A 115,343-nucleotide genomic window follows, 5' to 3' on the forward strand; every position below is an offset into this window, starting at 1 on the left:
CCCGCTCGAGTCCGGTCCGTCGTCGCCGGGCGAGATCCACCGGCACCAGCGCCAGGCGTCCCGTCCGTCCCCGAGGACCTGTACGGCGGCCCCGGCGGCGGCCAGATCGACCACCACCGCCCGGCTGACGCTGCGCACGGGCGCTGCCGGACCGCGCAGGCTGAGGGCGACGTCGGGCAGCAGCGTCTGCAGGGTCGGCGCGGACGGGGCCGTGCCGGCGGCCGACCGGGCGGCGGGGGGGGCCCTGGGCCGGGTGGGGGGCGGGCCTTGTCCGCTGGGGGTCGGGGGGGTGGGGGGGGGGGCCGGGCGGGGGGCCGGCCCGCCCACCCCAGATGTGGAACGGCAGGTCCCGCGTCAGCCCTTCACCGCGCCGGCCATGATCCCGGCGACGAGCTGGCGCCCGACGAAGAAGAACATCACCAGCAGCGGCAGGGTCACGAGGAACACGCCACCCATCACCAGCGAGTAGTCGACGAAGTAGTTGTCCCGCAGCGACTGGACCACGAGCGGCAGCGTCGGGTTCTGCGAGGTGAGGATGATCGACGGCCAGAAGTAGTTGGTCCACTGCTGGACGAACTGGAAGAGCCCGAGCATCGCCGCCGCGGGCAGGGCCGCCGGCATCGCCACCGACCAGAAGGTCCGGAACATCGACGCGCCGTCCACGCGGGCGGCCTCGATGAGCTCGTACGGCAGCGCCTCCGAGAGGTACTGGGTCATCCAGAAGACGCCGAACGCCGTGACCAGACCCGGGACGATGACCGCCTGCACCTTGCCGTACCAGCCGATCTCGCTCATGAGGATGTACAGCGGGATGATGCCGAGCTGGACCGGCACCGCCATGGTGGCGATGACGAAGACGAGCAGCGGACCGCGACCGCGGAAGTTGAGCTTCGCGAACGAGTAGCCGGCGAGGGTCGAGAAGAACACCACCGACAGCGACGAGAAGACGCCGATCAGCGTGGAGTTCCACAGCGCCTTCCAGAAGTTGATGCTGTCGGAGGCGATGACCGTCTGGAACTGCGCGAAGAGGCTGGAGTCCGGCAGCCACTGCGGGATCGGGTTCTGCGCGATCGAGACCGAGTCGGACGAGCCCAGCAGGAGCGTGTAGTACAGCGGGAAGATCGAGATCAGCAGGACCGCGCCCAGCAGGAAGTAGGTCAGGCGACCTGCGCGCCGGGTGGACCCTCCGAGCGGCACCCGGCGGCGGCGCTTGGCGGCGGCGCGCGCGGCGCCCGGACCGGCGGTCTGTGCGGTGACGGCGACGGAGCTCATCGGAGGTCCTCCCCGGAGTTCGTGGTGGGCGAGCCGGTGGACGGTCGCGCGGGTGGGGTCGGCGGTGGCGAGGGGATACCGGACCCGGCCGGTGCCCCCGGCGGGGTGGGCGGCATCCGGACGCCGCCCGGTGCACCGGCGGCCCGTGCCTCGGCGAGCAGGCGCTTGGTGTGCTTGCGGCTCACCTTCGACTGCTTCGGCCCGGCGGTGGAGATCCGCTGCGTCACCAGGAAGTTGACCATGCCGATCATGACGATGAGGAGGAACAGCAGCCAGGCGACCGCGGCGGCGCGGCCGAAGTTCTTCTGGTTGCCCCACGCGACGTCGTAGAGGTACACGACCGTGGTCATCCAGTCACGGTTGGGGCCGCCGAGACCACCGGCGTCGTACATGCGGACCTCGTCGAAGATCTGCATGCCGCCGACGGTCGAGGTGATGACCACGAAGATGATGGTGGCGCGGATCTGCGGGACCGTGACCGAGAAGAACTGGCGGACGCGGCCGGCGCCGTCGATGACGGCCGCCTCGTACAGGTCGCGGGGCACGGCCTGCATCGCGGCCAGGAAGATGAGGGTGTTGTAGCCGGTCCAGCGGTAGTTGACCATCGTCGCGATCGCGACGTGGCTGGCCAGCCGGTCACCGTGCCAGGCGATCGGCTCGAGTCCGACGAGCCCGATCAGCTCGTTGATGAAGCCGTACTGGTCGGCGAAGAGGCGGCCGAAGATCATCGAGATCGCGACGGGGGCGACGATGAACGGCACGAGCACGCCCATGCGCCAGAAGGTCGCCGCGCGCAGGTTCTGGTCGAGCAGGGCGGCGATGGTGATCGCCATGATGACCTGCGGGACCGAGGAGAGCAGGAAGATCGAGAAGGTGTTCCCGACGGACTTCCAGAAGGTCGGCTGCTGCAGCACGTCGACGTAGTTCTGCATGCCGACGAAGTCGCCCTGGCCGCCGAGGAGGTTCCACTCGTAGACCGACACCACGGCGGTGTAGCCCAGCGGGAACAGCCCGACGACGGCGAAGAGCAGGAAGAACGGCGAGATGTACAGGTAGGGGGAGACCTTGACGTCCAGTCGGCCGAGCCGCTGGGAGAACCCGATGCGCCGCGACGGGCGGTCGGGGTTGCCGCGCGAGTGCGCTGGCCTGGTGGGGGACATGAGGGCCATGAGGTGATTCCTGTACGTCTCTCCGGTGGGTGCGGACACGTGTCGGGCCGGTCGCCGGGGTCGGCGACCGGCCCGACAGGGTGGTGAGGGAGGGTGACGGGCGGGCCCGTCACCCTCCGGCGGGTCGGATCAGAGACCCAGCTCGTTCACGGAGGCGACCGTGGTCTCCCACGACTTCTCCGGGTCCTCACCGTTCAGGTCGACACGGCTGAGACCGTTCTGGACCTCCTGGTGGATGGAGAAGTAGTTCGGCCCCTTGTACACGGCACCGTCGATGGCCTGCGCCCGCGAGGTGAAGATCTCGCCGGCCGGGGCCTCGCTCATGAAGTCGTTGACGAAGGTCTGGACCTCCTCGGACTCCTGCGCCTCGACCTGCGAGGGGAAGGTGCCGGCCTCGGTGAAGGCCTGCGTCTGGACCTCGGGCGAGGTCAGCCACGCGGCGAGCTCCTGAGCGGCCTCGACGTTCTCGCCGGAGGCGGGCACGGTCAGGAACGAGCCGCCCCAGTTGCCGCCGCCGCCCGGGAAGACGTCAGCGATGTCCCAGCCCTCGACGTTGCCGGCGTTCTGCTCGATCGGACCGGTCATCCAGGACGGGCAGAGCATGGTGGCGAAGGCGTCGTTCTGGAAGCCGGCCGACCAGTCGTCGCCCCACTGCTCCAGACCGGCGGACAGCTTGTCGTCGACCGAGGCCGCGAGGACCTGGTCGTACAGGTCCTTCACCTCGGTGTTGGAGGCGATGTCCTTGGGCTCCCCGGTCTCCGGGTCCTCGTAGGCGGCCTCGACCTGGTTGATCATGCCCTGGTAGGTGGCGACGGCACCGTCGAACCACGCGTTGCCCGTGGCCTCCTGGTACTCCTTGCCGGCGTCGAAGTAGCTCTCCCAGGTCGCGCTGTCGCCGCCGAGCCACTCGGCGAACTCCTCGCGGTCCGAGGGGAGGCCGGCGGCCTCCATCAGGTCGGAGCGGTAGCAGATGGCCTCCGGGCCGATGTCGGTGCCGTAGCCGATGAGCTTGCCGTCGGGCGTGGTGGCCTGCTCGACCTTCCAGTCCACCCAGCGACCGTCGATGGCCGGCATCTCGGCGAAGAGGTCCGGGTACTGCATGAACTCCGAGAGCCAGTCGACCTCGACGGCCTCGATGTCGGCCAGACCCTCGCCACCGGCGGCGAGCTTGGTCGACAGGTTGGTGCGCGCGTCCGCGGCCTCCGCCGCCGTCGTGTGCTGGACGGTGACGTTCGGGTGCTCCTCCGTGTACTGCGCGAGCAGCTCGTCGGTGTACCCGAAGTTGTTGAAGGTGGCGACGGTGAGGGTGATCTCCTCGTCGGTCTCGCCGCTGCCCTCCTCGGAGGTGCTCTCCTCGGTGTCGCCCGAGCAGGCGCCGAGGAGGAGGCCGAGGGACGCGATGCCGGCGGTGGCCGCAGCGAGGCGGCGAGTCCGGCGGGGGCGGGTGCTGCTGAGCACGGTGACTCCCTTGTCTGGTTCGATCGGTGTCGGACGCTTTGGGAGCGCGACCACCTTGCTGAGGATGGTAGCGCTTCCACGACCAAGAGTGATGCTTCCGTCACAAGCGCCTCCGCGTCAAGCCGCCAGGGCGGACGTTGTCGGACGGTGACGTGTCGTCCACGCGTCTCTGCAGGTCAGAGGTGGTGTGGGAGCGCTCCCGTTATGAAAGTGTGACGCGTCATCCCACGCCGTGGGCGGTGCAGTGGTGGCGGTCGGGCGACCCCGGGGGCGGTCAGCCCCGGGCCAGCCAGTCCCGAGCGGCCTGGGCCTCGGCCTCCAGGGCCCGCCGCACGGCACTCGCGGCAGCCTCCTCGACGGCCGCGGCGAACAGCGGGACCGAGGCGTGCAACTCGCCCTCGACGACGTGCCGGGTCCCGCCGTCCTCGGTCGGGGCGAGCAGCAGCGTGCCGGTCAGCCGGACCGGTGCGCCCGTGATCTCGACCACCACCGTCCCGACGTACCGGCCGTCCACGGGGGCCTCCCACGCCTCGGCCTGCCGGATCTCCAGCTGGTCGCCGACGACGTGACGGAGCTGGGAGGGGATCACGTCGGTGGGCACCGTGCGACGCAGGGAGAGGGTGAACCCGGCATGGTGCGAACCGGACAGGTCGACCACCGTCGCGGCCGCGGCGCCACGGTCCTGGGACCGCCAGCGCAGGAACTCCGGGTCGCTCAGCGCGGCGGCCACGGCAGTCGTGTCCGCCGCGTAGGTCAGCTCCACCGTCAGGTGCACGACCACACCCTACCGGCGCCGCCCGGGCCGGTGCGTGCCCGTAGGGTGGTGGGCGTGTCCGCCATGAGTGACCTGATCGCCGAGCACGCCGACCTCCACGAGGGTGACGGCGAGTGGCTCCACCTGCTCGTGGGGGACTGGCAGATCGTCTCCGACCTGGCCTTCGCGGACCTGGTCCTGTGGCTGCCCACCCGCGACGGGCGTTTCGTCGCCGTGGCGCAGTGCCGCCCGAGCACCGGCGCCACCGTCCACTACGACGACGTCGTGGGTTCCTTCGCCCCGGACGGCCAGACGGCGCAGCTCGTCGCCGCGATGACGGAGGCTCGGGCGCAACGGTCGCGCGAGCCGCGCTGGTTCGGTGCCTACGCCGTGCGGGAGGAGGCGGTCCCCGTCGTCCACGACGGCCGGGCCGTCGCGGTCGTCGCCCGCCAGACCAACCTCGGCTCGGGGCGCACCCCGAGCCGGCTGGAGCTCAACTACGTCGAGTCGGCCGACGACCTGCTGGCCATGATCGGGCGTGGCGAGTACCCCTCGCGCAACGCCGCCACCGGCCCGCGCCGCGGTGCGCCGCGCGTCGGGGACGGCCTGATCCGGCTCAACTCCGAGGGCGAGGTGCTGTACGCCAGTCCGAACGCGCTCTCGTGCTTCCACCGCCTCGGCGTCATCGGGCCCCTCGTGGGCCAGTCGCTCATCGAGGTCACCGCCGGGATCGTCGAGCAGCAGAACACCGTCGACGAGTCCCTGCCCCTGGTGGTGATGGGCCGTGCCCCCTGGCGGACCGACATCGAGGCGGGACGCGTCGCCCTGTCGCTGCGTGCGCTGCCGCTGACCGACCACGGCCAGCGCATCGGGGCGGTCCTGCTCTGCCGCGACGTGTCCGAGCTGCGGCGCCGTGAGCGCGAGCTCATGACCAAGGACGCCACGATCCGCGAGATCCACCACCGGGTGAAGAACAACCTCGCCACCGTGGCGGCCCTGCTGCGGCTGCAGGCCCGCCGGATGGACGTCCCCGAGGCGCGGGCGGCCCTGGAGGAGGCGATGCGACGTGTCGCCACGATCTCCCTGGTGCACGAGTCGTTGTCGCAGAACCTCGACGAGCAGGTCGGTCTGGACGACATGCTCAAGCGCGCGCTGCGCATGGCGGCGGACGTCGCCTCGACCCACACCTCCGTGCACACCGCCCAGCAGGGGTCCTTCGGCATGATCCCGGCCCAGGACGCCACGCCGCTGGCGCTGGTGCTCACCGAGCTCGTGACGAACGCGGTCGAGCACGCCTTCCCCGACCGCGAGTCCGGCACGGTGTGGATCGACGTCCGGCGCGACGGTGCCACGCTGAGCGTGGTCGTCGCCGACGACGGGGTGGGGATGCAGGGCGGGATCGACCAGCTCGGCCGCTCCTCGCGCAGCGGGCTGGGTTCCCAGATCGTCAGGACCCTGGTCACCAACGAGCTGCGGGGCACGATCGACTGGCGGCCGCGGGACGACGGCGGGACCGAGGTCGTGCTCGACATCGTGCTGCGGGAGGAGTCCCACCGCTGACCCGTCGGGTCCACCGTCGGCGGGACGCCGCCGCGGTGGCGGACATGCACGAAGGCCCCCTCACCCGTGGTGAGGGGGCCTTCCTGGCGGTGCGACGTGCTCAGCCGGCGCGGCGGGCGCGCGCCGTGCGGCGCTTCAGGGCCCGGCGCTCGTCCTCGCTCATGCCGCCCCAGACACCGGCGTCCTGACCGGACTCCATGGCCCACTTCAGGCAGGTGTCCACGACGTCGCAACGACGGCAGACCGCCTTGGCCTCCTCGATCTGCATGAGCGCGGGGCCGGTGTTGCCGATCGGGAAGAAGAGTTCGGGGTCCTCGTCGAGGCAGGCCGCCTGGTGGCGCCAGTCCATGTCATCTCCTCAGTGCTCGTCCCCTGTCGCGGGCGCCCGTCCCGGCGCATGCCGACGGCTGCCCGTCCGGGTCCGGTGTCGTCCAGGGGGGTTCGGAATCTGCCAACAAGACTCACACCTCGTGAACCGCCGCACAAGGGGTTACGCAAAGATTTCTCCGGCGTGAACCCTGAGGGTTTCATCACACTGCACAACGGGCCTGGTCAGCCTTATCATCGCCACGATGCCCGCCTCCGACGCCCCCTCCGACCCGGCTGACGCCGGTCCCTCCTCACGTCCTCCGCGGGCCCTGGTCGCCGTCGTCGGCGTGGTCGGCCTCGAGGTCCTGGCCATGGTGGTCTTCGCCGGCGCGATGGTCGTCGACCTCGTGCGAGGTCGGTCCGTCAGCCTCGGGATCAGCCTCTTCGCGGTGGCGTTCTTCCTCGCGCTGGCCTGGTTCCTGGCCTGGGCCTCGCGTGCGCTCTGGCGGGGACGCCGTGCCGGCCGCTCGCCCGTCGCCGGCTGGCAGATCTTCCAGGGCCTGCTCGGCATCGCGCTGCTCACCAGCGGGTCCGTCGCCGCGACGCTCGGCGGGGCGATGATGCTCCTGCTGGCCGCGGTCGTCCTGGTCTGTCTCATGACGCGGGGGGTCGTCGAGCACACGCTCGGCTGAGCCGTCGGGCTGCGCGTCGATCCTCACCACCTGGACGCAGACCGCGTGCCCGGCCTGCACCAGGGCACCCCGTCCGGGGCGCGGCGGACCGGGGTCGGCGACCTCCGACACCACGGTGCCCAGCACCTCGTCCGCACCGCGTTCGCCCGGTGCCAGGACCACCCCGGTCCGCCGGCCACGCAGCTCGGCCAGCACGCCGCGGTGGGCCATCACCGCGCCCTGTGTCGTCGCCGAGGCGACGACCGTCAGTCCGTCGTCGACGAGCGCGGCCAGGCGGTCGACCTCGACCGGGCAGGACTGGGTCACGACGTCGAGGTCGTCGACGACGAGGGTTCCCCCTGCCGCGGTGAGGGACCCCACCAGCTCTCGCACACCCGCCGAGGTGCGGCCCGCCGTGGGCGCCTCGCCCGCCGCCGCGCGCACCGCCGGGTCCCGGGAGACGACGCCGGCGAGCCGCCCCGAGGCGGCGAGCGCGCGGGCGACCGTGCACAGCACCGTGCTGCGGCCGGCGCCGCGCGGTCCGACCACCAGCGCGCCCGCGCCCACGTCCAGGGCGACGGGTTCCGCGGCGTCGCCGCCCAGCCCGACCAGGACGGCCGTACCGGTCGCTCGGCGGTCCCGCCGTGCCAGGTCGAGCTCCGCCGCGGCGACCTCCGTGGGCAGCGGCAGCACCCGGGGCGTCCGCTCCCCTCCCGACGGTGCGGGGAGTGCCGCCGCCGGGGAGTGGCCCGGGAGCAGCACCTGGCACAGCTGTGGTTCGTGGTTCCCCAGCAGGACGGCGCGGCCGGGCGGCCCGCCCGCACCGGCGAACGGCTGCGGCACCCCGAGCATCACCGCCGTGTGCGGGTCGTTCCCCAGCATCACCACCCGCGGGCCGACACGCGCCGCGAGGCCGCCCACCGTCGCGGAGTCCGCCGTCACCGCGAAGGCCGCCCGTCCCGCGGCCAGCGCCGTCACCAGCGGGTCCCAGGGGTCGGAGGTCGCCAGCGCGGCGCGCAGCCCGGGGGCGTCGTCGACGAGGACCAGCGTGCGCGACCCGTCGGCCCGGTCGGGAGCGGCCGCGAGCAGCCGCAGGAGCCGGCGCGCCCGGCGCGGGTCGTCGGCGCCGGCCAGGGTGCCGAAGCCCGGATGGTCGGCGAACGGCGTGAAGGCCCGGTGGGCCGCGTCCGGCGCGAGGACGTGCACGGACCACCCGCCTGCCAGTGCCGCGCGCGCCAGGGTGGCCAGGACGGTGGTCCGTCCCGAGCGTGCCGCACCCAGCACGGCGAGGTGGCCGTCGTGCGGCCGCCAGCACGCGAGCCGACGACGTTGCCCGTCCGGGTCGTCGGCGAGCGCCAGCGGCAGCCGGTCCGGGCCGGGCGGCGGGTCCTCGTCACCGGGCCGGACGTCGTCGGCACCCACCTGGTCCGGCAGCGGCGGCAGCCACGGGGCGGGGCCCGGCCGGTGCCCGAGCCCGTGGGCAGCGCGGCGCAGGGCCGCCACGAGGTCCGCCACGGGGTCACCGTCGTCGGCGGGCCGGTCCGCCCGGACGGACGGGCTGTCGTGGCTCCCCGCCGTCCACCCGGACGGAACCCGTCGCACGGACCCGGCGGTGCCGTCGCCCCGCGCCCCGGCGTGGGCGCACTGCACCGCGAGCGGCGTCGCGGAGCCGATGCGCAGGACGGCCCGGCCGGGGTCGCCGACCCGGATGGCCGCAGCCGCCGGGTGCTCGACGACGTCGCGGGAGTCCGCGACGTCCACGACGCGCAGGGCGATCCGGGTGGTGACGTTGGCCCGCAGGTCGGCGCTGACGGCACCGGCCGGGCGCTGGGTGGCCAGCACGAGGTGGACACCGAGCGAACGCCCCTGCGCGGCGATCCGCAGCAGCCCGGGCAGGAACTCCGGCAGGTCGTCGGCCAGGGCGCGGAACTCGTCGATGACGACGACCAGCCGGGGCAAGGTCCCGGCGGGCAGGTCATCCGACGTCGCGACGCCGTGGTCGGCGAGCAGGCGTTCACGGCGACGCAGCTCGGCGCGCAGTCCCGTCAGGGCCCGACCGGCCAGCCCCGGTTCGAGGTCGGTCACCTGCCCGACCACGTGCGGCAGGTCGGCGCAGCGACCGAAGGAGGCGCCGCCCTTGAAGTCGACGAGCGCGAGGGACAGGTCGGCGGGGGAGCGGGTCGCGGCCAGGGCGAGCACCAGCGACTGCAGCAGCTCCGACTTGCCGGCGCCGGTGGTGCCGGCCACGAGCAGGTGCGGACCGTCCGCCACGAGGTCCAGGACGACCGGGGTCCCGTCGGCGCCGCGTCCGAGCGGGATCGTCCACCCTCGCGCGCGGGCCCAGCGCGCGGCGGGGTCGGATCCGTCCAGCAGGTCGCGCAGCGCGACGGTCGCCGGGATGCGTGGGTCGGTGGGATCGGAGCGGCCGTCGCTCCGGTCGGGGGTGGTGTCCTCACCGAGCCGTGCCGGCTCGCGACCCAGCGCACGCAGCCCGGCCAAGCGGCGGGCCGTCCGCTCGGCCCACGCGACGGTGACTCCCGTGGCGGCCACGACGGTGTCCGTACCGTCCGGAGCGGTGCGCAGCACGCGGCCGTCGGGGGTGACGTCCCATCTGGTGCGGCACCAGGCGGGCTCCCGCGGTGCCGGATCCCTCCCGTCGTCGGGCAGGCAGAGGACGACGACGTCACCGCGGCGCGCCGCGCGGTCCGCCGCGGCGAGGTCCTCCGGCCGGGGGGAGTCGACGACCAGGACACGGGACGGCCCGCTCGAGTCCGGTCCGTCGTCGCCGGGCGAGATCCACCGGCACCAGCGCCAGGCGTCCCGTCCGTCCCCGAGGACCTGCACGGCGGCCCCGGCGGCGGCCAGATCGACCACCACCGCCCGGCTGACGCTGCGCACGGGCGCTGCCGGACCGCGCAGGCTGAGGGCGCCGTCGGGCAGCAGCGTCTGCAGGGTCGGCGCGGACGGGGCCGTGCCGGCGGCCGACCGGGCGGCGGCGTGCGCACGCCGGACGCGCAGCCATGCACCGTCGGACGCCTGGTGGGCCGCGGCCGTCCGTGCGCCGGTGCGGCCCGGGTCCGCGCCCACCGGGGGCGGCGCGAGCGGGACCGGGTCCGCAGCGCCCCGCCGCCGTCGGCGCACGGCCGCGACGACCTGGGGTACCAGGGCGATCACCGCCACCAGGGAGAACAGGGCGTACAGCGGCTGGCGCAGGGTGACGGCGAGAACCACGGAGCCCAGCACGGGCACCAGCCCGGTGATCAGCATCGCCGGCCCGGCACCGGCCGGACGGTCGGTCGCGGCCGCGGCGGGACCCAGCCAGACGTCGACGTCACCCGAGGCGTGCAGCGCGTAGCGTGATCCGTCCAGGTGGAGCTCCGTGCCCGGTCGCCAGCGGCGCGGCCAGGGCCCGAGCCGCCGGGTGCGCCCGGCGGGCGGGGCCAGGGCGACGGGCTGCCGCCACCAGGGCCCCCGGGTCACCGGGCGGGGGACACGGTGCGGGGCGGCCCGTCGCGGCAGCCGGCGCACCCGCACCCGGTCCCGGGTGTCCACGGTCACGCGGACCCGCGCATCGCGCTGACCGAGCGTCAGCGGTGCCCCGACGGCGAGCACCCGCGGCTCCCCGGCGCTCAGACCCGACGCCGCGGTCAGGAACCACCGGCTGCGCAGCGCGGCGACGTCGGCCGCCGGCAGCCTCCCGCCGCACGGGCCGGCCACGGAGAGCACCGCCCCCGGCAGCAGCGGACGGCGGCCCACGCGGGCGTCGTCACCGACGGGCCGGTCGTCGGCGATCAGCTCGGCGCGCAGCAGCTCGGGTCTCCGGACGAGGTCGGCGAGCGGGGCGCGCAGGTCACCGAGCCGCGCGCCCTCGGGCAGCTCGACGTCCTCGTCGGGGTGCAGCGTGAGGCGGACGGGCATGTGCACGACGGTGTCATCCCCGCCACCACCCACGCCGCGGTCGTCCACACCCTGTGGACGACCGCGGCTCCGGCGGACGTCACTCCGTGCCGAGCGCCTCCACCGGTGAGGCCTTCAGCGCCGTGCGGGCGGGCGCCACCGAGGCGACCAGGCCGGCCACGAGCGCGACGACCAGCACCAGGGCGATCTCGAGCCACGGGACGCTCAGGGTCACGTCACCCATGATCCCGAGCGCGGCCCCGGCACCCGCCCAGCCGTACACCAGGCCCAGCACGACGCCGAGCACCGCGCCGACACCCGCGATGAGCAGGCCCTCGATCGCGAGCATGCCGCGCAGCTGGGCCTTCGACAGCCCGATCGCCCGCAGCGTCGCCGACTCGCGGCGCCGTTCGATGACCGACAGCGACAGCGTGTTCGCCACCCCGATCAGGGCGATGACCACGGCGACCGCGAGCAATCCGACGACGATGCCCAGCATCGTGTCGATCACTCGGTCGAACAGGGCGCGTTGGGACGCGACGCCGGTGACCTGGGCCGACTCGCCCGAGTCCGCCACGACGTCCTGGATCGCGCCGACGGCGGACGCGGCGTCCACGTCGTCGTCCAGCGCCAGGTACATCCCCGTCACGGGCGCGTCCGTGGACAGTGCCGCCAGGTCGTCGGTCGTCAGGTAGCTCGTGTAGCCGGAGGCACCGACCGCCACGGTGACGGTCACCGCGCCGTCGGTGTCCGTCAGCTCGACGGAGTCCCCGGTGCCCAGCGCCAGGTCCTGCGCCTGGACCTCACCGAGGAGCACCGTGCCCGGCTCGAGGTCCGCCAGGACGTCCGGGGCGTTCAACACCTCCGCGCCGCCCGCCGGGTCGATGGCGGTGAGTGGCAGCCAGGTCGCCGCCGACCCGGCGCCGGACGTCGCCCGTACGAGGATCTCCGAGACGTCGGTGGTCGCACGCACGCCGTCCACGGCGGCCACGTCAGCCCGCAGCTCGCCCGACAGGGCTTCCTGCTCGCCGTCGGCGTCGGAGGCGGTCGAGGTCACCATCACGTCCACCGGGAACTGCTCGTCCAGCGCCGCCGTCAGCGACGTCCGGGCGCTCGCGGCCCCGGTGGTCATCATCGCCACCAGGGTGACGCCGATGAGCAGCGCGGTGCTGGTGGTCGCCGTGCGCCGCGGGTTGCGCAGCGTGTTCGCGGCCGCGAGCCGCGCCGTCGGGCCCGAGGCGGCGACGAGCCGTCCCGCCGCCGCGGCGACCCTCGGCAGCCAGAAGACGGCCCCGACGGCCACCCCGACGAACGACAGCGCACCGCCGGCGATCCCGGCCAGCAGGCCGAGCGTCGGCTCCTGCCAGACCGTGCCCAGCGCGGCGCCCGCCGCGAGCAGCCCGAAGCCGACCGCCGCGGTCAGCAGCGACAGCACCAGGCGGACCTTCCCGGCGCGACGCGAGGTCGTGGGGGAGGCGGCCGGACGCAGCGCGGCCAGCGGTGCCACCCGGGTCGCCACCCGGGCGGGGACCAGAGCGGCGCCGACCGTGACGACGGTGCCGACCAGTACCGGGACCACGATGACCTGCCAGGTGAGCGCGACGGCGCCCGGCAGCGGCACGGGGACGTCCATGGCGTGGGCGACCCACAGAGCCGCCTGCCCGAGCGCCGTGCCGAGCAGCACGCCGGCCACCGAGGCGACCAGGCCGAGGATCGCCGCCTCGGTGAGCACGCTGCGACCCACCTGGGCCTTGTCCGCCCCGACGCAGCGCAGCAGCGCCAGCGTGCGGGCCCGCTGGGCCACGAGCACCTGGAAGGTGTTGGTGATGACCAGCCCGGCCACCACCAGCGCGATCGCGGCGAAGGTGAGCACGAACACGAGGAACATCAGGTCCTGACCGCCGGTGAGCTCGGCGGCGGACTCGGCCGCGCGCTCGTCGGTGGTGACCACCCACGGTGCGCTGTCCGTGCTCGTGGCTCCACCGACCGTCCCGGCGAGCGCGGACTGCGCCGCGGTGACGTCCGTGCCGTCCGCCACGACGACGGCGGCCTCGGTGACGGCGACCGGCTCGCCCCGGGCCTCGGTCTGCCACGTCGTGTAGGTCGCGGCGTCGACGACGGCGGCACCACCGGTCTGCGCGTACGCCCCGAACGGGTCGTCCAGCAGCCCGACGACGGCCGGCGTCTCGGTGACCTGTTGCCACGAGCCGTCGTCGCCGACGACGTCGCGCCCGACGTCGACGGTGTCCCCGAGCGTGACGCCGAGCCGGTCGGCGACGTCGGCCGGCAGCGCGATCTCGCCGGCGGCGGACGGCATCGCGCCCGCGGTCACCTCGAGGGGCATGAGCCGGTCGTCCGCCGTGGGGACGACGCTCTGGTAGACCGAGCGGGCCCCGTCGGTCAGCTCGGCGTAGATGGCCGTCACCGGAGCGACGGCCGCGACGCCGTCGGTCGCGGCCAGCGCGTCGACGTCGAGCGGGGCGTCCTGCGTGGCGCCGACCACGAGGTCGGCGTCGCCGTACTGCGCGGCGACGGAGTCGTACGTCATGCGGGTGATGACGCCGGAGGCCAGCAGCGTGGCCGCGACGAAGGCCGTCCCGATGACGATCGCGACGCCCGCGGCGGCGAGCCGGCCGGCGCTGCGGCGCATCTGGGCCAGGGTGATCCGCAGCATCAGGCACCTGCCGGCGTGACGTCGTCGGACACGGGGGTCTCGAGGGAGCGCAACGCGTCCAACCCGGCCAGCACGGCCTCCGGCGTGGGGTCGGAGATCTCCCCGGCGATCCGGCCGTCGGCGATGAGGACCACCCTGTCCGCGTACGCCGCGGCCGTCGGGTCGTGGGTGACCATGATGATCGTGCGGCCCAGCTCGCGGACGCTGCGGCGCAGGAAGCTCAGGACCTCCACGCCGCTGCGGGAGTCCAGGTTGCCGGTGGGCTCGTCGGCGAACACGACCTCCGGCTGGGCGATGAGCGCCCGGGCGATGGCGACGCGCTGCTGCTGGCCTCCGGAGAGCTCGCTCGGGCGGTGGGTGAGCCGCTCGGACAGCCCGAGCGTGGTCACCAGCGTGTCGAACCAGGCGCGGTCGACGGTGCCGCCGGCGAGCTCGACCGGGAGGGTGATGTTCTGCTCGGCGGTGAACATCGGCAGCAGGTTGAACTGCTGGAAGACGAACCCGACGCGGTCCCGTCGCAGCCTCGTCAGGGCCTTGTCTGCCAGGGCGGTCACGTCCGTCGTCCCGAGGAACGCCTGGCCGCTCGTGGCGCTGTCGAGGCCGGCCAGCAGGTGCATGAGCGTGGACTTGCCCGAGCCCGACGGGCCCATGATCGCGGTGAACCGGCCGGCCGCGAAGTCCACGTCCACACCATCCAGGGCGCGGACCTGCGCCTGGCCGGTGCCGTAGGTCTTGGTCAGGGCCCGGGCCCGCACGGCCGGGACGTGGTCGGTGGGGTCCGCGGCCTGACGGGCGCCGTCGTCGATCGGGACGTACACGGTGGTGTCCACGGGATGCTCTCCGCATGTCTGGTGCTGGCGGCTCCCGTCGGGGAGCGCGATGACGGCACCGACGCTACGGAGCGCTGGACGCGCCGTCGTCGGTCTGCAGGCTGGTCCCGACGGGCGTCCAGGTCATCCTCAGGGAGGACGTCCACCCCGGGTGACCTCCGGGTTCCCCCGGACGCCGGGGAAGGGGAACCCGGAGAGCGTCGGCTCAGCGCGGCGGCCAGACGTGGGACGAGGTCACGGTCATCCAGGCGCTCACCCGGGGGTTGTCGCGGACCACGTACGGCTTGTCGGTGTAGTGGCGGGCGAGGCGGTCGATGTCGGCCAGGTCCGGGTCGTCGACGAGCTCGACCTCGCCGCGCAGGCTCACGTGGTGGTACCAGTTCGTGTCCAGCACGGTGAGCGAGACGCGCGGGTCGTGCTGGAGGTGCCGCAGGCGGGCGCGGCCGGCGTCGAGGTTGAGCAGGACGCGCTGGGATTCGTCGTCCCAGAGGTACCAGGTGGCCACCGACACGGGAGCCCCGGAGGGCGTCACCGTGGCCATCACGGCCGGGTTCGGACGGCGGAGCAGCTCGAGGGTGGCGGACGTCAGGGGAGTGGTCGTCATCCGCCCATTCTGGTGGGCGTCACCCGTCGTCGCGGAGGCGGGCCCGCACGAGGACGAAGACCGCCGCCGACAGCAGCAGACCGGCGGTGAGGACGATCCAGACGTAGACCGGCCCGCCGACGAGGCTCTCCAGCAGGACGCGGCTCTGCGAGGTGGGGTCGGCGAGCACCACGGCCACGAAGGCCGCCACGACGACCACGACCACCCCGGTCAGGGCCCGCTCCCACCTCTTGTCCATCCGGGAGTGGTCCATCACGCGTTTGCCGGCCCGCACGATGTGCCGGGCCCGCAGCAGCCGGAGCGCGCCGACGGCACGGATCAGCCGCAGGAGCTGGGCCGGTCCGATCGCCAACGCGGCGGAGACGACGATGGCCAGCGTGACCCCGACCAGCCAGCGGTGCTCCCGCACCCACTGCCGTTTGTCGCCGGAGACCGCGAACAGCACCACGGTCTCCGACAGCAGCACGGCACCGGTGAGCAGGCTGCCCACGGTGCCGATCGTCGAGTAGGGCTCGGAGAGCAGCGTCAGCCAGACGGCCGGGACGGAGGCCAGCGCCGCGACGATCACCGGCCACGCGAACCGCCGCTCCCAGCGGTCCTCGGTCGGCTCGGGCGCCGGGTCCTCCACGGCGGAGGACCTGGGCTCGAGGGAGGACTCGCGGGACACGACACCCAGGGTAGGGGCAGCCGCCGGGGGCGCGGCGGCCGGTTCAGGCCCCGGGCCGGACGAGCCCGGTCTCGTAGGCGGTCACCACGGCCTGGACCCGGTCGCGGGCTCCCAGCTTGGCGAGCACGCGGCCGACGTGCGTCTTCACGGTCGTCTCGGCGACGAACAGGTCGGCCGCTATCTCGGTGTTGGACCGCCCGCGCGCCATGAGGACCAGCACCTCGCGCTCGCGGTCGGTCAGCGCGGCCAGCGCCGCGTGCTGGGCCGGGGCGGACGACGCCGGCAGCGCCGTGACGAGATGCTCCAGCAGGCGGCGGGTGGAGGACGGCGCGATGACCGCGTCGCCGTGGTGCACCGTCCGGACCGCGGCGAGCAGCTCCTCCGGCGGGGTGTCCTTGAGCAGGAAGCCGGACGCCCCGGCGCGGATCGCCTCGAGGACGTACTCGTCGAGGTCGAAGGTCGTCAGCACGACGACCGTCGGCGCGTCGGAGGAGGCCGTGAGCCGGGCCGTGGCCGTCAGACCGTCCATGGTCGGCATGCGCACGTCCATGAGCACCACGTCGACCCGGTGGCCGGCCAGCAGCCGCAGCGCCTGCGCGCCGTCGGAGGCCTCGACGACCACGGTCAGATCCTCCTGGGAGTCGATGACCATCCGCAGCCCGGCGCGCACGAGCTGCTGGTCGTCGACGAGCGCGACCCGGATCGGCGCGGTCATACGGGCTCCTCGATGTCCTCGGACGGTCCTGTGGCGGCGGGTGCCGAGGCGGGGACCGGCAGGACGAACCGTACCCGCCAGCCTCCGCCGGGACGGGGGCCGGCGGTGACGTTCCCGCCGAAGACGGCTGCTCGCTCCCGCATGCCCAGCAGCCCGAAGCCGGGGCGGCCGTGCGACACCGCGGCGGCACCTCGCCCGTCGTCGGTCACGTCCACGGTCACCGCGTCGGCGGTCCACCGGAGCACCACGGTCACCTGCGGTCGCGGACCGGCGTGCTTGCGCACGTTGCTCAAGGCCTCCTGGGTCACGCGGTGCAGGGTGAGCCCGGCCCCCGGGGGGAGCCGGCGTGCGGTCCCGACCCGGACGAGCGAGACGCGCATCCCGGCACCGCGTGACTGCTGCACGAGCCCGTCGAGCTCGGCGTCGTCCGGTTGCGGGCGCAGGGGCGCGGGGGCCGGCGGTGAAGCCTCGGTCGGCCCGGTCGGACCGTCGGGGCCGACCGGCAGGGACTCGTCGGCCGTCCGCCCGGCGCCGGCCGGGACCGGTGCGCGCGACGTCGCCGCGTCGTCGTCGCGCAGGACGCCGAGCAGTCGGCGCATGTCGGCCAGTGCCGCGCGCCCCGTCTCGGACACGACGCCGAGGGCACGGACGGCCGCCTGCGGGTCGGCCGAGGCCGCGTAGCGGCCGCCGTCGGCCTGGGCGACCACGATCGAGAGCGAGTGGGCGACGATGTCGTGCATCTCGCGGGCGATGCGCGCACGCTCCGCGGCGGTGGCGATCCGGGCCTGCTGGTCGCGCTCGACCTCGAGCCGCTCGGCGCGGTCCCGCAGCGCCTCGACGGTGACGCGCCGGTAGCGGCGCACCAGGGCCAGCGCCCACACGGCCAGCGCGACGGTCGAGCAGAACAGGCTGATCCCGAGCGTGTCCGCGAGCCCTCCGAACCAGGCGTCCTGCAGAACCAGCACCGGACCGAGGAGGAAGCATCCCGCGACGGCGGAGACGATCGCGGTGACGTGGGCCCAGCGTGGTCCGTAGACGGTGACGGCCCACAGGGCGGCGAGCACCGCGACGTCCCCGGGCAGCAGCAGGGGCAGGCCGGAGAGCAGGTGGGCGAGGCCCACGGCGTACACGGCGACGACGGAGGCGACCGGGTGGGTACGTCGCCAGGCGAGGGGGACGACGAGGGCGAGGGACCAGGCCAGCACGGCGGGGCCCCGGCCGGCGCCCGACAGATCGGTGGCGCTGACCAGCACCGCCAGGGCGAGCGTCCCGGCCCCGACGGCGTCGACCCCGAACCGGTGCCCCTCGAACCACCGGTTGACCCGTCCTGACCAGCCCATGGCCGCTAGCCTAGGCAGACGGAAGGCCGGGGACGTCCCCCCAGGGTCTGATCCGTGACGGTTCGTGACATGCCGCACGTCGGGTGATCTCACCGTCGTGTCCGACGTGCCGTGCCCAGGGGTAATGCCGCTAGCATGAGGGAATGACCCACGTACTGCTGGCCGAGGACGACCCGGCGATTGCCGAGCCTTTGGCGCGGGCCCTTTCTCGTGAGGGTTACGACGTCGTCGTGCAAGGAACAGGTCAAGGAGCGATCGACCACGCCGGAGACGCGGACATCGTCGTCCTCGACCTCGGCCTGCCGGACGTCGACGGGCTCGACGTCGCCCGCGAGATCCGTGGTCGGGGCCTGTCGACGCCGATCCTCGTGCTCACCGCACGCGCCGACGAGGTCGACCTCGTGGTCGGGCTCGACGCCGGCGCCGACGACTACGTGACCAAGCCGTTCCGGCTGGCCGAGCTGCTCGCGCGGGTGCGGGCGCTGCTGCGGCGGACCCACGGCGAGGCCGCCGAGGACGAGGAGATGCGTGCGCAGGACGTGCGCGTCGACGTGTCCGCGCACCGCGCGTTCCAGGGCGACCGGGAGCTGCACCTGACCACCAAGGAGTTCGACCTGCTCAAGGTGCTGGTGGCCAACGCCGGCTCCGTGGTCGTGCGGGACACGCTCATGCGGGACGTGTGGGGGTCCGACCCCGTCGGATCGACCAAGACCCTCGACATGCACGTGTCCTGGCTGCGGCGCAAGCTCGGCGACGACGCGAACGCGCCGCGGTACATCTCGACCGTCCGGGGGCTGGGGTTCCGGTTCGAGCTCGGTCAGCAGGTCTGAGGCGCCGTGCGTCGTCGCGTCCTCCAGGCGACGATCTCGGCGCTCGCCGTCGCCGTCCTCCTGCTGGGTGTCCCGCTGGGCATCTTCGGGGCGCGGTACGTCGTCGCCGGTGCCGAGCAGCGGATCTCCGACCGCGTCGACGCGTTCACGCTGACCGTCTCGCGCGCCGTCGAACGGGACGAGCGGCCCACGGACGACCAGCTGCAGCGTGCTGCCGAGGGGCGTGAGGGTGACCTGCCCGCCCGGGTGACCGTCAGCCTGCCCGGGGGCGAACAGCTCACCTACGGCGACGAGGCCTCCGACCCGGTGATCGTCAAGGCTCGCCAGACCGAGAGCGGACGCGCCTGGGTCTCGTTCGAGGTGTCCGCCAGCGGGGCCTACATCCAGGCCGCCCAGATGGTCGCGCTCGTCGTCGTCGCCGGAGTGGTGGCGATCGCGGCCGGGGTGGCGATGGCCGTCTGGCAGGCCAACCGGTTGTCGGCCCCGCTGGTCTACCTGGCGGCCTCGGCCGAGCAGCTCGGGTCCGGCCAGGTCCGGCCGAGCCTGGAACCGTCCGGGGTCGAGGAGATCGACCTCGTCGCGGCCGAGCTGGCCCGGTCCGGGGACCGGCTGGCCGGGCGCCTGGCGGCCGAGCGGCAGTTCACGCAGGACGCCTCCCACCAGCTGCGCACCCCGCTGACCGCGCTGTCGATGCGGCTGGAGGAGATCATGCTGACCTCTCGTGACGAGGAGGTCGTCGACGAGGCCCGGGTCTCGCTCGAACAGGTCGAACGGCTCGTCACGGTCGTCGACGACCTGCTCGCCACGTCACGCCGCTCCCAGGGCGGGACCACGGAGGCCGTCGTGCTCCTCGACGTCGTGCGCCAGCAGCACGAGGAGTGGGCGGACACGTTCGCCGGGGCGGGCCGTGAGCTGGTGATCGACGTCGCCGAGGACCACCGCGTGCTCGCCACGCCCGGGGCTCTCGCCCAGGTGATCGCCACCCTGCTGGAGAACTCCCTGAAGTACGGCGACGGCACCACGACGATCCGTTCCAAGCCCTCCGGACCGAAGAACGCCGTGGCCCTCGAGGTCTCGGACCAGGGGCCCGGGGTCGACGACGAGATCGCCCCGCGGATCTTCGAGCGCGGGGCCTCCACCGGGGGCAGCACCGGTCTCGGCCTCGCGCTGGCGCGCGACCTCGTGGCCGCCGACGGCGGGCGCCTGGAGCTCGCGCAGCGCCGCCCGCCCGTCTTCCGGATCTTCCTCGCGGGCGTCCCGCGCACCCTCGACCCGCGGGTCGTCCTGCCACCGGGCACGACGATCTCGTCGCGCGGGCGCCGGCGCGGGTGGCTGCACCACGAGGAGGGCTGACGTCAGCCCTCGCCGCGGAACACCACCGTGCGGTACATGACGTAGCGGAAGATCATGCTGAGCACGAGGCCGACGCCGTTGGCGGCGACGTTGTCCGCCAGCGCCGAGTCCAGCCCCAGCACGTAGCGCGAGAAGGCCAGGCAGCCGGCCGAGATGGCGACCCCACCGACGTTGACCGCGGCGTACTCGACCAGCTCGCGGACCCGGCGCCGGGTGCGTCGGGCGGCGAACGTCCAGTACCGGTTGCCGATCCACGACACCAGGGTCGCGACCGCCGCGGCGATGACGCGGACCGTGACGGGCTTGTCGGCCAGGACGTCGACCGGACCGTGCAGCATGAGGTTGAACAGCGCGAGGTCGACCACGAACGCCAGGCCGCCCACGGTCCCGAAGCGCAGCAGCTCCACGCGACGCCGCCACATCAGCGTCACGAACCGGACCGGCCAGATCGACGGCCCGGGGGGCGCGGGTGCGGGGGCCGACGGGGACATGGCCGCCAGCCTATCGCCCGGGCGGGGACGGTATTCTCGTCGTCCGTGACTGCCGCCACCCCGCATCCCGCATCCCCGGTCGTCGCCGTCGTCGGCGGTGGCCAGCTGGCCCGCATGATGGCGCCCGCCGCCGCCGAGCTCGGCGTGCGGCTGCGCGTGCTCGTCGAGGACCCCTCGACCTCCGCCGCCCAGGTGGTCGTCGACGCCCCGGTGGGCGCGGCGTCCGACGACGCGGCGATCCGGGACCTGATCGCACCGGCCGACGGGCGCCCCGCCGCGGACGTGCTGACCTTCGAGCACGAGCACGTCCCGAACGCGCTCCTCGCCGACCTCATCGACCACGGGACCCCGGTGCGGCCGGGTCCGGAGGCCCTCGTGCACGCGCAGGACAAGATCGTCATGCGCCGTCGGCTCACCGCGCTCGGCGTGCCCTGCCCGCGGTGGACGGCCCTGCCGAGCGACCCGTCCGCGGCGCGCGAGGCGCTGGCGGGCTTCCTCGCCGGGACGGCCGACGGCGAGGCCGTGGTCAAGACCGCCCGGGGCGGCTACGACGGGAAGGGCGTGCGCGTGGTCCGCGGCGCCGAGGAGGCCGACGACTGGATCGCGGCGCACCTGGACGGCGGCCCCGAGCTGCTCGTCGAGGACAAGGTCCCCTTCACCCGCGAGCTCGCCGTGCTCGTCGGCCGGCGCCCCTCGGGCGAGATCCGGACCTGGCCCGTCGTGGAGTCGATCCAACGCGACGGCGTCTGCGCCGAGGTGATCGCCCCGGCACCCGACCTGTCGGCCGGGGAGGCCGAGGAGGCCCGTGAGGTCGCGGTGCGGATCGCGGAGGGCCTGGACGTCACCGGCGTCTTCGCGGTGGAGATGTTCGAGACGACCGGGCCGGACGGTGCCCGGCACGTCCTGGTCAACGAGCTGGCGATGCGGCCCCACAACTCCGGGCACTGGACCATCGACGGATCCGTCACCAGCCAGTTCGCCCAGCACCTGCGCGCCGTCCTGGACCTGCCCCTGGGGTCGACCGAACCGGTCGCGCGCTGGACCGTCATGGCGAACGTGCTGGGATCCTCCCTCGAGCGGCTCACCGACGCCCTGCCCGCCGTGGGCGAGCGGGTCCCCGACGCCCACGTCAACCTGTACGGCAAGGGCGTCCGCCCGGGCCGCAAGCTCGGCCACGTCAACGTCTGCGGCGAGGACCTCGCCGAGGTCCGCCGTCGTGCCACCACCGCCGCCGCCCTGCTGCGCGGCGAGTCACCCGAGACCTCGCAGGAGGACTGATGAGCACCGCTCCCGCCGTCGGCATCGTCATGGGGTCGGACTCCGACTGGCCCGTCATGGAGGCAGCCGCCGACGCCCTGGCCGAGCTCGGCGTGGACTGCGAGGTCGACGTCGTCTCCGCCCACCGCATGCCGACCGAGATGATCGACTACGGCCGCACGGCCGCGGACCGGGGTCTGCGCGTGATCGTCGCCGGGGCCGGCGGTGCGGCCCACCTGCCGGGCATGCTCGCCGCGGTGACGCCGCTGCCCGTCATCGGCGTGCCGGTGCCGCTCAAGCACCTCGACGGCATGGACTCGCTGCTGTCGATCGTGCAGATGCCCGCGGGCGTGCCGGTGGCCACGGTCTCGATCGGCGGCGCCCGCAACGCGGGTCTGCTCGCCGCGCAGATCCTCGGGGCCGGGACCGACGCGGAGTCGTTGGCCCTGCGGCAGCGGATGGTGGCCTTCCAGGACGAGCTGCGCGAGGCGGCGCGGGCCAAGGGCGACCGGCTGCGGGCCGCCCGCGGCTAGAGCCCGCCGACCGTGCTGCCGGGTTCGAGGTCGCCGTCGCGGACGTCGAGCCAGAACTGGTCGGCGTCGTCGGACAGCAGCACGGTGGAGCCGACGCCTCCGGGCTGGTAGTTCGGGCTCTCGATCGGCGGGGTGCCGGTGACGCCCTCCGGTCCCGTCGCCGCCCGGAAGGCCAGGGCCAGCCGCCCGAGGTCCACGATCCCCGTGTCCTCGTCGACGACCAGCGCGCCGGTGCCCGCGTCGACGAGCTGGACCTGGTCGAGCGGGTTGAGCAGCACGCCGGGCTGGACGGCGGTGTCGGCGACGGCACCGATGACCTGGCGCTGCCGTTCGGCCCGGCCGATGTCGCCCTTCGGGTCCGAGTAGCGCATCCGGGAGAACGCCAGCGCGGTGGCGCCGTCGGCCACGTGGCAGCCGGCCTCCCAGTCGAGCTCGCTGCGCTTGTCCTGGACGGTCTCGTCGTAGCACAGCTCGACGCCGCCGACGGCGTCGACGATCTCCTCGAGGCTGCCGAACCCGACCTCGGCGTAGTGGTCGACGATGAGGCCGGTCAGGCCCTCGACCGTCTCCACCAGCAGCGGCGGGCCGCCCCACGCGTAGGCGGCGTTGATCTTGTTGGCGCCCTCGCCCGGGATCTCCGCGTAGGTGTCCCGGGGGATCGAGATGAGGGAGGCGGGCCCGCTGCGGGGGGAGTGCAGCACCATGATCGTGTCGGTGCGGGCGCCGGACGTCCCGTCGTCGACGCCCCCGGACCCGCGGGCGTCGGACCCGGCGAGCAGATACGTGGTCCCCGGGGTCCCGGACGCGTCGGAGAGCGCCTCGGTGTGCTGGATCTTGCCGTTGGCCCACACGAGCAGGCCGACCGGCCAGGCCAGGAGCAGCACGAGCACCCCGGCCAGGACGAGGATCGCGACGCGCCCCTTGCGCACGCGGAAGCCGTCGTCGCCGGAACCCGTGCGCGGCCCGGCGGGCGGGCCGGCGGGCGGCGGCGTGCGGCGCTGCGGGGCGGCGCCCGCGCGTGCCGCGGAGGGCTGGCTCGAGCGCGCGGCCGGCGCGTGGGACGCCGGTCGCGCCGTGCGGCCGCCGCCCGGAGGGTAGGAGCGCGGTGCGCGGTCCGGCGTGGCGGAGCGTCGGTCGGGCGCCACGGGGATCTCGCGCGACGACTGGCGGCGGACGCGGGGTTCCCGGGGCTCCATCGGGACGGCGTCGTCGCGCCGACCGACCCGCCCGGTGGGGCGGGACGGTCGCTCGGAACCGCCGACCGAGATCGCGTCGTTGGTCGACGCCGGTCGCGAGCTGCGTCCCCCGGCGGGGGTGAAGCTCGGCGGGATACGTCGTTCGTCGGTCATGTCAACCCTCGCAGACCGCGGTCACGTCGGCCCCGGTGAAGGCTTCCTCGCGGGGGTCGCGGGTCTGGCCGGGGGATGGTTCGTCGCTCGGCGTCGCCGTCGATCCGCCGGACCCGTCGGCGCCGGAGTCCGTGGCCGACGTCGTCGTGACGTCGGACTCGGCGGCCGCGTCGCCCTCGGGCGTCCCGGACCCGCCGTCCGACGACCCGCCCTCCGACGACCCGCCGTCCCCGTCCCCCGCGGTGGAGCCCGACTCGTCGGCACCGGCGACGACCTCGCTCAGCGGACGGTCGTGCCGCAGGTCGTCCCACACGGAGGCAGCCTCCGCGTCGAGCACCACGTTGGCCGGGTTGTCCGGGTCGTAGTGCCACGGGACGGTCATGAAGGCGATGTTCCCAGGCCGCACCCCCCGCGCGCTGTACGCCAGCCCGGCGAGTCCTTGGACCGAGGCGAAGTTGCTGCTCATCGTCAGGGAACCCGTGGTCGCGCCGAGGAACTGCAGGAGTCGCGCCGAGTCGGTCAGCATGTTCTGCTCCAGCACCGTGCGCGCCAGCGCGGCCATCATCTCCTGCTGGCGGGCGATGCGTCCGATGTCGGAGCCGTCGCCCAGGCCCTGGCCCGTGCGTGCCCGGGCGTACTGCAGCGCCGTCTTGCCGTCCAGGTTCTGCACGCCCGCCGACAGGACCAGGTTGTCCGCCTTGGGGGCGTCGATGTCGTTCGGGATGCACATCTCGACACCACCCAGCGCGTCGATCATGTTCCGGAAGCCGGAGAAGTCGACCACCACGAATCCGTCCATGCGGACGTCGGAGATCGTCTCGACGGTCTTCATCGTGCACAGCGCGCCGGACTCGACGTCATGGCCGTAGTCGTACCCCTGGGAGAACGCCGCGTTGAACTTCACCCCGTACAGCGGGGGTGTCTCGCCACCCGACGACGTCGGGCAGGAGGGGATGTCGGTCGTGGTGTCCCGCGGGATCGACATCAGCTCCACCCGGGACCGGTCCGCCGCCAGGTGCATGATCATCGTCGTGTCGGCCCGAGCACCCTCGGTGCCGTCGTCGTTGCCGTTGTTCCCCTCGCGCGAGTCGGAGCCGAGCAGGAGGATGTTGAGCGGCGCGCCGGCGTTGGGGTCGTCGGGGACGACCTTCTCCGGACGGTCCTCGCCCAGCGCGGCGTCGGCGTCGATGGCGGCGATGTTCCCGCTGAGCGTGACGGCGGCCGTCGCGGCGCCGACACCCACGAAGGCGAGCACGGCCGTCATGACCAGCGCGCCGAGGCGCAGGATGGACGTGCCCTGCTGCGTGCGGGCGTGCGCCGGCCCGGTCGCGGAGCCGTCTCGCGGTGCGATGTGGCGGGCAGGCGGGTAGGTCACGAAAGGCGAGCATAGATGCCACGGGCCACATCTCTGCGTCAGCGGACCGCCGTTCCCGTAGAAATCCTGTGAGGGTTAGAGCGGTGGGCCCTCCGGCAGCTGCCGTTTCGTGACCTTGAGGATCACGTGGACCGGTGGCCTCACGCCGTCGTTGAGCTCTCGTGCACGCGCCGCCGTGACCGGGTGCAGCACGCCGTCACGCACGAGGTAGACCTGAGAGCTGCCGTTCTGCCGGACGGCGACCACCGAGCGCCACCGACTGTCCCGGGGGACGGTGTTCTTGAGGACTCGGCCCCAGTCCTGCCACGTGGCCGACCCCAGCAGGGAACCGGTGCCGTCGGTGCGGACCAGGCCCTGGGTGGTCAGCAGGAACTCGCGCCGGTCAGCGCGTCCCACGACGCCGGTCGTCGTGTCGACCGACGGCATGCGCCGCACGCTCGCACGGTCCAGGTACCCGGTGTCGAGGTCGCCGAGCGGTGTGTTGCGGCGAAGGTAGGTGCCGACGAACCCGTGGTGCTTGCGCCCGTCGATGACGAGGCGGTGACGCCCGGTGCTGCGGTTGACGACGATCACCGCCGGCCGGACGATCGGTCTGCCGTGGGGCAGTGCCCGCAGCGCCCTGGCCGGCAGGCTCATGACCGGCGACGACTTGTTCGCCCGCTCGAGGGACTCGGCGTCGAACGCCTCGCGCTTGCTGCCTCGCCCGATCCAGAACAGCCGGCCGTCGGTCGTCCGCACGGTGCGCTGCAGCCGAGCCGCGGTCGTCAGGCCCGCCCACTGCTCCCACGTCACGGGCAGCGCGCCGTCGCACCGTGTGCCGTAGGCGCGGGCGACACTGCAGTACGCCTTGTGCTTGCGGCCCTGCTCGACGAGCGCGAGCGTGCCGTTCGGGCTGGCGACGAACGTGCCGTCGGGGACGTCGAGGGCGGCGGCCGCCTGCTGGGCGGCCGCGCGGCGCCGGATCTCGCCCAGCTTCTCGTACAGGGTCCTGCCCGGACAGGCCGTGTAGCCGACGTCCCGATGGCCGAAGACGTGGGCGAGGGGCGTGCCGTCGACCGTGGTCGAACCGTCGGCAGGCACGCCGTGCAGCGCGAGCTTCCAGGCCAGGAGGTCCACGACGGCGCCGACGGCGGCGTTCGACACGGTCGCCGTCTCGTAGTTGCCGAGGACGCTGACACCGGTGGAGACGCTGTTGTACCCCTGGGCGTGGGCGCCGATCGTCTGCGCGGTGATCCCGCCGGCCCGTCCTTCCCACAGCCGGCCGAACTTGTCGACGACGAAGTTGTAGCCGATGTCTCCCCAGCCACGGGTCTGGGCGTGGTAGGCGTAGATCCCGCGGATGATCCCGGGGACCTGACCCTCGGAGTACGAGTTCGTACCGGCGGTGTGGTGGACGGCGGCCGCGCGGACGTCGCCCTGCCGCGGTGTCCAGCTCATGATCGACTCGTCGGCACCCCAGGCGGCGCGTGACACGATCGTGGGGCGGTCCGGGACCGGTACCGCGGCGACGGCGGCACCGTGCGGCGAGGTCGCCGTCGGCGGTACGGGCACGTCGTCGTCGGCCGGCGACGTCCCCGGATCGACGACGGAGAGCGCCAGGTCGCGCACGGACCCGGCCGCCGGGCCGGTCACGCGGGCCTGCACCTGCGCGACGTCACCGACGACGACCGGTTCCGTCCCGTCCAGCGTGCCCTGCGGCGACGGCTCGACGGCGACGTGCTCCCAGGGTCCCCAGCCGGTGTCGCCGTCGGACGTGGCACCGGCCGTCCGGGAGGTGCGGACCTCGACGTCGAGCGCCCGGGCGGCGACACCGCCGGTCCAGGTCACGCCCACGACCCCGAACCCGGTGACGTCCGCGGTGGCCAGGAGCGCGTCGCCGGCGGCTCCGGTGTCTCCCGAGGTGTCGTGCGCCCGGCCGCCCCGGCGCTGTCCGCCGCGGGGATCCGGCACGAACGCCGTCCGGTCGGTCGTCGCCCGGACCGGTTCCGGCCGGCTGTCGGGTGCCGCCCCGAGCGGTCCTGCCGCCCCGGACGCCGTCGGCGTCCCGCTGTCGGGGGCGGAGGGCACCGCCTGAGCGCCGGGGACGGCGACCAGTGAGAACGTCAGCAGGCCGACGAGGGCGGTCGTCAACGACCTCCACCCGGCGCGTGCGGCGTGGGTCACCCGAGGAACGCTACGAGCGCCCCTGGGCACCCGCACGCCCGACGCGGCCGTCCGGCGCCTCGACCAGCAAGTTTCACCCGCACCCGCCGGCCGCCGAGTGTTCACACAGCGGCCATCGCTGACGCCTGGGGGTGCGCGGGTCCGCGACCTAGACTCGCAGGCATGCGGGTCTCCGTGGTGGGTCTGGGGTATCTGGGTGCCGTGCACGCGGCGTCCATGGCGTCGCTGGGCCACGAGGTCGTGGGGGTCGACGTCGACGCCGCGCGGGTGGAGTCGTTGGCGCTGGGCAAGTCGCCGTTCTTCGAGCCGGGCTTCGACGAGCTGTTGGCGCGGGCGGTGGGTGCCGGGCGGCTGTCGGTGTCGGCGGACGTGGCGGCGGTGGCCGGTGCGCGGGTGCACTTCGTCTGTGTGGGCACGCCGCAGGCGGCGGGCTCGGGGGCGGCGGACCTGTCGTTCGTCGAGGCGGCGGTGTCCTCGTTGGTGCCGCACCTGGCCGTGGGTGACGTGGTGGTGGGCAAGTCGACGGTGCCGGTGGGTACCGCGACCGGGCTGGCCGCCCGGGTCGAGGCGGTGGGCGCCACGTTGGTGTGGAACCCGGAGTTCCTGCGCGAGGGGTTCGCGGTGGCCGACACGTTGCACCCGGACCGGATCGTGTACGGCGTCCCGGAGGGGGAGGTCGGCCGGCGGGCCGCGGCGCTGGTGGACGAGGTGTACGCGACCCCGCTGGCCGAGGGGACTCCGCAGGTGGTCACCGACTACGCGACCGCCGAGCTGGTCAAGGTCGCGGCGAACTCGTTCCTGGCCACGAAGATCTCGTTCATCAACGCGATGGCCGAGCTGTGCGAGGTCGCCGGCGGCGACGTGACCCGGCTGGCGGACGCGATCGGGCACGACCAGCGCATCGGGCGCAGGTTCCTCAATGCCGGGCTCGGGTTCGGCGGGGGGTGCCTGCCCAAGGACATCCGGGCGTTCATGGCCCGCGCGGACGAGCTCGGGGCCGGGGAGGCGGTGGCGTTCCTGGGCGAGGTCGACGCGATCAACACCCGGCGGCGGGCACGGATGGTCGAGCTGGCCGTCGAGGTCCTCGGCGGGGACGTGGCCGGGGCGCGGGTGGCGGTGCTGGGGGCGGCGTTCAAGCCCGACAGCGACGACGTGCGCGACTCGCCGGCCCTGGACGTGGCCGCACGCCTGGACGGGCTCGGCGCGCACGTGGTGGTCCACGACCCCCAGGCGATCGACAACGCCCGCCGCAAGGAACCCTCCCTGGCCTACGAGCGCGACCTCGAGGCCGCGCTCACGGGCGCGGACGTGGTGCTGGTGCTGACCGAGTGGCGCCACTACCGCGACCTGGACCCCGCCCGCGCCGCCGGCCTCGTGGCCCGTCCCCAGGTCCTGGACGGACGCGGCGCCCTGGACCGCGACGCCTGGCAGGCCGCCGGCTGGACCTACCGCGCCCTCGGCCGTCCCTGAGTCAGGCCCGCGTGATCTGCTCGGTGGCCACGAGCCGCTCGAGCCGTTCGGGGTCGCCGTCCAGGGCCTGCGCCGTCGCGGCCGAGGTCAGGACGACCGAACCCCCTGCTGCCCACACGGTGAGGACCTGGGCGAGGACCTCGGCAACCGCCCCGGTCCCGCGCACCAGGACGCGCCCGGCATCGTCGTCGGTGGTCGGTACGGGCTCGCCGCCGGCCAGCGCGGTCAGCGGGGTGCCCGCACCGGCCGCCGGGTCGACGACGATGGCGTCGCCGTAGGTCATGACCGCTCCCGCGGCGTCGACGGCGCCCGGCGGGAGCTCACCCTCGAAGCGACGGGCGAGGGCCGGCAGCGCGACGGCGACGAGCTGGTCGGTCCCGGTCCACGCGTCGGGGCGGGAGGTGACGACCACGTCCGCGTCCGCGCGGTCCGGAGAGTCCGCGGCCGGGTCGAGCAGCGCCACGTCGGCCCCGCACCGGGCGGCGGCCAGCGCCCAGACGACCTGCCGCCAGCCGACGGGCAGGTCGACGACGACGTCGCTGCCCGGCTCGGTGTCGAACTCCTCGACGAGCAGGTTGACGGTCTTGGCGACCCAGTTGTCCACCACGGCGCCGGACAGCTCGATCCGTTCGCCGTCGTCGCCGTACCAGGTCAGGGCGGGCCGTCCGCCGAGGGCGGTGAGTCGGGCGAGGAGGCCGGTCGCGGTGGTGTCTGGGGTGGTCACCGGACCACCCTACGAGGTGTCCAGGAACCTCAGAGGTACCTCAACGGGACCTCAGTGCCGTGTGAACACGTCATGGAAATGCGCCACCTAGCACATTTCGGCTTGACGACCCGAGATGACACGCGTGTAATTCCAGGTATGCAGTTTCTTCGAGGACGGCATGGAGGGGCACGCCATGTGGAATTTGCTCGACGGGGACCAGGGGGCCTTCCCGTCTGACATCGGTCAGGAGACGGATCGGGTCGCCCCGGTCCTCCCGCTCTTCGGCAGCGACGACGTCGTCGAGGAGGAAACCCTGCTCGGGTGGCAGGAACGAGCCCTGTGCGCCCAGACGGACCCGGAGGCCTTCTTCCCGGAGAAGGGCGGGTCCACCCGCGAGGCGAAGAAGGTCTGCGCCTCGTGCGAGGTCCGGTCGGAATGCCTGGACTACGCGCTCGAGAACGACGAGCGCTTCGGCATCTGGGGCGGGCTCTCGGAGCGCGAACGGCGAAAGCTCAAGCGGCGCGCCGTCTGACCGATATCCCACACGCCGGGGTCGGGGCGCCGCATCATGGCGCTCAGGATGACTGCACCGCACCTGACCCGGACACCTGACGGGGCCGCGCGCGACGACGTGGCCCCCGGGTCGGTGACGGGCGTGCCGGCCCGGCAGTCCGTGACGGTGGCGGCCGTCGTCGTCACCCGTGGACGCACCCCCTTCCTCCCGGCCACCCTCGACGCGGTGGCCGCGCAGGTCCGGGAACCCCAGGACGTCGTCGTCGTCGACGTCGACGCCGCCCCCTCCACCGGACAGCATCCCGACCTGCGCCTCGGGGACCGGCAGTACGTCGGGGCGTCCGGCTCGCGCACCCTCGGCGAGGCCGTCGACCGGGCCCTGACCGCGCTGGGTCTGGAGAGCACGACCTGGTTGTGGATCCTCCACGACGACTCGGCGCCGGCCCCCGACGCCCTGGCGGCCCTGCTGCGCGCCGTCGAGCACTCGTCGGCGGTCGCGGTCGCGGGCTGCAAGCAACGGCGGTGGCCCCTGGACGACGACGGCCAGCCGCTGCCCCCGGACCCCGACCGGCCCGGTGTCCTGGTCGAGGTCGGCTACACCGTCTCGCCGCTCGGCCGTCGGATGACCGGGATCGACGACTCGGAGATCGACCAGGGCCAGCACGACGCCCGCGAGGACGTCCTCGCCGTCGGCCTGGCCGGGGCGCTCGTGCGGCGGACGGTGTGGACCGACCTCGGTGGCACCGACCCGGAGCTCGGCCGGTTCGGCGACAGCCTCGATCTGTGCCGCCGCGCGCGACTCGCCGGGCACCGTGTCGTCGTGGTCCCGGACGCCGTCGTCCATCACGCACAGGCGTCGCTGCGCGGCCTGCGGGGGTCCCGCGGTCACCGGCACCGCGGGCGCCGGTCCGCCTCCGCCTACGCGCGGCGGCGCAGCCAGCTGTACACCCGGCTCGTCGGTGTCCCCCTGCCGGTGCTCCCGCTGGCCATGGTCGCCATGATCGTGTGGGCGCCCGTCGCCGCGGCCTACCGGCTGGCCCTCACCCGTCCGGCGCAGGCGCGCGACGAGCTCGTCGCCCCGGTGGCGACGGTGCTGCGGCTGGTCCCGCTGATCAGGGGCAGGCGGCGTGCCGCCCGCACGCGCCGGATGCCGCGGCGGGTCCTGCGCCCGCTGCAGGCGGGCTGGCGCGACGTCGTCGCCCGCCGTCGGGACGCCCGTCTCACCCGGGCCGAGGCGCACCGGACCCGGCGGGCGGTCACCGACCTCGAACGTGCCGAGCTGACGGCCCTGGCCCGACGCCGCCGGACGGGCCTGTCGGTCGTGCTGGTGAGCACGGCACTGCTGGCCCTGGCCGCGTTCGGGTCCTGGCAGGGCGTGCTCGCCGACGGCGGGCGCGTCGTCGGGGGTGCGCTGCTCCCCGCCCCCGCCGCCCTGGGCGAGGTGGCCGACGCGGCGACCTCCGGATGGGTGCAGGACGGTCTCGGCACCGGGGCCCCGGCGGACCCGTGGCTGGCGGTGCTGGTGATCCTCACCGCCCTGGTCGGCGGTGCCGCACAGACGGCGGTCAACGCGCTCGTCCTGGCGGCGCTGCCGTTGGCCGCGCTCGGCGCCTGGTTCGGGTCCGGAGCGGTCAGCCGGTCTGTGTGGGCGCGGGTCGCGGCGGCGCTCGTGTGGACGGCATGGCCCGGTTTCCTCGAGTCCCTCACCACGGGTCGTCTCGGCGCGGTGCTCGCCCACCTGGCCCTGCCGTGGCTGCTCCTGGCGGTGCTGCGTGCGCTCGGCCGCCAGGCCCGCGACGACGTCGGCCCCCCGGCGGCGCCCCGGGGGTCGCTCGGTGCGGCCGCGGCGGCCGGCCTGCTGCTGGGCGTCGTCGTCGCCGGTGCCCCGGCGCTCGCCGCGGTCGCCCTGCTCACCGGCGTGGTGGGACTGGTCGTCGCCCGGACGCACTGGCGTCGCGTCCTGGTCGTGCTGCTCCCCGCGGTCGTCCTCGCGCTGCCCTTCTGGTGGCACGCCGTCGCCACCTGGACCACCGGCGGATGGCGTCCGCTGCTGGCCTCCGTCGGGACGCCGACGCCTGCCGGGGCCGTCGACGGTCTCACCCTGCTGCTGGGCCACCCGACCCCGCCGCAGCCGTGGGCGGCCGGGCTCGACCTGCCGTGGCAGCCCCTCCAGGAGGCCGGGCCGTGGGTGCTCGGGACCGGGCTCCTGGCGCTCGCGGCCGCCGGACTCCTCCGGGGTCGCCACCGCCGCGCGGCGCAGCTCGCCGTCGGTGTCGCCGTCCTCGGACTCCTGCTGGCCCTCGTCGCGAGCGGGACGGTCGTGGCCGCCAACGACGCGGGCGGCGCGGTGCACGGCTGGGCGGCGCCCGGACTCTCCGTGGTGCTGCTCGGGCTCGGGGTCGCCGCGCTGACCGCCGTCCCGGAGCCCGGGACCCGTCGTCCGGTGCGCCTGCTCACGGGCACGCTGGCGGTCGTCGCCCTGCTCGTCCCGGTCCTCGGGCTCGGCGCCTGGTGGTACGACGACGCCCGGGGCGCCGCCGTCGGCGAGCTGCGGGCCGCCGCCGGGGTGGTCCCGGCGGTCGGGCAGGAGCTCCAGGCCGCCCCCCGGTCGGCACGCGTCCTGCAGGTCGACCGGGTCGACGGGGTGGTGGAGTACACGCTGCTCCGTCGCGACGGCTCGAGCATGCTCGACTCCTCGGTCGTCGTGCGGGCCCGTGAGGCCGGTCTCGTGCCGGGTCGGGAGCGGCCGGACGTCGCCGCGCTCGACACGCTCACCGCCCAGGTGGCCGCGGGCCGGAGCCCCGAGCTGGCGGACCGGTTGTCCGCTCTCGGTGTGGGCGCCGTCCAGGTGCCTCCCGACGGCGACCCCGAGCTCGTCACGACCCTCGACCTCGTGCCCGGTCTGAGCCGCGTGACGGAGAGCTCCGTGCTCCTGTGGCGCGTCGACCCCGCGGGGCCGCGCCCCGCCTGGGCCACCGTGCTGCGCACGGCCCCGGAGGACGGACGGGCCTCTGCCCCCGTGCGCACCCTCGACAGCGACGGCCGCACCGTGGACGACGTCGTGGGGACCGGCGACCCGGACCGCGTCCTCGTCCTCGCGGAGTCCGCCGGTGCCGGATGGCGCGCGGACGTCGACGGGCGGCGGCTGCCGGCGACCGAGGTCGACGGTCGGCAGGCCTTCGTGCTCGGGGCGGACGCCGGTGAGGTCCACGTCGGGTACGCCGCGCCGTCACGGCCGCCCTGGTTCGCGCTGTGCGGCCTGGTGCTGGTGGTCTACGTGCTGCTGGCCCTGCCGCTGTCCCGGCGGAGGAACCGATGAGGGCCGCCCCGACCCTGCGCCGCGCTGGCCTGGTCGTCTCCGGCACGCTCGTCGCCGCAGCGCTGGTCGCGACCGCGGCGGTCGGCGAGCAGTGGACGCAGCGGTGGACGGCCGCGGACGAGGTCGCGGTCGCCGCGGCCACGCGGCAGGTCGAGGTGCGGCCGCCGACGTCCGTGGCCGTGTGTCCGCGCCCGGTGCGCCTGCCCGCCGGCTCCGACGTGGGGGACGACCAGTTCGGGGCCGCCCCGGTCGAGAGCCGCTCGGCCGTGGCGGCCGCCGTCGAGGGTGCGGCCGGGACGCCGCTCCTCGCGCGTCTCGACGGCACGCGGGCACGGGGGATCACGGCGGGTCCGGCGGTGGACGTGCTGTCCGAGCAGGTCCGGGGCGTCCGGGTGCTCCGGGCCGAGCCGCGGGCCGGTGCCCCGCTGCGCGTCGCGGCAGCCCTCGCGGGGAGCACCGCCGCGGGCGACCTGCGGGGGCTTGCGGCCGCGTCGTGCCGCGCTCCGGCGACGGACCACTGGCTGGTCGGCGGCGGCAGCGAGGTCGGCCGGACCGCACTGCTCACGGTGCAGAACCCGAGTGTGGAGCCGGCCGCCGTGAGCCTGGAGGTGTACGGGCCGAACGGCCCGGTGTCGATCGGCGGTCAGGGTGCGTTCACGGTGGCGCCGGGGGAGCAGGAGGTGCTCCGGCTCGACTCGCTCGCCCCCGAGCAGCGCCGCCTCGCGGTCCACGTCCGTGCCACCGGCGCCCGGGTGACGGCCTCGTGGCAGACCCAGGGCATCGACGGGCTCGTGCCGACCGGTGTCGACCTGCTGGAGCCGGGCGACCCGCCGGCCCGGGTGATGGTGGCCAGCGGGGTGGTCGGCCGGGGCGAGGCTCCTGACGCGCCGCAGGCGGCTGCGCTGTGGCTCCTGGCCCCCGACGGCCGGCCCGGTGTCGCCCGGGTCAGCGTGTACGGGCCGGAGGGCCGGGTGACGCTGCGCGGCGCCGAGGTCGTCGACCTGGCCGTGGGCGCGGTGACGTCGGTGCCGTTGGGAGGCCTCGAGCCCGGGACGTACACGGTCGTCGTCGACGCCGACGTCCCGGTGGTCGGGGCGGCCCGCTTCGCGCTGCCCGGGGAGCAGCCGGAGGACTCGGTCGTGGACGGCACCCCTTACGACGTGGCGTGGAACGCGGGGCGGTCGTTGCCGGCGGGACCCGTCGACGCGGGGCAGGTCGGCCTCCCGGCCGTGGCACAGGGTGCGACGGTGGTGCTGTCCGCCGTCCCGGCGGACCGTTCCCCGGACGTGGATCCCTCGGGAGTCGTGCCCGTGCGCCTGCGGGGTGTGGCGGCCGACGGGAGCCTGACCGGCGAGGAACAGGTCGAGGTCCCGGTCGGGGGGACCGTCGAGGTCGCCGCGGACGACGTGGCCGCCGAGGTCGCGGTCGTCGTCGACCCCGCGTCGTCCGACGACGGCGCGGCCCCCGCCGCGCGGGTGGTCTGGTCCGTGCGCCTCACGGCGTCCGACGGGACCGGCACGGACGGCTCGCTGGTGGCCACCCTCGACCCGACGCCGTCCGCCGAGACGGACGGCCTGGAGGAGGTCCGCCGCGTCGACGTGCCGTGACGACCGGTGCGGGTCAGCGCTCGCCGAACCGCGGGTCGATCTCCTCCGGCGTCCGCGCCAGCAGGTGCGCCACCTGCTCCACGACGACGTCGTGCACCAGCTCGGCGAGGTCCTCGGGGTCCGTCGAGCGGGTCTCCACCGGCCGGCGGTAGATCACGATCCGTGCCGGCCGGCCCGACGTCGCGGGGAAGACCCGCCCGAGCGGCACGCCGGACGACTCCCAGGGAGCGGGGTCGGAGGGCGGCACGTCCTCGACGCCGAGCTCCGCACCGGCCACGGCCGGCCACCGGCGCTCGATGGACTCGAGCGACGCGAGGACGGCGTCGTCGAACCGCTCGGCGCGGGAGCGGTGGGCGGGCAGGTCGGCGGGTATCAGAGGACCCCGTGGTCCCCGCCCTCGCCGGTCCCGGCGACGCGGTCCTGACCCCGGTGCGGTGAGGTTCACGCTCCGAGACTATCGACCGACGGCGCGCCTGGAGCGCAGGTCCGTGCGCGGCACGTATTCTCCGTGGGTGAGATCGGTGAGGCAGTGCTCGCGGACAGCATGCACGCAGGCGGCGGTGGCGACCCTCACCTACGTGTACGCGGACTCGACCGCGGTGCTGGGGCCGCTCGCGCAGCGTGCCGAACCGCACAGCTACGACCTGTGCGCCCAGCACGCGGAGCGCCTCACCGCGCCGCGCGGGTGGGAGGTCGTACGGCTGCAGCCCGAGTTCCACACGCCGGCCCCCTCCAAGGACGACCTCTCGGCGCTGGCCGAGGCCGTGCGGGAGGCCGGACGGGGCGGCCGGGCCACCCGGACGCCGGTGTCCGCGGAGCCGGCGACCGTGACCGAGACGGCGCGCCGTGGCCACCTCCGGGTGCTCCGGGCGGAGTCCGACGGCGGGCCGGCCGCGGGCGTCTGAGCCGGTCAGGGCACCCAGGCGCAGACGACGTGCCCCGCCCCGGCCACCGAGAGGGTCCCGGCGTCGTGGGGGACGAAGACCGACGCCCCGTGGGACAGCCGGAGCGGCTCCGCTCCGGAACCGCCGGCGGTGAGCTCCACCGAACCGTCCAGGCAGAGCACGATCCGCGGGCCCGAGGCCGGGAGGTCGACCGCCTCGGAGGGGTCGACGTCCGCCGTCGTCAGGGCGAACTCCGGCACCGGTGCGCGATAGGTCACCACCTGTCCCCGGCCGCCCGACGTGGTGATCTCCGGGGTCGCGGGGCGGCGCGGCGCGAACGACGCGCACTCCAGCAACGCCTCGACGTCCACGTGCTTGCTGGTCAGCCCGGCGCGGAGCACGTTGTCGCTGGACGCCATCACCTCCACCGCCACGCCGGACAGGTAGGCGTGCACCTCGCCCGGAGGCAGGTAGAGCGCCTCACCGGGGTCGAGCGTCACCCGGTTGAGCAGCAGGGAGGCGATCACCCCGGGATCGCCCGGGTGCTCCGCGGAGAGCGCCACCACGGTCGCGTCGGCACGCTCCGACGGTGACCCGGCCTCCAGGCGGGCGCGGACCGCCGCGACGGTCTCGTCCACGGCCTGACGGCAGGACGCCGCGCCGCGGCTCGAGAGCAGGGCCGAGAAGGCCGCCCGCACACCGGTCGCCGACCGGTCGGCACGGAGCGCCGACCGGACCTCCGCCACGAGCGGGCCCGGGAGACCCTCCAGGAGCGCCAGGGTGCTGCGTGGGGTACGGAACCCTGCGAGGCCGTCGAACTCCGTGAGCGCCACGACCATCTCCGGCTTGTGCTGGTCGTCGTGGAAGGAGCGTTCGGGGGCGTCGACCGGGATCCCGAGACGGTTCTCCCGGTGGAACCCGGCCCGGGCCAGGTGCGGCCGCGGGTGGACCTGCAGGGAGAGCGACCTGTCGGCGGCGAGCACCTTGAGCAGGTAGGGCAGGCGCGGGCCGAAGCGGTCGGCGACCCGGTCGCCCAGGACGGCCGCGGGGTCGGCGCGCACGATCTCGTGCAGCGGGACCCCTGCCGACGTGCTGGGTGCGCTGCGGTGGGCGCCCAGCCAGAGCTCGGCGACGGGGAGGCCGTCGACCGGGAGGTCGAGCAACGTGGGGATGCGCGTCGGGGATCCCCAGTCGTAGCGCTGCACGGGGTTCGCGAGCGGGTGCAGCACGGTCACGGACCCACCCAACCACACTCGTCGTCGTGCCGGACGCCCGTCCTCCGCGCCGTAGGCTGGGCGGGTGACGACGGACCTGACGAAGATCGTGAAGGCCTACGACGTGCGGGGGCTGGTGCCCGCGGAGCTGTCGCCGCGGGTGGCGTGGGCCCTGGGGGTGGCCTTCGCCGAGGTCGCGGCGGTGCCCGACGGGGCGGCGCGGGTGGTGGTCGGCCGGGACATGCGGGACACCGGCCCCGCGCTGGCCCGGGAGTTCGCCGCGGGCGTGACGTCTCGCGGCGTGGACGTGGTCGACGTGGGTCTGTGCTCGACCGACGGGCTGTACTTCGCCTCGGGCAGTCTGCAGGCGCCGGGGGTGATGTTCACCGCCTCGCACAACCCCGCCGAGTACAACGGGATCAAGATGTGCCGGGCCGGGGCGCGGCCCGTGGGGCAGGACACCGGCCTCGCGCAGATCCGCGACCGGGCCCAGCAGATCCTCGACGGCGCCGAGCCGGAGGCCGCCGGCACGCCGGGCGAGGTCGTCGAGCAGGACGTCCTGGGCGACTACGCCGCCTTCCTGCGCTCGCTGGTCGACCTGTCCGGGATCCGGCCGCTGAAGGTCGTGGTCGACGCCGGCAACGGCATGGCCGGGCTGACGGTGCCCGCCGTCCTGGGCGACGCCGCCGGGCTCCCCGGCCTGCCGCTGGAGGTGGTGCCGCTGTACTTCGAGCTGGACGGCACGTTCCCGCACCACGAGGCCAACCCCCTGGAGCCGGCGAACCTGGCCGACCTGCAGCGCGCCGTGGTGGCTCACGGCGCCGACCTGGGCCTGGCCTTCGACGGGGACGCCGACCGCTGCTTCGTCGTCGACGAGACCGGCGCGGCCGTCTCGCCGAGCGCGATCACCGCCCTGGTCGGGATGCGCGAGATCGCCCGCGAGCAGGCCGCCGGACGGCCCGCGACGGTCATCGCCAACCTCATCACCTCCCGGGCGGTGACCGACCTGCTCGGCGAGAGCGCCACCGTGGTGCGCACCCGGGTGGGGCACTCCTTCATCAAGGAGACGATGGCCGAGCACTCGGCGATCTTCGGCGGCGAGCACTCCGCCCACTACTACTTCCGCGACTTCTGGTTCGCCGACACCGGCATGCTGGCCGCGCTGCACGTGCTGGCCGCGCTCGGCTCGCAGCCCCACCCCGCCAGCGCGCTGGCCGACATGTACACCCCCTACAGCGCGTCGGGGGAGATCAACTCGCGCGTCACCGACCCCGCCGCGACCACCGAGCGGGTGCGCGACGCCTACGAGCGCGCCTACCCCGAGGCCGTCGTGGACACCCTCGACGGCCTGACCGTCACCCACTGGGACGACCAGCACCCCAAGTGGTGGTTCAACCTGCGCGCGTCCAACACCGAACCCCTGCTGCGCCTCAACGTCGAGGCCGCCGACCACGACATCATGACCAAGCTCCGGGACGACGTCCTGTCCCTCGTGCACGAGGAGGCCCTGTGAACGACCAGACCCCCTGGATGGACCCCTGGGTGCGCAGCGTGCTGCGCTGTCCCGTGACCGGGGCCGAGCTCGTCGACGCCGTCGGTCCGGACGGCGCCCCGGAGCTGCGCTCGACCGACCCGGACCGCCCGCTGGCCTACCCCGTCCGCGACGGCATCCCGGTCCTGCTGGAGAGCGAGGCGCGCGCCCTGTAGCGGGGACCCGGGAGCGCTCCGGTCCTCAGGACGGGTCGATCGACGTGATCCACGCGGCCGGCATGCTGCCGCGCGTCGTGGCTCGTCCGAACCAGGCGCGCATCTGGTCGGCCTTGCCGCTGATCGACGCCGTGCGCCCGTTCGGCTGGGTCGCCGTGACGGTGCGCATCTGACCGCTGGACCACCGTCGCGTGACCTCGATGGTCTCGACGTTCACGAGGCCGAACAGGTCTCGCGCCGCTTGCTGGGTCATCGACCGCGTCCAGGACGCGTAGGCGTTGCCCGGAGCCAGCAGGCTGTACGGGTCCGCGACGCTCCGTTCGTAGGAGACGTAGGACGACCAGACGTCCTCGGAGTTGGCCGTGCGGCCGCCGCTGGAGGAGAAGTAGTGCGCCGCGACGGACCGACCGTCGACCTGGAGCACTCGTGCCTCGCGCTTCCCGCGGGTGTTCTTGTCGACGGCCTGCCGCCACACGCTCCCGTACCGGCCGTCGGTTCCCTCGTTCTCCTTCAGCCATCCGCTGTAGTACTGGTCGCGGACGTCGTCCACGACCTCGCAGCGGCAGCCGGGCTTCCCGTCGTGCTTGGCGATCGCGTAGGACCGCGCCACCATCGCCTGGGCGCGCAGCGCGTTCTGCCCGCCCTGGAGCCCCCACGACGAGGGCATCTCCGCGATGCCGTAGAGGTACTCGGTGTTCAGCAGCACGTCGTTGGTGATGTTGGGGGTCATCTGCCGGTTGACGACGGTGAGTCGTCCGTGCCGGTAGGCACCGTGCGCCCCGTCGACGGTCGCCACGGCGGGCGCGCCCTTGCTGCGCCAGTACGTCGTGCCCGACCACTGGATGCGCATCATGTCGCCCTTGTAGACCCTGCCGCCGACCTTGACCCGGACCACGCCCCGGTCGCCGATGCGCACCTTGAGCGTGACCGGTCCGGTGCCCTGGGCCTTCGTGCCGACGCCCGGCTTGCGCAGTCGCCAGTCGCCCCCGGTGACCGTCACGTAGGTCGTGCGGCCGGTGTCGCCGTAGCCCGCCCCGTATCCGTAGGGGTCGGGACCGTGGACCTGCACCCGCAGGCGACCCGGCGTCGTGGTGTAGGGGGCCCGTGCCCCCGTGTAGTAGTGCTTGAGGATCTTGATCCCCCCGAGGCCGCGGCGTGACAGCTCGTAGGCCCCGAACTGGCTCATGCCCACGCCGTGCCCGTACCCGGAGCCGGACCACGTGAAACGGTCCGGCACGTCGACGGCTGCCGCCGCGGTGCTGCTCGCGATGCCGCCCACGAGCGCGAGGAAGGTGACCAGGGCGCCGGCGACGACGCGGCGGAGCGCGGTGAGCTGAGTCATGTCAGGTCCTCCCTCTCCACTGTGCAACAGTCCGGTGGCCGCAGCATCCCGAGGGGAAGCACTAGGCTCACCGACGTGATGCTCGCCGCCCGACTGGTCCTGTCGCCGTCCCCCGGCCGACGTCTGCTCTGCGTGACGGAGGGTCCCGGAGAGCTGGGCGACGGGGTGCTGCGCGTTCCTCCGGGGGCGACGCAGAGCCTCGGGACGTACCTCAACGGATTCCCCGCGGCGTACTGGGCCCGGTGGACGGGAGCAGCACGGGTGCGGCTGACGGTCGAGGGGCACGGACGCGGGCAGGTGCGCCTCCTCCGCTCGGACGCTGCGGGCGTGGCCGCCGAGGTGGGTCGCGCGCCGCTGGGCGAGCCGCTCGAGGCCGAGGTGCCCGGGACGGCCGGCGGGTGGCTGTGGGTCGACGTCGTCGCCGACGACGCGGGCGACGGTGCCGTGCTGACCGGCGGCGCCTGGTGGGTCGACGCGGCTCCGCGGCGCCGGGGTGACGTGGTCGTGTCGATCACGACGATGGACAAGCCCGACTACTGCCTCGCCACGCTGCGCACGCTCGCGGCGTGCCGAGAGATGGTCGAGGCGGACGTCCGGGTGCAGGTCGTCGACCAGGGCACGGACAAGGTCGCCGACCGCGAGGGGTTCGCCGAGGTGGCCGCTCGGCTCGGGGACCGGCTCCGGATCGTCGACCAGCCGAACCTCGGGGGGTCGGGCGGTTTCTCGCGCGGGATGCTGGAGACGCTCGACGCCGGCGCGGACGCCGTGCTCATCTGCGACGACGACGTCGAGGTCGAGCCGGAGTGCCTGCTGCGCGCCGTACGGTTCCACCGGGCGAGCCGCGAGCCGGTGGTCGTCGGCGGGCACATGCTCGACCTGGCCCGACCGACCGTGCTCAACTCGTTCAGCGAGGTGATCCACCGGCGCACCTTCAACTGGGGGCCGCCCCGGATGGACGAGCAGTGGCAGGACCTCGCCGGCGGGCTCAGGACGACGCGCCTGCTGCAGGAGCGGGCGGAGTCGGACTTCAACGGGTGGTGGATGTGCCTCGTCCCGACGGAGACGCTGCGCGCCGTCGGGCTCAGCATGCCGTTCTTCCTCAAGTGGGACGACGCCGAGTTCTGCCTGCGTGCCGGGGAGGCCGGCTACCCGACCGTCTCGCTGCCGGGCGCCTGCCTGTGGCACATGGCCTGGACCGAGAAGGACGACACCGTCGAGTGGCAGGCCTACCTGCACGTGCGCAACCGGGTCGTCACAGCGCTCCTGCACGCCTCGGGACCGCGGCTGCTCCCGCTCGCTCTCGCGGCGACCGACCTCAAGCTGCTCCTCGCGATGCGCTACTACCCGGTCGACCTGCACCTGCGCGCGCTGCGCGAGGTCCGTGAGGGGCCCGGACGTCTGCACGCCGAGCTCGCCGACGTCGTCGGCCAGGTCCGGGCCGTCGGTGGGGAGCACCCCGAGACCGTGCGGCACCGGACCGGGGACCGCGCCTACGACGCCGTCGCCGACGCCTCACGGCCGTCCGGCCCGACGGCGCACCGTCCGGACGGCCCGGTGCGGCTGGCACTGTTCGCGCTGCGAGGCCTGCTGCGCGCTCAGCGGCCGGTCCCGGCCGAGGCCCGGCAGGAGCCGACGACCGTGCTCACCCGGGAGCAGGCCGTGTGGTGGGAGGTGCCCGCGCACGACTCGGTGCTCGTGCTGGACGGGGACCGTGGCTCCGGCGTGTGGCTCCGGCGGGAACCGGCGACCTTCCGGCGTCTGGCCGGAGCCGTCGTCGTCGAGCACCTTCGCCTGGCCTGGCGCTGGCGTCACCTGGCGCGGCGTTGGCGGGCCGCCGCCCCGGAGCTCACGGCGCCGGACCGCTGGAGAGCGACCACCGCACCCCGGCCGGGCCTTTAGGATGTCGGGGATGTCCACCCCTGTAGTCGTCGCCGTCGTCGTGTCCTACAACCGAGCAGAGCTGCTCCGTTGCGCGCTCGACGCCCTGGGCGACCAGAGCCGACCCGTCGACCGCGTCGTCGTCGTCGACAACGCCTCGACCGACGACGCGCTCTCGGTGGCGCGTGAGCACCCGACCGAGCCGCGCGTCGTGGCGCTCGCGCGGAACACCGGCGGTGCCGGAGGGTTCGCCGTCGGCATCGCCACGGCCGTCACGGACGACGCCGCGGACCTCGTGTGGGTGATGGACGACGACACCATCCCCACCCCCACGGCGCTGGCCGAGCTGCTCGCCGCGCGCGAGGCCTACGCGGACGACGTCGTGGCCCTGTGCAGCAAGGTCGTGTGGTCCGACGGGTCCGACCACCCGATGAACACCCCCCGGTCACGTCCCGGTGCGTCACCCGTCGACCTCGACCGTGCCCGACGGGCCGGTGCGATGCCGGTCCGCTCGATGTCCTTCGTGTCGATGATGATCGACGCCGAGGCCGTGCACCGGGCCGGTCTGCCGGTCACCGACTACTTCATCTGGAACGACGACTTCGAGTACTCGACCCGTCTGCTCCGTGACCACGTCGGGCTCTACGTGCCCGGGAGCGTGGTGGAGCACCGGACGAAGAAGCTCGGCGCCACGGACGCCGACCCCGGCCCGCGGTTCTACTACGAGGTCCGCAACAAGATCTGGATGTTCACGCGCTCCGACGCGCTGGGCGTCGGCGAGCGCGTCCTGTACGGCGGATCGACGCTGCGGCGCTGGGTGCGCACGGTCCGACGTTCCCAGGACCGCGCCACGCTGGCCAGGGCGGGCCTGCGAGGGCTCTGGCACGGGGTCGTCCGAGGCCCGCGCCCCGACACCGAGGTGCTCTCCGGCGTCGGGCCCGCCGCCCTGACGGTGGCGCGCGTGGAGGCGGGGGCCTCGGTGCCGGCGCCGGTCCACGTGGACCGGATCGCCGCTGCGCCGGGCTCGTTCGTCGCGGGGGAGCCGCTGGCGGACCGCAGGTTCTCCGTGCTGCTGCCGGTGTACCGCGGTGACGACGCCGCGCACCTGGAGCGCGCTTTCCGCTCGGTGACGACGGAGCAGACGCTGCGTCCCGACGAGGTCGTCGTCGTGCGCGACGGCCCCGTCGGCGAGGAGCTGGCGAAGGTGCTGGACCGGATGCCGGGGCTCACCGACGTCCCCGTGACGGTTCTTCCGCTCCCGCAGAACCTCGGCCTCGCGCGGGCCCTCGAGGAGGGTCTGGCCGCGTGTCGCCACGAGATCGTGGCACGGGCGGACGCCGACGACATCTCGCTGCCGGAACGCTTCGCCGAGCAGGTGCCGCTGGTGGCCTCCGGCTACGACATCGTCGGCTCGGCCATCTGGGAGTTCGACGAGGACGAGCACGACCGTGGTCTGGTGCGGGTGCCGCCCACGGGTGCCGGCATCGCCGAGGCGGCCCGGTTCCGCGACCCCTTCAACCACCCCTCCGTCGTGTACCGGAGGTCCGCGGTCGCCGCGGTCGGGGGCTACCAGCACCTCGACCTCATGGAGGACTACCTGCTGTTCGCCCGGATGCTCGCGGCCGGTGTGCACGCCGAGAACATCACGGAGCCCCTCGTGCTGTACCGCGTGGGAGCGGGCGCCTACGCCCGGCGGGGCGGGCGACGCCTGCTGGCGTCGGAGCTGGCGCTGCAACGGACGCTGCACGACGAGGGCTTCGTCTCCACACCGCAGATGGTGCGCAACGTCGTGGTCCGCGCCGGCTACCGCCTGGTGCCGGAACGGATCCGGGCCGTCGGCTACCGGGCCTACACCCGCCGGCGCGGCGGATACCTCCCCGACCTCGAGGAGCAGAACGGATGAACGCCGACCTCGTCGTCGTCGGGACCGGGTTCTTCGGCCTCACGGTGGCCGAACGGATGGCGTCCGCCGGCCGCCGCGTGCTGATGATCGATCGCCGCGAGCACCTCGGTGGCAACGCCTACTCCGAGGACGAGCCGACCACGGGCATCGAGGTGCACCGGTACGGGGCGCACCTGTTCCACACCGCGAACGAGCGGGTGTGGGAGTACGCCAACCGGTTCACGGACTTCACCTCGTACACCCACCGCGTGTACACCACGCACCGGGGCGAGGTGTTCCCGATGCCGATCAACCTGGGGACCATCAACCAGTTCTTCCGGTCCGCGTACGGGCCGGAAGCCGCCCGCGCCCTCATCCGTGAGCAGGCGGCGGAGCTGGGGGACAAGAACCCGGAGAACCTGGACGAGCAGGGGGTCCGCCTCATCGGCCGCCCCCTGTACGAGGCGTTCATCCGCGAGTACACCGCCAAGCAGTGGCAGACGGACCCGCGGGACCTGCCGGCGTCGGTCATCTCGCGCCTGCCCGTGCGCTACACGTACGACAACCGGTACTTCAACGACCCGCACCAGGGTCTGCCCGTGGACGGGTACACCGCCTGGCTGGAACGCATGGCGGACCACCCGAACATCGAGGTGCGCCTGGGCACGGACTTCTTCGACACGTCCCAGCCGGTCCACCAGCGGGCCGTCGTGGGGCAGGTGCCCGTGGTGTACACCGGGCCCGTCGACCGGTACTTCGACTACGCCGAGGGCGAGCTGTCGTGGCGCACGCTGGACTTCGACACCGAGGTGCTGGACGTCGGCGACTTCCAGGGCACCTCGGTGATGAACTACGCCGATGCCGAGGTCCCGTACACCCGCATCCACGAGTTCCGGCACTTCCACCCGGAGCGGGACTACCCGAGCGACCGCACCGTCATCATGCGGGAGTACTCCCGGTTCGCCGAGCGCCAGGACGAGCCGTACTACCCGGTGAACACCCCCGAGGACCGGGAGCGGCTCCGGCGCTACCGCGAGCTGATGGACGGCGAGCAGGACGTGCACTTCGGCGGCCGCCTCGGCACCTACCAGTACCTCGACATGCACATGGCCATCGGGTCGGCGCTGTCGATGGTGGACAACAAGCTCTCCTAGCGGGCGCCGTCACGGCACCCAGGCGCACGCCAGCCGTCCGTCGCCGTCGGCGGTGACCGCCCCGGCGGCGTCGGGGACGAGGCAGGACTGACCCCGACGCAGCGGGGTGGTCCCGGCCTGCGTCAGCAGCCGGACGTCACCGTCCAGCACGAGCACGACGCGCGGCCCGTCCGCCGGCAGCACCACCGGCTCGGCCGGGTGCAGGTCCGCGGTGAGCAGCGCGAACTCGCTGACGGGCGTCCGGTAGCTGGTCACCAGCGAGGACGTCCCCGCCACGACGGTGTCCGGCCGTACCGGGGGCCGCGGTGCGAACGCGGCACACCCCAGCAGCGCGTCGGCGTCGACGTGCTTCCCCGTCAGCCCGGCGCGCAGCACGTTGTCGGACGCCGCCATGACCTCGATCCCCAGGCCGGACAGGTAGGCGTGCACCTCTCCGGCCGGGATGAAGATCGCCTCCCCGGGTTCCAGGGAGACCCGGTTCAGCAGCAGCGACGCCACCGCACCGGGATCCCCGGGGTGCTCCTGGGCCAGCTGCAGGACGGTGGCGTCGGCCCGGGGGTCGGGCGAACCGGTGGCCAGCCGTTCGGCGACGGACGCGACCGTAGCGGCGACGTCGTCCGTGCACGCGGGTTCGTCGCGGGCGCCGACGAGGGCCGCGAGCGCGGCACGCATCCCGGGTCCCGACCGAGTCCCGCGCACGGCGGTGCGCACCTGCTCGACCAGGCGTCCCTCGAGGCCCTCCAGCAGCCCGAGCACCGTGCGCGGGCTGCGGAACCCCGCCAGACCCTCGAACCGGCTGAGCGCCACGATCATCTCCGGCTTGTGCTGCTCGTCGTGGAAGGAGCGGTCCGGGGCGTCGGCGGGCAGGGCACGCTCGCGGCGGTACCCGGCGCGGGCGTCGTGCGGCCGCGGGTGCACCTGCAGGGACAGGGCGCGGCGCGCGGCGAGCACCTTGAGCAGGTAGGGGAGGCGCGGGCCGAAGCGGTCGCTGGCGCGTCGGCCGAGGATCTCGTCGGGTGCCCGGGCGACGAGGTCACCGAGGCTCGTGCCGTCGGCGAGCCGCGAGGGCGCGGCCGGATGGGCGCCGAGCCACAGCTCGGCGGCGGGTCGGCCGTCGACGGGCAGGCCGAGCAGGTCCTGGATGTGCTCGAAGGACCCCCAGTCGTACGACCGCACGGAATTGTCCAGAAGATGAATGGAATGCGCATCGACATCTGCCGTTCGCGCAGTGTTCATCAGCATGTCATCGTCCTTTCCGGCGGCGAGGTATATTCCTCGGCGATCGGGTATGGTCTCGATTCTCCATCGACCTTGCGGAGCTGTCGTGCACGCTTTTCACACTCTGGCCTATCTCGACGTCGAGAAGTCGGGATCCACCTATGTCTCGCAGTTCCTGCGCGACTTCCTCGATGACGACGAGGTGTGGTGCCGCAAGCACCACGAGCTGGAGGACCGTCCGCCCGCGGGACGCCTGCACGTCCTGTCGGTCCGGGACCCCGTGGACACGTACCTGTCGCTGTTCTCCTACGGGTGCCAGGGCAGGGGCGGGCTCTTCGGCCGGCTGCGCGACGCCGGCCACGGCGCGCTGTACGACGGCACGGCGGCCGGGTTCGACCGGTGGCTCGACGTGGTGCTGGACCCCGCCTCCGCAGCGGTGCTGGATCCGCCGAGCTACCACCGCCGCGGGGTGGCCGAGCACACCGGCCTGCTCTCCTACCGGGTGGCGCGCCTCGCCGCACCGCGCCCCGACCGGTGGATGCGCGACGTCGGGTCGCCGGAGGAGTTCGTGGGGGCGTACCGCCGGCACCACGTCGTGGACGTGGTCCTGCGTAACGAGAGCCTCCCGCAGGACCTCGAGGCGCTGGTGCTGCGCGACGACCTCTCGTGGCGGCCGTCCCGGCAGGCGGCGCTGACCGCCGTCCGGGCCCAGCAGCGGCTGAACGCCAGCGCACGCCTGGACTCCGTCTCCGGGTTCGCCGTCCCCGCGGACCTCCGTGGCCGGGTGGCCGCGCGGGAACGTCTGCTGGGGGAGGTCTTCGGCTACGACCACCGTCATCGCACACCGACCAGCGAGTCGATCCAGGCCAGGTCGCGGGCGTAGCGGTCCTGGAGCTCGGCGGCGGTGCCCGGGTCGAGGAACGACGCCGGGACGTCGTCGGCGGCCGGACGGCGTCCGAGGGCGTCCGTCACGAACCGGTGCAGGGCCGCTCGCTCGTCGGCGCCGTCCAGCAGCGGCAGCACCGCGACGGACAGGTCCGCCATCCGCTGCGTGTACCGCGTGTTGGTGCGGCGGGAGACCTCGTCCCCGACGGTCGCTCCCGCCGCGTCCAGGAGCTGCAGGGCGTCGGTGAGGATCTGTCCCACCAGCGGCCGCTCGGGTGTCGGGCGGGCCCGGTCGTAGTCGTAGACGGTCACGTTCCCGGCGCCGAAGGTCTCGACCAGCCGTTCGACCGGTGCGCGCCACGAGAGCCCGTCCAGGACGCGGTCGGCCAGCTCGTCGAACCGGACCGGGCGGCCGTGCTTGAGCTGCTGCTGGTACGCGGACTCGAGGAAGTCGCCGTAGCTGCGCACGGTGAACTGCACGTGGCGGTGGACCCCGGCGGTGGCGCGGTCGATGCCGGCGACCGCCTCGGACAGCCGCGGGTACAGCACCGGCGAGTCCCGGACGAACGCCGGTCCGACGTTGGACTCGCACGAGTAGAACAGTCCGTCGGCGCGGCTCGTGCTCCAGGCGGACTCGAGGAAGCTCCTCAGCCGGGCGTCGGCCCCGGGCCGGGAGGTGTCGTACCAGCCGCCGAGCGCGGCCCTGATCTCCGGCTGGGTCGTGCGGATCGCGACGCCCTCGCGCGCCAAGGTCTCGGCGTGGTCGCGGCACCAGGCCTGCACGGCGGTGGTGCCGGTCTTCTGGGACCCCAGGTGGAGCACGACGCGGCGGTCGGCGGGGGCTCGGCGCCGGCGACGCAGGGCCGTCGTCGTGCGGTCGATCAGGTTCATCGGACCTCCACCAGGGTGCGGATGCGGGTGCGGTCGGCGAGGTCGCGGGCGGCCAGGAGCTCCTCCTGGCGGGCCGTGAGCGGCCAGGCCGGTGCGCCGCCGACGTCGATGCCGTCGACGAAGGTGCGCAGCATGCGCCGTTCGTCCCAGGAGCGCAGGTGCGGCAGCGCGGCCAGGGCGACCTCGGTCTGCCGGCGCGACCAGGACGGGTGTACCGGATCCGCGGTCGCGTCGTCGCCGAGCTCGGTCGGCCCGCCGAGCAGCTCGCCCAGGGCGGTGGTGAGCACCGAGGCGGCCGCGTCGCGGCGGTCGGGGTCGGTCGCCACGTCGTGGACCGTCACCCGGTCGGCGCCGACCGTCGCGACCACGTGCTCCACGAGCGGGACCCACGAGGCATCCTCTGTCGTGGTCAGGAAGTCGTCGAAGGTGACCAGGTGGCCGTGGCGGACCGCCGTGATCCAGGCGTCCACGAGCATCTCCGCCTGGCGGCCGATGGACAGGTGGAGGGTCCAGGGCACGTCCTCCAGCGCGGCGGCCACTCCGTCCACGCCCGCGGCGGCGGTGGGGTGCAGCGGCCCACCGGTGTGGCGGAAGGCCGGTCCCAGCGGTGCGTGCGAGGAGAACAGGGCCGGCCCCTCGGCGGTGAGGTACTCCCGGAGCCTGCGTCGGCTGCGGTCGCTCCGCCAGTCGAGGGCCGGCACGGCCTGGCGGAGGCCGGACCAGGTGGTCCGCGCCGTCAGACCGCGGCGCCGGAGCGTCCGCCGGTGGGTCCCGCACCAGTCCCGCACGGCGCGGGCCGTCGGCGGGTGGGCACCGAGATGGACGGCCACCGCCGGTGCGGTGGCGGGGGGCCGCGACGTCGCGTCCAGCATCGTCGTTGCTCCTGTTCTCGAGAGGTCGGTGAGAGGAATGGTGGCACCGGGAGGGCCCTGACATGACATTCTCGTGGCCGGGCACAGGGTCCGTGGTGCCATTCTGAAGAATGTTCACCGATCGGCCACCGACTGTTCCGTCCGCGTTACCGGGAATGGGCCGAAGGCGTCGTCCGGGCGACCTAGAGTCGCCGACATGCACCATTCCGTCCTCGTCGTGATCCCCGCCCGTGGCGGGTCGGTCGGCGTCCCGCTGAAGAATCTGCAGCACGTCGGCGGGAGCTCGCTGGTCGCCCGCTCCGTGCGGGCGGCGACCGCGGCGCCCGCGGTGACCGACGTCGTCGTGTCCACCGACCACGACGGGATCGCCGCAGAGGCCCGGCGGCACGGCGCCCTGGTCGTCGAGCGCCCGGCGAACCTGTCCGGCGCGACCGCCAGCTCGGAGTCCGCCGTGCTGCACGCGCTGGACACGCTCGCGGCGCAGGGACGGCCCGACCCCGCCATCTCCGTCCTGCTGCAGGCGACCAGCCCGTTCGTCGACCCCGCCGACCTCGACCTGGCGATCGGCCGGGTGCTCGACGAGGAGCACGACGTCGTCGTCGCCGTCACCCCCACCCACGACTTCCAGTGGCGCCTGGACGCCGGCGGCCCCGTCCCCGTCGGGCACACGACGGACCACCGTCCGCGGCGCCAGGACCGTGCACCGCACTTCCGCGAGACCGGAGCCTTCTACGTCATGCGCACGGCCGGGCTCCGGGCGGCCGGGAGCCGCTTCTTCGGGTCGGTCGGCCTGCAGCCCGTGGCGCCGGAGCACGCGCTCGAGATCGACGAGCCGCGCGACCTCTGGCTCGCCCGTGCCCTGCTCGACCGCCCCGCGGACGGCGTCGCCGGGCCCGCCCCCGTGCCGCAGGACGCCGCGGCGCTCGACGTCGACGCCCTCGTCACCGACTTCGACGGCGTGCACACCGACGACCGCGTCCTCGTCGACTCCGGAGGTGTCGAGACGGTGCGCGTCCACCGCGGCGACGGTCTCGGCATCGGCCGGCTGCGCGACGCAGGGCTCCCGATCCTCATCCTGTCCAAGGAGACCGACCCCGTCGTCACCGCCCGGGCCCGCAAGCTCGGCGTCGAGGTCCTCCAGGGCGTCGACGACAAGGCCGCGGCCCTGCGCGCCTGGTGCGCGGCACGCGACCTCGACCCCCGACGGGTCGCCTACGTCGGCAACGACCTCAACGACCTCCCCGCCCTGGGTGTCGTCGGCTGGCCGGTGGCCGTCGCCGACGCCCGTCCCGACGTGCTCGCCGCCGCGCGGGTCGTCACCGCAGCTCGCGGCGGCCACGGCGCCGTGCGCGAGATCTGCGACCGCATCGTCATCACCCATCGGAAGGACCCCGTCATGACCACCACCACGACCACCGCGGCGCTGCAGCCCGTCCAGATCGGCGAGCACCAGGTCGGTGCCGGCCACCCCGTGTACGTGATCGGCGAGATCGGGATCAACCACAACGGCGACGTCGAGATCGCCAAGCAGCTCGTCGACGTCGCGGTCGCCGCCGGCTGCCAGGCCGTGAAGTTCCAGAAGCGGACCCCGGAGATCTCGACGCCCCCGGACCAGCGCGACAAGATCCGGCAGACGCCCTGGGGCGAGATGACCTACCTCGACTACAAGTACAAGGTCGAGTTCGAGCACGACGAGTACACCGAGATCGACCAGTACGCCAAGGCGCAGGGCATCCAGTGGTTCGCGTCGCCGTGGGACGTCCCCTCGGTGGCGTTCCTCGAGGAGTTCGGGGTGCCGACCCACAAGATCGCCTCGGCGTCGGTCACGGACCACGACCTGCTGCGGGCGCTCGCCGACACGGGCAAGCCGCTCATCCTGTCGACCGGGATGTCGACGCTGGAGCAGATCGACGCCGCCGTGGAGATCCTCGGGACCGACGGTCTGGTGATGCTGCACGCCACGTCGACCTACCCCCTCCCGCCGGAGGAGGCGAACCTGCGCACCATCGCCACGCTGCGCGAGCGCTACGGCGTGCCCGTGGGGTACTCCGGCCACGAGACCGGCCTGCAGATCTCCCTCGGTGCCGTCGCCCTCGGTGCCGTCGCGGTCGAGCGACACATCACCCTGGACCGGGCCATGTGGGGTTCCGACCATGCCGCGTCCGTCGAGCCGAAGGGCCTGAACAACCTGGTCCGGGACATCCGCATCCTCCAGGACGCGCTCGGCGACGGCGAGAAGCGCGTGATGCCCGGCGAGCACGCCCCCATGTCGCGGCTGCGCCGCGTCGCCGGCTGACCGCGTGACGGACGGGGAGGTCGCGGACCCGATGATCCACGCTCGACCCCAGGTGTCCGTCGTCGTCCCCGCGCGGGACGCCGGCGGGCACCTGCCCGACGCCCTGGGCTCCCTGCGGCGCCAGGGCCTCGACCTGGACCAGGTGGAGGTCGTGGTCGTCGACGACGGGTCCACGGACGACACCGGCGACGTGCTCGACGCCGCCGCCGCGACGTTCCCCGCGCTGCGCCGGCTCCACCATCCGACGCCTCGCGGGGTCTCGGCGGCCCGCAACCGGGGGATCGCCGCGTCCACCGGGCGGTGGATCACGTTCCTCGACCCGGACGACTGGTACTTCCCCGGTCACCTGGCCGCGATGGTGCGGGCGGCCGAGCAGCACGACGTCGACTTCCTCGTCTGCGACCAGGTGCAGGCGCACGGCACGGGTCGCCGGCTGGTCCGGGCGCCGGAACCGCGTCGGCACGTCGCCCTCGACCCGCGGACCGGCATCATGCCGACGAACCGGTCGACGATGGTGAACTACGTGCAGGTCTCCTCCCGGTTGCTCGCGCGCCGGGTCGTCGACGCGGGGCTCGCCGTCTTCGACGAGAGCCTCCCGACGGCGGAGGACCGCGAGTGGGCGTGGCGCCTGCTGCTCGGCACCCGGTCCTACGCCGTCGTCGACGCCCCCGGCTACGTCTACCGGCGGGCCGTGGACGGCTCCTTGACCGACATCGGTGACGCGCGCCAGCTCGGGTTCCTCGAGGCCTACGACGCGGTGCTCGACCAGCTGCGCGACCAGGACCTGACGCGGTACGAGCCGAAGGTCGCCCGCGACCTCCTGGCGGTGCTGCACCACCACGTGAAGCGACGGACGTCCTACCCGGACGCCGTCTGGACGCAGATGACGGGACGGGCCGCGCAGGTCCTGGCCCGTCTCGACGACGCGGTCCTCGCCCGGCAGGTCGCGGGCATCGGCCCCGAACGTGCCCGGGCGATCCGCAGGCAAGGAGTACGGCTGTGACCATCGGGACGCAGGTCGTGACCGCCTCGACGCTGTTCGGCACGGCCACGGTCGTCGCGGCGTGGGACGCCGGTGTGCTGCCACGCCGCGACCGGACGGTGCTGGTGGTCCAGCACAACGTCCCGGCACCGGAGGCGTCGGAGGACTTCACCCGCGGCCCCGGCTTCGCCGCGCTGGCCGACCGGTTCGACCACGTCGTCGCCTGGAACGACGTCGTCGCGCCGCACCACCCCAAGTCGTGGACACCGCGTCCGGCCGACGCACCGGTCTGGGAGCGGCTGCTGCGCGAGCGGTGGCGGCTCGGCGACGGCCCGCTCGAGCTCGTCGGGGAGTCCGTGGCGACCCCGCCGACCGGGGCGCTGGTGGCCATCTTCGCGAGCGCGGCCCTGACCGTGTACGCCGACGGGCTGATGGTCTACGGGCCGACCCGGTTCGACGTCGGCCACGAGGTCGGCGGACGGGTCGAGCGCGTGCTGCACCCCGACCTGCTGCCCGGCGTCCGCCCGACGCTGCTGGCCGAGTGGGACGTGCCCGGCACCCTCGTCCCCGCCGAGTCGTTCCGCAAGGTCGTCGCCGCGGTGACGGACGCCGTCGAGCGGGGTGGCGCGGCGCTCGCGGGCGTGCTGCCGCCGGCCGGGTCGTACGCGCTGGTCCTCGGGCAGTACCTGGCCGCGATCGGCCTCCTGACCCCGCAGGAGGAGCAGGCGCTGCACCGGCGGATGGTGGACGCGGCGGCGGACCGGGGGTTCACGCGCGTGCTCCTCAAGCCGCACCCGTCGGCGCCGAGCCAGGGGACGCGTGACCTCGCCGCCCACGCGGCCTCGCGCGGTGTCGAGCTGGACGTGGCGCCCTCGGCCGTGCTCGCCGAGTCGGTGTTCGACGTGTCGGCACCCGGACTGGTCGTGACCTGCTTCTCGACGGGCCTGGCCACCGCCCGCGCCCTCTACCGGATCCCCACGGTCGGCGTCGGCACCGAGACGCTGCTCGACCGGCTGGAGCCGTACCCGAACTCGAACCGGGTGCCGGCGGTCGTCGTCGACGCGCTCGACCGGACCGACGAGGCCTGGGGCGAGGACCCCGCGCGGATGCAGCAGCTCGTGCGTGCCGTCTCCTACTGCCAGCAGCCCGAGCGCCTGGCCGCGTTCCGTGACGAGACCGCCGCGCTGCTGCGCGGCCTGGACGACGCGGAGCTGCGCCGGTGGTTCCGACGCCGTCGGCTCACGGCGCTGGGCCTGCCCGGCGGGTTCCCCGTGCCGTGGTGGCGGTCCACGCGGCTGGTCGCCGCGCTCGACGGTGCGGACCGGCGGCTGCTCGGCGGACGCCTGCGACGGCTCGTCGCCTCCCGGGTCTCCGGCGGCGGTGACGACCTGCGGGCCGCCGTCGGCGTCGCACGGGCGAAGGTGGCCTCCCGTGGGTGACGCTGACCTCGCCGAGGTGCTCCGGCAGACGGAGGCCCTGCCCGACCGCTGCGGGGTCACGGTCGTGGCCTGCGTGCGCGACGAGGAGGCCTACCTCGAGGCCGCGATGCGCTCCGTGCTCGCGCAGGACCACGACGGGGAGCTGAGGCTCGTCGTCGCCGTCGGCCCGTCCCGCGACGCGACCGAGCGGATCGCGGCCGCGCTCGCGGCCGCGGACGACCGGGTCGTGCTCGTCGACAACCCGACGGGATCCCGCTCGATCGGGCTCAACCTCGCGATCGAGCACGCCGACGGCCCGGACGGCCACCCCGTCGTCCTGCGGGTGGACGGGCACACCGAGCTGCCGCCCGGCTACGTGCGCCGGTGCGTCGACCTGCTGCGCCGGACCGGTGCGGTCGGGGTCGGCGGGGTGATGAGCCCGGTCGGCACCGGGACCGTCCAGGAGGCGACGGCGCGGGCGATGAGCCACCCGGCGGGTATCGGCGCGGCCTCGTTCCACGTCGGGGGCGACCCCGGGCCGGCGCAGACCGTGTACCTGGGTGCGTTCCGGCGGGAGGCCGTGCGCCGCGTCGGCGGGTACGACCCGACGCTCTTCCGGGCCGAGGACTGGGACCTGTGCCTCCGGCTCCGCCGGGCCGGCGGTCTGCTGTGGTTCGACCCGGCCCTCGTGGTCGAGTACCGCCCGCGACGGACCGTACGGGCCGTCGCCAAGCAGTTTTGGCGCACCGGGATGTGGCGGCGCGAGGTGGTCCGCCGGGACCCGTCCACGGCGGGTCTGCGCTACCTGGCACCGCCCGTGCTGGTGACGGTCCTCGGGATGTCGGTGCTGTTCGGGGCGGCAGGGCTGCTGACGGCGGCACCGGTGCTGACCGCGGTCGGGGCCGTGGCGCCGGCGGGATACCTCCTCGGCGTCCTGGCGGCCACCGTCCACGCGGCGACCCGTCGGCCCCGGCTCGCAGCGCGTTCCGCCCTGGTCCTGCCCGTGGTGCTCATGACGATGCACCTGTGCTGGGGCGCGGGGTTCGTCCGGGGTCTGACCGCCCGGGCGGCGGTCGACCACCGGGCCTGATCCGGGTCACGGCCGGCGACGAAGGCGTGCCGAGACGGCGGTCGGCAGGGCGCTGCGCCCGACCGCCCACGCGTGGCGTCGCCACGACCAGGGTGCGGTCGTGGCGGGTCGCGGCAGCACCCCGCGGCGTGCGCGGTCACCGAGCTCGGCGACCGCGGCAGGCAGGTCGTCACGCGTGTGGAGGTAGCCGTCCGCGCACCAGGCCGCATCCGGGACGGGACCTCCGCCGCGCAGCGTGTCCGCGATCTCGTCGAGGTCCCGGAGGCACCCCGACCCGGCGAAGGCCTCGTTGAGCTGGTCGGGACCCACCCCGAAGTCCCGGACCAGCACGGTGGGCAGGCCGCGGGCGAGGGACTCCAGCGCCGCCGTCGAGCTCACGGTCGCCAGGGCGGTTCCCGGTCCGAGATGGTCGGAGAGGGGGCCGACGGCGAAGGCCAGGTCGCCGGGCGATCGTCCGAGCCGGCCGTGCTCGGCGTCCCACAGGACGTCCAGCGGGAACGGCTCGTTGTGCGTCTGCCGCTCCCCGCCCCGTGCCCGGAGCTTGACGACCACCTCGAGTCCCGCGTCCGTCAGCCCTGCCAGTCCGTCCAGCAGCCGGACCCGGTCCGCACGGGTCGCGGGGACCTTCGCCTGCGCGGCGAAGACCACGCGCCGCGAGGAGGCGGGCGGGCCCTGCGGGCCGGTCCCGGCCCGCGGCATGAAGGGCAGGCGGGACAGCACGAGGCGCGGCGCGACGCCGTGGGCCCTGAACGCCGCGGCGTAGGGTGCGACCTCTTGCGGGCCGTGCACGACGAAGGCGTCGGCCCACCGTCGCCACCCCGTGCCCTGCGGGGTGGCGGGCAGGGCCATCCCGGGGAGTCCTGTCACGAGGGCGGGCCGGCAGCCGCGCCGGGTGACGCGCAGGATCTGGCGCGCCACGAGCTCGGCGACCGGTCCGGTGGCGGCGAGCAGCACGACGTCCGGCGTCGTCCTGGCGACCAGGTCACCGATCGCCCGCGGTCCCAGGGTCGGTGGTGCCGCCAGGCCCGTCCCCGCGACCGCCGCCCGTGCCTGTGCCGGCCCGGGAGCCAGCGGGGAGCGGACGACCACGACCCCGGGGACGCCGGCCCCTGGCCGCGAGGTGCCGGGGAGCCCCGCCACGGTCCAGGCGGCCCACTTGAGGTAGGAGTCCGCGTCGGCCACGGCGAGGACGCGCGGTGGGCTCGTCACGTCGTGGCCGGCTGCGGGCGGCGCGTCCGACGGGCAGCCGAACGTGCCAGGGCCGTCGCCGCACCGAGGTGGTTCCGCAGCGCCGGGTCGGCCCGCGCGGTCCACCAGTCGTCGGGGACGTCGTGGGGGACGACCGCGACGCCCCGGGGCGACAGCAGCCGCGTGAGCGTGATGGCCGCCGTGGAGGGGAGCGTGATCACCCGCCGGGGGCCCCGCAGGTTCCGCAGCCGGACCTCGACCGGCGCGCCCGGCATCGTCACCCCGACGCCCGGGATCTGGGCCAGCAGCGCGGTGACGAGAGGGTGGTGGCGCCGGTGGGGGAGGTAGCGCACGGGGCCGTCCGCGGCGATGCCGCGGACCCACGCGACGTAGTGCTCGACGTCGACGAGGTGGTCGGCGGCCAGGGCGGAGCCGACCACGACGGTCGGTTCTTCGAGGACGTCCGCCGGCCCGGACCCACGGTCCCGCGACGCGAGCCAGTCGAAGGAGTGCTCGCGGACGTCGACGCCGAGCGCACGCAGGCCGTCCGTCAGTCCGCGGTCGAGCGGCAGCATCGTCCACACCGTCAACCGACCGTCGCGGGCGAGCCGGCGCAGGCGGCGGGTCGTCACGGCACCGAGACCCCGGCGGAGCGGGCCGTGGTGCGCGGTCGGCCGGACGAGCGGGTCCCCGGCGAGCAGCCGCCGGGCGAGGTCGAGCGTGGCCAGGCCGTCGTCGACGAGCACGAGACGGCCGCCCGCGGCACCGCGGGCCAGGGCCGCCTGGAACGTGCCCGAGAACGGGTCGCCGACCAGGTGGACGTCGTCCTCGGGGGCCGGTCGGGGCCTGGTCACGACCACGTCGAGACCGTCGGGCAGGCCCAGGTCCCGGAACGCGTCCACCGCGGCCGTGAGCGTCGGGACGCCCTGGCGCGCCAGGACCCGGGTCCGTCGGCCGGCGATGCCGGCCGCGTGCGCCTCCACGGCGCAGAGGAGCTGCAGGGGGGATTCGACGAGCGCGCTCACGTCGTCAGCCAAGCACCGTGGTGCGACGACCGGGTGACCGCGGGATGGAGCACGGATGAACAGCTCGGCGCACCGTGCTGCGGTCTGCGCTGTCGCCACTACGATGGCCCGGTGCCCACCCACACCGGACACCGTGCGACCGTGGCCCTTCCCCCGGGGAGCCACGCCGCTGCCACGTGGACCATCCCGTCCGACTACGGAGGGATGACGTCCGCGCTCCTGCGGCGCTCCCGGACGTTCGTCGAGGAGGCGGGCGTCCACGTCAAGATCCTGACCTTCGACCCGACCCTGGACCTGGACTCGACCCGGGCCGACCTGGAGGCGCGCGGCGAGCTCGTCCCGGGTGTCACCCTGCACAACGTGTGGGCGGACCTGCGCGAGCTCTCGGACGCCCAGGTCCGGCCCCGCGAGGGCGCGGTCCCCACGGAACGTGTCCGCGGCGACGAGGGAGAGGCCGTCCGGTCGGAGACCGACGAGGACGGCGAGGTGCACCGCCACCTGCACTTCCGTGCCGACGGCACCCTCGCGGCGGAGGACCGGCGGACCGGAGCGGGCCGTCGGATCACCCTGTACACGCGCGACGGGCGCGAGGGACGGTCCTGGAAGACGGTGTGGGCCGTGTACAGGAGCTGGATCGGCCGCGTGCTGCCCGACGGTCCGTCGTACGTGATCGTCGACTCCAAGACGATGACGAAGTTCTTCGCCGCGCTGCACCGACCCTCCGTGTACACCGCTCACCTGGTGCACGGCGCGCACCTCTCCGCGGGCGCGACGGACGCCCACGGTCCGCTCACGCGGAGCAGGACGCCGCTGATCGAGCACCTCGACGACTTCGACGCCGTGGTGTTCCTCACCGAGGGGCAGCGGAAGGACGTCCTGGAACGCGTGGGCCCGCGCGAGAACACCTACGTCGTGCCGAACAGCACCGACCTCCCTGAGGGGCCGGCCCCGGACCACCCCGACCGCCTCGCCGGCGTCATGCTGGCCAGCCTCAACGGCCGCAAACGAGTCGCCCACGGCATGCGGGCCGTGCAGAAGGCGACACGGTCGACGGGGCTGGACGTCACGCTCGACGTCTACGGTGACGGACCCAACCGTGCGCGCCTGGAGTCGATGGCCGCCGACATCCCGGGTGTCACGCTGCACGGGTTCGTCCGCGGGGCCGCGACCCGGCTCCAGGACGCCTCGTTCCTGCTCCTCACGAGCCGGGCGGAAGGCCTGCCGCTGGTCTTCGCGGAGGCGATGGCGCGCGGGTGCGTCCCGATCGCCTACGACATCCGCTACGGGCCGGCGGACATCATCACCGACGGCGTCGACGGGTTCCTCGTCCCCGACGGTGACGTCGAGGCGCTCGCTGCCGCCGTCGAGCGGTTCGTCACCTTGGACGGCGAGTCGGTCCGAGCCATGCGCGCCGCTGCCGTGGCCACGGCCCAGGGGTATGCGAGCGCCGCCGTGGTCGCCCGGTGGGCGGACGTGTTCGCCGACGTCACGCGGCGCCGTCCGCAGCCGGAGCCCGAGCCGGTCGAGGAGCCCACCCTGGTGCGCCGACTGGCCGGTATGCTGCGTCGCGCCCCCCGCTGACACCACTTCCAGGAGCGTCATGCCCGTCACCCCCCGCGGCGCCACGCTGCGGCGCCGGATCCGATCCACCGGAGGGCGGCTCATCCGCCGCCTCGGTCTGCTGCCGGCGGGTACCCCCGACGGGGTCGGGGAGGACGCCGCGCTGCTCGGCACCTCGTGGCGCTACGAGGTGATCGTGTACTTCGCGGACACCCCGGAGGCGCTCTACCAGCTCGAGCAGTGGTACGACACGCTGCGCGCCCTCGACGAGTCCCACCCCGTGGTCGTGGTCACCCGCGACTCGAGGACCGCTCGGGCGATCCGCGCGGACTCCGGGCTCGACGTCCGGACCGTGGCGCACTACACGACCCTCGACGACGTGCTCGGACGGTCCGCGACCAAGCTCGCCCTGTACGTGAACCACAACCCCGAGAACTTCACGTGCCTGCGGTTCGGCAACCTCGTGCACGCCTCCCTCATGCACGGCGACAGCGACAAGCTGGTGTCGGTCTCGAACCAGACCAAGGCGTACGACTTCTCGTTCGTCGCCGGTCAGGCGGCGGTCGACCGGATGGCGCGTTTCAGCACCCTGTACGACGCCCCGTCACGCTGCGTACCGGTCGGTCGACCGCAGCTGGACGGCCAGCTCCGTCGCCGTGCCGAGACGGCGCGCGGCCCGGTACCCACCGTCCTCTACGCGCCGACGTGGGAGGGCGGGCAGCCGTCGGCCGAGTACGGGTCGCTCGCCACCCACGGGCGGGCGATCGTGCGTTCGCTCGTGGAGTCGGGTCGTTACCGGGTGATCTACCGGCCGCACCCGCTGACCGGTGTCCGGGACGCCCGCTACGGCGACGCGGACTCGGCGGTCCGTGAGTACCTCGCCCACGCCCCGGCCCCCGCCGAGGGGCCCGGGCACGCCACGGACACCGGTCCCGACCTCGGCCCGGCCTTCGCCGCGGCCGACCTGCTCGTCTGCGACGTCTCCGGGGTCGCGATGGACTGGCTGGCCACGGGGGAGCCGATCATCATCACCCGCCCGGGCAGCGGCGCGGTCGTCGCGTCCAGCCCGCTGCTGGACCTGGCCCCACGACTCACCGCCGAGCAGGCCGGCAACGTGGCCGCGCTCGTCGAGCGCGAGCTCGGCGAGGACCCGACACGGCAGCGGCGCCTCGCACTGCGCGAGCACTACCTCGGCGACACCCGGCCGGGGGCCGCGACGGCGCGGTTCATCGCCGCGTGCGAGCAGCTGATGGCGATCCGCGACCGCGAGGTCGCCCGGGTCGAGGCCGAGATCAGTCGCTGACGACCAGGGCGTCCCGGCGCGCCGCGCAGTCCTCGACCAGGGCGAGGAAGCGTCGGCTGCTCTCGCCCCGCGCGAACCCGAAGTAGTGGTCGCGCATGCCGGCCCGCGCCGCGCGGTGCGGGTCGTCGTTCAGGTTCGAGGCGAGGGTCGCGGCGACCTCGGCGACGGTGCTCGCGTCGACCACGTCGGCGGCGGCGGCGATCGGTGCCTCGGTGCGCAGGCCCTCGGGGTCGGTGCGTCGGTCCGTCAGGACGATGGGGGCCTCGGGGCGCAGGTAGAGGAAGTCCAGCCCGACCGACGAGATGTCGGTGACCAGGAGGTCGACCCCGTCGAAGAGGCCGAGGATGTCGGCGTCGAACGGCTGGACGTGACCGCCCCCGGGGTCCGCCTGCAGCAGTCGTCGGATCTCCCGGTGGGCCTGGGCCACGGCCTTGTCGTCGGTGGTCAGGACGCGAGGGTGGGGCTTGTAGACGATCCGCACGTCGTCGCGCTGCAGCAACGCGCGCACGATCTCGACACCGTAGAGGTCGAGCGACGTGTAGTTGTTGGCGTCGTCCTCGCCCGACCAGGTGGGCGCGTACATCACCGTGCGGGGCCGGGCCGCCGGCGGCAGGCCGGGCGCCACGTCCAGGTCGAGCTGGGGACGGCCGCACACCACGAGGCGGTCGGTGTCGAAGGCGATCAGTGCCCGGCGGTGACGCTCGATCGCCGCCTGGCCCGCGACGACCACGTGGTCGTACGCCTTGGCCTGGTTGGACACCATCGAGATCTTGTCCGACTCGCCGTGGTTGACGTGGACGTGCAGTGCACGCTGGTAGATGAGCGACTGGAAGTTCCGCATCCCGTTGTTGACGTAGATGATGGTCTTCACGTCGACCTGGTCGTAGATGGTGCGCAGACCGTCGAGCTTGCGCGTGTACATCACGGGGAGGGTCGTCGCCTCCCGCAGGGCGACCGTCGTCGTCCAGTTGCGGGTCACCACGGCCACCGGGAGATGCTCGGCCACGCTCTCCAGGACCGGGAGCCACTGCCGGATCTGGTACGTCAGGTCAGGCCCCTCGGCGAAGTAGGCCAGCACCGGATAGCGGGGCAACGTCTCGACCGGCGGGTCGAAGAGCTCGGGTTCCCCGACGATGCTGTGGCGGACGGCCTGCGTGGCGAGGCCCCCCGCCTTGAGGAGGATCCGCCCGGCGAATCGGCGGACTCGGTCGAAGAACGTCGCTCGGGGCGCGCTGACGGGGGACATCCGGTCCTTCCTGAAGGATCGAGATCGACGGCACACGCAGTATTCCACGCCCTCGAGCCGACGTGCGCCCTCGTCAGCGCTGTAGTATCGACGGGGCCGGACGGCTCTTCGCCGACTCTGACAGACAGGTATGCAAAGTTTCGTGACCACCGATACGACCAGGGGCTCCACGGCCGACGGGGTCGACTCGCCGGACGGCGACACGGCGCGACCCTCGCCGCTCGAGCCGCCCGCACCGATCACGCCGCCGACGACCTCGACGGAACGTCAGGCGCTCGCCGAGCAGTACGGCCTGACCAAGATGGGTGTCCGACCGCCGTTGTGGTCGTACATCAAGGACGTGGCGCGCCGCGGGCCGTTCATCCGGGTCCTCGGCGCCTCGACGGCCTACGCCCGCAACCAGAACACCTATCTGGGCCAGCTCTGGGCGGTGCTCAACCCGATCCTCAACGCCACCGTCTACGTGCTGATCTTCGGGATCATCCTGCAGACCAGCCGTGGCGTGGAGAACACGATCGCGTTCATCGTGATCGGAGTCTTCCTCTTCCGGTTCGTCGAGCAGTCGGTCAACGGGGGCGCCCAGTCGATCGCGAAACGCACCAACCTGCTGAGATCGCTGCACTTCCCCCGGGCGGTGCTGCCGCTGTCGAACGTCATGTCGCACCTGACGACGCTCGTCCCCGCGCTCGTCGTCATGTGTCTCATCGTGCTGGGATCAGGGTTCCTGCCGGGCTACGACCCGGTGCCGATCACCTGGGAATGGCTCCTGCTGATCCCGGCCGTGGGCCTGCTGTGGGTCTTCAACATGGGGCTGGCGTTCATCATGGCCCGCGCCGTGGCCATCACCCCCGACCTGGACAACGTCATCTCGTTCGTGCTGCGCTTCGCGATGTACGGCTCCGGCGTGATCTTCCCGGTCGTGCACTACGTCCAGCGGCTGCCGGAGGGCGTGCGCTCCTGGCTCGAACCGATCATGGAGTTCCAGCCCATCTCCGTCTACCTCTACCTCGGCCGGTCGTCGCTCATGAACGAGGACGGCTTCGTGCAGCAGCCCCTCATGTGGGTCCTGGGCATCGTGTGGGCGATCGTGTTCTTCGTGGCGGGGTTCATCATCTTCTGGCGCGGTGAGGAGCGGTACGGACGTGACTGACGACGTGGCGGAGGCCGACGCCCACCTCGACTTCGACATGGAGGACGAGGCGGACGACGCCGGGGAGCACGCCGAGGCGATCCCGCTCGGCGACCCGTGCCTGGTCGTGGACGACCTGCACATCGTCTTCCGGGTCTTCGGCGGCAAGAAGCGCGACCGCGCCAAGAAGCAGGGCATGCACGTCCAGGACGCCGGCCCGGTCCGCCGGAGCCGGCTCAAGCGGCTGCTCGGAGCCGGGCGCCAGCACGTCGGTGCCGTCAGCGAGGTGCACGCCGTCCGTGGTGTGTCCTTCACGGCGCGGCACGGCGAGTCGATCGGGATCGTCGGCATCAACGGTTCCGGGAAGTCGACGCTGCTGCGCGCCATCACCGGGCTGATCCCGCCACGGAGCGGGGCGGTCTTCGTGGACGGCGAACCGGCTCTCCTGGGTGTCAACGCGGCGCTGATGCCGCAGATGACCGGGGCCAAGAACATCGAGATCGGCGGGCTCGCGCTCGGGATGACGCCGCGGCAGATCGACGACAAGTTCGACGAGGTCGTGGAGTTCGCCGACATCGGCGACTTCGTCGACCTGCCCATGAAGACCTACTCCTCGGGCATGGCGGCACGGTTGCGGTTCGCCATCAGCTCGGCCGCGGTGCCCGACATCCTCATGGTCGACGAGGCGCTGGCCACGGGTGACGCCGCCTTCAAGTCCCGGTCGAAGGCACGGATCGCCGAGGTGCGCCAGCAGGCCGGGACCGTCTTCCTCGTGAGCCACTCGATCTCGACGATCGAGGCGATGTGCACCCGTGTGCTCTGGATGCACCAGGGCCAGCTGGTCATGGACGGGCCCGTCGACGAGGTCGCCGGTGCCTACCGTGACTTCGTGCGGGCGCACCGGCAGGCACGGTCGAGCGGCCGCGCGGGAGGTCGACGCCGCAACGGCAACGGACGGGGCGGCGGCCAGGGCCCGCGGCGCAAGGGGCGCCGACAGGCGCAGGAGGAGTCCTCGAGCGGCTGACGACGCCCCCGCTCAGAGCAGGTCCTTGACGCGCGCGACGGCATCCTCCACCGAGGTGACCGACGTGTCGACGACGAGGTCGGCGTCGGTCGGCTCCTCGTACGGTGACGAGATCCCGGTGAACTCGGGGATCTCCCCGGCACGGGCCTTGGCGTAGAGGCCCTTGCGGTCCCGCGCCTCGCAGACCTCCAGCGGTGTGGAGACGTGCACGAGGACGAACCGGCCGGCGGCCTGGGCCATCTCCCGCACCCGGGCCCGCCCGGACGCGAACGGGGCGATCGGTGCCGCGATCGCGACACCCCCGTGGTACGCGACCAGCGAGGCCACGTAGCCGATGCGCTCGACGTTCAGCTCGCGCGACGCCTTGTCGAACCCGAGGCCCTTGGACAGGTGCTGTCGCACGGCGTCGCCGTCGAGGAGCGTCGTGTGGCGCCCCTCGTCGTCGAGCTCGGCCGCCAGCGCCTGGGCGACGGTGGACTTGCCGGAACCGGACAGGCCGGTGAAGAACACGACCGTGCCCTCGGGCCGGGCACCGCGCGCGGCGTGCTCCACCTCCCGGGCGACGGCGTCGGGGTACAGGGTCCCGACCTCTCTCGACCACAGCGTGCTCAGACGTGCCACGCGCTCCGCCGTCGGGGGCGTGCGGTGGTCGGCCAGGCGCTCCACGCGGTCCGCGCCGTGGTGGGCGGCGACGTCGTCCCAGCGCAGTCCGGCGCCGTCGCCCCAGGGCACGACGACGGTCCGGACCGGCCCGTCGAACGCGGCGGCGACGGCGTCGCCCACCACGTTGCCGACGCGCGCGAGGCCGGGCGCGCCGAGGTGACCGGGCTCCGGGTGCCGCCGGGACGCGGGCACCAGCACCAGCACGGCGGCGGCTCCGGCGACGAGACCGTCGAGGGCGTCCAGCTCGTCCCGTGTCGGGGCGGCGTCGACCAGGAGGGCCAGCACGTCACCGACGGGCCCGACCTCGCGGCGGATCTCGTGGGCGACGTCGTGGGCGCCGCGGCGCACCGCCGGGTCCCAGTGCGGCCCCGCGGCGCGGGCGATCGGCTTGAGCGCGGTCGCGTGGCCGTCCTCCCCGAGGACGGCCAGCGGCGTGTTCTCCGCGTCGGTGAGCGTCACGGGTCCCTGCACCGGGCGGTCGAGCAGGGTCAGCGTGTTCGTCCCGCCACCGAGGTGGAGCTCGAGCAGGTCGAGCTCGACCGGGCTCAGGACGTAGGTCGTCTCCGGTGTGTTCATGGGCGTTCGGTGTCGTCCTTCGTCGTCGAGACCGACGCCCGGTCCGGCGTCGGCGGGGTGCGTGGTGGGTGGTGGGCCAACCGGTTCCTGATCACGACCCAGGCGATGTTTCCCCCGACCAGCGCGACCGCGGCGGCACCCAGCACGACCGCGAGCGGTGCGCCCAGCAGCTTCAGCCCGGAGGCGAGCAGGAGGACGGCGAGCGCGCGTCGGATGAGGCCGCCCGGGGCCCGGCTGGAGACGTGGGCGCCGGCCCACGCGCCGGGGACGGCGCCGATCAGCAGCGAGGTGGTCAGGTCCAGCGAGAAGTCCCCGTACATCAGGTGGCCGAGCGCGGCCGCGGCGACCAGCGGCACGGCCTGCACGAGATCGGTGCCGACCAGGTTGGAGGCCTTGAGCGCGGGGTAGAGCATCAGCAGCGCCACGATGACGATCGACCCCGACCCGACCGACGTCATGCCCACGAGCAGACCCGCGACTGCCCCCAGGGCGACCGTGGGGACCGGGCGGACCACCACCCCGGCGTTGGTCGGACGGACGGGCCCCTCCCCGAGGGCGCGCTGGTGCTGCACCATGCCGATCGTCGCGCGCACGACGAGCATCGTCGCCGCGAGCAGGAGGGCGACGCCGAGCACGAGGCGCAGGGCCTCGTCCAGGGAGTCGCCGAAGGGCAGCGCCCGGATCAGGAAGACGCCGCCGAAGGCCGCCGGGACCGACCCGACGCAGAGCCAGCCGACGAGCTGCAGGTTCGCCGTCCGGCGCCGGAGGTGGACGACGGCCCCCGCCGGCTTCATGAAAAGGCTCGCGACGATGTCGCTCGAGACGGCGACCAGTGGGTCGACCCGGAACACGAAGATCAGCAGGGGGGTCATGAGCGCCCCGCCACCCATGCCCGTCAGACCGACCACGAAGCCGACGACGAGGCCGCCGAGCGCGAGGGCGGGATCGACGTCGATCACCGGTGCGACCCCTCCGTGCCCCGGGCGGGTGGCGGGTCCGTCGACGCCGTCCCGCGCGCCGCCCCGGCGGACCGGGCCAGGACGGGTCCCGCACGGCGGATCGAGGCGTGGCCAGACATGGCCGCAATGGTAGCCTCGGCCGAGTCCTTGGCCCGTCGCGTGCCAAGCCCCGAGACACGAGGAGCTCGATGACCACGCCATCACCGGCGCTTCCTGACCCGACGACGGGCGACGGCGATCTGGCCGCCGCTCTGGCCGAGAAGGCGGGACGGGTGCTGCTCTCGCTGCGCGCCGACGTCGACGCCGCCGGGGGCGAGTTCGACCCCCGGGAGCTGAAGAACGCCGGCGACGCGGCCGCCCAGAGCTGGCTGGCCGCCGCCCTGACGCACGCCCGCCCGGAGGATGCGGTCCTGTCCGAGGAGGCGAAGGACGGCGCGGCTCGGCTCGACGCCGACCGGGTCTGGATCATCGACCCGCTGGACGGCACCCGGGAGTTCGCCGAGCGCACCGAGGACGGCTCGTGGCGCGACGACTTCGCCGTGCACGTCGCCCTCTGGGTGCGCGGCCAGGAGGACGCCACCGCCGGTCCCGGAGGTCTCGCGGCAGCCGCCGTCGCGCTGCCGGCCCGTCAGGTCGTGCACACGACGGTGACGCCTTCGTCGGCCAAGGACCTGGACGAGGCCGCCGAGGCGGTCCTGGCGGGCGATCGCCCGCTCCGCATCGCCGCCAGCCGCTCCCGGCCCCCGCAGTTCGTCGCCGACCTCGCCCGGCGCGACGACGTCGAGCTGGTGCCGATGGGCTCGGCCGGCGTCAAGGTGGTCTCTGCCGTCGACGGCACGGTCGATGCCTACGTCCACGGTGGTGGACAATACGAGTGGGACTCGGCGGCGCCCGTCGGTGTCGCGCTGGCCGCCGGCCACACGGCGACCCGGCTCGACGGCTCCCCGCTCGAGTACAACCGCCAGGATCCCTGGCTCCCCGATCTGTTCGTGTGCCACCCGGCCCTGACCGCGCACCTGCGCGCGGCGCTGCAGGAGGTCGGCGTGGCGATCAAGGAAGGTGCCCAGTCGTGACGTCCCACGTCCTGAGCCAGCTCCGCAGCCTCGAAGCGGAGAGCATCCATGTCTTCCGGGAGGTGGCGGCGGAGATGCAGCGTCCCGTCCTGCTGTTCTCCGGCGGCAAGGACTCCATCGTGATGCTGCACATGGCGGCGAAGGCCTTCGCCCCGGCGCGCATCCCGTTCCCGATCATGCACGTCGACACCGGTCTGAACTTCCAGACCGTGCTCGACTGCCGTGACCGCTGGGTGGAGAACCTCGGGATCCAGCTCGTCGTCGCCTCCGTGCAGGACGCGATCGACCGCGGCCTGGTCCAGGAGGAGCCGAACGGCTCGCGCAACCGCATCCAGACGCCGGTGCTGCTGGAGGCCGTCGAGAAGCACGGTTTCGACGCCGCGTTCGGCGGTGGCCGTCGCGACGAGGAGAAGGCGCGGGCCAAGGAGCGCGTCTTCTCGTTCCGCGACGACTTCGGTCAGTGGGACCCGAAGAACCAGCGCCCCGAGATCTGGAGCCTGTACAACGGCCGGGTCCACCAGGGCGAGTCGATCCGGGTCTTCCCGCTGTCCAACTGGACCGAGCTGGACATCTGGTCCTACATCGCGGCCGAGCAGATCGACATCCCGGACCTCTACCTCGCCCAGGAGCGCGAGGTCGTGGAGCGCGACGGCATGCTGTTCGTCGTCAACGAGTTCACGCCCCTCAAGGAGGGGGAGACCTCCGAGGTCCGGTCCGTGCGCTACCGCACGGTCGGTGACGCCAACCTGACGGCCGCCGTCGAGTCGAAGGCGACCACCCTCGAGGCCATCGTCGAGGAGGTCGCGGCCGTCCGGATCACCGAGCGCGGCGCCACGCGTGGCGACGACAAGGTGAGCGAGGCCGCGATGGAGGACCGCAAGCGAGAGGGCTACTTCTAAGCCATGACCACGACCGACAACACCACCGCCGAGGCTCTGACCGACGGCTCCATCGACCTGCTCCGGTTCGCGACGGCCGGGTCCGTCGACGACGGCAAGTCGACCCTCATCGGCCGGCTGCTGTTCGACTCGAAGACGATCTTCGAGGACCAGCTGGACTCGGTGGAGCAGGTCTCGAAGGACCGCGGCAACGACTACACCGACCTCGCCCTCCTCACCGACGGCCTGCGCGCCGAGCGGGAGCAGGGCATCACGATCGACGTCGCGTACCGCTACTTCGCGACGCCGAAGCGCAAGTTCATCATCGCCGACACCCCGGGGCACATCCAGTACACCCGGAACATGGTCACGGGCGCCTCGACCGCCGATGTCGCGCTGATCCTCGTCGACGCGCGCAAGGGCGTCATCGAGCAGTCCCGTCGGCACACGTTCCTGGCGACGTTGCTCGGGGTGCCGCACATCGTGGTCTGCGTGAACAAGATGGACCTCGTCGACTACGACGAGGAGGTGTTCGAGAGCATCCGCCGCGACTTCACGGAGTTCGCGTCCCGCCTGCGTGTCCCGGACCTGACGTTCATCCCGATCTCCGCGCTGGAGGGCGACAACGTCGTCAACCGTTCGGAGAACACCCCCTGGTACGACGGGCCGGCGCTGCTCAGCCACCTCGAGCGGCTGCACGTCGCCTCGGACCGCAACCTCATGGACGTCCGGTTCCCCGTCCAGTACGTGATCCGGCCGCAGTCGCACGACGCCCGTGACTACCGCGGGTACGCGGGCACGGTCGCGTCCGGCGTCATGAAGCCCGGTGACAAGGTCGTCGCGCTGCCGGCCGGTCTCGAGACGACCATCGAGGCGATCGACACCGCCGACGGTCCGGTCGAGGAGGCCTACCCCCCGATGGCCGTGACCGTCCGCCTCGCGGACGAGATCGACATCTCCCGTGGGGACATGATCGCGCGGCCGAACAACACGCCGGCGGCGCTGCAGAACATCGACGCGCAGATCTGCTGGATGGACTCCGAGTCGTCGCTGGCCAAGGGCAAGAAGTACGCGATCAAGCACACCACGCGGTGGGCGCGGGCCATGGTCAAGGACATCAACTACCGCGTCGACGTCAACACGCTGCACCGCGACGAGGAGGCGACCGAGATCAAGCTCAACGAGATCGGCCGCATCCAGCTCCGGGTGACGCAGCCCCTGTTCGTCGACCCGTACCAGCAGAACCCGCAGACCGGGTCCTTCATCCTGGTGGACGAGTCGACCAACAAGACGGTCGCGGCCGGCATGGTCGGCGGACTGCCGCACTCCGCCTGACGGGGACGGTCATGCCCGTTTTCACCAAGGACGGTCGCAATGTCCTGTTCGTCCACGTGCCGAAGACCGGTGGCTCCGCCGTGGAGAAGCACTTCCTGGCCGACGGCTGGAAGATGACGTACCACGACGGCAGGATGGGCAAGGACAAGCCCAACTACCTGCGCACCTGCACGCCGCAGCACATGCACGGGGACCTGCTGAGGCAGACGTTCCGGATCGGACGCTTCGACGCCGTGTTCGCCGTCGTCCGTGACCCGCTCATGCGGTTCCGGTCCGAGTACGTCATGCGGCACAAGCAGGAGCTGTCGACCAGTGCCGAGGCGGTGGAGGCCTGGGCCGAACAGAGCTTCCGTCGTTACGCCCGGAACCCGTTCGTGCACGACAACCACATCCGGCCGCAGGTGCAGTTCCTCGTGGACGAGGCGCAGGTCTACCGTCTCGAGGACGGGCTCGACGCCGCGTTGGAGGATCTCAACAGACGTCACGACCTCGGCGTGCCGACCGAGGTCGCGCGGGTCCGGACGAGCGAGAAGACCCGGGGGATCTCCAGCAAGGACGTCGAGGTGTCCGACGGGCTGGAGGAGCGCCTGCGCCAGTTCTACGCGGACGACTTCGCCCGTTTCGGCTACGGCGAGCAGGGCCTCGAGGCACCTGCCGCGGGACAGAGCATGGCGTCTCGCGTGGCGGACCGGGCCTCACGCGGGTTCGCTCGGCTGGCCGAGCGGCTCTGAACGCGCGTCGTCGCCCCGTGCCCGCCGACGCGGGCACGGGGTGACGTCGCGCACGCGGATGTCCCGGGGGCGTCCACGCTGAGATGATGTCGACCAGGTCGATGTCCGTGACTAGGGGTTCGGGAGCTGTGGAGTGATGTCGAGTCTGCGCCGGCGTGTGCGGAAGGTCGTCGGCGGGGTGCTGCCCGAGGGAGTCAAGGAGAGGCTCCGTCCGGTGCTCGGCGGGCGGCCCGCTCCTCACCGTCCTGCCAAGGCCGAGGTCTCCGTCACGCTCGACGCCGGCCGCCTGCACGTCGCCGGGACGATCCGGCGCAAGGGCAGGAGGCCTGCCGCCGTCCTGGCCGAGCTCCGTGGCACGTCGCGGACCTTCCGGTACGCCTGCGACGTGGCCGAGGGGTTCGAGGCGGACATCGACCTCGGGGAGATCGCCGCGGCGACCGCGGGCGACACGGGTGAGCCGCCGTCCGACATCGTGGACCTGTGGCTGGAGATGGTGCCCGTCGCGCCCGAGGACGACGACGCCACCGCTGACGCGCGGCCTCCCAGTGGGGGATTCCCTCCCGAGCGGGTGGGCCGCTTCGCCGTCACCCGTCGAGCACCCGGTCAGGCGCGCACGACCGCGGGCGGGACCAGCTTCGTCCTCGACGTGACCGATCGCGGGAACCTCAGCGTGGTCATGGGCCAGGGGCGGCACGCACCACGACGTTTCGACGTGACGACGCGGCGGATCGAGGACGTCGAGGGCATGCTCGAGGTCGACCTGGAGATCACCTGCCAGGACCGCACAGCAGCTCGAGCCCGGCTCGTGGCCCTCGGGCGCGAGACGCAGAGCCGGGTCGAGATGCCCATGACGCTCGTCACGGACGAGGCCGCGGTCGAGGCCCGGGGCGGCCTCCTGGTGCAGCGTGCCGCCGGCACCGTGGATGTCGGCGAGGTCGTCCGTGCCCTGCCGGCGGACGAGCAGACGATCGACATCTGCTACGTCGTGGACGACGGCAACGGGTTGCTGGTCGAACGTCGCCTGGCCGTGCCCGAGGACACCGGACGGCGCGTCCTCGCGGCACGGTGGGCCCACCGCGACGGGCACGTCCATCATCTGGTGCCCTACCGGACCTATCGGGCCGAGAACCTCAGCTTCCGCGTGGACCGCTTCACCCCGGAGGAGCACCGATACCTGCTCCGGGCCATGCGGTTCGGCTGGCTGGCGCCGCTCGCCAAGCCGTTCACGCGGATCTGGCTGGTCGGCGAGGTCCCGTACAAGGCTCAGGACAACGGGTTTCGCCTCTTCGAGCACCTGCGGACGCGGCACCCGCGACGGCGCGCGTTCTACGTCATCACCCCCGACTCGCCGGACCGGCCGAAGGTCGAGGCGCTCGGCAACGTCGTCCTGCAGCACTCGCGGCGGCACATCCTCTACTCCGTCCTGGCCTCGCGCCTCGTCGGGTCCCACCACTCGGAGTACCTGCTGCCCACCCGTGACGCCCGTCTCGACCGGTGGGTGCGGGGCGTCCGGGTCTTTCTCCAGCACGGTCCCACGGCCCAGAAGAACGTGGTCCCCGTGTACGGGCGCCAGACGTCCCAGGAGCGCCCCACGGAACGGTTCCTCGTCACCTCGGACCTCGAGAAGAGGATCGTGGTCGAGGACTACGGCTACCGGCCCCACCAGGTCTCCGTGACGGGGTTCGCGCGGTTCGACGCGCTCTTCGCCGACGACGTGGAGAAGCAGCGCACGATCCTGATCATGCCGACCTGGCGCGAGGGTCTCGCCCGGGAGAGCCGGTTCCTGGAGAGCAGGTACTACCGCAGCTGGCACGACCTGCTGGCCTCGGACGAGCTCGCCCGGCTCACCCGGGCGGCCGGCGTGGGGATCACGTTCGTGCTGCATCCCAACATGCGGCACCACGCCGCCCACTTCGATCTCCCGGGCGTCACGCTCGTGCGCCAGGACGAGGTCGACGTCCAGCACCTGCTGAAGTCGTCGGCGATGCTCATCACCGACTACTCGAGCGTGGCGTGGGACTTCTCCTACCTCGAGCGTCCCGTCCTGTACTTCCAGTTCGACCGCGAGGTGCTGACGGGCGGCCGGGCACCTCACATCGACTTCGACGAGGCGCTGCCCGGCCCGATCGCGACCACCGGCGAGGCCCTTCTCTCCGAGATCTCGGAGGCGCTCGACCGTGGCCTCACGATCGAGGACGAGTACGTCAGCAGGTCGCGGGCGTTCCTGACCCATCGTGACCAGCGCAACTGCGAACGGATCGAGCGCGTCGTGCGCCGCGCCTGGAACCCGCGCGTCGCCGCGGAGCGCGTCCGCAACAGCGAGCGCGCGCAGCGGTTCTGGCGCGCCTATCGCTCCGGTGAGCGCTACTTCCCGTCGATGCGGGCGATGAACCGGGTGGTCCGGCTGCTGCCGCGGTCGAACGTCGTCCTCTTCGAGAGCGATCGCGGCGCGAGCTACGGCGACTCGCCGCGCTACATCTACGAGGAGCTGCTCCGCCGTGAGCACGGCCTGCGGCTCGTCTGGGCGAGCAGCACCACCGTACGGTTCACGGACCCGGGGACCCGGAAGATCGTGCGGCTCTCGCCGACGTACTGGTGGATCGCCTCCCGGGCGCGGTACTGGATCACCAACCAGAACATGAACCCCGACCTGCGACCGGGGCGTCGGACCCACTACCTGCAGACCTGGCACGGGACCCCGCTGAAGAAGATGCAGCACGACGTGCCGGTCATGGCGGGCCGTGACGCCGACTACCACGTCAAGGCGGCCCGCCTCACGAGCTACTGGACCACGCTGCTCTCGCCGAGCCGCTACGCCACGGAGGCCTTCCGCAGCGCGTTCCGGTTCGACGGGCCGGTGCTCGAGGCCGGCTACCCGCGGAACGACCCGTTGAGCCGGCCCGACCGGGACGAGCGTGCCGCGCTGGCCCGGACACGGATCGGCCTGCCGGACGACGGTCGCAAGGTCGTGCTCTACGCCCCCACCTTCCGCGACGACAAGCGCGACGGCCGGTACTGGCGCCAGGAGGTCGAGCTGGACCTGGACCTGATGCAGGAGCGGCTCGGCGACGACTACGTGCTGCTCGTGCGCTTCCACCCGCTGGTCCGCAACCCGTTGCCGGCCCGGCACCGGTCGTCGGGTTTCGTGCACGACGTCTCCCGCTACCCGGACGTCCAGGAGCTCCTGCTGCTGGCGGACGTGCTCGTCACGGACTACTCGTCCGTGTTCTTCGACTACGCGGTGCTCGAGCGTCCGATGATCTTCTTCGCGTACGACCTGGAGACGTACCGATCGGAGCTGCGCGGGTTCTACCTCGACTACGAGGAGTCCGTGCCCGGGCCGATCGTCCGGACGACCGACGAGCTCGCCGACGCGCTCGCGAACCTCGACGTCGTGGAGGCCGCCCACCGTGAGCGGGTCCAGGGGTTCCGGCGCACCTACTGCGGCCTCGACGACGGCGACGCCAGCGGCCGCGTCGTCGACCAGGTCTTCGGAGCTCCGGCGCGGCGCCATGACTAGGCGCGTCCTCGCCCACCTCGCGGTGTCCTTCAGCCCGACCTCCGGCGGCCGCACCATGGCGACGTTCCTGCGCGCCGCCCTGCTGGCGGGCGAGGCGCGGGAGAGCTGGATCCTCACCACGAACTTCCGCATGGAGTACGACCTGATCTTCCGTGAGTGGGCGGAGCGGGTCGACCTCCCCGCCTCGGTGTCGCTGCGGAACTTCTTCGAGGACCTCGCGGACGAGCCGGTCTACCGCAACGACGACGTGCGCAGGTTCACCCCACCCCGAGACGCCGTCCGCAGGGGGCCGCGACGGTGGGTGGAGCACGTCGACGAGGGGCACGAGGTCGTCTACCGGACCCGGGACGACCGGTCCCTCCATCGCCGTGACGTGCGGCGGTCCGGTCAGGTGGTGGAGTCGGAGTTCTTCGACCACGGCGGCCGGCTCCGGCTGCGCAACACGGTCGAGGACGGCACGGTGGTCCGCCGCGACTACCTGGCCGACGGTGCACGCGTCTACGCGACGCTCCACGTGGACGAGGACGGGGGCCGGGCCCTCCGGGTCGAGGGCGGGCCCTTCGACACCGCGGGCGAGGTGGTGCCGGAGGGGACGTTGTTCCGCCGCTGGCTGGCCTCGTTCGGGGAGGCCGGGGACCGGGTCGTCTTCTTCGTCGAGGACCGGAACTTCGACCGCTACCTGCTGCGCAACGAGCTGCTGGACTCCCGGCACCGGGTGGTCGTGCCGATCCACAGCACCCACCTGCTGCCGCCCTACGACGACCCGCACCGGGTCAAGCCGTACAACGGGAACGCCCTCGGGCGGATGGACAGCCATGCGGCCACGGTGGTCCTCACCGAGGAGCAGGCCCGGGACGTGCGTGAGCACTACGACGAGTCCGGGCTCCGCGTCATCCCTCATCCTGTCCGGCCCGCCTGGTTCTGGCGGGCGCAGGGCCGGCAGGACCAGCGGGTCGTCGTCGCGACCCGGCTCGTGGGTCTCAAACGGGTCGACCACATGATCCGCGCCATGGCGCGGGTGGTCGTCGACCACCCGGCGGCCGAGCTGCACGTGTGGGGTGCGGGCCCCGAGCTGCCGGGCCTGCGCGAGCTGGCCCGAGACCTGGGGATCGCCGACCGCGTCGTCTTCGAGGGCCACACGAGCGACGTCCCGGCGGCGCTGCGCTCGGGCGCCGTCGGCCTGTCGGCCTCCGAGAGCGAAGGGTTCGGCCTGTCGGTGATCGATGCGATGTCCGCCGGCGTCCCGGTCGTCTCCTACGCCTACAAGTACGGCCCGTCCGACCTCATCACACCCGGCCGGGACGGCTTCCTCGTGCCGGACGGCGACGTCGAGGCCATGGCGGAGCGCGTGTCGTGGCTGCTGTCGCACCCGCTGCGGCGGCGGCTGATGGGGTTCCGCGCCCGCTTCGTCCAGGTGCGCTTCCGCCCCGCCGCGATCAGGAGGCGCTGGCGGCGCCTGCTGCACGACGTCGACGCGACACCTCCCGCCGGACGTCCGACGTCGTCGTCCGCCGACGGGGCGAGGCCGGGGCGGTCCGTGCCGTAACCTGACCACCGCCCGCACCAATCCGGTCGTCCTCAGGACGGTCGTGCCAGAGGAGTGAAGTCCAGATGTCAGTGCGCAGCGCTCAGCAGCGAGGACGCGTCGAGCTCGCCACGCCGCGTCCCCAGGACGCTCTCCGCGCCGGGCGTGTGTGGAACTCGATGGTCGTCCCGGGCTGCAAGGTCGTCTTCGTCAACGTCTCGAAGAATGCCAGCACGAGCCTCAAGTGGCTCACGGCCGAGCTGAGCGGGCAGGACCCGGACACGTTCCACTCCGTGCTGGGACTCGCACCGACCAGACAGCAGACGATCCATCGCCGGGCCTCCTGGGTGGACGTCCCCAAGCTGTCCGACCTCGGTGCCGAGGAGCTCGCGGAGATCTCTCCCGACAACGGTTGGTTCGTGTTCGGCGTGATCCGGGACCCCCGGCTGCGCGTCTGGTCGGCCTGGCAGTCGAAGTTCCTCGTGGGCAACCCGCGGCACACGTGGCACAAGTTCCGTGACGCCCCCTGGCTACCGCGGGTCCCGCGGGACGCGCAGGACGTGGTCGACGACTTCGGAGCGTTCGTCCGCGAGCTCGAGGGCACGGACGGCGCCGACCTCCTCGCGGACACGCACTTCCGGCCCCAGACCGACCTGTTGCACGAGTCGGTCGTCCCCTACAGCCACCTCTACGAGACCTCCGGGCTCGGGCTGCTGCTCGACGACCTGCGTGAGCACCTCGTCGCCCAGGGGCTCCCGGGCGACCACGAGCTGACCCGGGAGAACGAGACCCCGCTGTCGGTCGCCGGCCGCGTGTTCACACCGGAGGTCGTGGACGTCCTCGACCGTGTCTATGCCGCCGACCTGGCACGGTTCGGACACCTCTGGGACTTCGGGACGGTGCTCGCCAAGGACCCGACGTGGGCGCCGGAGGCCTACCGGGACATCGCCGGCAGGGTGGCAGCGGGCCAGCGGATCGCCGACCTCGCGCACGGCGCCGAGGTGCTGCAGGCAACGGTGCGCGAGCTCGAGCGCGCGCGGCGTGCCGACCAGCGGCGCATCGACCGCCTGACCGGTCGGGTGGCGGAGCTCGAGGCCGCACTGGATCGTCGGACGTTGCGGGGGCTGCCGCGTGCCGCTGCCTCGCGCGTGCGCCGGACCCTCACCCGCGGACCAGGGGCGTGACAGGGCCATGAGCGATCGACCCCGCATCCTGCGTCGTGCCGCCCGTCGACTGGGCCTGGGCGCACCCGCGAGCGGCGAGCAGTCCCCGATGCCGTCACAGCCGGGGTCCGCGCCGCCCACCGCCTCCGGCGAGCGACGGACGACGCTCCACCTGGGTGCCCCCAAGACCGGGACGACGTTCCTCCAGACGGTCCTGTTCGCCAACAAGGAGCGGTTGGCCGGGCACGGCGTCCTCCTGCCCGGTCAACGTGCCAACGACCACGCGCTGGCCGCGATCGGGATGCGCGAGGGCGAGTCCAGCCGGCACCACGCGGTCTGGCAGGACGCCCTCGCCGAGATGGATCGCTGGGACGGCCCGGCGATCCTCAGCAACGAGTGGTTCCCGATGGCCGACAGCGCCCGGACCGCCGAGACGCTCGAGCGGCTCCAGCAGGGGCGTGAGCTGCATCTCGTCATGACGGTCCGGGACCTCGTGGACCAGGTGCCCGCCGCGTGGCAGGAGACCCTCAAGCTCGGTGACTCCACCCAGATCGACGAGTTCGCCGTCAAGATGGAGCGCCCGGACTTCCGCTGGGGCTGGTCGATCCTGGACCCGGCCGAGGTGCTGGACCGGTGGGCGCCGGGGATCCCGCCCGAACGTGTTCACCTGGTGACCGTCCCCCCGCGGGGCGCGCCTCCCGGGACGTTGTGGAGCCGGTTCGCGAGTGCCTGCGGGATCGAACCCGACTGGTGCTCGACCGACGTGGAGTTCGCCCGCGAGTCGCTCAGCGTCGAGGCGGCGCGGCTCCTGCAGCTGGCCGGCCCGCGTCTGCTCGAGGCGATCGACGCCGAACCACCGAACTGGAACGGTCCGCGGCGCTGGATCCAGAAGCACCTGGCGCACGGCATGCTGCTCAAGCGTCGCGGCGGACGGATCACGATGTCGCCCGAGACGATCGCCGCCGTGCGCGAACGCTCGGAACGGTCGGTCGAGCGGCTGCGCGCGGCCGGGTACACCGTGCACGGCGACTACGCCGACCTCGTGTCGTCGCGGCTGCCGGAGTCGGCCGTCCACCCGGACGCCGTCCCCGACAGCGAGGTCCTGGACCTGGCGCTCGACCTCGTGGCCGCACAGCTCCGGCACACGCGTCGCACGGCGAACAAGGCGGCCCGGGCGGCCAAGGGCTGAGCCCGGCGGGGCGTACTCCCTATGATGTGACGAGCGGCCTGGGGCAGGCGGAAGGCGCGGACCGGTGGAAGGGTGGACGGATGGCCGGCGTGGGACGGGGAGCGGGACTGCGGCGCACGGTGCGGTCCGCCGGGGGTCGACTCATCCGGCGCTTCGGCATCCTGCCGGGTGGGGTCCCCGACGGGCTGGGGGAGGACGAGGCCCTGCAGGGCACCACCCTGTCCGCCCGGGCGGTGGTCTTCTTCGGCGACCCGCCGCAGAGCATGTACCAGATCAGGCAGTGGTACACCGCCTTCGCGGCCCTGCAGCGGCGGGTCCCGCTCGTGGTGATCACCGGTGACTCACGGACGGCACGTCTGCTGCGGTCGGAGACGTCCCTGCGTGTGGTCACGGTGGCGCAGCACGCCACGCTGGACGAGATCCTCACCGGCAGCGACGTGCGGCTCGCCCTGTACGTCAACCACAGCCCCCAGAACTTCACCATGCTCAGCTTCGGCGGTCTGATCCACGTCTCGCTGCTGCACGGGGACTCCGACAAGACCGTCTCCGTCTCCAACCAGCACAAGGCCTACGACCTCGTCTTCGTGGCGGGTCAGGCGGCCGTCGACCGGTTCGACCGCAACCTGCCCTATTTCGACGCCGCCGCGCGGTGCGTCCGGGTCGGCCGTCCCCAGCTCGACGTCCTGGGCCCCCCGCGGACCGGCCGGCCGGACACGGGGCGCACCACCGTCCTGTACGCCCCGACCTGGGAGGGCGCGAACCCGTCGGTCGCCTACGGGTCGCTCGACGTGCTCGGTCCGCAGCTCGCACAGGCGGTGGTGAACGACCCGCACCTGCGTCTGCTGTATCGGCCCCACCCGCTGACCGGTGTGCGGTCGTCGGTCTACGGCCGGGGCGACGTGGAGGTTCGCGAGATCATTGCTGCGGCCCGGGCGTCCGACCCCGAGGCCGGGCACGGCGTCCGGACGGACGGTGAGCTGGCGGCCACCTTCGACGAGGCGGACGTCCTGGTCTGCGACATCTCCGCCGCCGCGACGGAGTGGTTGCCCACCGTGCGCCCGCTGGTGGTGACCGACGTCGCGGCTCCCTGGGCGGCCGTCGCCTCCACCCCGCTGCTGGGGGTGGCACCGCGCCTGGGTGTGGACGACGTCGACGGTGTCACCGAGCTGCTCCGCCGTGAGGCGCTGGACGACCCCCACCGCGAGGAGCGGCGTCGGCTCGTCGAGTACTACCTCGGTGACGTGACGCCGGGTGCGTCGCTCGCACGTTTCGTGACCGCCTGCGAGGAGGCGATCGACCGGCACGAGGCCGAGCTGGCACGTCTCGCCGCCCGGCGGGACGCCGGATGACCACCCGGCCCCGGGGTCACCGCCCCGTCGCGTAGCCCTGTGCGCCGCGCGGGTTGGCGGCGGCACCGAGCAGGCCACCGGCGGCGTCCCGGGTCACCGCGGACAGCCGGCCCAGCGACCACGGCCCCGCCTCGGTGAGCACGTGGCCGCGCCGTGCGAGCCCGTCGATCACGTCGGCGCCGAGCCGCGACTCGACGACGGCACCGCCCGGTGTCCAGGCGCGGGGCCAGAACGAGTCGGCCATCGAGGTGGTGTGCAGCGTCGGGGCGTCGATCGCCTCCTGCGGGGTGTACCCGCCCACCAGCACGCGCAGCAGGAACGGCAGCTGCCACTGGTCCTGCTGGTCGCCGCCCGGCGTGCCGCAGGCCATGACCGGCAGGCCGCCGTCGAGCACGAGGGTGGGCGACAGCGTCGTGCGCGGCCGCACGCCGGGGGCGAGCCGGGACGGCGAGGACTCGTCCAGCCAGGTCATCTGCAGCCGGGTGCCGAGGCAGAAGCCGAGCGCCGGGATGGTGGGGGAGGACTGCAGCCAGCCCCCGGAGGGGGTGGCGCTGATCATGTTGCCCCACCGGTCGACGACGTCGAGGTGGCAGGTGTCGCCGCGGGTGGTGCCGTTCACCTGGACGGTCGGTTCGCCGGTGCCCGAGGCGGCGACCCCGGCCGTGCGCAGCGGCGGGAGCGGGGGAGCGGTGCGCCCCGGGACGCTGCCCGGCCGCAGCTCGTGCGAGGCCCGGTCGCCGACGAGTGCACGACGGTCCGCCGCGTAGGCGGCGGACAGCAGGTGGTCCAGTGGCACGTCCGTGTCGCCGTACCAGGCGTCCCGGTCGGCGAGGGCCAGCTTGAGCGTCTCGAGCACCGTGTGCGCGCCGAGCTCGGTGGCCACGTCCAGGCGCTCGTCCTCGAAGCCGTCCAGCAGGCGCAGCGCCTGCAGCAGCACGGGCCCCTGGCCCCAGGCGCCCGTCTTGACGATCGTGCGGCCCCGGAACTCCGTCGTCGTGGGCTGCTCGTAGCCCGCCCACGACCCCGCGACGTCGGCCGCCGTCATCACGCCGGCGTGGTCGCGCCCGTCGGCGTGCCGGTGCGGCGTCGCGACGAACTCCTCCACGGCCGGTCCGACGATCTCCCGCCAGGCGGCGCGCGCGGCCTCGACCCCGGCGCCTCGGGAGGGTGCGCCGTCGGCGGCGTCGCCGAGCTGCTCCAGCAGCGCGGCGTAGGCGGGGTTCGTGATCGTCTCGCCGGCGCGCGGCGGACGGCCGTCCGGCATCCACCGCGCCGCCGACGTCGGCCAGTGCTCGGCGAAGAGTCCGCTGACCCGTTCGACGGTCGCGGCCACGGCCGGCAGCACGGGGTGGCCGTCGCGGGCGTAGCCGACGGCGTAGGCCAGCACGTCGCGCACGGTCCAGGTGCCGTGGTCGCGCAGCAGCACCAGCCAGGCGTCGACCGCGGCCGGGACGGCGGCGGCCAGAGCCCCGGAGCCGGGGACGAGGTCGAGCCCCTCGGTGTCGCGGTAGTGGTCGATCGTGGCGCCCGCCGGTGCCGGGCCCTGCCCCATGAGGACGCGGGGGTCGTCGGGTTCGTCGGCGGTGCTGAACAGGCCGACGAGGTCGCCGCCGGGTCCGTTGAGGTGCGGCTCGACGACGTGCAGGACGAACGCCGCCGCGCAGGCGGCGTCGAAGGCGTTGCCGTCCCGCTCCAGCACCGACTGGGCGCTCGCGGTGGCCAGCCAGTGCGTGGAGGCGGCCATCCCGAACGTGCCCTGCAGGTCGGGCCGGGTGGTCGAGTCGGGTGGTGGGGTGAAGGTCATGCGGTCTCCCGTCCGCGAAGGTGTCCGACGACGGTCACGGCCAGCGCGATCACTGCGCTGACGGCGACGCCGAGGGCGAGGTGGATCTGCAGCAGCGCGGCGCCGACACCGGCGCCGGCCCCGAGCAGGACGATCGCCGCGACCCGGCGGCCGACGTGACGTCCGTGGCCCCCGACGAGTCGCGAGTCCATGGCCAGCCCGGTGATGGCACTCGTGACCACCACGGTGGTGATCTCCTTGACCGCGAGGTGTCGGGCCGCGGCGGCCTGGAGACCCATCGCGCCCGCCAGCATCCCGGTGACCGTGAGCTGGACGCCGTGCGGCATGTCGGTGTCGTGGACGCCGAGCAGCACGGTCAGGGCGACGAGCACCGCGCCGACCGCGCCGAAGCAGGCCGTCGTGCGTCCGGACCACCCGACGTCGTCGGCGCGCAGCACCAGACCGCCGAGCCCGGCGCCCGCGAGGAAGGTGACGAACGCCAGCAGCGGGCCGACGACGGGGAGGTCGTCGGCGCCGGCGACGCCCATGCCGAGGATGACCACGTTCCCCGTCATGTTGCCGGTGAAGACGCGGTCGAGGCCGAGAAAGCCGACGGCGTCCGCGATCCCCGTGGAGAACGTCAGGGCGAGCATGAGGCCGAGATGGAGGTGGTCGCGAGGCACGCCGCCACCCTAGGCCCGACGCGGGCACGTCGAGCACACGGCCGACCGGATCATCGTGAGGCCGCTCACCGGTCAAAGGGCGCCCATGTTTCCGATATGTCTTGTCCCGAGGCGCGCCAGATCACATCTCGATAACAAATTGGTACACATCGTGATAAAGATCATCGGCCCGCTCCAGGGGTCCCCGCCGGTCCCCGCGAGATATCGCTTAGTGTGATGGGTAGTGCGTGAGTGTCGACTCGTGACCGACCGGCCCGACGAGCCGGTGGTCGCAGCCTGCACGGGCCTGGCCCCGGCCGAGTCCGACGACCAGTAAATGCCCCCTGACCAGGGAGAATTGTGCCAGCCATCGAGGCAAGTGGCCTGACAAAGATCTTCGGGCGCCGACCGCAACGCGGTGTCCGGATGCTGAAAGAGGGCGCGGACCGCGATCAGCTCCGCAAGGAGGGACTGACCGCCGCGGTCATCGACGCCACCTTCGACGTGAAGCCCGGCGAGATCTTCGTCGTCATGGGTCTGTCCGGTTCCGGTAAGTCGACGTTGATCCGCATGGTCAACGGCCTGCTCGAGCCGACCGACGGCGTCATCACGATCGACGGGCAGGACGTCACCCACCTGTCCAAGAACGGCCTGCGCGACGTGCGTCGCAGCAAGGTGTCGATGGTGTTCCAGCACTTCGCCCTGCTGCCGCACCGCACCGTCGGCGAGAACGCCGCCTACCCGCTGACGCTGCGCGGCGTGAACAAGGCCGAGCGCGAGGCCAAGGCCGAGGAGGCCCTCGGCATGGTGGGCCTCGGAGGCTGGGGCGCGTCCATGCCCAGCCAGCTCTCGGGCGGCATGCGCCAGCGCGTCGGCCTGGCCCGTGCGCTCGCGGCCGGCACCGACGTGATGCTGATGGACGAGGCGTTCAGCGCCCTCGACCCGCTGATCCGCAAGGAGATGCAGGACCAGCTCCTCGAGCTGCAGGCCGAGCTGGGCAAGACGATCCTGTTCATCACGCACGACCTCAACGAGGCGATGCGTCTCGGCGACCGCATCGCGATGATGCGCGACGGCCGGGTCGTCCAGATCGGCACCTCCGAGGAGATCCTCAACGAGCCGGCCAACGACTACGTGGCCCAGTTCGTCGCGGACGTGGACCGCAGCCGCGTGCTCAGCGCCGGCGCGGTGATGGAGCGTCCCGTCGCCGTCGTGGGCAGCGAGTCCGGCCCGAAGGCTGCCCACAAGCTGATGCGCGAGCACCAGACCTCCTCGCTGCTCGTGACCGGCCGCGACCGGCGCGTGCAGGGGATCGTGTGGGAGGACGACGTCGCGGAGGCGGTCCGGGCCGGGAGCGACCGGCTGCCCCTCAGCGACATGGAGGTGGCCGAGGTCGGCACCGACACGCCGCTGGCCGAGCTGTTCCACCACGCCGCGGCCAGCAAGGCCCCGCTGGCCGTCGTCGACGAGAACCGCCGCCTGCAGGGCATCATCCCGCGGGTGACGCTGCTCAGCGCGCTGTCCGGACCCACCACCGACGACCTCGACGAGTCCGTCGAGCGCGAGGGCGACGGCCCCGCCGACGGTGAGCCCGTTCTCGACCCGGCAGGAGCGAAGTGATGACCCCGATGTCCGCCGTCCCCAACATCCCGGTCGGCAACGCCGTCGAGGACGGGATCGACTGGATCACCGACAACTTCGGCGGGGTGCTGGACGGGATCAGCACCTTCCTGTTCACGTTCGTCGACACGATCACCGAGCTCCTGCTCTCGTGGCCGCCGCTGGTGGGGGTCGCGATCTTCACCGTGCTGGCGCTGCTGGTGCGGTCGTGGGGCCTGGCGCTCTTCACCCTGCTCGGCACCCTGCTCATCGTGAGCATGGACATGTGGGAGCCGGCCATGGAGACGCTCGCCCTGGTGCTGGTGGCCACCACGATCGCCGTGGTCATCGCCGTGCCGGTGGGCATCCTGGCCGCCCGCAGCGACAGCGTGAGCACGGTGGTCAAGCCGATCCTCGACTTCATGCAGACGATGCCTGCTTTCGTCTACCTCGTGCCGGTCGTCATCTTCTTCGGCATCGGCGTGGCGGCCGGCGTGTTCGCCACGATCGTCTTCGCCCTGCCCCCGGGGGTCCGGCTCACCGAGCTCGGTATCCGCGGGGTGGACTCCGAGACCGTCGAGGCCGGCGAGGCCTTCGGTGGCACGCCCTGGCAGATCCTGCGCGGGATCCAGCTCCCGCTGGGCCTGCCCACGATCATGGCCGGCGTCAACCAGGTCATCATGCTGGCCCTGTCGATGGCCGTCGTGGCCGGCCTGGTCGGCGCCGGTGGCCTCGGCCAGCAGGTCGTGTCCTCGATCTCCCGCATCGACGTCGCCCTCGGCTTCGAGGCCGGTCTGTCGGTCGTGATCCTGGCGATCTTCCTCGACCGGGTGACCGGTGCGATCGGCCAGCCCACGGGGCGTTCGCTGGTGTCCATGGTGCGCAACCGCCGGGCCGCCCCCGCCACGGTCTGATCCCTCACCCCCAGAACCCCTGCACGTCCTGCCCGGGCAGGACAGTCCCGCCCGGGACGCACACGTCACGGGACACCGTCCCTGACCGGGGACCTCGTCCCCCGACACGGAAGGAACTCATCACATGAGCACCCATCGCAAGCATCTTCGCCACGGCGTCGCCTTCGCCTCCGTCGCGGCGCTCGGCCTGACCCTGGCCGCCTGCAGCTCCGACGACGGCAGCGGCTCCGGCGAGGAGTCCTCCGCCGAGGGCGGCGACAAGGGCACCATCACGCTGGGCTACATCCCGGCCTGGACCGACGGTCTGAGCACCGCCTACCTGCTCGACGCGAAGCTGACCGAGGCCGGCTACACGGTCGAGCACCAGGAGATCAGCGAGGCCGGTGTGCTGTACACCGCCCTGGCCGACGGCGACGTCGACATCTACCCGTCGGCCTGGCCCGAGGTCACCCACGCGGACTACATGGAGCAGTACGAGGGCTCCATCGAGGACCTCTCGACGTACTACGACAACGCGAAGCTGACCTTCGCCGTGCCGGAGTACACGGACATCGACTCGATCGACGAGCTCGCGGACAACGCGGACATGTTCGACAGCACCATCGTGGGCATCGAGCCCGGTGCCGGCCTGACCCGCGTGACCAAGGAGTCGGTCATCCCGACCTACGGTCTGGACGAGGCCGGCTACACCCTGCAGGAGTCCTCCACCACGGCGATGCTCACGGAGCTGGAGCAGGCCACGGAGAACGAGGAGGACATCGTCGTCACGCTGTGGCGGCCGTTCTGGGCGAACTCCGCCTACCCGGTCAAGGACCTCGAGGACCCGGAGGGTGCGCTCGGCGACTCCGAGGGCCTGCACTTCCTCGCCACCGAAGGGTTCTCCGACGAGTACCCCGAGGTCGCTGACTGGATCGGCGGCATGACGCTGGACGACGAGCAGTTCGGCACGCTCGAGAACTCCGTCGTCAACGACAACCCGGACGACCCGGCCGCCGGTGTCGAGGCCTGGCTCGAGGAGAACGGGGACGCCGTCGGTTCGATCGACAGCTGACGCCTCCACGTCACCGCCCGACGACGTCGGGCACCGCAGCGCCCGTCCCGGTCCGCCGGGGCGGGCGCCGCGTCGTGCGGGCACCCTCAGCGCAGCATCGCGTGCAGCGGCGCCGTCCCGGCGGTCGTGCCGGCGACCACGCGACCGTGGTCGTGCGCCGCGCCCCCGGGCGGCGTGGGACGTCCATCGTCCGGCAGGGCCGGGCGAGCGAGCGGGGCCGCGTCCTGCAGGCGCTCGGTGACCGCACGGCGCAGGGGCCGGGAGGACGGCTGCTCGACCCCGTGATGGATCGCGGCGGCCAGCAGGAGGGAGACGCCGACGGCGGCGGCGAGGGTCGGCCAGGTGCCGACGCCGGCCGTGCTCAGCCACTCGGTGACGGCCCACCCGAACTGCGTGTGCACCAGGTACAGGGGGTACGTCAGCGCGCCGGCGGTGACGCACGCCGACGCCGCGCCACGGTGGCGCAGGGTGGCGCGCGGATGGGTGGCGGCGGCGACGAGGGCGATGCCTGCCAGGAGGACGCCGACGGAGACCACGGGGTCCACCTCGACGCCCTGCAGCTCGGTGGCGAGCCCGGCGGCGTGCACCACCCGCTCCGCCCCGGCGACGACGAGGACGGCGAGGGCCGCGCCGACCGCCCGGGTCGACGTGGCACGTCGTCCGACGGAGGGCTCCTCGCTGCGGCCGGTCAGGTCCCGCCAGAGCACGAACAGCAGCATCCCGATGCCGAAGTAGACGGCGTGCCGGGCGGACAGGAGCTCGGCCAGCCAGGGGTAGCCCAGACCGCTGATCACCATCCCGACGGCGGGCCAGCCGAGGGCCAGCGCGATCGCCCGGCCGCGGGTCAGGGGACCGACGGCGAGCGCGACGCCGATGAGCAGGTAGAACTTCAGCTCGACCAGCAGCGTCCAGTAGACGACCTGGGAGGGTTCGGCGCCGAAGAGGTCGGGCGCCATCGTCGCGTTCGCGAGGGTCTCGGCCGCGCTCAGGTGACGTCCGCCGTCCCAGAGGCTCTGCAGCACGGCGGTGGCGGCCACGCAGGCCCAGAACGCCGGATAAAGGCGACCGACGCGGGAGCCGGTGAATTGGGCGAGCGTCCGTCCCTGGACGCTCCACAGGATCGCGAAACCGCTGATGACGAAGAACGCCTCGACGGCGAGCCAGCCGTACCGGGTGACCTCGTTGACGCCCGCGAAGAGGACGGAGACGTCGACGCCCCAGTACCGGTCCGCCGTCGGTGTCGCGGTGAAGTGGTAGAGCACCACGGCCAGCGCCGCTCCGAAGCGCAGCACGTCCAGGAGGTGCATGCGCGGTGCCGTGTGGGTGCTCGAAACCATCCCCGGGACTCTAGGTCACGTTTTGATAACGATCCACTCGTGCGGTCCGACCTGCGTCGACGCGTCAGCTCTTGCCGGCGAGCCCCGCCTTGATCTGCGTCGTGGAGATCTCCGGCGTCCTCTCGAGGTAGACGACCTCGCAGACCGACTTGAGCTCGTCGAACTTCCCGGTCCAGTCGTCCCCGATGACGAAGGTGTCGACGTGGTACATCTGGATGTCGTCCGCCTTCTGCTCCCAGGTGCGCTCCGGGATGACCAGGTCGACGTGCCGGATCGCCTCCAGCATCCGGCGGCGCTCCTCGAAGGAGAAGTACGACTTCTTCCCCTTGCCCGCGTTGAACTCGTCCGTCGACAGGGCGACGATCAGGTAGTCGCCGAGCGCGCGGGCGCGCCGGAGCAGCTCGATGTGCCCGTAGTGCAGCAGGTCGTAGGTGCCGTAGGTGATGACTCGCTTCATGCCTCGTTCCTCGCGTCGATGTCGTCGCGACACTGACCTGTCGCCGATCGTTCATCCTACGCCGGGGCGCCGTCGCCGCGGCGTTCCGCCGACGGCGTGCCCGGACCCGCCGCTAGGCTGGGACCAGCGCCGACGGGAGCCCCCAGCGCGCGACACGAGACCCACGACGTCCCAGGAGGGCACCCATGACCGACACCGCTGCGACCACCGGCCGACCGGCCGCCGGCTTCGACGAGGTGCCGGGCCGCTACAAGGTCCGCTCGCTCGCGCTGGCGGAGTCCGGCCGGCACCAGATCCGGCTCGCCGAGCACGAGATGCCCGGCCTCATGGCGCTGCGCGCCGAGTACGGCGAGGCGCGGCCGCTGGCCGGCGCCCGCATCGCCGGGTCTCTGCACATGACCGTGCAGACCGCCGTGCTCATCGAGACGCTGACCGCGCTCGGCGCCGAGGTGCGCTGGGCGAGCTGCAACATCTTCAGCACCCAGGACGAGGCGGCGGCCGCCGTCGTCGTCGGCCCCGACGGCACCCCGGAGGACCCGCGGGGCGTGCCCGTCTTCGCCTGGAAGGGCGAGACGCTCGAGGAGTACTGGGACTGCACCCAGCAGATCCTGGTGTGGCCCGAGGGCGAGGGCCCGAACCTGATCCTCGACGACGGCGGGGACGCGACCCTGCTGGTCCACCTCGGCCTCCAGTACGAGCGCATCGGCGCCGTGCCGCCGAACACGCTGCCCGGGGAGCCGGACCACACGCACGAGATGAACGTCGTGCGGGACCTCCTGCGCCGCGACCTCGAGATCGACCCCCTGCGCTGGACCGGCGTCGCCGAGCAGATCGGGGGTGTCACCGAGGAGACCACGACCGGTGTGCACCGCCTCTACCACCTGGCGGACTCCGGCGAGCTGCTGTTCCCGGCGATCAACGTCAACGACTCGGTGACCAAGTCCAAGTTCGACAACAAGTACGGCATCCGCCACTCGCTGCCGGACGGCATCAACCGCGCCACGGACATCCTCATCGGCGGCAAGGTCGCCTTCGTCGCCGGCTACGGTGACGTCGGCAAGGGCGCCGCCGAGGCCTTCCGCGGCCAGGGCGCCCGGGTCATCGTCTCCGAGGTCGACCCCATCTGCGCGCTGCAGGCCGCGATGGACGGGTTCCAGGTCGCGCGGCTCGAGGACGTCGTGGGCGAGGCGGACTTCTTCGTCACCACCACCGGCAACAAGGACGTCATCCGGGTCGAGCACATGCTGGCGATGAAGGACAAGGCCGTGGTCGGCAACATTGGCCACTTCGACAACGAGATCGACATGACCGGCCTCGCGGCCGTGCCGGGCGTGGTCAAGACCGAGATCAAGCCCCAGGTGCACGAGTGGACGCTGCCGGCCGCCGAGGGTCGTGCCGAGCGGTCGGTCATCGTGCTCTCCGAGGGGCGGCTGCTCAACCTGGGCAACGCCACCGGCCACCCCTCGTTCGTCATGTCGAACTCGTTCGCCAACCAGGTCATCGGACAGCTCGAGCTGTTCGCCGACATGGCCCGTCCGGCCGACGAGCGCCAGTACGCCCGCCAGGTCTACCGGCTGCCCAAGGCGCTCGACGAGAAGGTCGCGCGGCTGCACCTGGACGCGCTCGGCGTCCGACTGACCGACCTCAGCAAGGAGCAGGCCGACTACATCGGCGTCCCGGTCGAGGGGCCGTACAAGCCGGAGCACTACCGGTACTGAGCCTCAGCGGGGCACGTCGCGGTGGCGGAAGCCGGCCAGACCGGCGATGAGCAGCGCCACCGCGACGGCCCCGACCACCAGCAGCCCGGTGCCGGAGGGGTCCTCGGCGGGCAGCGCACCGATGGCGCGCAGCGGGGAGACCTCCATCGCGGCGTCCGGCATCCGCAGGGTCTCGCCGAGCGTCTCCACGACGGCGACGTAGGCGATCGCGACCCAGACCAGCGCCAGGGCCCGGGGGACCAGGCCGAACAGGGCCACCCCCAGCGCGGCGATCGCGACCACCGCCGGCAGGAACTGGACCGTCGCCACCAGGGTGCCGGCGTCGTCACCGGTCGCTCGTGCCGTGCTCACCGCCAGGGCGGCCCCGCCCGCCAGCGCGACGAGGGCACCGCCGAGCACGGCGACGGCGGCGTGCGTGCCGAGCCAGGTGGTGCGGCGCACCGCCAGGGCCAGGAGTGCCTCCAGCCGGCCGCGGGTCTCCTCCCGCCGCGTCCGAGCCAGGACCTGCGCGGACGCCCCGAACGCCATGAGCATGACCATCACCAGCGTGAACGACACGTACCAGCTCGTCGGGTCGGCGGCGGCGCCCGGCCACACCGTGACCGTCAGGTCCGGGTTGGCCGCGACGATGTCGGCGATGTCGTCGGTGAAGACGCCCAGCAGTGCGCCGACGAGGACGGAGCCCGCCGTCCAGGCGAGCAGCGCGGCGCCGTGCTGGCGGAGCGCCAGGCCGGGCCCGGACGTCAGGAACCACCGGGCGGACGCCGGGCCGGGACGGCTGGGCACGACCGCGCTGCCGAGGTCGCGGCGGCCGACCAGCACCAGCCCGGCCGCGACCAGCACCGCAGCGGTGCCGAGCTCGAGGAGCAGGGGCCAGACCCGCGGGTCGTCGGTGAAGGGCCGGGTCTCCTGCTGCCAGGCGAGCGGGGACAGCCACTTCCAGCCGTTGTCCTCGACGTCGCCGACCGCACGGAGGACGAAGGCGACGAGCAGCGTGGCGACACCGACGGCGACGACGCCGGCGGACCGACGCAGGAGCTGGCCGGCGAGCATCGCGACCCCGGCGAAGACGAGCCCCAGGGCGGTGACGGAGGCTCCGTAGAGGGCCGCGCCGGCGAGGTCGACGTCGTAGGCCAGGAGCGCGGCGACCAGGCTGAGGCCCACCAGCACCAGCGCCGTCGTCGTGACGACCATCGCCGCCACCCAGGGCGCCCGGGAGCCGATCGCCCGCGACCGCAGCAGCTCGAGCAGCCCGTCCTCCTCGGCGGCCCGCGTCGAGCGGGCGACGAGCAGCAGGCCCATCAGCGGCACGGCGATGCCGGCGATGAACGCGAACTCGTTGGCGGCCACGCCGCCGAGGGTGTCTGCGCCGTACGGCGTGCCGTTGATCGCCGCCATCGTGGGGTCCGAGCCCACGGTGGCGTCGTAGGTCGCGAGCTGTTCCGGGGTCCCGTAGCTGGTCTCGATGGCGGCGATCGTCGCGACGTAGGTGCCGACGAGGCCGCCGATCCAGGCCAGCAGGGCCTTCCAGCCGGTGCGCAGCTGGAGCCGCAGCACCGTGCCCAGGCCCTGGCCGGTGCGTGACGTCATGCCGGGGCCTCGTCGTACTCGGACAGGAACAGCTCGTCCAGGCTGGGCGGACGGACCGTGAGCCCCCGGAGCCCCCCGTCGACGAGCGGGCGCAGCACGCGGTCCAGCTCCGCGGGCTCGACGGTGAAGGTGATCTCGTGTCCCGCCCCGCCGTCGGACACGGGGGCGACCTTGAGGTCGTGGAGGTCGAACCGGTCGAGGTCGGGCGGGGTTCCCGGGACGACCGCGCGCACCGTGGTGCGGGCGAGTCCCCGCAGCTCGGCGACGGACCCGGCCTTGACGGTCCGCCCGCGCCGGATGATCGTGACCGTCGAGCACAGCGCCTCGACCTCGGACAGGATGTGGCTGCTCAGCAGCACCGCGGCGCCGTCGGACACCCGTTCGGTGACGCACTCGCGGAAGACCTCGTCCATCAACGGGTCCAGGCCGGCCGTGGGCTCGTCGAGCACGAAGAGGTCGGCCCGTGCGGAGAGTGCGGCGACGAGGGCGACCTTCTGCCGGTTCCCGCGGGAGTAGTCGCGCACCCGCTTGGTGGGGTCGAGGTCGAACCGTTCGACGAGCTCGGCGCGCCGCGCCGGGTCCAGCGGCGGCCCGGACGCGCCGAGCACGTCGATGCACTGCCCGCCGGTCAGCCCGGGCCACAGGGCGACGTCACCCGGCACGTAGGTGAGCCGCCGGTGCAGGCGTACCGCCCGGCGCCACGGGTCCTGGCCGAAGAGCCGCACCGTCCCTCCCGAGGCGCGGATCATGCCGAGCACGACACGGAGGGTCGTGGTCTTCCCGGCGCCGTTGGGCCCGAGGAACCCGCGCACCTCCCCGGCGTCGAGGCGGAGGTCCAGCCCGTCGAGCGCGCGGAACGAGCCGAACGTCTTGACGAGCCCGGAGATGTCGAGCACGGGGTCGGACACGCCTGCTCCTCGCCTGTCGGTCACTGCTCGCTTGTCAGCGACGGTACTCCCGGCGCGGCGCGCTCGCCCAGGTCGGAGGCGGGTGCCGGGCCGGATCAGTTCCGGGGGTCGGGGACGCCGTAGGGCAGCCGGTGCAGGGACGCCGCCTGCGCCGTCGCCCGTTCCTGCTCCTGGCGGCCCCGTGCCAGCTCCCGGTCGCGGCGCTCGTGGAGCACCGCGTGCAGGAACGACTCGGCCGGGGTGCCGGACGGCGGCCCCGGGGCCACGTAGGCCTCCATCTGGGCGGCCAGCTCGTCGGTCAGCCGCGCGCGTGACGCCGGGGCCAGCCGGGGCGCGCGGTCGAGCACCTGCCGGGCGCGCAGCGCCAGGCCGTCGGGCAGGCGGCGGATGTCGGCCGTGCGGGCCCAGGTGGCCAGGGCGGGAGACATGACCAGCGGCTGCTCCCAGCTGCGCGCACCGCGGACCCGGACGGCGTAGGTGCCGGCCAGGAGGTCGCCGAGCCGCTTGCCGCGGGGGTTCGCCAGCGACGTGATCACCGCGACCGAGCCGGCCGTCAGCCAGATCTCGAAGACCCCCACCAGGGACCGCACCAGCGCGTGTCGCACCCGGACCGGACCGCCGTCGTCACGCACCACGCGCAGCCCTGCGGCGAGCTTGCCCAGCGACCGTCCGCGCGTGAGCGTCTCCACGGTGGTCGGCAGCACGACGAGCAGCAGCACGACGATCGCGATCACGGCTGCCCGTCCCCACTGCGACGCCGCCGCGACGTCGGACTGCCAGACGAGGATCCCCGTGACGACCCAGACCGCCAGCACGAGCCCGCCGATCGTCACCGCCACGTCGACGAGCGCCCCCGCCGACCGGGAGGCGAACGAGGCCGGCCGGGCGTCGAGCAGCACGCCCTCGCCGATGAGGATGCCGTCGGTCACGGTGCTTCCGTCCGCTCGGTGCGTCGCCACATGTGGCAGGGTATCGGCCGTGGACCTGGACGCCTTCACCGCCGTGCACCGCCCGGAGTGGGACCGCCTGGCGGAGCTGTCGAAGCGCCGGCGGCTCGACGGTGCCGAGGCGGACGAGATCGTCCGCCTCTACCAGGCCGTCGCCACCCATCTGTCCACGGTGCGGTCGGCGGCACCGGACCCCGCGACCGTCACCCGGCTGTCGGAGCTGCTCACCCGGGCCCGCACCAAGATCGCCGGCTCGCACGAGCCGGCCTGGTCGGACGTCGTCCGGTTCGCCGTCGTGTCGGTCCCGGCCGCGCTCTACCGGATCCGGTGGTGGATCCTCGCCGTCACCGTCGCCTTCCTCGCCGTGGCCGTCACCGCCGGGGTCTGGGTCGCCGTCGACCCCGACGCGCTCGCGGCGATGGGGACGCCCTCCCAGCGCCAGCAGTACGTCGACGAGGCGTTCGCGTCCTACTACGACCCGCAGCTCTCCTTCGCGGCGATGGTGTGGACCAACAACGCCTGGATCGCCGCCCAGACGATCGCGACCGGCATCACCGGGGTGTTCCCGGTGTTCGTGCTGGGCAACAACGCGGTCCAGATCGGGGCCACCGGCGGCATGATGGCCGCCCACGGCGAGCTGCCGCTGTTCCTGCAGCTCATCGCCCCGCACGGGTTGCTGGAGCTGACCAGCATCTTCGTGGCCGGTGCCGCCGGGCTCAAGCTGTTCTGGACCTGGGTCGACCCCGGCCCGCGGCGGCGGGTCGTGGCGCTCGCCGCCGAGGGGCGCTCGATGATCACCGTGGTCGTCGGCCTTGCCGCCGCGCTCGGCCTGTCCGGACTGGTCGAGGGCTTCGTGACGGGTTCCGCGCTGCCGTGGTGGCTGAAGATCACGATCGGAGCGCTCGCGCTCGCGGCCTTCCTCGCGTACTTCCTCGTCCTGGGGCGCCGCGCCGTGGCCGCGGGGGAGACGGGCGACCTCGACGCCGACCGCGCCGGCGCGGTGCTGCCCACCGCCGGCTGACCCGGCGGCTCAGAGCCGCCCGGCGGCCTTGAGCGCGAGGTAGGTGTCGGCCAGGCGCGGCGCCAGCTGGTCCGGCAGGGCCTCGAGCACCTCGGCGCCGTGCTGCCGCAGCACCGCCGCCACCGCGGACCGGTCCAGGTCCCCCCGGGAGGCCGCAGCCGCGTCGTACACCTCCTCGACGGTGTCCCGGCCGGCCGCCAGCGTCGTGACGTCGGCGTCGGCGACGGCCGCCACCACGACCTGGTGGGTCCCGGTGAGCCGGTCCACGACGGGCAGCAGGCCGGTCTCCACCGCCGCGGGGTCCAGCGAGGTGAGCAGCACCACGAGCGAGCGCTGGCTCACCCGAGCCCGGACCTGGCCCACCAGCCCGGTCCAGTCCGTCTCGAGCAGGACCGGCTCGACGCCGGCCAGCGCGTCGGCCATCGCGGGCAGCAGCCGCGGCCCCGAGGCCCCGGCGACCCGGGCGCGCACGGTGCGGTCGTAGGCGAGCACCTGGACGCGGTCGCCGGCCCGGTCGGCCAGCGCGCCCAGCAGCAGGGCCGCCTCCACGCTCGCCTCGAGGCGGGTGCCGCCGACGTTCACGGACCCGTCGTCGACGGTGCCGATCCGCGCCGCCGAGGTCCGGCCGGTGTCCAGCACCACGACGACACGGCGGTCCCGCTCCGGACGCCAGGTGCGCACCACCACGTCGCCGCCCCGCGCGGTGGCGCGCCAGTCGATGGACCGGACGTCGTCACCGACCACGTACTCGCGCAGCGAGTCGAACTCCGTGCCCTCGCCGCGCACCTGGACGGCGGCGCGACCGTCCATCTCCCGCAGCCGGGCCAGACGGCTCGGCAGGTGCCGGCGGGAGGTGAACTCCGGCAGCACCCGCACGCGGCCGCCCACGGGGATCGCAGCCTGTCGGCCGGCGACCCGGAGCGGCCCGAGCGTGCGGACCGTGACCGGTCCGGCGTGCCGGTCGCCGCGGCGCGTGGGCAGCAGCGGCGTGCGCAGCCGCACGGAGTCGCCGGGAGCGAGGTCGACCGGGTGCCGGGCGTCACGGACCGGCCGGGACGGGTCCGTGTGGGTCTGTCGCGAACCGCTGTCGTCCCGCGCGGCCAGCGAGGGCGGCCAGGCGTCGCGGACGACGGCGCGCAGCCGCCGCCCGGCGGCGTTCGTCACCACCAGGCGTGAGTCCACCGGCGTGCCCAGCCGGACCGACGTCGGGACCGTGCGCTGCACGGTGACCTGCCGGGGCGAGGCGGCCAGCGCGACGTCGAGAGCGCACACGGCGGCCACGACCAGCAGCCAGACCAGCACCACCCCCGGCACCGGCCACAGCGCGACCGGGACGGCGCCCACCGCCGCCAGCACCACGGCGCGCCAGGTGAGCACCATGTCAGCGCGGGACCGGGACGGCGGCGAGCACGGTGCCGAGCACGGACTCGGCGGTCACACCCTCCAGCTCGGCCTCGGGACGCAGCTGGACCCGGTGCCGCAGCGTCGGGAAGGCCAGGGCCTTGACGTCGTCGGGCGTGACGTACATCCGGCCCGACAGCCAGGCCCAGGCGCGGGAGGCGGCGAGCAGGGCGGTCGCACCGCGGGGGGAGACCCCGAGCTGCAGGGACGGCGACTGCCGGGTGGCGCGGCACACGTCGACGGCGTAGCCGAGCACCTCGGGGGCGACCTCGACCTGGCGGACCTCCGCGCGCGCCGCGGCGAGGGTCTCCGGGCCGGCCACGGCGTGCACGCCCGCGGCGGCCAGGTCGCGCGGGTCGAACCCGGCGGCATGCCGCGCCAGGACCTCGATCTCGCTGTCCCGCTCCGGCAGGGGGAGCAGCACCTTCAGCAGGAACCGGTCGAGCTGGGCCTCGGGCAGCGGGTACGTGCCCTCGTGCTCGACGGGGTTCTGCGTGGCCACGACGACGAACGGCTCCGGCAGGTGCCGCGGAGTGCCGTCGACGGAGACCTGCCGCTCCTCCATGGCCTCGAGCAGGGAGGCCTGGGTCTTCGGCGGGGTGCGGTTGATCTCGTCGGCGAGCAGCAGGTTGGTGAACACCGGCCCCTCGCGGAACGAGAACTCGGCGGTGCGGGCGTCGTACACCAGCGATCCGGTGACGTCGCCGGGCATGAGGTCGGGGGTGAACTGGACCCGCTTGGAGTCCAGGTCGAGCGCCGCGGCCAGCGACCGCACGAGCAGCGTCTTGGCGACCCCGGGCACCCCCTCGAGCAGCACGTGGCCCGAGCACAGCAGGGCGATCAGCAGGCTCGTCACCGCCGAGTCCTGGCCGACGACGCCGCGGCCGACCTCGGTCCGCACGGCCGCCAGGGCGCGGCGCAGCTCGAGCGACGGCTCCGGGGTCTCGGGGCCGCTGGCCGGGGCCCGGTCCGGGGTGGGGGCGTCGTCGGGCCCGTCGGGGGACGTCACCTCGCGGCCGCCGGGGTCGGCGCCCGGCGCGAGGGTGTCGGAGTCCGTGCCGGGGGCCGGGGACTCCGTGCCGGGGGTGTCCGGGCTCGGCTCGGCGGTCTCGACCGGGTGCTCCCGCGGGGTGCCGGCGGACAGGTTCTCGTCGGGGTGGGTCACGGTCGGTGAACCTCGCTCTCCAGGGTGTCGAGCCGGCGGGCGAGCTCGGTGAGCGCCACGTCGTCGGCCGGGGGTGATCCGTACAGCAGGGCGGAGACGTCGTGCGGGTCGCGGCCCGTGGCACGCTCCACGGCGGCGACCACGGTGTCGCCCCCGGCGGACCGGGGCAACCCGAGGCGGCGAGCGATCCGGTCGGCGGTGGCCGCGCGCAGGGCCGCCGCCGCGTGCCCGCGGGACCGGGCCCGCCGGTAGAGCCGCCCGCGTCCACGGGTCGCCTCCGCGGCCGGCACCACGACCGGCAGGTCCTCGACGAGCAGCGGGCCGAGGCGACGCGCGCGCCAGACCGCGGCGACGGCCGCCACCAGCAGGGCCCACCACGCCACGGCCGCGAACCACGGCGGCACGAGGTCCAGCAGCCCGGCACCCTCGCCGGGCGCGCCGGGGCCGCTCGGCGACGTGCCCCCGAGCGCGCTGTCGTCCGCGGGGTGCTGGACCAGCCAGACCAGTCGCTCCTGGGCGCCGAGCAGGTGCAGGGCGAGCGCGGCGTTCCCGTCGGTCAGGACGTCGCCGTTGCGCAGGAAGGCGGCGTCGGCGACGGCGGTGACCGACCGGCCGTCCCGGACCGTGGTGGCCAGGGCCACCTGGCGTCCGTCGGGGACGGGCCAGCAGCCCGCCACCAGGTCGCCGGCGACGAGGAGTCCCGGTGCCAGCCGGGACGGCCCCGCGGCGACGGCGGCCGGTGCGTCGCACTCGGCGGGTCGGGGAGCCTCGGGAGCCGACGCCTGCTCGTCCAGGGCGATGGTCCCGCCGGACACGGCCTCCAGCAGGGCACGCCCCGCCTCCGCGACGACGACGTCGCCGGCGGCCGTGGCCAGCAGCTCCGCCTGTTCGGGACGCAGGAAGGGCGACGGCGGGACGAGCACGGTGGTGCCCGGACCGGCCGCGGCCACCGCGTCGTCGACACGGTCGACCTGGACGACGGAGACGCCCTGCTGCTGCAGCACCTGGGCCAGCGCCCGGGAGCCGTCGTCCCGGGTGTTCTCGACGTCGTAGGGCGTGGTCGAGGTGGGTGGGCGCAGCAGGGCCAGCACGGCCACGAGCGCCGCGAGGCTCAGCAGCACCAGCAGCGTCCAGCGGACCCGGCGCCATCGTCGCCGGGTGCGGGAGCCGAGCGTGCTGCCGTCCCCGGTGGCGGTGGACGTCCAGGTCCCGGTGGTCTCGGTCGCGGGCACGGTCACGAGGCACCGGCCGTCGTCGGGGCGCGGCGTGCGGTGGACGCCCGCTCGTCCAGGGTGCGCAGCCTGTCGTCGTCGGCGCGGCCCGCCGGCCGGTGGCCGTAGCAGACGGCGTCGAACAGCCGGGCGGCGGCTCCCAGCGGGTCGGCGAGGTCCGGCACGCGGTCGCCGGCGTCCCGTGCGGCTTCCTGGGCGGTCCGGCCGGCGCGCTCGTCCAGCACGGCGCGCTCCTCGAGGACGCGCACGACGGCGCGGAAACGCTCCAGGACGGCGGTGTCCCAGTCCTTCCGGGCGGCTGCGTCGTCGGCCGCCCGGCGCATCTCGGCCGCGGTGCGGGTGTCGTCCTCGTGCACGACGACCGAGCGGGCCGCGGAGCGGCGACGGAGCCGGGCGGGGCCGGCGACCCACCAGGCGACCCCCACGACCACGCCGGCGACGGCGACGATCACGGCGGCGAGCACCAGGGGGTCGGCGTCGACGGCACCGACGCCGTCGAACAGCCCGAGGAACCACTCCAGCAGGCGCATCAGCCACGACTGGTCCTGCGCGTACTCGGGCCGCGCGAGCTCCTCGACCAGCCAGCGACGCGCCGTCTCCCGGTCGGGGTCGACGGGCACCTCGGCAAGGACCGCCGCGGTGTGGCCGGTCACCACTGGCCGGCGGGCCCCGGAGGCGGGGTGCCCGGTGCCGTCGGGCCGCCGGGGCCCGTCCCCTCCGGTGCCGCGGCGCGTTCAGCCGCCTGCGCGAGGCGGACGTCGAGACCCTCGCGGCGCATCCGCACGTCGGTGTAGACCAGTGCCACCACGCCGGAGACGAAGATCAGGTAGATGAGGGTCGACAGGACCGAGGCGAGGACCGTGGCCAGGAGGTAGCCCCACCCGAAGACGAGGGGGCCGTCGATCGACTGGCCGGCGAAGGCGAGCGGGACACCGACGACCTGACCGGCCAGGAAGGCGATGATGCTGGCCAGCAGGATGGTGCCGAGGATGCGCCAGTAGCTGCCGCGCGTGAGTCGCCAGGCACGGGCCAGCGTGCGGCCCAGGCCCCGCCCCTCGAGGACGAGGGCCGGGGCGACCAGCAGCAGCCGGACCCACAGCCACAGCGCCCCGGCGACGACCGCGGCGAGGCAGGCGAGGCCGACGAGCACCGTGGCGCCCGTCGACCCGGTGGCGGCGTTCGTGCCGACCACGACGAGGACGCCGACCACCACGACGGCGACGTACCCGACGAAGAGACCGATCGTGCGCAGCACCATCCAGCCGATGAGGACGCCGAGGCGGGGCCGTACCCGCGTCCAGACCTCCCCGACCGACAGCTTGCGGCCGATCACCGACTGGCTCACGGACACGGTCACGACGCCCTCGGCGATCGGCTGCGCCACGACGAGCGTGAGCGACATGCCGACGGAGATCGCGATCACCTGGGCCAGGGAACCGGCGTCGGGGAACAGCATCCCGAGCTCCGGGTCCTCGGCCGGCAGCGCGCCGATCTGGCCGGTCAGCCAGGGGACGGCGACCTGGGCGAGGATCGTGCCGACCGCCGTGGCGATGACGACGACGAGGCTGACCAGCCCGAGCATGACGGCCGGGTTGTGCCGGACCGAGGAGAACGACCCGTCGAAGATCTCTCCGAGCGACAGCGGGCGCAGCGGCACCACGCCCGGCTTGCTCGCCGCCGGACCGTAGGGCGAGGGCGGCGTGGCCTGCGTCCCGCTGCCGTACTGACCGGACCCGCCGCCGTACTGGCCCGGGCCGTACTGCCCGTACGCGGGCGGGCGCGGCGCCTCGCCCCAGCCCGAGGGCGGGGTCGGCTGGTCGGGCGAGCTCATGTGGACTCCTCGGACGAGACACGGGCGGTGCGGGACCGCCACCGACCCTATAGCCTCCAGGGTTCCACGGGCGCGCCCCGACGTGCCTGTCCGCGCCACCTGGCAGACTGTCGCCATGAGGTCCCGTGTCCTGGTGGTCGACGACGACACCGCGCTGTCCGAGATGATCGGCATCGTCCTGGAGTCGGAGGGGTTCGAGACGAGCTTCTGCGCCGACGGTGACGAGGCCATCGGCCAGTTCCGGTCCATGCAACCCGACCTGGTCCTGCTCGACCTGATGCTCCCCGGCAAGGACGGCATCGAGATCGCCCGGGAGATCCGCGGCGAGTCGGGCGTGCCCATCATCATGCTGACGGCCAAGACGGACACGGTCGACGTGGTGCTCGGCCTGGAGTCCGGCGCCGACGACTACGTGACCAAGCCGTTCAAGCCCAAGGAGCTCGTCGCGCGGGTCCGGGCCCGGCTGCGCCGCTCCGACGAGCCGGGTCCCGAGCGGCTGAAGATCGGTGACGTCGAGATCGACGTCACCGGGCACGCGGTGACCCGGGACGGCGAGCGCATCAGCCTGACGCCGCTGGAGTTCGACCTGCTCGTGGAGCTGGCCCGCAAGCCGTGGCAGGTCTTCACCCGTGAGGTGCTCCTGGAGAAGGTCTGGGGCTACCGCCACAGCGCCGACACCCGCCTGGTGAACGTCCACGTCCAGCGGCTGCGGTCGAAGATCGAGAAGGACCCCGAGAACCCCGAGGTCGTCCAGACGGTCCGGGGCGTGGGCTACAAGGCCGGTGCCGCCCGCTGAACAGCCGGCGGGTCGCTCGGCCGTGCCCGACGACGTCACCGCGGCGGAGGCCCCCTCCGGCGATCCGCAGAACCCGTTCGTGGCCGGGGTGCGCTCGCTCGTGCAGCGCTGGCGCTCCTCGATGCAGGTCCGCGTGGTCACCACCGCGCTCGCCCTCGGCGTGCTGGTGGTCGTGGTCCTGGGGCTGTTCCTGTCGGACTCCATCCGGGACGGGCTGTTCGAGCAGCGCATCGAGCAGATCGAGGCGGAGAACGCCGCGCTGGTCCAGGAGACCCAGTCGCGGTTCAGCGCGTCGACGGCCACGACGATCGGGGAGCAGCAGTCCTTGCTGCGCGACGTGATCCTCGGCCTCAGCGCGATCGGCTCGAGCGCGCAGGACTACTTCCTGCGCCAGGCGCCGGACCAGAGCCTGCCGCTCGTCGACCCGTCGTCCCGGCAGGACCTCTCCGTGCGGGACGTCGTCAGCCCCGCGCTGCGCGAGGCCACGCTCACGACCGACGGTCCCGTGCTGCAGTCGGTGCTCATCCCGGCCGCGTACAGCGAGTCCGGGGCCGACGAGCCGGGTGTCGTGTTCGGCACCACGGTCGAGCTGGCCTCGGCGGGGACCTACGAGCTGTACGCGCTGTACTCGCTCGCCTCCCAGCAGGAGACCCTGCGATTCGTGCAGCGCACCCTCGCGATCGGGGCGGCGGTCATCATCGCCATGATCGGGCTGCTCACCTGGACCGTGACCCGCCAGACCGTGGCGCCGGTGCGCCGCGCGGCGACCGCCGCGTCGCGGCTCGGGGAGGGACACCTGGACGTGCGCATGCCCGGTTCCCGCGGGCAGGACGAGATGGCCACCCTGGCGCGGACCTTCAACGAGATGGCCGCCAGCCTCGAGGACCAGATCGCGCGTATGGAGGAGCTGTCGACCTCCCAGCGCCGGTTCGTCTCCGACGTCTCGCACGAGCTGCGGACCCCGCTGACCACCGTGCGGATGGCCGGTGAGGTCATCTACGCCGCCCGCGACGACCTGGGCCCGGCCGCCCGGCGGTCGGCGGAGCTGCTGCAGACCCAGCTCGACCGGTTCGAGGAGCTGCTCACCGACCTGCTGGAGATCAGCCGGTTCGACGCCGGCGCGGCGGTGCTGGACGTCGAGCACCGGGACCTGCGCGACGTCGTGACCGCCGTCGTCGACACCGCGGCCCCGCTGGCCGAGAGCAAGGGTGTGTTCCTGTCGGTGGACATGCCGGGGGAGCCGGTCCGCGCCGACATCGACCCGCGCCGCGTCGAGCGCATCCTGCGCAACCTGGTGGTGAACGCCGTCGAGCACGCCGAGGGCAACCCCGTCGAGGTCACGGTGGGCGGCGACGACGAGGCGGTCGCCGTGGTGGTCCGCGACCACGGGATCGGACTGACCCCCGACGAGCTCAACCGGGTCTTCGACCGGTTCTGGCGCGCGGACCCCGCCCGCGCGCGCACCACGGGCGGGACGGGGCTGGGCCTGGCCATCTCGCAGGAGGACGCCCGGCTGCACGCCGGCCGGTTGCAGGCCTGGGGCAGCCCCGGCGCGGGGGCCAGCTTCCGCCTCACGCTGCCGCGCCGGGCCGGCATCCGGCTGACCGGGTCGCCGCTGCCCCTCGAGGGACCCGACCGCTCGGGCGAGCGGCCGCTGGAGACGGGGCAGGTCCCGGTGGTCAACCCGCCGACCGGACCGACGCCGACGGCGATCCCCGACCTCTCGGCGAGCCACGAGGAGACCCCATGACCGTGCACCGGACACCACGAAGGGCCGCGGCCGCGCTGGCGGGCCTCGTCGCGACGGCGCTCGCCCTCGTCGGCTGCGCGTCGATGCCGACCTCGGGCGACGTCATGCAGGGCGAGGTCCGGGTCGACACCCCGGTCGACGTCGGTTTCAACGTGCAGGGGCCGTCACCGGGCGCGGACCCGCAGCAGATCGTCCAGGACTTCGTCTCCGTGGCGCAGTTCGGCCCGGCCTCGGCCAACACGTTCGCCGTCGCGCGGGAGTACCTGACGCCCGTCGCCTGGTCGCAGTGGAACCACAGCGCACCGGTGCTGGTGCTCACGGAGTACCCCGACTGGACCGTCGAGGAGTACGACGACGCCTCGGCGACGACCTCGGTCCACGGCGAGGCGCTGGTCGCCGCCAGCATCGACGAGACCGGCGCGTACACCGAGCTGCCCGAACCGAGCGCTGTCGACCTCTCCTACGACCTGTCCCGCGGCACCGACGGCGAGTGGCGCATCACCGGGCTCGAGGACGGCCTGCTGGTGCTGGCCAACTTCCTCGCGGAGGCGTTCCACCGCACGACCCTGTACTACCCGACGCCGGACCGCCGCTGGTGGGTGCCGGACGTGCGCTGGTACCCCGAGCAGTCCTGGCGCACGGCCGCGACCCAGGAGATCCTCGCCGGTCCTCCCGAACCGCTGCAGCAGTCCGTGGTGTCCGTGGTGCCGGAGGGCACGACGCTGGCGATCGACTCGGTGAGCGTCGACGACCGGGGCGTCATCGACGTGTCGGTCACCTCGGCGATCTCCGCCGCGCCCGCCGAGGACCGGTCGTTGCTCGTGGCCCAGCTGGAGGAGACCCTGCGGGAGGGCGACGGGCGCAGCGTCGAGCTCTCGGACGGCAACAACCCGCTCGCCGTCCAGGCGAGCGACGCCCCGTCCCGGCCCGTCACGATCGGCGACGCCCTCGCCGTCGTCGACCGGGGCGACGAGGGACCACAGCTGCGCAGGGTGTCCGGCACCGAGCTGGTCGAGCTCACCGAGCCGCCGGTCACCGCCGGCCTCGACCTGACGGCGGTCGGCGCGGGCCCGGGGGACCTCCCCGTCGTCGTGCGGGACGGCGACGACCGTCTCCTGCGGGTGGCCGCCGACGCCGAGCCCGTCCAGCTGCTGCGCGGCGAGGGCGTCCTGCCACCGTCCGTCGACCGTTTCGGGACCGTGTGGACGGCCGTCGACGGCGAGCTGTGGGTGGTGCGGGAGGCCGGTGCCTCGTCCCGCCTGGACGTCGAGTGGCTGGTGGACCGCCGGGTGCGCTCCGTGCGGGTCTCGCCCGAGGGCGCACGTGTCGTGCTGGTCGTCCAGGGGCCGGAGGGCCGGGAGGTGTGGGCCGCGGCGATCCAGCGCGACGCCGAGGACGTCCCGACGGGGCTGTCCACGCCGTGGCGGATCGGCGCACCCGTGCCCTCGGTCTCCGCGGCGGACTGGTCCGACGAGACCACCGTCGTGCTGCTCGGACGTGCCCCGGACGGGAGCCAGGTGCTCTCGCTCGCCGGCATCGGGGGACTCGCGGGCACCGCCGACGCCGGGGCACGCGAGCTGGTGACCCCGGGCGAACCCGTCCACGTGGCCTCCGCGGTCGGGGCCAGCCCGATGCTGGTCCTCGATACCGGCGGTGTGCTGCAGACGCGTCAGAGCTCGGCGCTGTGGCCCTCGGTGTCCGGCGACGTGGTCGCGGTCGCGTACCCGGGCTGAGGCCGCCCTCCGGTCACCCCCAGGAGCCGGGAGTCCGCGGGGGCGCCGCTGCGCGCCCCGACGCCGCGTGGCGGGGCCGTCGTGGGTGGCATCGTCCGCCGGGTGCTCACCGCCCTCGCCCGCCTGGTCGTCCCCGTCGCCTGCCCCGGCTGCGGCAGACAGGACGTGCGCTGGTGCGACCCGTGCGCCCGCACGGCCGTGGGGGGCGCTCCGTGGCGCGCCGAGGGCGGAGCTCCCCGGCTCGACCGGTGTGACGGCCGCGCTCCGCTGCCGGTCTGGGCGCTCGCGGACGGCACCGACGACGTCCGGGCGATCGTGGTGGCGTGGAAGGACCACGGCCGGGCCGATCTCGACGGGCTGTTCCGGCCGGCCCTGACGCGGGCGGCCGCGCGCACCGCCCCGCGGCTCGCCGCCGTCGCCACGGGTGCTCCCCTCGCCGTGGTGCCGGTGCCCTCGTCGCCAGGGGCTCGGTGGCGTCGGGGACGGGAACCGGTGCGGTCCCTCGCCGCGGCGGTCGCCCGGGGGCTGACCGTCGGCGGTGTGCGTGCGGTGCCGGTCGCCGCGCTGCGTCGCCGCCCGTCCCGCGACCAGGTCGGACTCGGCGCGCGGGAGCGCGGGCGGAACCTCGCGTCCGCCCTGGTGCTGCGCGAGCGGCCCTCACGAGCGATCCGGCGGTGCGTCCTCGTGGACGACGTGCTCACCACGGGCGCGACGCTCGCCGCGGCCGAGGAGGTTCTCGAGCGGGCCGGCCGGGCCGTCGTCGGCGCGTTCGTGCTGGCGGCGACACCGCCGCCCGGAAGCTCCGACCGACGTGCGACGACGGATCCTCGCCAGCAGTTCACCCTCGGGTCACCTTGGGGTTAATGTGAGAACCCGACGACGCCCCACCGCACCAGCGGGACGGACGTCGCATCGCACGAGCGGACCGGGCAGCGGCCCGGCACCCGGGAGGTGGTGCCCACCCGGCACCGGCAACGGTGCCCAGACAGCCCGATCCGGCCGACCGTGCGAGGCGCGGCGGCCATCTGATGAAGTGGAGCGACACGATGGAGATCGCCGTCGTCGGCAGGCACACGGACGTGACGGACAAGTTCCGGGAGCACGTCCAGGACAAGCTCACCAAGGTCACCCAGCTCTCGCCGAACACGCGCCGTGTGGACGTCGAGGTCACGCACGAGAACAACCCCCGGCTGTCGGACGTCAGCGAACGGGTCGAGCTCACGGTGCGGTCGAAGGGGCCCATCATCCGCGCGGAGGCGGCGGCGGACGACAGGTTCGCCGCCCTGGACCTCGCGATGGAGAAGCTCAGTGAGCGTCTGCGGCGTTCTCGCGACCGGCACAAGAAGGACCACCGCCGCCGCGGCGCGGAGGACGCGCGGCCGTTCGCCGACCCGAGCACCGTCGACGAGGTGCTGGCCGAGCGCTCCGAGCCCGAGCCCGCCGTCCTGGAGACGCCCGGTGACTCCGTCGAGCACCAGCTGGGCGACTCGCCGGTCGTGATCCGTCAGAAGCTGCACCACGGGGAGCCGATGACGGTGGACGACGCCGTCGAGCGGATGGAGCTCGTCGGCCACGACTTCTTCCTCTTCATCGACAAGGAGTCCGCGCGGCCCGCGGCGGTCTACCGGCGCCGGGGGTGGTCGTACGGCGTGATCGAGCTGGACACCACCTGCGCGGCGGCCGCACCGGTCACCGCGCTCACCTGAGGTACCGGTCGGGACCGACGGGGTCCCGGGCACGAGGACGATCGTGCCCGGGGCCCCGTCGCGTCCCCGCATCTCGACGCGTCGCGCGGCGCGGGACGCTCCGCGGCGGGTCACCGCCGTTTCTCGCGGGTCAGGACGTGTCTGGTCGAGTCAGGACGGATTCCCCCGGGTCAGGATGGATCCTGGCGGGTCGGCACGGCGCGGCGTGTGCCTGTCGGGGTCGACGGGCAGGATGACGACCGTGGAGACGATGTCCAACGCACAGGCGCGCCGGGTCGCGTTGCGCGCCCAGGCGCTGGACCGGCCGCGCCGGGACGCGCCGGTGACCATGCGCCGGCTGACCGCCACCGTCGACCGGCTCAACCTGCTCCAGATCGACTCGGTGAACGTGCTCGCCCGCGCACACCTGATGCCGCTGTACTCCCGGCTCGGGCCGTACGACACCGGCCTGCTCGACCGGGCGAGCGGACGCTCACCGCGGCGGCTGGTCGAGACCTGGGCCCACGAGGCGTCGTACGTCCCGGTCGGCACGTATCCGTTGCTGGCGTGGCGGCGCCGGGCGGCGCAGCAGGAGGCCTGGGGCGTCATCGCCGCGACCGCGCACGCCCACCCGGTGGAGCTCGACCTGGTGCGGTCGCTCGTCACCCAGCTCGGGCCCGTCACCGCGGGTCGCATCCACGCCGAGCTCGAGTCCGCCGGACGGGCGGGGTCCCGGCCCCGGGAGGACTGGGGCTGGAACTGGTCCGTGGCGAAGCGCTGCCTGGAGTACATGTTCTTCACCGGTGAGGTGCTCTCGGCCCGGCGCACCGAGTCCTTCGAACGCTGCTACGACCTGGCCGAGCGGGTGCTCCCGCCGGCGGTGCGGAACGCCCCGCCCGTCCCCGACGACGTCGCCGTGCGTCGCCTGCTGGAGCTGGGCGCGCGGGCGCACGGTGTCGGCACCGCCCGGTGCTTCCGCGACTACTTCCGGCTGCGGGGACCGGCCGCCGCCCGGGCGCTGACGGAGCTGGTCGACGACGGGACCCTCGTGCCCGTCGACGTGCAGGGTTGGAGCGAGCCCACCTACCGCCACCGTGACGCCGTCGTCCCGCGCCGCGCCGACGGTGCGGCGCTGCTGAGCCCGTTCGACCCACTGGTCTGGGAGCGGCGTCGCCTGCAGTCCCTCTTCGACGTCTTCTACCGGATCGAGATCTACACCCCGGCGCACCGACGGCGACTGGGCTACTACGTCCTGCCGTTCCTCGAGGGAGACCGGATCTCGGCGATGGTGGACCTCAAGGCCGACCGGGGCGGACGCGTGCTGCGCGTGGCGGCCAGCCACCGCACGGGCGGCACGGGAGCCGACACCCCTGGCCGGCTCGCCGACGAGCTGTGGACGCTCGCCGGGTGGTCGGGTCTCGACGACGTCGTCGTCGAGCCGCCCGGCGACCTGTCCGACGCGCTGCGGGCGACGATCCGGGGCACGACGCCGGACTGACGACCCACGGGGCCGCCACGGACCGTAGGATCGGCGGCTACAGGGGAGGAGGTGCCCGTGGAGACGCTCGCTCTCTACCTCGGCGTGGCGTTCGTGGGTGGTGTCGTCGCCACCCTCGTGCGGCTGCCTCCCCTGGTCGGCTTCCTCGCGGCCGGCTTCGCCCTCGGCGCGGCAGGTGCCCCGGAGCTGCCCGGTCTCGGCACGATCGCCGAGGTCGGTGTGGCGTTGCTGCTGTTCACCATCGGTCTGAAGCTGGACGTCCGCTCGCTGGTCCGCCCGGAGATCTGGCTGACCACGGTCAGCCACATGGTGTTCTCGGTGGCCCTCGGCATCGGGTTCCTGGGTGTGCTCGCCGCGGCGGGGATGGCGCTCGTCGCCGGCGACGGGTTCGGCACGATCGCGCTCATCGGGCTCGCACTGTCCTTCAGCTCGACGGTCTTCGTGGTCAAGGTGCTCGAGGACCGGTCGGACGCGACGAGCCTGTACGGACGGATCGCCGTGGGCATCCTGGTCATCCAGGACGTCGTCGCCGTGACGTTCCTGGCCATCGCCGAGGGGCGCCCGCCCAGCCCGTGGGCGGTGGCCCTGCTGCTGTTCATCCCCGGGCGCCGGGTGCTGCACGCGGTGTGGTCGCGTGTCGGCCACGGCGAGCTCCAGGCCATCTTCGGCGTCGCGGTGGCGCTGGGGCCGGGGTTCTACCTCTTCGAGCACCTCGGGCTGTCCGGGGACGTCGGCGCGCTGGTGATGGGGGCGCTCCTCGCCTCCCACCCGAGCGCCGGCGAGATGTCACGGTCGCTGATGACGTTCAAGGACGTCATGCTCGTCGCGTTCTTCCTCGAGATCGGGCTGCACGGGACGCCGGAGCCGCAGCACGTCGGCCTGGCGCTCCTGCTGCTGCTGATGCTGCCGCTGCAGGCCGCCGGGTACGCCGTGCTGCTGTGGATGGCGCGGCTCCGTCGTCGCACGTCGTTCCTGACCGGCCTCGTGCTCGGGAACTACTCCGAGTTCGGCATCATCGTGGTCGCCGTCGGCGTCGAGGTGGGCATGGTCGACGACGACTGGCTCGTCGTCATCTCGTTGGCGGTCGCCGCGAGCTTCGCGCTCTCCGCGGCGGTGAACCGCCGGGGCGTGGAGATCGCCTCCTGGCTCACCCGGTTCCTGCCGCCGAAGGACCCGTCCCGGCTGCACATGGACGACCGCGTCGTGGACATCGGCGACGTCGACGCCCTCGTCATGGGACTGGGCCGGGTCGGCTCGACCACCTGCGCCCGCCTGCGGGACGAGTACGGCCTGCGCGTCGTCGGGGTCGAGCACGACCTCAAACGCGTCACGGCGCTGCAGGGCGACGGTTTCGAGGTGGTCCGCGCCGATGCCACCGACGTCGAGTTCTGGGCCCGTGTCAAACGGGCCGGGCACGTCCGCCTCGCCGTGCTGGCCATGCCGTTCCACAACGCCAACCTCATCGCCCTCTCGCGGCTGCAGGAGGCCGGTTTCGAGGGGTACGTCGCCGCGATCGCCCGGTACGACGACGACGTCGCGGAGCTGCGGCGCCACGGGGCGCACGCGGTGTTCCACATCTACGGGGCGGCCGGTGCCGAGCTTGCCGACCGGGCGGCCGAGGTGCTCTCGACGGGACGCTGAGGCCTCCGGCGCCGGGGCGGGTCGTTCGTCGGTCGCGAACCCGGCCCACCGGGGCCGTGAGACCGAATAGGATGGCAGGCGGTGCGACGGGCGACGAGGGCGACGCCAGCAGATCCCGTCGGCACCACCGAACGGGCTCGGGGCCACCCGGGCACCACCGACCCGGGAGTACTGCGTGCCTGCGATCCTCGAGAAGATCCTCCGCTTCGGCGAGGGGCGGACCCTCAAGAAGCTGACCGGCCTCGCCGAGCAGGTGAACCGGCTCGAGTCCAGCTTCGTCGAGCTGAGCGACACCGAGCTGCAGGAGGAGACGCAGCGGTTCAAGGACCGCCTGGAGCACGGCGCCACGCTCGACGAGCTGCTCCCGGAGGCGTTCGCCACGGTCCGTGAGGCCGCGCGCAGGACCCTCGGCCAGCGCCACTTCGACGTGCAGCTCATCGGTGGTGCCGCCCTGCACGAGGGCAACATCGCCGAGATGAAGACCGGTGAGGGCAAGACGCTGGTCGCCACCACCGCCGCGTACCTCAACGCCCTGACGGGCAAGGGCGTGCACGTCATCACCACCAACGACTTCCTGGCGAAGTACCAGGGCGAGCTGATGGGCCGTGTCTACCGGTTCCTCGGCATGACCACGGGCATCATCGTCTCCGGCCAGAACCCGGACGAGCGCCGGCGCCAGTACGCCGCGGACATCACCTACGGCACGAACAACGAGTTCGGCTTCGACTACCTGCGCGACAACATGGCCTGGTCGCCGGACGACCTGGTCCAGCGCGGTCACCACTTCGCGATCGTCGACGAGGTCGACTCCATCCTCATCGACGAGGCGCGGACCCCGCTGATCATCTCCGGTCCCTCGTCCGGGGACGCGAACCGCTGGTACGTCGAGTTCGCGAAGGTCGTCAAGCGACTGACGCGCGAGACCGACTACGAGGTCGACGAGAAGAAGCGCACGGTCGGCATCCTCGAGCCGGGGATCGAGAAGATCGAGGACTACCTCGGCATCGACAACCTGTACGAGTCGCTGAACACCCCGCTGATCGGTTTCGTCAACAACGCCATCAAGGCGAAGGAGCTGTTCAAGCGCGACAAGGACTACGTCGTGCTCAACGGCGAGGTGATGATCGTCGACGAGCACACCGGCCGCATCCTCGCGGGTCGCCGGTACAACGAGGGCATGCACCAGGCCATCGAGGCCAAGGAGGGCGTGCAGATCAAGGCGGAGAACCAGACGCTCGCCACGATCACCCTGCAGAACTACTTCCGGCAGTACGAGAAGGTCGCCGGCATGACCGGTACGGCCGAGACGGAGGCCGCCGAGTTCCAGGGCACCTACCAGCTCGGCGTCGTCCCGATCCCGACGAACAAGCCGATGATCCGCATCGACCAGCCCGACCTCGTGTACAAGGCCGAGGAGGGCAAGTTCAACGCGGTCGTGGACGACATCGTCGAGCGGCACGCCAAGGGCCAGCCGGTGCTGGTCGGCACGACGAGCGTCGAGAAGTCCGAGCTGCTCTCGACGCTCCTGCAGCGCGCAGGCGTCCCGCACGCCGTGCTGAACGCGAAGGAGCACGACCGCGAGGCCGCCGTCGTCGCCCAGGCCGGGCGCAAGGGCGCCGTCACGGTGGCGACGAACATGGCTGGTCGAGGCACCGACATCATGCTCGGCGGCAACGCCGAGTTCATCGCGGTGGCCGAGATGGCCGAGCGCGGTTTCGACGCCGCCGAGGACCCCGAGGCCTACGAGGCCGCGTGGCCCGAGGTGCTCGCCAAGGCCGAGGAGTCGGTGGCCTCCGAGCACAACGAGGTCGTCGAGCTCGGCGGGCTGTACGTGCTCGGGACCGAGCGCCACGAGTCGCGACGGATCGACAACCAGCTGCGCGGTCGTTCCGGCCGTCAGGGCGACCCCGGCGAGTCGCGGTTCTACCTGTCGATGCAGGACGACCTGATGCGGCTGTTCAACTCCGGTCTCGCCGAGTCGATGATGGGCCGGGCCGGCTTCCCGGACGACATGCCGCTCGAGTCGAAGATGGTCACCCGCGGGATCCAGAGCGCCCAGTCGCAGGTCGAGTCCCGCAACTTCGAGATCCGCAAGAACGTCCTCAAGTACGACGACGTCCTGGCCCGCCAGCGCACCGTGATCTACGACGAGCGCCGCCGCGTCCTGGAGGGGGAGGACCTGCACGAGCAGGTCCAGCACTTCCTCACCGACGTCGTGACGGCCTACGTCGAGGGTGCCGCCGACGACGGCAACGCCGAGGGCTGGGACCTGGACTCGCTGTGGACCGCCCTGAAGTCCGTCTTCCCGGTGTCGATCACCGTGGAGGACGTCGTCGCCGAGGCGGGCGGGCGCGACCGTCTGACCAAGGAGATGCTGCTCGAGGAGCTGCTGTCCGACGCCCGTGTCGCCTACGCGGCGCGCGAGGAGTCCCTGGGCTCGCCCGCGATGCGCCAGCTCGAGCGTCGGGTCGTGCTGTCGGTGCTGGACCGCAAGTGGCGTGAGCACCTCTACGAGATGGACTACCTCAAGGAGGGCATCGGGCTGCGCGCGATGGCCCAGCGCGACCCCCTCATCGAGTACCAGCGCGAGGGCTACCAGCTCTTCCAGGCGATGACCGAGGCCATCAAGGAGGAGTCGGTCGGCTACCTGTTCAACCTCGAGGTGCAGGTGAAGCAGCCCGGCGAGGACGCGCCCGCCGGTGCGGGGCCGCAGGTCTCGGTCCAGTCCGCGGCGGCCACGGCCGGTTCCTCGGCCGCTCAGGGCCTCGCGGCCGGCGCGGCCTCGGTCGCGGGTGCCGACGCGGTCGAGGACGCCCCGACGGAGGAGGACGCCGCTCCCACGGAGCAGGAGATCCCGGCGGCCTTCGGCGGCTCCGAGGAGCCGACCCTCGTGGCGAAGGGTCTCGAGACCCCGCAGCGGCCGCAGAACCTGCAGTACTCGGCGCCCAGCGAGGACGGGTCCACCACCCGGACCGGGGACACCCGGGCCGCCCGTCGCGCGCTGCACGGCGAGGCGACCGCGGCGAACGCCGACGGGCGCACCTTCCCGGGGACCCCGCGCAACGCTCAGTGCCCGTGCGGGTCCGGCAAGAAGTACAAGGTGTGCCACGGCGCCAACGAGTGATCGGGCGTCCGTTCCCGGACGTCCTCACCCCAGCTCGAGCACGGTGACCCGCCAGGTTCCTCGGTGCACCTCGAGCCGGGCCGCCGCGGCGCGGACGCGCCCGGAGTCCTCGAGCACGACGGTGGCCTCCGCCGTCCCGGGGCCGAGCCGGACGGTGCGCACCCGACGGACGGTGACGGGGCGGGCCGGGCGGGCGGTCGCTGCCGCCCGCAGCAGCCGTGCCCGGTGCGCCAGCTGATCGTGGACCTGGGGCGTGACCCATCGCGCCACCTGGGCGGCGGGCCGTTCACCTCGCAGCACCTCGACCGCCGCCCGGACCACGGAGCAGCACAGGGCCGTGGGGTCGCTGGGGTGCGGTCCGTCCACCTGCCCGGACGACGCCTCGGCCAGGGGGCGCCCGGGGACCGGTGTCACCGGTGCGTCCCGGCCGACCCGGACCCGGCGCACGGGCGCGCGCCGTGCCGGTGCCTGCGGTGGCCGGGCGGGTGGCCGGGCGCCAGGGGTCGCCGCGACGCGGAGCCGACGAGCTGACGTGTCGTCCTGCGGGTCGGCGGGACCGGACGTGATGCGCGGAAGGGTCATGAAGGGCTCCGTACGGACGAGGCGGGGTGGGCGGCGTCGAGCAGGGGTTCTCAGGGCGAGCGCAGGACCTGCCCGGGCAGGATCTCGTCGGGGTCGTCACCGATGACGTCACGGTTGGCCGCGTGCCACCGGACGACCTCCGCCAGGACGTCGCCGTCCGAGGCCGCGTCCGGGAGTCCGCGGGACGCGATGTCCCACAGCGTGTCCCCTCGTACGACCACCACCTCGTCGCGGTCGGGCGGTCCGGGCCGCGCCTCGGCGCGGCCGGCGCTGTCGGCGGACCCCGCGGGGACGTCGGTGTCGAGCGGGCTGCTGGTGAGCTCGGCGGTGTGCGTCGTCGCCGGCGCGACCGGGTGTGCCGACGCCGCGGGGTCCGGGGGCGCCGGGTCGGTCGTGGACCGCCAGCCGACGTCGAGCACGACGGGTGCGTCAGCGCCGGGAGCCTCGTCGGCCAGAGCGCCCACCGGCGTGAGAGCCAGACCGGCGCCGACCCCGACGCCGACGGCGCCACGCGCGAGCCGGTGCACGAGCCGCGGGACCCAGGGGCCCAGCGCCGTGTCCAGGACGTGTCGGCCGTCCCGGCGGGCACGAGCGATGCAGGCCAGCGCGATGGCGGCTCCGACGGCCAGCCGGCTCGCGGCGATGGCGCCGACGAGCAGGACGCCGAGCTCGACCCATCGGTCGATGTCGGTGCGGGCGGCCTCCGCCACCCCGCGCGGGACGATCGACTCGGCACGCAGGCCGAGCAGCGCCAGGACGGCGGCACCCCCGAGGGCGCACGCGAGGAGGCCTGCGAGGGAGAGGCCGGGTCGCGGCGCCGGCCGAGGGTGCTGGGTGATCTCGTCTGTCATCTGATCCACTCTGATCATGACGCTTGATGTCTTTTGGTGTCTTCTGGTGGCACTGATCTCACCAGAGTTCGATCGCCGTGTCCAGAGCGGGCATGCTGGTGCGGTCCATCGGACGTGGGAAGGGGGAGGGTGATGACGTCGTCCGACAGGTCTCGCTGGGCGCTGCTCTTCGCGGACCTCGAGGCGCAGCTCGCCGCGGGGGAGGCGGCCGAGCGGGAGGGCGCCGTCGCCGAGCTCACCCGCGCTGAGCAGGCCGCCGTCCGCTGGACCGACCGGTTGCGGGCGACGCGCGGTCCGGTGCGCGTGGAGCTGTCCGACGGAGAGGTCCTCGAGGGGCGGGTCGCCCACCTCGCCGACACCTGGATGCAGCTCGACGCCGGAGGGCCCCGCGGACGCGTGCAGCACGTCGTGCCCGTCGCCGCGGTGGCAGGGATCGTGGGCCTGGGCTCCCAGGCGCTGGCGTCGCAGGCGAGGACGGACCGGCTCGGTCTCGGCACGGCGCTGCGCGCGCTGCAGCGCGACCGCGCCCGGGTGCAGGTGCGGACGACGTCCGGTCAGGTCGTCGGCCGGATCGCCCGGGTGGGCGCGGACCACCTCGACGTCGTGGAGGTCGACCGGGCGCGGCCGGTCGACCGGGTCGTCCCGTTCTCCGCCCTGCTGCGCGTCAGCGAGGCGTGATCACATCTCGCCGGAGGCGATGCGCTCGCGGGTGCGGGTGTACTGCTGCTCGATGTACTCCTCGAGCTTGACCGCCTCGACGCGCCACACCTTCTTCGGGCCGACCTGGATCGCGGGCAGCTCGCCCGAGCGGACGAGCGAGTACGCCTGGGCGGCGGAGATGCTCAGCATCTCCTGGACCTCGGCGAGGGAGAGGAAGCGACCAGCCATGCAGCCATGGTCGCACGGCGCCGTCGGTTGATCTCGCTTGTCCACAGGCGATGGTGGATGGTGGCGCGGTGGCGTCTTCGTCCCGGATGATGGATCTCACCGCATCGTCGCTGGTCGCAGCGCTAGGGTGACGACCGACCGACGGCCCCGCCCGCCGGACGCGACGACGCGACCGGCCGAACCGAAGGACCGATCCGTGAGCAACGACGCCCTGCCCTCTCCCGTCGCGCCCCGCCTGCGCCGGCCCACCTGGCGCGACCCCCGTCTCGTCGTCGGGCTGCTCCTCGTGGCGCTCGCCGTCGCGCTGGGGGCCTGGGTGGTCTCGGGCGCCGACCGCACGGTGCCGGTCTACGTCGCCGCCGGCACGCTCACCCCGGGAGAGCCCGTGGCGGCGGAGGACCTGCGTGTCGTCGACGTCAACCTCGGCGCGGAGACGGCGCGGTACCTGCGGGCGGACGTCGGGCCCCCGACGGACCAGGTCGCCCTGCGCGTCGTCGAGGACGGCGAGCTGGTCGCCGCGGGGGCGCTCGGCCCGGCCGAGCGCGTCGACGTCCGGGCGGTGGCGGTCCCGGTCAGCGCGGGACTGTCCGAGCGGATCCGGGCCGGAGCGCTCGTCGACCTGTGGTTCGTGCCGGACGTCGCGCCGGGGTCGAAGGGCGGCGCCCCGGAGCCGGAGCCGCTGGTGACCGGCGTCGTCGTCGAGCAGGTCGACGTCTCGGACAGCGGTCTCGTCGTGGCCGACGGCGGCACGGTGCACGTGCTCGTCGGCAGCGAGCGCCTGCCGGCCGTGCTGTCGGCCCTCGGCGCCGACGGGTCGATCGCGGTCGTCCCCGTGGCGGGCGCCTGATGGCGGCGCCGATCACCGTGCTGTGCGCGGTGGAGGGGCCGGAGGAACCCGAGGTCGTGGTCGCGCTCGGCGCTCCCGGAGCGGGCACCACGGTGACCCGCCGCTGCGGTGACGTGACCGAGCTGCTCGCCGCGGCCGCGGCCGGAGCCGGGACGGTGGCCGTCGTGACCGCCGACCTCCCGGGCCTCGACCGGGAGGCCGTCGGTCGTCTGCACGCGGCCGGGACCCGCGTCGTCGCCCTCGCGGACGTCGGTGGGGCCGACCGGGCCGAGGCGCTCGGCGTCGACGCCGTCCGCACCGGGCCGCACGACGCGGGTTTCCTCGACGCCGTGCGCGACACCGCACCGATCGACGACCCGCTGGCCACCGGGGAGCTCGACCTGGCGTCGGTCCTCGACGCCGAGGGAAGCTCGCCGGAGCCGGGGCGTCGTGGTGACGTCGTGGCGGTCTGGGGTCCGGTCGGCGCCCCCGGTCGCTCGACGACGGCCGTCGAGGTCGCTGCCGAGCTGGCCGGGATCGGCGGGACCCGCGGACGTCGACGGCGGGGCCGGGCCGGTCGCCCCGCCCCTGCGGCGCCCGGGGAGACGACGCTGCTGGTCGACGCCGACACCTACGGCTCGTGCCTCGCCGCCCGGCTGGGCCTGCTCGACGACGCCCCCGGGCTCGCGGCCGCCGCGCGCGCCGCCTCCCGGGGCGGCCTGGACCTGACGACGCTCGCCCGCCACGCACCCGTGGTCACGGGACGGCTCCGCGTCCTGACGGGCATCACGCGGGCCTCCCGGTGGCCCGAGCTGCCGGCCAGCGCCCTCGAGGTCGTCCTCGACCGGGCGCGCGACCTGGCGCGCTGGACCGTCGTCGACTGCGGGCCGCTCGTGGAGGCCGACGAGCTGCTCATGTACGACACCCACGCCCCGCAGCGCAACGGCGCGACCCTCGCCGCCCTGGAGGCGGCTGACGTCGTGGTCGTCGTCGGTGCCGCCGACCCCGTCGGCATCCACCGTCTGGTGCGTGCCCTGGAGGACCTGGCCGACGTCCCGGTCCCGGTGGCCGGTCGACGGCTCGTGGTCGCGAACCGCGTGCGCTCGACGGCGGTGGGCCCTGACCCGGCCGGGGCCGTGGCGGCGGCGCTGGCCCGCTACGCCGGGGTGGACGACGTGCACCCGGTGCCCGACGACGCTGCTGCGTGCGACGCCGCAGTGCTCGCCGGCCGTAGCCTGGCCGAGCACGCACCCTCGTCGTCCGCCCGGGACGGCTTCGCGGAGCTGGCGGGCCGGGTCCGCGCGCTGGTGGCGTGAGCGGCGTCGGGCAGACTGTCCCCATGCGCATCTACGTGCCCGCGACCCTGGACGAGCTGGACACCGCCGTGGTCGGGAGCGTGACCCGCTGGCCCGTCGGGCCGCGCGGTGCGCACGCCGTCACGCGGGCGCTCGCCGGTGAGCTCGCCGACGCCGACGACGAGGGGCGCGAGTACGCGGCGTTCCTCGCGGCCGCCGACGACTCCCTGTCGCTCGTCGCGGGCCGTCCTGGCGTGCCGCCCGTGCGGGTCGTGGTCTCGGTGGACGTCGAGCAGGACGTCGTGGGCGTCGACCCCGAGGGCGCCTCGGCCTCGTCGGTGCAGCTGCTGCGCGACGTCCCGGACGTCCCGCTGGCCGCCGTGCACGTCGACGAACCCACCGCGGCCGACGACGTCCGGGCCGTGCTGACGGCGATCGACGCCGACGACGACGAGGCGCTCGCCGAGGCGGTCCAGCGCGTCACCGACCGGGACCTGCTCTGGTACGACCCGAGCGAGATCGGCCAGATCCCGCGTCCCTGAGACCGCACCGTCCGCTGTGGGCATGAAATCTGCAGCCCTCGGGTACCCAGGGGCTGCAGATTTCATGCCCACAGCGCGGGAGGTCAGCCGAGGTAGACGAGCGCCTTGTCGTGCAGCAGCCCGTTGGTGGCCAGCGCGTTGCCGCCCCAGGGGCCGTCCGACCCGTCCAGCGAGGTGAACCGCCCGCCGGCCTCGACGACGATCGGGACCAGCGCCGCCATGTCGTACAGCTCGAGCTCCGGCTCGGCGGCGATGTCCGCCGCGCCCTCCGCGACGAGCATGTACGACCAGAAGTCGCCGTACCCACGGGTTCGCCAGCACTCGCGGGTCAGGTCGAGGAACCCGTTGAGCTTGTCGCGCTCCTCCCAGCCGTCCAGGGAGGAGTAGGCGAACGAGGCGTCGTCCAGCGACGAGACGCCGGACACGCGCATGCGGGTGGCGGCGGCGATCGACTTGCCGGTCCAGGCGCCGGAACCCTTGG

General features: G+C 73.6%; 95 protein-coding genes and 1 pseudogene (1 of these 96 running past the window's edge). 51 read left to right on the forward strand and 45 right to left on the reverse strand.

What is annotated here, in order from left to right; translation table 11 throughout:
• Window positions 1-354: 354 nt before the first annotated feature.
• From Q6350_RS05800 to Q6350_RS05815, 4 genes are all read right to left on the reverse strand, one after another.
• A complete protein-coding gene (locus Q6350_RS05800) occupies window positions 355-1,272 on the reverse strand; it encodes a carbohydrate ABC transporter permease (RefSeq protein ID WP_171247651.1) in 918 nt (305 codons plus the stop codon).
• On the reverse strand, window positions 1,269-2,441 hold the full coding sequence (locus tag Q6350_RS05805; RefSeq protein WP_171247652.1) for a carbohydrate ABC transporter permease: 1,173 nt from the start codon (window positions 2,439-2,441) through the stop codon (window positions 1,269-1,271). The genes Q6350_RS05800 and Q6350_RS05805 overlap by 4 nt, the downstream gene beginning before the upstream one ends.
• 129 nt (window positions 2,442-2,570) lie before the next feature.
• Window positions 2,571-3,899: an ABC transporter substrate-binding protein gene (locus tag Q6350_RS05810; RefSeq protein ID WP_304603285.1), complete on the reverse strand. Its 1,329-nt coding sequence runs from the start codon at window positions 3,897-3,899 to the stop codon at window positions 2,571-2,573.
• Between the two features lie 274 nt (window positions 3,900-4,173).
• On the reverse strand, window positions 4,174-4,674 hold the full coding sequence (locus tag Q6350_RS05815; RefSeq protein ID WP_305065748.1) for a DUF2505 domain-containing protein: 501 nt from the start codon (window positions 4,672-4,674) through the stop codon (window positions 4,174-4,176).
• A gap of 63 nt (window positions 4,675-4,737) precedes the next feature.
• Between Q6350_RS05815 and Q6350_RS05820 the strand changes: the two genes are divergently transcribed.
• Window positions 4,738-6,213, forward strand: coding sequence for a sensor histidine kinase (locus Q6350_RS05820; protein WP_304603784.1), 1,476 nt, complete (start codon window positions 4,738-4,740; stop codon window positions 6,211-6,213).
• A 100-nt stretch (window positions 6,214-6,313) separates the two neighbouring features.
• On the opposite strand, the gene Q6350_RS05825 is transcribed toward Q6350_RS05820, so the two are convergent.
• The 8 genes from Q6350_RS05825 to Q6350_RS05860 form a co-directional block, all read right to left on the reverse strand.
• Window positions 6,314-6,562 carry a WhiB family transcriptional regulator gene (locus tag Q6350_RS05825; RefSeq protein WP_171247655.1) on the reverse strand — a complete coding sequence of 83 codons (249 nt, stop codon included), beginning with the start codon at window positions 6,560-6,562 and terminating at the stop codon, window positions 6,314-6,316.
• A 271-nt stretch (window positions 6,563-6,833) separates the two neighbouring features.
• Entirely contained in the window at window positions 6,834-11,111 is a 4,278-nt protein-coding gene (locus Q6350_RS05830) for an FtsK/SpoIIIE domain-containing protein (RefSeq protein WP_305065749.1), read from the reverse strand.
• 79 nt (window positions 11,112-11,190) lie between these two features.
• On the reverse strand, window positions 11,191-13,764 hold the full coding sequence (locus tag Q6350_RS05835) for an ABC transporter permease (RefSeq protein WP_305065750.1): 2,574 nt from the start codon (window positions 13,762-13,764) through the stop codon (window positions 11,191-11,193).
• The gene (locus Q6350_RS05840) at window positions 13,764-14,594 is read right to left on the reverse strand and encodes an ABC transporter ATP-binding protein (protein ID WP_369810865.1); all 831 of its coding nucleotides are present in this window, start codon (window positions 14,592-14,594) and stop codon (window positions 13,764-13,766) included. Before Q6350_RS05840 ends, Q6350_RS05835 begins: the two co-directional genes overlap by 1 nt.
• 205 nt (window positions 14,595-14,799) lie before the next feature.
• A complete protein-coding gene (locus Q6350_RS05845; RefSeq protein ID WP_304603289.1) occupies window positions 14,800-15,198 on the reverse strand; it encodes a TIGR03618 family F420-dependent PPOX class oxidoreductase in 399 nt (132 codons plus the stop codon).
• A 19-nt stretch (window positions 15,199-15,217) separates the two neighbouring features.
• Window positions 15,218-15,865 carry a hypothetical protein gene (locus Q6350_RS05850; protein ID WP_305065751.1) on the reverse strand — a complete coding sequence of 216 codons (648 nt, stop codon included), beginning with the start codon at window positions 15,863-15,865 and terminating at the stop codon, window positions 15,218-15,220.
• 43 nt (window positions 15,866-15,908) lie between these two features.
• Window positions 15,909-16,580: a response regulator transcription factor gene (locus Q6350_RS05855; protein ID WP_305065752.1), complete on the reverse strand. Its 672-nt coding sequence runs from the start codon at window positions 16,578-16,580 to the stop codon at window positions 15,909-15,911.
• Window positions 16,577-17,920 carry a sensor histidine kinase gene (locus Q6350_RS05860; RefSeq protein ID WP_305065753.1) on the reverse strand — a complete coding sequence of 448 codons (1,344 nt, stop codon included), beginning with the start codon at window positions 17,918-17,920 and terminating at the stop codon, window positions 16,577-16,579. The genes Q6350_RS05855 and Q6350_RS05860 overlap by 4 nt, the downstream gene beginning before the upstream one ends.
• Before the next feature lie 143 nt (window positions 17,921-18,063).
• On the opposite strand from Q6350_RS05860, the gene Q6350_RS05865 reads away from it, so the two are divergent.
• Together Q6350_RS05865 and Q6350_RS05870 are read left to right on the forward strand one after the other, a co-directional pair.
• Window positions 18,064-18,750, forward strand: coding sequence for a response regulator transcription factor (locus Q6350_RS05865; protein WP_171247662.1), 687 nt, complete (start codon window positions 18,064-18,066; stop codon window positions 18,748-18,750).
• Window positions 18,751-18,756: 6 nt separating this feature from the next.
• Entirely contained in the window at window positions 18,757-20,103 is a 1,347-nt protein-coding gene (locus Q6350_RS05870; RefSeq protein ID WP_171247663.1) for an ATP-binding protein, read from the forward strand.
• Between the two features lie 2 nt (window positions 20,104-20,105).
• On the opposite strand, the gene Q6350_RS05875 is transcribed toward Q6350_RS05870, so the two are convergent.
• Window positions 20,106-20,594: a GtrA family protein gene (locus Q6350_RS05875; protein ID WP_246246680.1), complete on the reverse strand. Its 489-nt coding sequence runs from the start codon at window positions 20,592-20,594 to the stop codon at window positions 20,106-20,108.
• Between the two features lie 45 nt (window positions 20,595-20,639).
• On the opposite strand from Q6350_RS05875, the gene Q6350_RS05880 reads away from it, so the two are divergent.
• Both Q6350_RS05880 and purE read left to right on the forward strand, forming a co-directional pair.
• On the forward strand, window positions 20,640-21,872 hold the full coding sequence (locus Q6350_RS05880; RefSeq protein ID WP_305065754.1) for a 5-(carboxyamino)imidazole ribonucleotide synthase: 1,233 nt from the start codon (window positions 20,640-20,642) through the stop codon (window positions 21,870-21,872).
• A complete protein-coding gene (gene purE, locus Q6350_RS05885; RefSeq protein ID WP_304603294.1) occupies window positions 21,872-22,384 on the forward strand; it encodes a 5-(carboxyamino)imidazole ribonucleotide mutase in 513 nt (170 codons plus the stop codon). Before Q6350_RS05880 ends, purE begins: the two co-directional genes overlap by 1 nt.
• Here purE and Q6350_RS05890 read toward each other — a convergent pair.
• From Q6350_RS05890 to Q6350_RS05900, 3 genes are all read right to left on the reverse strand, one after another.
• The gene (locus Q6350_RS05890; protein ID WP_305065755.1) at window positions 22,381-23,733 is read right to left on the reverse strand and encodes an LCP family protein; all 1,353 of its coding nucleotides are present in this window, start codon (window positions 23,731-23,733) and stop codon (window positions 22,381-22,383) included. The genes purE and Q6350_RS05890 overlap by 4 nt on opposite strands.
• 1 nt (window position 23,734) lies before the next feature.
• The gene (locus Q6350_RS05895; RefSeq protein ID WP_304607746.1) at window positions 23,735-25,108 is read right to left on the reverse strand and encodes an LCP family protein; all 1,374 of its coding nucleotides are present in this window, start codon (window positions 25,106-25,108) and stop codon (window positions 23,735-23,737) included.
• Between the two features lie 75 nt (window positions 25,109-25,183).
• Complete coding sequence (locus Q6350_RS05900; RefSeq protein WP_305065756.1) at window positions 25,184-27,271, reverse strand: N-acetylmuramoyl-L-alanine amidase; 2,088 nt, start codon at window positions 27,269-27,271, stop codon at window positions 25,184-25,186.
• A gap of 162 nt (window positions 27,272-27,433) precedes the next feature.
• On the opposite strand from Q6350_RS05900, the gene Q6350_RS05905 reads away from it, so the two are divergent.
• Window positions 27,434-28,741 carry a UDP-glucose/GDP-mannose dehydrogenase family protein gene (locus tag Q6350_RS05905; protein ID WP_305065757.1) on the forward strand — a complete coding sequence of 436 codons (1,308 nt, stop codon included), beginning with the start codon at window positions 27,434-27,436 and terminating at the stop codon, window positions 28,739-28,741.
• A gap of 1 nt (window position 28,742) precedes the next feature.
• Here Q6350_RS05905 and Q6350_RS05910 read toward each other — a convergent pair whose 3' ends face one another.
• Window positions 28,743-29,465, reverse strand: a complete 723-nt coding sequence (locus Q6350_RS05910) for a TIGR03089 family protein (protein WP_304603299.1) — start codon at window positions 29,463-29,465, stop codon at window positions 28,743-28,745.
• Between the two features lie 175 nt (window positions 29,466-29,640).
• Here Q6350_RS05910 and Q6350_RS05915 point away from each other — a divergent pair, with 175 nt between their 5' ends.
• Genes Q6350_RS05915 through Q6350_RS05925 form a run of 3 tightly spaced genes read left to right on the forward strand, consistent with a single transcriptional unit; the run spans window position 29,641 to window position 34,886 of the window.
• On the forward strand, window positions 29,641-29,979 hold the full coding sequence (locus tag Q6350_RS05915) for a WhiB family transcriptional regulator (protein WP_304603300.1): 339 nt from the start codon (window positions 29,641-29,643) through the stop codon (window positions 29,977-29,979).
• Between the two features lie 48 nt (window positions 29,980-30,027).
• Window positions 30,028-33,279: a glycosyltransferase gene (locus tag Q6350_RS05920; RefSeq protein WP_305065758.1), complete on the forward strand. Its 3,252-nt coding sequence runs from the start codon at window positions 30,028-30,030 to the stop codon at window positions 33,277-33,279.
• On the forward strand, window positions 33,276-34,886 hold the full coding sequence (locus tag Q6350_RS05925; protein ID WP_304603302.1) for a DUF5719 family protein: 1,611 nt from the start codon (window positions 33,276-33,278) through the stop codon (window positions 34,884-34,886). The genes Q6350_RS05920 and Q6350_RS05925 overlap by 4 nt, the downstream gene beginning before the upstream one ends.
• A 13-nt stretch (window positions 34,887-34,899) precedes the next feature.
• Here the strand turns inward: Q6350_RS05925 and Q6350_RS05930 are convergent, their stop codons facing one another.
• Window positions 34,900-35,331 carry a metallopeptidase family protein gene (locus Q6350_RS05930; protein ID WP_304603303.1) on the reverse strand — a complete coding sequence of 144 codons (432 nt, stop codon included), beginning with the start codon at window positions 35,329-35,331 and terminating at the stop codon, window positions 34,900-34,902.
• A gap of 67 nt (window positions 35,332-35,398) precedes the next feature.
• Here Q6350_RS05930 and Q6350_RS05935 point away from each other — a divergent pair, with 67 nt between their 5' ends.
• Window positions 35,399-35,791 carry a DUF3499 domain-containing protein gene (locus Q6350_RS05935; protein ID WP_171247672.1) on the forward strand — a complete coding sequence of 131 codons (393 nt, stop codon included), beginning with the start codon at window positions 35,399-35,401 and terminating at the stop codon, window positions 35,789-35,791.
• 5 nt (window positions 35,792-35,796) lie between these two features.
• Here the strand turns inward: Q6350_RS05935 and manA (Q6350_RS05940) are convergent, their stop codons facing one another.
• The gene (gene manA, locus Q6350_RS05940) at window positions 35,797-37,005 is read right to left on the reverse strand and encodes a mannose-6-phosphate isomerase, class I (RefSeq protein ID WP_304603304.1); all 1,209 of its coding nucleotides are present in this window, start codon (window positions 37,003-37,005) and stop codon (window positions 35,797-35,799) included.
• A 64-nt stretch (window positions 37,006-37,069) separates the two neighbouring features.
• On the opposite strand from manA (Q6350_RS05940), the gene Q6350_RS05945 reads away from it, so the two are divergent.
• Together Q6350_RS05945 and Q6350_RS05950 are read left to right on the forward strand one after the other, a co-directional pair.
• A complete protein-coding gene (locus tag Q6350_RS05945; protein ID WP_305065759.1) occupies window positions 37,070-38,497 on the forward strand; it encodes a phosphomannomutase/phosphoglucomutase in 1,428 nt (475 codons plus the stop codon).
• A gap of 17 nt (window positions 38,498-38,514) precedes the next feature.
• Entirely contained in the window at window positions 38,515-38,691 is a 177-nt protein-coding gene (locus tag Q6350_RS05950; RefSeq protein ID WP_370375377.1) for a Trm112 family protein, read from the forward strand.
• A gap of 25 nt (window positions 38,692-38,716) precedes the next feature.
• Here the strand turns inward: Q6350_RS05950 and Q6350_RS05955 are convergent, their stop codons facing one another.
• Window positions 38,717-40,033 carry a SpoIID/LytB domain-containing protein gene (locus Q6350_RS05955; RefSeq protein WP_305065760.1) on the reverse strand — a complete coding sequence of 439 codons (1,317 nt, stop codon included), beginning with the start codon at window positions 40,031-40,033 and terminating at the stop codon, window positions 38,717-38,719.
• Window positions 40,034-40,111: 78 nt separating this feature from the next.
• On the opposite strand from Q6350_RS05955, the gene Q6350_RS05960 reads away from it, so the two are divergent.
• From Q6350_RS05960 to glf, 3 genes are read left to right on the forward strand one after another with little or no spacing between them, the layout of a single operon-like run.
• Window positions 40,112-41,932, forward strand: coding sequence for a glycosyltransferase (locus Q6350_RS05960; protein WP_305065969.1), 1,821 nt, complete (start codon window positions 40,112-40,114; stop codon window positions 41,930-41,932).
• 10 nt (window positions 41,933-41,942) lie between these two features.
• The gene (locus tag Q6350_RS05965; RefSeq protein ID WP_305065761.1) at window positions 41,943-43,814 is read left to right on the forward strand and encodes a glycosyltransferase; all 1,872 of its coding nucleotides are present in this window, start codon (window positions 41,943-41,945) and stop codon (window positions 43,812-43,814) included.
• On the forward strand, window positions 43,811-44,947 hold the full coding sequence (glf, locus tag Q6350_RS05970; protein WP_304603315.1) for a UDP-galactopyranose mutase: 1,137 nt from the start codon (window positions 43,811-43,813) through the stop codon (window positions 44,945-44,947). Before Q6350_RS05965 ends, glf begins: the two co-directional genes overlap by 4 nt.
• Before the next feature lie 9 nt (window positions 44,948-44,956).
• Here glf and manA (Q6350_RS05975) read toward each other — a convergent pair whose 3' ends face one another.
• Window positions 44,957-46,189, reverse strand: a complete 1,233-nt coding sequence (gene manA / locus Q6350_RS05975; RefSeq protein WP_370375368.1) for a mannose-6-phosphate isomerase, class I — start codon at window positions 46,187-46,189, stop codon at window positions 44,957-44,959.
• 82 nt (window positions 46,190-46,271) lie between these two features.
• Here manA (Q6350_RS05975) and Q6350_RS05980 point away from each other — a divergent pair, with 82 nt between their 5' ends.
• On the forward strand, window positions 46,272-47,048 hold the full coding sequence (locus Q6350_RS05980) for a hypothetical protein (RefSeq protein WP_304607763.1): 777 nt from the start codon (window positions 46,272-46,274) through the stop codon (window positions 47,046-47,048).
• On the opposite strand, the gene Q6350_RS05985 is transcribed toward Q6350_RS05980, so the two are convergent.
• Together Q6350_RS05985 and Q6350_RS05990 are read right to left on the reverse strand one after the other, a co-directional pair.
• Window positions 47,000-47,941: a hypothetical protein gene (locus Q6350_RS05985; protein WP_304607764.1), complete on the reverse strand. Its 942-nt coding sequence runs from the start codon at window positions 47,939-47,941 to the stop codon at window positions 47,000-47,002. The genes Q6350_RS05980 and Q6350_RS05985 overlap by 49 nt on opposite strands.
• Window positions 47,938-48,813 carry a hypothetical protein gene (locus Q6350_RS05990; protein WP_305065763.1) on the reverse strand — a complete coding sequence of 292 codons (876 nt, stop codon included), beginning with the start codon at window positions 48,811-48,813 and terminating at the stop codon, window positions 47,938-47,940. The genes Q6350_RS05985 and Q6350_RS05990 overlap by 4 nt, the downstream gene beginning before the upstream one ends.
• Window positions 48,814-49,009: 196 nt before the next feature.
• Between Q6350_RS05990 and Q6350_RS05995 the strand changes: the two are divergent.
• From Q6350_RS05995 to Q6350_RS06015, 5 genes and pseudogenes are all read left to right on the forward strand, one after another.
• Window positions 49,010-50,137: pseudogene (locus Q6350_RS05995) on the forward strand (cytidylyltransferase domain-containing protein); the annotation flags it as partial.
• A 72-nt stretch (window positions 50,138-50,209) separates the two neighbouring features.
• Entirely contained in the window at window positions 50,210-51,109 is a 900-nt protein-coding gene (locus Q6350_RS06000) for an N-acetylneuraminate synthase family protein (protein ID WP_216077611.1), read from the forward strand.
• A 4-nt stretch (window positions 51,110-51,113) separates the two neighbouring features.
• A complete protein-coding gene (locus Q6350_RS06005; protein ID WP_305065764.1) occupies window positions 51,114-52,112 on the forward strand; it encodes a glycosyltransferase family 2 protein in 999 nt (332 codons plus the stop codon).
• On the forward strand, window positions 52,109-53,530 hold the full coding sequence (locus Q6350_RS06010; RefSeq protein ID WP_305065765.1) for a polysialyltransferase family glycosyltransferase: 1,422 nt from the start codon (window positions 52,109-52,111) through the stop codon (window positions 53,528-53,530). The genes Q6350_RS06005 and Q6350_RS06010 overlap by 4 nt, the downstream gene beginning before the upstream one ends.
• Entirely contained in the window at window positions 53,523-54,599 is a 1,077-nt protein-coding gene (locus tag Q6350_RS06015) for a glycosyltransferase family 2 protein (protein ID WP_305065766.1), read from the forward strand. The genes Q6350_RS06010 and Q6350_RS06015 overlap by 8 nt, the downstream gene beginning before the upstream one ends.
• A gap of 6 nt (window positions 54,600-54,605) precedes the next feature.
• Here Q6350_RS06015 and Q6350_RS06020 read toward each other — a convergent pair whose 3' ends face one another.
• Complete coding sequence (locus Q6350_RS06020; protein WP_305065767.1) at window positions 54,606-55,808, reverse strand: DUF6716 putative glycosyltransferase; 1,203 nt, start codon at window positions 55,806-55,808, stop codon at window positions 54,606-54,608.
• Window positions 55,805-56,812, reverse strand: a complete 1,008-nt coding sequence (locus tag Q6350_RS06025) for a hypothetical protein (protein ID WP_305065768.1) — start codon at window positions 56,810-56,812, stop codon at window positions 55,805-55,807. Before Q6350_RS06025 ends, Q6350_RS06020 begins: the two co-directional genes overlap by 4 nt.
• A 111-nt stretch (window positions 56,813-56,923) precedes the next feature.
• Here Q6350_RS06025 and Q6350_RS06030 point away from each other — a divergent pair, with 111 nt between their 5' ends.
• On the forward strand, window positions 56,924-58,393 hold the full coding sequence (locus Q6350_RS06030; protein ID WP_305065769.1) for a glycosyltransferase: 1,470 nt from the start codon (window positions 56,924-56,926) through the stop codon (window positions 58,391-58,393).
• Between the two features lie 19 nt (window positions 58,394-58,412).
• The gene (locus tag Q6350_RS06035) at window positions 58,413-59,675 is read left to right on the forward strand and encodes a CDP-glycerol glycerophosphotransferase family protein (protein ID WP_305065770.1); all 1,263 of its coding nucleotides are present in this window, start codon (window positions 58,413-58,415) and stop codon (window positions 59,673-59,675) included.
• Here the strand turns inward: Q6350_RS06035 and Q6350_RS06040 are convergent.
• Complete coding sequence (locus Q6350_RS06040; protein ID WP_305065771.1) at window positions 59,665-60,921, reverse strand: CDP-glycerol glycerophosphotransferase family protein; 1,257 nt, start codon at window positions 60,919-60,921, stop codon at window positions 59,665-59,667. The genes Q6350_RS06035 and Q6350_RS06040 overlap by 11 nt on opposite strands.
• 142 nt (window positions 60,922-61,063) lie before the next feature.
• Between Q6350_RS06040 and Q6350_RS06045 the strand changes: the two genes are divergently transcribed.
• Window positions 61,064-62,071 (forward strand): ABC transporter permease, encoded by a 1,008-nt coding sequence (locus Q6350_RS06045; protein ID WP_305065772.1) that lies wholly within the window; start codon window positions 61,064-61,066, stop codon window positions 62,069-62,071.
• Window positions 62,064-63,074 carry an ABC transporter ATP-binding protein gene (locus Q6350_RS06050; protein WP_370375369.1) on the forward strand — a complete coding sequence of 337 codons (1,011 nt, stop codon included), beginning with the start codon at window positions 62,064-62,066 and terminating at the stop codon, window positions 63,072-63,074. The genes Q6350_RS06045 and Q6350_RS06050 overlap by 8 nt, the downstream gene beginning before the upstream one ends.
• 12 nt (window positions 63,075-63,086) lie before the next feature.
• On the opposite strand, the gene cysC is transcribed toward Q6350_RS06050, so the two are convergent.
• Genes cysC through Q6350_RS06065 form a run of 3 tightly spaced genes read right to left on the reverse strand, consistent with a single transcriptional unit; the run spans window position 63,087 to window position 65,391 of the window.
• Entirely contained in the window at window positions 63,087-64,313 is a 1,227-nt protein-coding gene (gene cysC, locus Q6350_RS06055) for an adenylyl-sulfate kinase (RefSeq protein ID WP_305065773.1), read from the reverse strand.
• Entirely contained in the window at window positions 64,310-65,272 is a 963-nt protein-coding gene (locus Q6350_RS06060; protein ID WP_305065774.1) for a sulfite exporter TauE/SafE family protein, read from the reverse strand. Before Q6350_RS06060 ends, cysC begins: the two co-directional genes overlap by 4 nt.
• The gene (locus Q6350_RS06065) at window positions 65,269-65,391 is read right to left on the reverse strand and encodes a hypothetical protein (protein WP_305065775.1); all 123 of its coding nucleotides are present in this window, start codon (window positions 65,389-65,391) and stop codon (window positions 65,269-65,271) included. Before Q6350_RS06065 ends, Q6350_RS06060 begins: the two co-directional genes overlap by 4 nt.
• A gap of 69 nt (window positions 65,392-65,460) precedes the next feature.
• On the opposite strand from Q6350_RS06065, the gene Q6350_RS06070 reads away from it, so the two are divergent.
• The 9 genes from Q6350_RS06070 (at window position 65,461) to Q6350_RS06110 (ending at window position 78,035) form a co-directional block, all read left to right on the forward strand.
• The gene (locus tag Q6350_RS06070) at window positions 65,461-66,345 is read left to right on the forward strand and encodes an inositol monophosphatase family protein (protein WP_304607774.1); all 885 of its coding nucleotides are present in this window, start codon (window positions 65,461-65,463) and stop codon (window positions 66,343-66,345) included.
• On the forward strand, window positions 66,342-67,244 hold the full coding sequence (cysD, locus tag Q6350_RS06075; RefSeq protein ID WP_304603329.1) for a sulfate adenylyltransferase subunit CysD: 903 nt from the start codon (window positions 66,342-66,344) through the stop codon (window positions 67,242-67,244). The genes Q6350_RS06070 and cysD overlap by 4 nt, the downstream gene beginning before the upstream one ends.
• Before the next feature lie 3 nt (window positions 67,245-67,247).
• Entirely contained in the window at window positions 67,248-68,558 is a 1,311-nt protein-coding gene (cysN, locus tag Q6350_RS06080) for a sulfate adenylyltransferase subunit CysN (RefSeq protein ID WP_305065776.1), read from the forward strand.
• Between the two features lie 11 nt (window positions 68,559-68,569).
• Complete coding sequence (locus tag Q6350_RS06085) at window positions 68,570-69,289, forward strand: sulfotransferase family 2 domain-containing protein (RefSeq protein WP_305065777.1); 720 nt, start codon at window positions 68,570-68,572, stop codon at window positions 69,287-69,289.
• Window positions 69,290-69,425: 136 nt separating this feature from the next.
• The gene (locus tag Q6350_RS06090; protein WP_305065778.1) at window positions 69,426-72,809 is read left to right on the forward strand and encodes a CDP-glycerol glycerophosphotransferase family protein; all 3,384 of its coding nucleotides are present in this window, start codon (window positions 69,426-69,428) and stop codon (window positions 72,807-72,809) included.
• Window positions 72,802-74,355, forward strand: a complete 1,554-nt coding sequence (locus Q6350_RS06095; RefSeq protein WP_305065779.1) for a glycosyltransferase — start codon at window positions 72,802-72,804, stop codon at window positions 74,353-74,355. Before Q6350_RS06090 ends, Q6350_RS06095 begins: the two co-directional genes overlap by 8 nt.
• Before the next feature lie 65 nt (window positions 74,356-74,420).
• The gene (locus Q6350_RS06100) at window positions 74,421-75,518 is read left to right on the forward strand and encodes a sulfotransferase family 2 domain-containing protein (RefSeq protein WP_305065780.1); all 1,098 of its coding nucleotides are present in this window, start codon (window positions 74,421-74,423) and stop codon (window positions 75,516-75,518) included.
• 7 nt (window positions 75,519-75,525) lie between these two features.
• The gene (locus tag Q6350_RS06105) at window positions 75,526-76,686 is read left to right on the forward strand and encodes a hypothetical protein (protein WP_305065781.1); all 1,161 of its coding nucleotides are present in this window, start codon (window positions 75,526-75,528) and stop codon (window positions 76,684-76,686) included.
• An 80-nt stretch (window positions 76,687-76,766) separates the two neighbouring features.
• Window positions 76,767-78,035 (forward strand): glycosyl transferase, encoded by a 1,269-nt coding sequence (locus Q6350_RS06110; RefSeq protein ID WP_305065782.1) that lies wholly within the window; start codon window positions 76,767-76,769, stop codon window positions 78,033-78,035.
• Window positions 78,036-78,051: 16 nt separating this feature from the next.
• Here the strand turns inward: Q6350_RS06110 and Q6350_RS06115 are convergent, their stop codons facing one another.
• Entirely contained in the window at window positions 78,052-79,839 is a 1,788-nt protein-coding gene (locus Q6350_RS06115; RefSeq protein WP_305065783.1) for a gamma-glutamyltransferase family protein, read from the reverse strand.
• The gene (locus Q6350_RS06120; RefSeq protein ID WP_305065784.1) at window positions 79,836-80,501 is read right to left on the reverse strand and encodes a YoaK family protein; all 666 of its coding nucleotides are present in this window, start codon (window positions 80,499-80,501) and stop codon (window positions 79,836-79,838) included. Before Q6350_RS06120 ends, Q6350_RS06115 begins: the two co-directional genes overlap by 4 nt.
• A gap of 405 nt (window positions 80,502-80,906) precedes the next feature.
• Between Q6350_RS06120 and Q6350_RS06125 the strand changes: the two genes are divergently transcribed.
• The 3 genes from Q6350_RS06125 (at window position 80,907) to Q6350_RS06135 (ending at window position 84,044) form a co-directional block, all read left to right on the forward strand.
• On the forward strand, window positions 80,907-82,100 hold the full coding sequence (locus tag Q6350_RS06125; RefSeq protein ID WP_305065785.1) for a glycine betaine/L-proline ABC transporter ATP-binding protein: 1,194 nt from the start codon (window positions 80,907-80,909) through the stop codon (window positions 82,098-82,100).
• On the forward strand, window positions 82,100-82,993 hold the full coding sequence (locus Q6350_RS06130; RefSeq protein ID WP_304603335.1) for a proline/glycine betaine ABC transporter permease: 894 nt from the start codon (window positions 82,100-82,102) through the stop codon (window positions 82,991-82,993). The genes Q6350_RS06125 and Q6350_RS06130 overlap by 1 nt, the downstream gene beginning before the upstream one ends.
• A gap of 124 nt (window positions 82,994-83,117) precedes the next feature.
• Entirely contained in the window at window positions 83,118-84,044 is a 927-nt protein-coding gene (locus Q6350_RS06135; RefSeq protein WP_171247379.1) for a glycine betaine ABC transporter substrate-binding protein, read from the forward strand.
• 86 nt (window positions 84,045-84,130) lie between these two features.
• Here the strand turns inward: Q6350_RS06135 and Q6350_RS06140 are convergent, their stop codons facing one another.
• Together Q6350_RS06140 and tagD are read right to left on the reverse strand one after the other, a co-directional pair.
• Entirely contained in the window at window positions 84,131-85,381 is a 1,251-nt protein-coding gene (locus Q6350_RS06140) for an acyltransferase (RefSeq protein WP_305065786.1), read from the reverse strand.
• Between the two features lie 64 nt (window positions 85,382-85,445).
• Window positions 85,446-85,838: a glycerol-3-phosphate cytidylyltransferase gene (gene tagD, locus Q6350_RS06145; protein WP_305065787.1), complete on the reverse strand. Its 393-nt coding sequence runs from the start codon at window positions 85,836-85,838 to the stop codon at window positions 85,446-85,448.
• A gap of 185 nt (window positions 85,839-86,023) precedes the next feature.
• Between tagD and ahcY the strand changes: the two genes are divergently transcribed.
• Entirely contained in the window at window positions 86,024-87,556 is a 1,533-nt protein-coding gene (ahcY, locus tag Q6350_RS06150; RefSeq protein WP_304603337.1) for an adenosylhomocysteinase, read from the forward strand.
• Between the two features lie 3 nt (window positions 87,557-87,559).
• Here the strand turns inward: ahcY and Q6350_RS06155 are convergent, their stop codons facing one another.
• The 3 genes from Q6350_RS06155 to Q6350_RS06165 form a co-directional block, all read right to left on the reverse strand.
• Entirely contained in the window at window positions 87,560-89,146 is a 1,587-nt protein-coding gene (locus tag Q6350_RS06155; protein ID WP_305065788.1) for an ABC transporter permease, read from the reverse strand.
• A complete protein-coding gene (locus tag Q6350_RS06160) occupies window positions 89,143-90,054 on the reverse strand; it encodes an ABC transporter ATP-binding protein (protein WP_305065789.1) in 912 nt (303 codons plus the stop codon). Before Q6350_RS06160 ends, Q6350_RS06155 begins: the two co-directional genes overlap by 4 nt.
• Before the next feature lie 95 nt (window positions 90,055-90,149).
• Window positions 90,150-91,013, reverse strand: coding sequence for an RDD family protein (locus Q6350_RS06165; RefSeq protein ID WP_304603340.1), 864 nt, complete (start codon window positions 91,011-91,013; stop codon window positions 90,150-90,152).
• Between the two features lie 19 nt (window positions 91,014-91,032).
• Here Q6350_RS06165 and Q6350_RS06170 point away from each other — a divergent pair, with 19 nt between their 5' ends.
• Window positions 91,033-92,022: a stage II sporulation protein M gene (locus Q6350_RS06170; RefSeq protein ID WP_305065790.1), complete on the forward strand. Its 990-nt coding sequence runs from the start codon at window positions 91,033-91,035 to the stop codon at window positions 92,020-92,022.
• Window positions 92,023-92,031: 9 nt separating this feature from the next.
• On the opposite strand, the gene Q6350_RS06175 is transcribed toward Q6350_RS06170, so the two are convergent.
• The 5 genes from Q6350_RS06175 to Q6350_RS06195 form a co-directional block, all read right to left on the reverse strand.
• Entirely contained in the window at window positions 92,032-93,402 is a 1,371-nt protein-coding gene (locus Q6350_RS06175; protein WP_304607161.1) for a DUF58 domain-containing protein, read from the reverse strand.
• A 1-nt stretch (window position 93,403) separates the two neighbouring features.
• Window positions 93,404-94,432, reverse strand: a complete 1,029-nt coding sequence (locus Q6350_RS06180; protein WP_304603788.1) for a MoxR family ATPase — start codon at window positions 94,430-94,432, stop codon at window positions 93,404-93,406.
• Window positions 94,433-94,584: 152 nt separating this feature from the next.
• Window positions 94,585-95,820 carry a DUF4350 domain-containing protein gene (locus Q6350_RS06185; RefSeq protein WP_304603343.1) on the reverse strand — a complete coding sequence of 412 codons (1,236 nt, stop codon included), beginning with the start codon at window positions 95,818-95,820 and terminating at the stop codon, window positions 94,585-94,587.
• A gap of 2 nt (window positions 95,821-95,822) precedes the next feature.
• Window positions 95,823-96,440: a DUF4129 domain-containing protein gene (locus tag Q6350_RS06190; RefSeq protein ID WP_305065792.1), complete on the reverse strand. Its 618-nt coding sequence runs from the start codon at window positions 96,438-96,440 to the stop codon at window positions 95,823-95,825.
• Between the two features lie 29 nt (window positions 96,441-96,469).
• Window positions 96,470-97,651, reverse strand: a complete 1,182-nt coding sequence (locus Q6350_RS06195) for a glycerophosphoryl diester phosphodiesterase membrane domain-containing protein (RefSeq protein ID WP_304603345.1) — start codon at window positions 97,649-97,651, stop codon at window positions 96,470-96,472.
• A gap of 115 nt (window positions 97,652-97,766) precedes the next feature.
• On the opposite strand from Q6350_RS06195, the gene mtrA reads away from it, so the two are divergent.
• The 8 genes from mtrA (at window position 97,767) to secA (ending at window position 109,878) form a co-directional block, all read left to right on the forward strand.
• Window positions 97,767-98,447: an MtrAB system response regulator MtrA gene (gene mtrA / locus Q6350_RS06200; RefSeq protein ID WP_171247370.1), complete on the forward strand. Its 681-nt coding sequence runs from the start codon at window positions 97,767-97,769 to the stop codon at window positions 98,445-98,447.
• A 22-nt stretch (window positions 98,448-98,469) separates the two neighbouring features.
• Window positions 98,470-100,197: an MtrAB system histidine kinase MtrB gene (gene mtrB / locus Q6350_RS06205; protein ID WP_304603346.1), complete on the forward strand. Its 1,728-nt coding sequence runs from the start codon at window positions 98,470-98,472 to the stop codon at window positions 100,195-100,197.
• Window positions 100,194-101,930, forward strand: coding sequence for an LpqB family beta-propeller domain-containing protein (locus Q6350_RS06210; protein ID WP_305065793.1), 1,737 nt, complete (start codon window positions 100,194-100,196; stop codon window positions 101,928-101,930). The genes mtrB and Q6350_RS06210 overlap by 4 nt, the downstream gene beginning before the upstream one ends.
• Before the next feature lie 102 nt (window positions 101,931-102,032).
• On the forward strand, window positions 102,033-102,794 hold the full coding sequence (locus Q6350_RS06215; RefSeq protein WP_305065794.1) for a ComF family protein: 762 nt from the start codon (window positions 102,033-102,035) through the stop codon (window positions 102,792-102,794).
• Window positions 102,795-102,976: 182 nt separating this feature from the next.
• On the forward strand, window positions 102,977-103,636 hold the full coding sequence (gene hpf, locus Q6350_RS06220) for a ribosome hibernation-promoting factor, HPF/YfiA family (RefSeq protein WP_305065971.1): 660 nt from the start codon (window positions 102,977-102,979) through the stop codon (window positions 103,634-103,636).
• 250 nt (window positions 103,637-103,886) lie between these two features.
• On the forward strand, window positions 103,887-105,113 hold the full coding sequence (locus tag Q6350_RS06225) for a winged helix-turn-helix domain-containing protein (protein WP_370375378.1): 1,227 nt from the start codon (window positions 103,887-103,889) through the stop codon (window positions 105,111-105,113).
• Window positions 105,114-105,170: 57 nt separating this feature from the next.
• Window positions 105,171-106,754 (forward strand): cation:proton antiporter family protein, encoded by a 1,584-nt coding sequence (locus Q6350_RS06230; RefSeq protein WP_304603350.1) that lies wholly within the window; start codon window positions 105,171-105,173, stop codon window positions 106,752-106,754.
• 175 nt (window positions 106,755-106,929) lie between these two features.
• A complete protein-coding gene (gene secA / locus Q6350_RS06235) occupies window positions 106,930-109,878 on the forward strand; it encodes a preprotein translocase subunit SecA (protein ID WP_304603351.1) in 2,949 nt (982 codons plus the stop codon).
• A 24-nt stretch (window positions 109,879-109,902) separates the two neighbouring features.
• Here secA and Q6350_RS06240 read toward each other — a convergent pair whose 3' ends face one another.
• Both Q6350_RS06240 and Q6350_RS06245 read right to left on the reverse strand, forming a co-directional pair.
• Window positions 109,903-110,460 carry an Rv3235 family protein gene (locus Q6350_RS06240; RefSeq protein WP_304603352.1) on the reverse strand — a complete coding sequence of 186 codons (558 nt, stop codon included), beginning with the start codon at window positions 110,458-110,460 and terminating at the stop codon, window positions 109,903-109,905.
• A 50-nt stretch (window positions 110,461-110,510) separates the two neighbouring features.
• Window positions 110,511-111,311, reverse strand: coding sequence for a LysM peptidoglycan-binding domain-containing protein (locus tag Q6350_RS06245; protein ID WP_305065796.1), 801 nt, complete (start codon window positions 111,309-111,311; stop codon window positions 110,511-110,513).
• A 132-nt stretch (window positions 111,312-111,443) separates the two neighbouring features.
• Here Q6350_RS06245 and Q6350_RS06250 point away from each other — a divergent pair, with 132 nt between their 5' ends.
• Window positions 111,444-111,989, forward strand: a complete 546-nt coding sequence (locus tag Q6350_RS06250; protein ID WP_304603354.1) for a hypothetical protein — start codon at window positions 111,444-111,446, stop codon at window positions 111,987-111,989.
• Here the strand turns inward: Q6350_RS06250 and Q6350_RS06255 are convergent, their stop codons facing one another.
• Window positions 111,990-112,199, reverse strand: a complete 210-nt coding sequence (locus Q6350_RS06255; protein ID WP_171247363.1) for a helix-turn-helix domain-containing protein — start codon at window positions 112,197-112,199, stop codon at window positions 111,990-111,992.
• A 196-nt stretch (window positions 112,200-112,395) separates the two neighbouring features.
• Here Q6350_RS06255 and Q6350_RS06260 point away from each other — a divergent pair, with 196 nt between their 5' ends.
• Genes Q6350_RS06260 through Q6350_RS06270 form a run of 3 tightly spaced genes read left to right on the forward strand, consistent with a single transcriptional unit; the run spans window position 112,396 to window position 114,862 of the window.
• Entirely contained in the window at window positions 112,396-113,046 is a 651-nt protein-coding gene (locus Q6350_RS06260) for a hypothetical protein (RefSeq protein ID WP_304603355.1), read from the forward strand.
• Window positions 113,046-114,341, forward strand: coding sequence for a hypothetical protein (locus tag Q6350_RS06265; protein WP_305065797.1), 1,296 nt, complete (start codon window positions 113,046-113,048; stop codon window positions 114,339-114,341). The genes Q6350_RS06260 and Q6350_RS06265 overlap by 1 nt, the downstream gene beginning before the upstream one ends.
• 23 nt (window positions 114,342-114,364) lie before the next feature.
• Window positions 114,365-114,862, forward strand: a complete 498-nt coding sequence (locus Q6350_RS06270) for a hypothetical protein (protein ID WP_305065798.1) — start codon at window positions 114,365-114,367, stop codon at window positions 114,860-114,862.
• A gap of 83 nt (window positions 114,863-114,945) precedes the next feature.
• Here the strand turns inward: Q6350_RS06270 and hisN are convergent, their stop codons facing one another.
• A protein-coding gene (gene hisN / locus Q6350_RS06275; protein ID WP_304603358.1) for a histidinol-phosphatase crosses the window boundary here: on the reverse strand, window positions 114,946-115,343 show its end. The gene runs 424 nt beyond the window's last position; only the last 398 of its 822 coding nucleotides appear in the window; the start codon falls outside the window, past its right edge; it ends in the stop codon at window positions 114,946-114,948.

This window comes from Isoptericola sp. b515 (assembly GCF_030588125.1).
In the GTDB taxonomy this organism is placed as follows: Bacteria; Actinomycetota; Actinomycetes; order Actinomycetales; family Cellulomonadaceae; genus Isoptericola; species Isoptericola sediminis.

Bases quoted from the DNA above. Each gene is read 5' to 3' on its own strand.
- Q6350_RS05800 (WP_171247651.1), bottom strand. From the start codon at position 1,272: ATGAGCTCCGTCGCCGTCACCGCACAGACCGCCGGTCCGGGCGCCGCG.
- Q6350_RS05805 (WP_171247652.1), bottom strand. From the start codon at position 2,441: ATGGCCCTCATGTCCCCCACCAGGCCAGCGCACTCGCGCGGCAACCCC.
- Q6350_RS05820 (WP_304603784.1), top strand. From the start codon at position 4,738: ATGAGTGACCTGATCGCCGAGCACGCCGACCTCCACGAGGGTGACGGC.
- Q6350_RS05825 (WP_171247655.1), bottom strand. From the start codon at position 6,562: ATGGACTGGCGCCACCAGGCGGCCTGCCTCGACGAGGACCCCGAACTC.
- Q6350_RS05830 (WP_305065749.1), bottom strand. From the start codon at position 11,111: ATGCCCGTCCGCCTCACGCTGCACCCCGACGAGGACGTCGAGCTGCCC.
- Q6350_RS05835 (WP_305065750.1), bottom strand. From the start codon at position 13,764: ATGCTGCGGATCACCCTGGCCCAGATGCGCCGCAGCGCCGGCCGGCTC.
- Q6350_RS05845 (WP_304603289.1), bottom strand. From the start codon at position 15,198: ATGACGACCACTCCCCTGACGTCCGCCACCCTCGAGCTGCTCCGCCGT.
- Q6350_RS05855 (WP_305065752.1), bottom strand. From the start codon at position 16,580: ATGACCGCGCCGATCCGGGTCGCGCTCGTCGACGACCAGCAGCTCGTG.
- Q6350_RS05860 (WP_305065753.1), bottom strand. From the start codon at position 17,920: ATGGGCTGGTCAGGACGGGTCAACCGGTGGTTCGAGGGGCACCGGTTC.
- Q6350_RS05865 (WP_171247662.1), top strand. From the start codon at position 18,064: ATGACCCACGTACTGCTGGCCGAGGACGACCCGGCGATTGCCGAGCCT.
- Q6350_RS05875 (WP_246246680.1), bottom strand. From the start codon at position 20,594: ATGTCCCCGTCGGCCCCCGCACCCGCGCCCCCCGGGCCGTCGATCTGG.
- purE (WP_304603294.1), top strand. From the start codon at position 21,872: ATGAGCACCGCTCCCGCCGTCGGCATCGTCATGGGGTCGGACTCCGAC.
- Q6350_RS05890 (WP_305065755.1), bottom strand. From the start codon at position 23,733: ATGACCGACGAACGACGTATCCCGCCGAGCTTCACCCCCGCCGGGGGA.
- Q6350_RS05905 (WP_305065757.1), top strand. From the start codon at position 27,434: ATGCGGGTCTCCGTGGTGGGTCTGGGGTATCTGGGTGCCGTGCACGCG.
- Q6350_RS05915 (WP_304603300.1), top strand. From the start codon at position 29,641: ATGTGGAATTTGCTCGACGGGGACCAGGGGGCCTTCCCGTCTGACATC.
- Q6350_RS05920 (WP_305065758.1), top strand. From the start codon at position 30,028: ATGACTGCACCGCACCTGACCCGGACACCTGACGGGGCCGCGCGCGAC.
- Q6350_RS05925 (WP_304603302.1), top strand. From the start codon at position 33,276: ATGAGGGCCGCCCCGACCCTGCGCCGCGCTGGCCTGGTCGTCTCCGGC.
- Q6350_RS05950 (WP_370375377.1), top strand. From the start codon at position 38,515: ATGGACCCCTGGGTGCGCAGCGTGCTGCGCTGTCCCGTGACCGGGGCC.
- Q6350_RS05955 (WP_305065760.1), bottom strand. From the start codon at position 40,033: ATGACTCAGCTCACCGCGCTCCGCCGCGTCGTCGCCGGCGCCCTGGTC.
- Q6350_RS05960 (WP_305065969.1), top strand. From the start codon at position 40,112: ATGCTCGCCGCCCGACTGGTCCTGTCGCCGTCCCCCGGCCGACGTCTG.
- Q6350_RS05965 (WP_305065761.1), top strand. From the start codon at position 41,943: ATGTCCACCCCTGTAGTCGTCGCCGTCGTCGTGTCCTACAACCGAGCA.
- glf (WP_304603315.1), top strand. From the start codon at position 43,811: ATGAACGCCGACCTCGTCGTCGTCGGGACCGGGTTCTTCGGCCTCACG.
- manA (WP_370375368.1), bottom strand. From the start codon at position 46,189: ATGCTGATGAACACTGCGCGAACGGCAGATGTCGATGCGCATTCCATT.
- Q6350_RS05985 (WP_304607764.1), bottom strand. From the start codon at position 47,941: ATGAACCTGATCGACCGCACGACGACGGCCCTGCGTCGCCGGCGCCGA.
- Q6350_RS05990 (WP_305065763.1), bottom strand. From the start codon at position 48,813: ATGCTGGACGCGACGTCGCGGCCCCCCGCCACCGCACCGGCGGTGGCC.
- Q6350_RS06000 (WP_216077611.1), top strand. From the start codon at position 50,210: ATGACCACCACCACGACCACCGCGGCGCTGCAGCCCGTCCAGATCGGC.
- Q6350_RS06035 (WP_305065770.1), top strand. From the start codon at position 58,413: ATGCCCGTCACCCCCCGCGGCGCCACGCTGCGGCGCCGGATCCGATCC.
- Q6350_RS06040 (WP_305065771.1), bottom strand. From the start codon at position 60,921: ATGTCCCCCGTCAGCGCGCCCCGAGCGACGTTCTTCGACCGAGTCCGC.
- cysC (WP_305065773.1), bottom strand. From the start codon at position 64,313: ATGAACACACCGGAGACGACCTACGTCCTGAGCCCGGTCGAGCTCGAC.
- Q6350_RS06065 (WP_305065775.1), bottom strand. From the start codon at position 65,391: ATGTCTGGCCACGCCTCGATCCGCCGTGCGGGACCCGTCCTGGCCCGG.
- Q6350_RS06070 (WP_304607774.1), top strand. From the start codon at position 65,461: ATGACCACGCCATCACCGGCGCTTCCTGACCCGACGACGGGCGACGGC.
- cysN (WP_305065776.1), top strand. From the start codon at position 67,248: ATGACCACGACCGACAACACCACCGCCGAGGCTCTGACCGACGGCTCC.
- Q6350_RS06085 (WP_305065777.1), top strand. From the start codon at position 68,570: ATGCCCGTTTTCACCAAGGACGGTCGCAATGTCCTGTTCGTCCACGTG.
- Q6350_RS06090 (WP_305065778.1), top strand. From the start codon at position 69,426: ATGTCGAGTCTGCGCCGGCGTGTGCGGAAGGTCGTCGGCGGGGTGCTG.
- Q6350_RS06095 (WP_305065779.1), top strand. From the start codon at position 72,802: ATGACTAGGCGCGTCCTCGCCCACCTCGCGGTGTCCTTCAGCCCGACC.
- Q6350_RS06100 (WP_305065780.1), top strand. From the start codon at position 74,421: ATGTCAGTGCGCAGCGCTCAGCAGCGAGGACGCGTCGAGCTCGCCACG.
- Q6350_RS06105 (WP_305065781.1), top strand. From the start codon at position 75,526: ATGAGCGATCGACCCCGCATCCTGCGTCGTGCCGCCCGTCGACTGGGC.
- Q6350_RS06110 (WP_305065782.1), top strand. From the start codon at position 76,767: ATGGCCGGCGTGGGACGGGGAGCGGGACTGCGGCGCACGGTGCGGTCC.
- Q6350_RS06115 (WP_305065783.1), bottom strand. From the start codon at position 79,839: ATGACCTTCACCCCACCACCCGACTCGACCACCCGGCCCGACCTGCAG.
- Q6350_RS06125 (WP_305065785.1), top strand. From the start codon at position 80,907: ATGCTGAAAGAGGGCGCGGACCGCGATCAGCTCCGCAAGGAGGGACTG.
- Q6350_RS06130 (WP_304603335.1), top strand. From the start codon at position 82,100: ATGACCCCGATGTCCGCCGTCCCCAACATCCCGGTCGGCAACGCCGTC.
- Q6350_RS06135 (WP_171247379.1), top strand. From the start codon at position 83,118: ATGAGCACCCATCGCAAGCATCTTCGCCACGGCGTCGCCTTCGCCTCC.
- Q6350_RS06140 (WP_305065786.1), bottom strand. From the start codon at position 85,381: ATGGTTTCGAGCACCCACACGGCACCGCGCATGCACCTCCTGGACGTG.
- tagD (WP_305065787.1), bottom strand. From the start codon at position 85,838: ATGAAGCGAGTCATCACCTACGGCACCTACGACCTGCTGCACTACGGG.
- ahcY (WP_304603337.1), top strand. From the start codon at position 86,024: ATGACCGACACCGCTGCGACCACCGGCCGACCGGCCGCCGGCTTCGAC.
- Q6350_RS06155 (WP_305065788.1), bottom strand. From the start codon at position 89,146: ATGACGTCACGCACCGGCCAGGGCCTGGGCACGGTGCTGCGGCTCCAG.
- Q6350_RS06175 (WP_304607161.1), bottom strand. From the start codon at position 93,402: ATGGTGCTCACCTGGCGCGCCGTGGTGCTGGCGGCGGTGGGCGCCGTC.
- Q6350_RS06195 (WP_304603345.1), bottom strand. From the start codon at position 97,651: ATGAGCTCGCCCGACCAGCCGACCCCGCCCTCGGGCTGGGGCGAGGCG.
- mtrA (WP_171247370.1), top strand. From the start codon at position 97,767: ATGAGGTCCCGTGTCCTGGTGGTCGACGACGACACCGCGCTGTCCGAG.
- Q6350_RS06210 (WP_305065793.1), top strand. From the start codon at position 100,194: ATGACCGTGCACCGGACACCACGAAGGGCCGCGGCCGCGCTGGCGGGC.
- hpf (WP_305065971.1), top strand. From the start codon at position 102,977: ATGGAGATCGCCGTCGTCGGCAGGCACACGGACGTGACGGACAAGTTC.
- Q6350_RS06225 (WP_370375378.1), top strand. From the start codon at position 103,887: ATGTCCAACGCACAGGCGCGCCGGGTCGCGTTGCGCGCCCAGGCGCTG.
- Q6350_RS06240 (WP_304603352.1), bottom strand. From the start codon at position 110,460: ATGACCCTTCCGCGCATCACGTCCGGTCCCGCCGACCCGCAGGACGAC.
- Q6350_RS06245 (WP_305065796.1), bottom strand. From the start codon at position 111,311: ATGACAGACGAGATCACCCAGCACCCTCGGCCGGCGCCGCGACCCGGC.
- Q6350_RS06250 (WP_304603354.1), top strand. From the start codon at position 111,444: ATGACGTCGTCCGACAGGTCTCGCTGGGCGCTGCTCTTCGCGGACCTC.
- Q6350_RS06255 (WP_171247363.1), bottom strand. From the start codon at position 112,199: ATGGCTGGTCGCTTCCTCTCCCTCGCCGAGGTCCAGGAGATGCTGAGC.
- Q6350_RS06265 (WP_305065797.1), top strand. From the start codon at position 113,046: ATGGCGGCGCCGATCACCGTGCTGTGCGCGGTGGAGGGGCCGGAGGAA.
- Q6350_RS06270 (WP_305065798.1), top strand. From the start codon at position 114,365: ATGCGCATCTACGTGCCCGCGACCCTGGACGAGCTGGACACCGCCGTG.